This window comes from Nocardioides sp. (assembly GCF_030019515.1).
In the GTDB taxonomy this organism is placed as follows: domain Bacteria; phylum Actinomycetota; class Actinomycetes; order Propionibacteriales; family Nocardioidaceae; genus Nocardioides.
The window spans coordinates 57,672-171,196 of sequence record NZ_JASEEQ010000010.1 but is presented as its reverse complement, the minus strand read 5'-3'; the positions used below and the strand labels follow the sequence as shown (position 1 = coordinate 171,196).

106 protein-coding genes, 4 tRNA genes and 1 pseudogene (2 of these 111 cut by a window edge) are annotated in these 113,525 nt (G+C 71.5%); 43 read left to right on the top strand and 68 right to left on the bottom strand.

Translation table 11 applies throughout. The annotated features are described in order from the left end of the window. A protein-coding gene (locus QMC84_RS15330; RefSeq protein ID WP_300376076.1) for a DUF349 domain-containing protein crosses the window boundary here: on the top strand, positions 1-336 show its final stretch. 906 nt of this gene lie to the left of the window's left edge; the window shows 336 of its 1,242 coding nt (coding positions 907-1,242); its start codon lies off the left edge, out of view; the stop codon is at positions 334-336. Positions 337-356: 20 nt separating this feature from the next. On the opposite strand, the gene QMC84_RS15325 is transcribed toward QMC84_RS15330, so the two are convergent. From QMC84_RS15325 to QMC84_RS15245, 17 genes are all read right to left on the bottom strand, one after another. After that, positions 357-1,250, bottom strand: coding sequence for a hypothetical protein (locus tag QMC84_RS15325; RefSeq protein WP_300376074.1), 894 nt, complete (start codon positions 1,248-1,250; stop codon positions 357-359). A 67-nt stretch (positions 1,251-1,317) separates the two neighbouring features. Beyond that, positions 1,318-3,549 carry a bifunctional (p)ppGpp synthetase/guanosine-3',5'-bis(diphosphate) 3'-pyrophosphohydrolase gene (locus QMC84_RS15320; RefSeq protein WP_300376115.1) on the bottom strand — a complete coding sequence of 744 codons (2,232 nt, stop codon included), beginning with the start codon at positions 3,547-3,549 and terminating at the stop codon, positions 1,318-1,320. Between the two features lie 92 nt (positions 3,550-3,641). Then, entirely contained in the window at positions 3,642-4,199 is a 558-nt protein-coding gene (locus QMC84_RS15315) for an adenine phosphoribosyltransferase (protein WP_300376072.1), read from the bottom strand. Further along, positions 4,196-5,434: a protein translocase subunit SecF gene (secF, locus tag QMC84_RS15310; RefSeq protein WP_300376070.1), complete on the bottom strand. Its 1,239-nt coding sequence runs from the start codon at positions 5,432-5,434 to the stop codon at positions 4,196-4,198. Before secF ends, QMC84_RS15315 begins: the two co-directional genes overlap by 4 nt. Then, positions 5,434-7,128, bottom strand: coding sequence for a protein translocase subunit SecD (gene secD / locus QMC84_RS15305; RefSeq protein WP_300376068.1), 1,695 nt, complete (start codon positions 7,126-7,128; stop codon positions 5,434-5,436). Before secD ends, secF begins: the two co-directional genes overlap by 1 nt. A gap of 1 nt (position 7,129) precedes the next feature. Continuing rightward, positions 7,130-7,441: a preprotein translocase subunit YajC gene (gene yajC, locus QMC84_RS15300; protein WP_300376066.1), complete on the bottom strand. Its 312-nt coding sequence runs from the start codon at positions 7,439-7,441 to the stop codon at positions 7,130-7,132. Between the two features lie 177 nt (positions 7,442-7,618). After that, positions 7,619-8,701, bottom strand: a complete 1,083-nt coding sequence (gene ruvB / locus QMC84_RS15295) for a Holliday junction branch migration DNA helicase RuvB (RefSeq protein WP_300376064.1) — start codon at positions 8,699-8,701, stop codon at positions 7,619-7,621. A 4-nt stretch (positions 8,702-8,705) separates the two neighbouring features. Then, a complete protein-coding gene (gene ruvA, locus QMC84_RS15290) occupies positions 8,706-9,308 on the bottom strand; it encodes a Holliday junction branch migration protein RuvA (RefSeq protein WP_300376062.1) in 603 nt (200 codons plus the stop codon). Beyond that, positions 9,305-9,838, bottom strand: coding sequence for a crossover junction endodeoxyribonuclease RuvC (ruvC, locus tag QMC84_RS15285; protein ID WP_300376060.1), 534 nt, complete (start codon positions 9,836-9,838; stop codon positions 9,305-9,307). Before ruvC ends, ruvA begins: the two co-directional genes overlap by 4 nt. 114 nt (positions 9,839-9,952) lie before the next feature. Continuing rightward, positions 9,953-10,732 (bottom strand): YebC/PmpR family DNA-binding transcriptional regulator, encoded by a 780-nt coding sequence (locus tag QMC84_RS15280; protein ID WP_300376058.1) that lies wholly within the window; start codon positions 10,730-10,732, stop codon positions 9,953-9,955. A gap of 9 nt (positions 10,733-10,741) precedes the next feature. Further along, positions 10,742-11,359 carry a pyridoxal 5'-phosphate synthase glutaminase subunit PdxT gene (pdxT, locus tag QMC84_RS15275; protein WP_300376056.1) on the bottom strand — a complete coding sequence of 206 codons (618 nt, stop codon included), beginning with the start codon at positions 11,357-11,359 and terminating at the stop codon, positions 10,742-10,744. Continuing rightward, positions 11,356-12,267, bottom strand: a complete 912-nt coding sequence (gene pdxS, locus QMC84_RS15270; RefSeq protein ID WP_300376054.1) for a pyridoxal 5'-phosphate synthase lyase subunit PdxS — start codon at positions 12,265-12,267, stop codon at positions 11,356-11,358. The genes pdxT and pdxS overlap by 4 nt, the downstream gene beginning before the upstream one ends. 3 nt (positions 12,268-12,270) lie before the next feature. Continuing rightward, on the bottom strand, positions 12,271-12,891 hold the full coding sequence (pgsA, locus tag QMC84_RS15265; protein ID WP_300376052.1) for a phosphatidylinositol phosphate synthase: 621 nt from the start codon (positions 12,889-12,891) through the stop codon (positions 12,271-12,273). 37 nt (positions 12,892-12,928) lie between these two features. Further along, on the bottom strand, positions 12,929-14,119 hold the full coding sequence (locus QMC84_RS15260) for an ROK family transcriptional regulator (RefSeq protein ID WP_300376050.1): 1,191 nt from the start codon (positions 14,117-14,119) through the stop codon (positions 12,929-12,931). 12 nt (positions 14,120-14,131) lie between these two features. Continuing rightward, positions 14,132-15,391: an ABC transporter permease gene (locus QMC84_RS15255; protein WP_300376048.1), complete on the bottom strand. Its 1,260-nt coding sequence runs from the start codon at positions 15,389-15,391 to the stop codon at positions 14,132-14,134. Further along, positions 15,388-16,146, bottom strand: a complete 759-nt coding sequence (locus QMC84_RS15250) for an ATP-binding cassette domain-containing protein (protein ID WP_300376046.1) — start codon at positions 16,144-16,146, stop codon at positions 15,388-15,390. The genes QMC84_RS15255 and QMC84_RS15250 overlap by 4 nt, the downstream gene beginning before the upstream one ends. Positions 16,147-16,237: 91 nt before the next feature. Next, complete coding sequence (locus QMC84_RS15245; RefSeq protein ID WP_300376044.1) at positions 16,238-17,368, bottom strand: substrate-binding domain-containing protein; 1,131 nt, start codon at positions 17,366-17,368, stop codon at positions 16,238-16,240. A 411-nt stretch (positions 17,369-17,779) separates the two neighbouring features. Here QMC84_RS15245 and xylA point away from each other — a divergent pair, with 411 nt between their 5' ends. The 3 genes from xylA (at position 17,780) to QMC84_RS15230 (ending at position 20,374) form a co-directional block, all read left to right on the top strand. After that, positions 17,780-18,943 carry a xylose isomerase gene (gene xylA / locus QMC84_RS15240; protein WP_300376042.1) on the top strand — a complete coding sequence of 388 codons (1,164 nt, stop codon included), beginning with the start codon at positions 17,780-17,782 and terminating at the stop codon, positions 18,941-18,943. Positions 18,944-19,100: 157 nt separating this feature from the next. Then, positions 19,101-19,235: a hypothetical protein gene (locus QMC84_RS15235; protein WP_300376040.1), complete on the top strand. Its 135-nt coding sequence runs from the start codon at positions 19,101-19,103 to the stop codon at positions 19,233-19,235. After that, on the top strand, positions 19,232-20,374 hold the full coding sequence (locus QMC84_RS15230; protein WP_300376038.1) for a N(5)-(carboxyethyl)ornithine synthase: 1,143 nt from the start codon (positions 19,232-19,234) through the stop codon (positions 20,372-20,374). Before QMC84_RS15235 ends, QMC84_RS15230 begins: the two co-directional genes overlap by 4 nt. Here QMC84_RS15230 and QMC84_RS15225 read toward each other — a convergent pair. Then, a complete protein-coding gene (locus QMC84_RS15225) occupies positions 20,359-21,132 on the bottom strand; it encodes an inositol monophosphatase family protein (protein WP_300376036.1) in 774 nt (257 codons plus the stop codon). The genes QMC84_RS15230 and QMC84_RS15225 overlap by 16 nt on opposite strands. Continuing rightward, a complete protein-coding gene (locus tag QMC84_RS15220) occupies positions 21,129-21,653 on the bottom strand; it encodes an HIT domain-containing protein (protein WP_300376033.1) in 525 nt (174 codons plus the stop codon). The genes QMC84_RS15225 and QMC84_RS15220 overlap by 4 nt, the downstream gene beginning before the upstream one ends. A 23-nt stretch (positions 21,654-21,676) precedes the next feature. Between QMC84_RS15220 and QMC84_RS15215 the strand changes: the two genes are divergently transcribed. Beyond that, positions 21,677-22,168, top strand: coding sequence for a GNAT family N-acetyltransferase (locus tag QMC84_RS15215; protein WP_300376030.1), 492 nt, complete (start codon positions 21,677-21,679; stop codon positions 22,166-22,168). On the opposite strand, the gene thrS is transcribed toward QMC84_RS15215, so the two are convergent. Continuing rightward, positions 22,165-24,171: a threonine--tRNA ligase gene (gene thrS / locus QMC84_RS15210; protein ID WP_300376027.1), complete on the bottom strand. Its 2,007-nt coding sequence runs from the start codon at positions 24,169-24,171 to the stop codon at positions 22,165-22,167. The two genes, QMC84_RS15215 and thrS, sit on opposite strands and share 4 nt — an antisense overlap. Positions 24,172-24,343: 172 nt before the next feature. Here thrS and QMC84_RS15205 point away from each other — a divergent pair, with 172 nt between their 5' ends. Next, positions 24,344-24,559, top strand: coding sequence for a hypothetical protein (locus QMC84_RS15205; RefSeq protein ID WP_300376024.1), 216 nt, complete (start codon positions 24,344-24,346; stop codon positions 24,557-24,559). Positions 24,560-24,754: 195 nt separating this feature from the next. Here the strand turns inward: QMC84_RS15205 and QMC84_RS15200 are convergent. After that, a tRNA-Val gene (locus tag QMC84_RS15200) sits at positions 24,755-24,826 on the bottom strand. A 137-nt stretch (positions 24,827-24,963) separates the two neighbouring features. Here QMC84_RS15200 and QMC84_RS15195 point away from each other — a divergent pair. Further along, positions 24,964-25,395 (top strand): SsgA family sporulation/cell division regulator, encoded by a 432-nt coding sequence (locus QMC84_RS15195; RefSeq protein ID WP_300376021.1) that lies wholly within the window; start codon positions 24,964-24,966, stop codon positions 25,393-25,395. On the opposite strand, the gene QMC84_RS15190 is transcribed toward QMC84_RS15195, so the two are convergent. Beyond that, entirely contained in the window at positions 25,381-26,205 is an 825-nt protein-coding gene (locus tag QMC84_RS15190; RefSeq protein WP_300376018.1) for an aminotransferase class IV, read from the bottom strand. The genes QMC84_RS15195 and QMC84_RS15190 overlap by 15 nt on opposite strands. Before the next feature lie 166 nt (positions 26,206-26,371). Between QMC84_RS15190 and QMC84_RS15185 the strand changes: the two genes are divergently transcribed. The 5 genes from QMC84_RS15185 to QMC84_RS15165 all read left to right on the top strand — a co-directional run bounded on the left by QMC84_RS15185 (position 26,372) and on the right by QMC84_RS15165 (position 27,932). Then, a tRNA-Gly gene (locus QMC84_RS15185) sits at positions 26,372-26,444 on the top strand. Positions 26,445-26,475: 31 nt separating this feature from the next. Further along, a tRNA-Cys gene (locus tag QMC84_RS15180) sits at positions 26,476-26,549 on the top strand. Between the two features lie 26 nt (positions 26,550-26,575). Further along, a tRNA-Val gene (locus QMC84_RS15175) sits at positions 26,576-26,650 on the top strand. Between the two features lie 236 nt (positions 26,651-26,886). Next, on the top strand, positions 26,887-27,672 hold the full coding sequence (locus QMC84_RS15170; protein WP_300376016.1) for an alpha/beta hydrolase: 786 nt from the start codon (positions 26,887-26,889) through the stop codon (positions 27,670-27,672). 26 nt (positions 27,673-27,698) lie between these two features. Next, positions 27,699-27,932 carry a hypothetical protein gene (locus QMC84_RS15165; protein WP_300376013.1) on the top strand — a complete coding sequence of 78 codons (234 nt, stop codon included), beginning with the start codon at positions 27,699-27,701 and terminating at the stop codon, positions 27,930-27,932. 54 nt (positions 27,933-27,986) lie between these two features. Here the strand turns inward: QMC84_RS15165 and QMC84_RS15160 are convergent, their stop codons facing one another. Continuing rightward, positions 27,987-28,598: a hypothetical protein gene (locus QMC84_RS15160; protein WP_300376010.1), complete on the bottom strand. Its 612-nt coding sequence runs from the start codon at positions 28,596-28,598 to the stop codon at positions 27,987-27,989. Positions 28,599-28,769: 171 nt separating this feature from the next. Between QMC84_RS15160 and QMC84_RS15155 the strand changes: the two genes are divergently transcribed. Genes QMC84_RS15155 through QMC84_RS15140 form a run of 4 tightly spaced genes read left to right on the top strand, consistent with a single transcriptional unit; the run spans position 28,770 to position 33,178 of the window. Further along, a complete protein-coding gene (locus QMC84_RS15155; RefSeq protein ID WP_300376007.1) occupies positions 28,770-29,342 on the top strand; it encodes a 2-oxoacid:acceptor oxidoreductase family protein in 573 nt (190 codons plus the stop codon). After that, a complete protein-coding gene (locus QMC84_RS15150) occupies positions 29,335-30,540 on the top strand; it encodes a transketolase C-terminal domain-containing protein (protein WP_300376004.1) in 1,206 nt (401 codons plus the stop codon). Before QMC84_RS15155 ends, QMC84_RS15150 begins: the two co-directional genes overlap by 8 nt. Then, positions 30,537-31,538, top strand: coding sequence for a thiamine pyrophosphate-dependent enzyme (locus tag QMC84_RS15145; RefSeq protein ID WP_300376001.1), 1,002 nt, complete (start codon positions 30,537-30,539; stop codon positions 31,536-31,538). Before QMC84_RS15150 ends, QMC84_RS15145 begins: the two co-directional genes overlap by 4 nt. A gap of 5 nt (positions 31,539-31,543) precedes the next feature. Then, complete coding sequence (locus QMC84_RS15140) at positions 31,544-33,178, top strand: NAD(P)-binding protein (protein WP_300375999.1); 1,635 nt, start codon at positions 31,544-31,546, stop codon at positions 33,176-33,178. Positions 33,179-33,191: 13 nt separating this feature from the next. Here the strand turns inward: QMC84_RS15140 and QMC84_RS15135 are convergent, their stop codons facing one another. The 4 genes from QMC84_RS15135 to QMC84_RS15120 all read right to left on the bottom strand — a co-directional run bounded on the left by QMC84_RS15135 (position 33,192) and on the right by QMC84_RS15120 (position 38,155). Next, positions 33,192-33,491, bottom strand: a complete 300-nt coding sequence (locus QMC84_RS15135; protein ID WP_300375997.1) for a hypothetical protein — start codon at positions 33,489-33,491, stop codon at positions 33,192-33,194. A 479-nt stretch (positions 33,492-33,970) separates the two neighbouring features. Then, on the bottom strand, positions 33,971-35,971 hold the full coding sequence (locus tag QMC84_RS15130) for an ATP-binding protein (protein WP_300375995.1): 2,001 nt from the start codon (positions 35,969-35,971) through the stop codon (positions 33,971-33,973). Positions 35,972-36,060: 89 nt separating this feature from the next. Further along, the gene (locus QMC84_RS15125) at positions 36,061-37,161 is read right to left on the bottom strand and encodes a potassium channel protein (protein ID WP_300375993.1); all 1,101 of its coding nucleotides are present in this window, start codon (positions 37,159-37,161) and stop codon (positions 36,061-36,063) included. A 10-nt stretch (positions 37,162-37,171) separates the two neighbouring features. Continuing rightward, positions 37,172-38,155 carry a YihY/virulence factor BrkB family protein gene (locus QMC84_RS15120; RefSeq protein ID WP_300375991.1) on the bottom strand — a complete coding sequence of 328 codons (984 nt, stop codon included), beginning with the start codon at positions 38,153-38,155 and terminating at the stop codon, positions 37,172-37,174. 17 nt (positions 38,156-38,172) lie between these two features. Between QMC84_RS15120 and QMC84_RS15115 the strand changes: the two genes are divergently transcribed. Beyond that, a complete protein-coding gene (locus QMC84_RS15115) occupies positions 38,173-39,846 on the top strand; it encodes an acyl-CoA dehydrogenase family protein (protein WP_300375989.1) in 1,674 nt (557 codons plus the stop codon). A gap of 40 nt (positions 39,847-39,886) precedes the next feature. Here QMC84_RS15115 and QMC84_RS15110 read toward each other — a convergent pair whose 3' ends face one another. Next, complete coding sequence (locus QMC84_RS15110) at positions 39,887-41,335, bottom strand: glycine hydroxymethyltransferase (protein WP_300375987.1); 1,449 nt, start codon at positions 41,333-41,335, stop codon at positions 39,887-39,889. Between the two features lie 351 nt (positions 41,336-41,686). On the opposite strand from QMC84_RS15110, the gene QMC84_RS15105 reads away from it, so the two are divergent. From QMC84_RS15105 to QMC84_RS15090, 4 genes are all read left to right on the top strand, one after another. After that, positions 41,687-43,408, top strand: coding sequence for a nitrite/sulfite reductase (locus QMC84_RS15105; protein WP_011755798.1), 1,722 nt, complete (start codon positions 41,687-41,689; stop codon positions 43,406-43,408). Continuing rightward, on the top strand, positions 43,405-43,602 hold the full coding sequence (locus tag QMC84_RS15100) for a hypothetical protein (RefSeq protein WP_300375983.1): 198 nt from the start codon (positions 43,405-43,407) through the stop codon (positions 43,600-43,602). Before QMC84_RS15105 ends, QMC84_RS15100 begins: the two co-directional genes overlap by 4 nt. After that, entirely contained in the window at positions 43,599-44,345 is a 747-nt protein-coding gene (locus tag QMC84_RS15095) for a phosphoadenylyl-sulfate reductase (RefSeq protein WP_300375981.1), read from the top strand. The genes QMC84_RS15100 and QMC84_RS15095 overlap by 4 nt, the downstream gene beginning before the upstream one ends. Before the next feature lie 103 nt (positions 44,346-44,448). Beyond that, the gene (locus QMC84_RS15090; protein WP_300375979.1) at positions 44,449-45,192 is read left to right on the top strand and encodes a CbiX/SirB N-terminal domain-containing protein; all 744 of its coding nucleotides are present in this window, start codon (positions 44,449-44,451) and stop codon (positions 45,190-45,192) included. A gap of 31 nt (positions 45,193-45,223) precedes the next feature. Here QMC84_RS15090 and QMC84_RS15085 read toward each other — a convergent pair whose 3' ends face one another. The 12 genes from QMC84_RS15085 to QMC84_RS15030 all read right to left on the bottom strand — a co-directional run bounded on the left by QMC84_RS15085 (position 45,224) and on the right by QMC84_RS15030 (position 54,694). Further along, on the bottom strand, positions 45,224-45,616 hold the full coding sequence (locus QMC84_RS15085; protein ID WP_300375977.1) for a DUF3037 domain-containing protein: 393 nt from the start codon (positions 45,614-45,616) through the stop codon (positions 45,224-45,226). Then, complete coding sequence (locus QMC84_RS15080; RefSeq protein ID WP_300375975.1) at positions 45,613-46,392, bottom strand: HipA family kinase; 780 nt, start codon at positions 46,390-46,392, stop codon at positions 45,613-45,615. The genes QMC84_RS15085 and QMC84_RS15080 overlap by 4 nt, the downstream gene beginning before the upstream one ends. Next, positions 46,389-47,249: a polyphosphate kinase 2 family protein gene (locus QMC84_RS15075; RefSeq protein WP_300375973.1), complete on the bottom strand. Its 861-nt coding sequence runs from the start codon at positions 47,247-47,249 to the stop codon at positions 46,389-46,391. The genes QMC84_RS15080 and QMC84_RS15075 overlap by 4 nt, the downstream gene beginning before the upstream one ends. Positions 47,250-47,256: 7 nt before the next feature. Further along, the gene (locus QMC84_RS15070) at positions 47,257-47,961 is read right to left on the bottom strand and encodes a GNAT family N-acetyltransferase (protein ID WP_300375971.1); all 705 of its coding nucleotides are present in this window, start codon (positions 47,959-47,961) and stop codon (positions 47,257-47,259) included. Beyond that, positions 47,958-48,449 carry a phosphoribosyltransferase family protein gene (locus tag QMC84_RS15065; protein ID WP_300375969.1) on the bottom strand — a complete coding sequence of 164 codons (492 nt, stop codon included), beginning with the start codon at positions 48,447-48,449 and terminating at the stop codon, positions 47,958-47,960. Before QMC84_RS15065 ends, QMC84_RS15070 begins: the two co-directional genes overlap by 4 nt. Then, positions 48,439-49,047 (bottom strand): regulatory protein RecX, encoded by a 609-nt coding sequence (locus QMC84_RS15060; protein WP_300375967.1) that lies wholly within the window; start codon positions 49,045-49,047, stop codon positions 48,439-48,441. The genes QMC84_RS15065 and QMC84_RS15060 overlap by 11 nt, the downstream gene beginning before the upstream one ends. Continuing rightward, a complete protein-coding gene (gene recA, locus QMC84_RS15055) occupies positions 49,031-50,083 on the bottom strand; it encodes a recombinase RecA (RefSeq protein WP_011755788.1) in 1,053 nt (350 codons plus the stop codon). The genes QMC84_RS15060 and recA overlap by 17 nt, the downstream gene beginning before the upstream one ends. Before the next feature lie 194 nt (positions 50,084-50,277). Beyond that, complete coding sequence (locus tag QMC84_RS15050) at positions 50,278-51,072, bottom strand: S-methyl-5'-thioadenosine phosphorylase (RefSeq protein WP_300375963.1); 795 nt, start codon at positions 51,070-51,072, stop codon at positions 50,278-50,280. After that, positions 51,069-52,370, bottom strand: a complete 1,302-nt coding sequence (locus QMC84_RS15045; protein WP_300375961.1) for an MFS transporter — start codon at positions 52,368-52,370, stop codon at positions 51,069-51,071. Before QMC84_RS15045 ends, QMC84_RS15050 begins: the two co-directional genes overlap by 4 nt. 18 nt (positions 52,371-52,388) lie before the next feature. After that, the gene (locus tag QMC84_RS15040) at positions 52,389-52,583 is read right to left on the bottom strand and encodes a DUF3046 domain-containing protein (protein ID WP_300375959.1); all 195 of its coding nucleotides are present in this window, start codon (positions 52,581-52,583) and stop codon (positions 52,389-52,391) included. A gap of 29 nt (positions 52,584-52,612) precedes the next feature. Then, a complete protein-coding gene (locus QMC84_RS15035; RefSeq protein WP_300375957.1) occupies positions 52,613-53,773 on the bottom strand; it encodes a methyltransferase domain-containing protein in 1,161 nt (386 codons plus the stop codon). 321 nt (positions 53,774-54,094) lie between these two features. After that, a complete protein-coding gene (locus tag QMC84_RS15030) occupies positions 54,095-54,694 on the bottom strand; it encodes a hypothetical protein (protein WP_300375955.1) in 600 nt (199 codons plus the stop codon). A 247-nt stretch (positions 54,695-54,941) separates the two neighbouring features. Here QMC84_RS15030 and QMC84_RS15025 point away from each other — a divergent pair, with 247 nt between their 5' ends. Next, complete coding sequence (locus QMC84_RS15025; protein ID WP_300375953.1) at positions 54,942-55,325, top strand: RidA family protein; 384 nt, start codon at positions 54,942-54,944, stop codon at positions 55,323-55,325. A 12-nt stretch (positions 55,326-55,337) separates the two neighbouring features. Here the strand turns inward: QMC84_RS15025 and QMC84_RS15020 are convergent, their stop codons facing one another. Continuing rightward, positions 55,338-56,444, bottom strand: coding sequence for a crosslink repair DNA glycosylase YcaQ family protein (locus QMC84_RS15020; protein WP_300375951.1), 1,107 nt, complete (start codon positions 56,442-56,444; stop codon positions 55,338-55,340). A 58-nt stretch (positions 56,445-56,502) separates the two neighbouring features. On the opposite strand from QMC84_RS15020, the gene QMC84_RS15015 reads away from it, so the two are divergent. Further along, positions 56,503-57,765, top strand: coding sequence for a GNAT family N-acetyltransferase (locus tag QMC84_RS15015; RefSeq protein WP_300375949.1), 1,263 nt, complete (start codon positions 56,503-56,505; stop codon positions 57,763-57,765). Positions 57,766-57,988: 223 nt separating this feature from the next. Here the strand turns inward: QMC84_RS15015 and QMC84_RS15010 are convergent, their stop codons facing one another. After that, positions 57,989-58,558, bottom strand: a complete 570-nt coding sequence (locus tag QMC84_RS15010; RefSeq protein WP_300375947.1) for a TetR/AcrR family transcriptional regulator — start codon at positions 58,556-58,558, stop codon at positions 57,989-57,991. 91 nt (positions 58,559-58,649) lie between these two features. Beyond that, positions 58,650-58,928: an SPW repeat protein gene (locus QMC84_RS15005; RefSeq protein WP_300375945.1), complete on the bottom strand. Its 279-nt coding sequence runs from the start codon at positions 58,926-58,928 to the stop codon at positions 58,650-58,652. A 150-nt stretch (positions 58,929-59,078) separates the two neighbouring features. Between QMC84_RS15005 and QMC84_RS15000 the strand changes: the two genes are divergently transcribed. From QMC84_RS15000 to QMC84_RS14990, 3 genes are all read left to right on the top strand, one after another. Continuing rightward, positions 59,079-59,645, top strand: a complete 567-nt coding sequence (locus QMC84_RS15000) for a carboxypeptidase-like regulatory domain-containing protein (protein ID WP_300375943.1) — start codon at positions 59,079-59,081, stop codon at positions 59,643-59,645. A gap of 165 nt (positions 59,646-59,810) precedes the next feature. After that, positions 59,811-64,415, top strand: coding sequence for an ATP-dependent helicase (locus tag QMC84_RS14995; protein WP_300375941.1), 4,605 nt, complete (start codon positions 59,811-59,813; stop codon positions 64,413-64,415). Continuing rightward, complete coding sequence (locus QMC84_RS14990; protein WP_300375939.1) at positions 64,408-65,199, top strand: DNA-formamidopyrimidine glycosylase family protein; 792 nt, start codon at positions 64,408-64,410, stop codon at positions 65,197-65,199. The genes QMC84_RS14995 and QMC84_RS14990 overlap by 8 nt, the downstream gene beginning before the upstream one ends. On the opposite strand, the gene QMC84_RS14985 is transcribed toward QMC84_RS14990, so the two are convergent. Beyond that, positions 65,200-65,469 carry a helix-turn-helix transcriptional regulator gene (locus QMC84_RS14985; protein ID WP_300375937.1) on the bottom strand — a complete coding sequence of 90 codons (270 nt, stop codon included), beginning with the start codon at positions 65,467-65,469 and terminating at the stop codon, positions 65,200-65,202. 35 nt (positions 65,470-65,504) lie between these two features. Further along, entirely contained in the window at positions 65,505-65,993 is a 489-nt protein-coding gene (locus QMC84_RS14980; protein WP_300375935.1) for a CinA family protein, read from the bottom strand. A gap of 36 nt (positions 65,994-66,029) precedes the next feature. Between QMC84_RS14980 and QMC84_RS14975 the strand changes: the two genes are divergently transcribed. Next, positions 66,030-67,799 (top strand): glycoside hydrolase family 15 protein, encoded by a 1,770-nt coding sequence (locus tag QMC84_RS14975; RefSeq protein WP_300375933.1) that lies wholly within the window; start codon positions 66,030-66,032, stop codon positions 67,797-67,799. Between the two features lie 36 nt (positions 67,800-67,835). Here the strand turns inward: QMC84_RS14975 and QMC84_RS14970 are convergent, their stop codons facing one another. From QMC84_RS14970 to dapA, 8 genes are all read right to left on the bottom strand, one after another. Beyond that, a complete protein-coding gene (locus QMC84_RS14970; protein WP_300375931.1) occupies positions 67,836-70,616 on the bottom strand; it encodes an ExeM/NucH family extracellular endonuclease in 2,781 nt (926 codons plus the stop codon). Positions 70,617-70,719: 103 nt separating this feature from the next. After that, complete coding sequence (locus QMC84_RS14965; RefSeq protein ID WP_300375929.1) at positions 70,720-72,660, bottom strand: bifunctional UDP-sugar hydrolase/5'-nucleotidase; 1,941 nt, start codon at positions 72,658-72,660, stop codon at positions 70,720-70,722. A 288-nt stretch (positions 72,661-72,948) separates the two neighbouring features. Continuing rightward, positions 72,949-73,560 (bottom strand): CDP-diacylglycerol--glycerol-3-phosphate 3-phosphatidyltransferase, encoded by a 612-nt coding sequence (gene pgsA / locus QMC84_RS14960; protein WP_300375927.1) that lies wholly within the window; start codon positions 73,558-73,560, stop codon positions 72,949-72,951. A gap of 16 nt (positions 73,561-73,576) precedes the next feature. Next, positions 73,577-74,965 carry a 30S ribosomal protein S12 methylthiotransferase RimO gene (rimO, locus tag QMC84_RS14955; RefSeq protein ID WP_300376113.1) on the bottom strand — a complete coding sequence of 463 codons (1,389 nt, stop codon included), beginning with the start codon at positions 74,963-74,965 and terminating at the stop codon, positions 73,577-73,579. A 99-nt stretch (positions 74,966-75,064) separates the two neighbouring features. Then, the gene (locus QMC84_RS14950) at positions 75,065-76,798 is read right to left on the bottom strand and encodes a RodZ domain-containing protein (protein WP_300375925.1); all 1,734 of its coding nucleotides are present in this window, start codon (positions 76,796-76,798) and stop codon (positions 75,065-75,067) included. Then, positions 76,795-79,422, bottom strand: a complete 2,628-nt coding sequence (locus QMC84_RS14945) for a DNA translocase FtsK (protein WP_300375923.1) — start codon at positions 79,420-79,422, stop codon at positions 76,795-76,797. The genes QMC84_RS14950 and QMC84_RS14945 overlap by 4 nt, the downstream gene beginning before the upstream one ends. Positions 79,423-79,861: 439 nt before the next feature. Then, positions 79,862-81,547 carry a ribonuclease J gene (locus QMC84_RS14940; protein WP_300375921.1) on the bottom strand — a complete coding sequence of 562 codons (1,686 nt, stop codon included), beginning with the start codon at positions 81,545-81,547 and terminating at the stop codon, positions 79,862-79,864. 8 nt (positions 81,548-81,555) lie between these two features. After that, entirely contained in the window at positions 81,556-82,452 is an 897-nt protein-coding gene (dapA, locus tag QMC84_RS14935; protein WP_300375919.1) for a 4-hydroxy-tetrahydrodipicolinate synthase, read from the bottom strand. A 112-nt stretch (positions 82,453-82,564) separates the two neighbouring features. Here dapA and QMC84_RS14930 point away from each other — a divergent pair, with 112 nt between their 5' ends. After that, the gene (locus tag QMC84_RS14930) at positions 82,565-83,077 is read left to right on the top strand and encodes a flavodoxin domain-containing protein (RefSeq protein ID WP_300375917.1); all 513 of its coding nucleotides are present in this window, start codon (positions 82,565-82,567) and stop codon (positions 83,075-83,077) included. 24 nt (positions 83,078-83,101) lie between these two features. Here the strand turns inward: QMC84_RS14930 and QMC84_RS14925 are convergent, their stop codons facing one another. From QMC84_RS14925 to gcvT, 7 genes are read right to left on the bottom strand one after another with little or no spacing between them, the layout of a single operon-like run. Further along, positions 83,102-84,025, bottom strand: a complete 924-nt coding sequence (locus tag QMC84_RS14925) for an LLM class F420-dependent oxidoreductase (protein ID WP_300375914.1) — start codon at positions 84,023-84,025, stop codon at positions 83,102-83,104. A gap of 13 nt (positions 84,026-84,038) precedes the next feature. Further along, a complete protein-coding gene (locus QMC84_RS14920; protein WP_300375912.1) occupies positions 84,039-84,521 on the bottom strand; it encodes a dihydrofolate reductase in 483 nt (160 codons plus the stop codon). Next, complete coding sequence (locus QMC84_RS14915; protein ID WP_300375910.1) at positions 84,518-85,324, bottom strand: thymidylate synthase; 807 nt, start codon at positions 85,322-85,324, stop codon at positions 84,518-84,520. Before QMC84_RS14915 ends, QMC84_RS14920 begins: the two co-directional genes overlap by 4 nt. 16 nt (positions 85,325-85,340) lie before the next feature. After that, positions 85,341-86,168 carry a PhzF family phenazine biosynthesis protein gene (locus QMC84_RS14910; RefSeq protein ID WP_366145756.1) on the bottom strand — a complete coding sequence of 276 codons (828 nt, stop codon included), beginning with the start codon at positions 86,166-86,168 and terminating at the stop codon, positions 85,341-85,343. Between the two features lie 22 nt (positions 86,169-86,190). After that, positions 86,191-87,741 (bottom strand): hypothetical protein, encoded by a 1,551-nt coding sequence (locus QMC84_RS14905; RefSeq protein ID WP_300375908.1) that lies wholly within the window; start codon positions 87,739-87,741, stop codon positions 86,191-86,193. Between the two features lie 43 nt (positions 87,742-87,784). Then, positions 87,785-88,042, bottom strand: coding sequence for a hypothetical protein (locus QMC84_RS14900; RefSeq protein ID WP_300375906.1), 258 nt, complete (start codon positions 88,040-88,042; stop codon positions 87,785-87,787). Position 88,043: 1 nt separating this feature from the next. Next, positions 88,044-89,159, bottom strand: a complete 1,116-nt coding sequence (gene gcvT / locus QMC84_RS14895; protein ID WP_300375904.1) for a glycine cleavage system aminomethyltransferase GcvT — start codon at positions 89,157-89,159, stop codon at positions 88,044-88,046. A gap of 41 nt (positions 89,160-89,200) precedes the next feature. On the opposite strand from gcvT, the gene QMC84_RS14890 reads away from it, so the two are divergent. Continuing rightward, positions 89,201-90,703: a leucyl aminopeptidase gene (locus tag QMC84_RS14890; protein WP_300375902.1), complete on the top strand. Its 1,503-nt coding sequence runs from the start codon at positions 89,201-89,203 to the stop codon at positions 90,701-90,703. Positions 90,704-90,749: 46 nt separating this feature from the next. Here the strand turns inward: QMC84_RS14890 and QMC84_RS14885 are convergent, their stop codons facing one another. Then, positions 90,750-91,118: a hypothetical protein gene (locus QMC84_RS14885; protein WP_300375900.1), complete on the bottom strand. Its 369-nt coding sequence runs from the start codon at positions 91,116-91,118 to the stop codon at positions 90,750-90,752. Positions 91,119-91,232: 114 nt separating this feature from the next. On the opposite strand from QMC84_RS14885, the gene lpdA reads away from it, so the two are divergent. The 3 genes from lpdA to QMC84_RS14870 all read left to right on the top strand — a co-directional run bounded on the left by lpdA (position 91,233) and on the right by QMC84_RS14870 (position 95,513). After that, a complete protein-coding gene (gene lpdA / locus QMC84_RS14880) occupies positions 91,233-92,612 on the top strand; it encodes a dihydrolipoyl dehydrogenase (protein WP_300375897.1) in 1,380 nt (459 codons plus the stop codon). 33 nt (positions 92,613-92,645) lie between these two features. After that, entirely contained in the window at positions 92,646-94,481 is a 1,836-nt protein-coding gene (sucB, locus tag QMC84_RS14875; RefSeq protein WP_300375895.1) for a 2-oxoglutarate dehydrogenase, E2 component, dihydrolipoamide succinyltransferase, read from the top strand. Positions 94,482-94,616: 135 nt separating this feature from the next. Beyond that, positions 94,617-95,513 carry a TIGR01777 family oxidoreductase gene (locus QMC84_RS14870; RefSeq protein ID WP_300375893.1) on the top strand — a complete coding sequence of 299 codons (897 nt, stop codon included), beginning with the start codon at positions 94,617-94,619 and terminating at the stop codon, positions 95,511-95,513. On the opposite strand, the gene QMC84_RS14865 is transcribed toward QMC84_RS14870, so the two are convergent. After that, positions 95,459-95,932 carry a hypothetical protein gene (locus QMC84_RS14865; protein WP_300375891.1) on the bottom strand — a complete coding sequence of 158 codons (474 nt, stop codon included), beginning with the start codon at positions 95,930-95,932 and terminating at the stop codon, positions 95,459-95,461. The genes QMC84_RS14870 and QMC84_RS14865 overlap by 55 nt on opposite strands. Positions 95,933-95,988: 56 nt before the next feature. Here QMC84_RS14865 and lipB point away from each other — a divergent pair, with 56 nt between their 5' ends. The 3 genes and pseudogenes from lipB (at position 95,989) to QMC84_RS14850 (ending at position 98,532) form a co-directional block, all read left to right on the top strand. Further along, positions 95,989-96,741 (top strand): lipoyl(octanoyl) transferase LipB, encoded by a 753-nt coding sequence (gene lipB / locus QMC84_RS14860; protein ID WP_300376109.1) that lies wholly within the window; start codon positions 95,989-95,991, stop codon positions 96,739-96,741. A 60-nt stretch (positions 96,742-96,801) separates the two neighbouring features. After that, positions 96,802-97,779: pseudogene (gene lipA, locus QMC84_RS14855) on the top strand (lipoyl synthase); the annotation flags it as partial. 36 nt (positions 97,780-97,815) lie between these two features. After that, positions 97,816-98,532: a DUF4191 domain-containing protein gene (locus QMC84_RS14850; protein WP_300375889.1), complete on the top strand. Its 717-nt coding sequence runs from the start codon at positions 97,816-97,818 to the stop codon at positions 98,530-98,532. A gap of 3 nt (positions 98,533-98,535) precedes the next feature. Here the strand turns inward: QMC84_RS14850 and QMC84_RS14845 are convergent, their stop codons facing one another. After that, positions 98,536-99,387: a hypothetical protein gene (locus tag QMC84_RS14845; protein WP_300375887.1), complete on the bottom strand. Its 852-nt coding sequence runs from the start codon at positions 99,385-99,387 to the stop codon at positions 98,536-98,538. 72 nt (positions 99,388-99,459) lie between these two features. Continuing rightward, positions 99,460-99,879, bottom strand: a complete 420-nt coding sequence (locus QMC84_RS14840) for an RDD family protein (protein ID WP_300375885.1) — start codon at positions 99,877-99,879, stop codon at positions 99,460-99,462. Between the two features lie 187 nt (positions 99,880-100,066). Between QMC84_RS14840 and glnA the strand changes: the two genes are divergently transcribed. From glnA to QMC84_RS14815, 5 genes are all read left to right on the top strand, one after another. Next, on the top strand, positions 100,067-101,491 hold the full coding sequence (gene glnA / locus QMC84_RS14835; RefSeq protein ID WP_300375883.1) for a type I glutamate--ammonia ligase: 1,425 nt from the start codon (positions 100,067-100,069) through the stop codon (positions 101,489-101,491). A 546-nt stretch (positions 101,492-102,037) separates the two neighbouring features. Then, the gene (locus QMC84_RS14830) at positions 102,038-103,030 is read left to right on the top strand and encodes a hypothetical protein (protein ID WP_300375881.1); all 993 of its coding nucleotides are present in this window, start codon (positions 102,038-102,040) and stop codon (positions 103,028-103,030) included. A 34-nt stretch (positions 103,031-103,064) separates the two neighbouring features. Further along, a complete protein-coding gene (locus QMC84_RS14825; protein ID WP_300375879.1) occupies positions 103,065-103,745 on the top strand; it encodes a hypothetical protein in 681 nt (226 codons plus the stop codon). Continuing rightward, the gene (locus QMC84_RS14820) at positions 103,742-105,043 is read left to right on the top strand and encodes a 7-cyano-7-deazaguanine synthase (RefSeq protein ID WP_300375877.1); all 1,302 of its coding nucleotides are present in this window, start codon (positions 103,742-103,744) and stop codon (positions 105,041-105,043) included. The genes QMC84_RS14825 and QMC84_RS14820 overlap by 4 nt, the downstream gene beginning before the upstream one ends. Continuing rightward, on the top strand, positions 105,040-105,648 hold the full coding sequence (locus tag QMC84_RS14815; RefSeq protein ID WP_300375875.1) for a hypothetical protein: 609 nt from the start codon (positions 105,040-105,042) through the stop codon (positions 105,646-105,648). The genes QMC84_RS14820 and QMC84_RS14815 overlap by 4 nt, the downstream gene beginning before the upstream one ends. A 233-nt stretch (positions 105,649-105,881) precedes the next feature. On the opposite strand, the gene QMC84_RS14810 is transcribed toward QMC84_RS14815, so the two are convergent. The 4 genes from QMC84_RS14810 to QMC84_RS14795 form a co-directional block, all read right to left on the bottom strand. Next, on the bottom strand, positions 105,882-106,922 hold the full coding sequence (locus QMC84_RS14810) for a site-specific integrase (protein ID WP_300375873.1): 1,041 nt from the start codon (positions 106,920-106,922) through the stop codon (positions 105,882-105,884). After that, positions 106,919-107,047: a hypothetical protein gene (locus QMC84_RS14805; RefSeq protein WP_300375871.1), complete on the bottom strand. Its 129-nt coding sequence runs from the start codon at positions 107,045-107,047 to the stop codon at positions 106,919-106,921. The genes QMC84_RS14810 and QMC84_RS14805 overlap by 4 nt, the downstream gene beginning before the upstream one ends. Positions 107,048-107,108: 61 nt before the next feature. Then, positions 107,109-107,333: a helix-turn-helix domain-containing protein gene (locus QMC84_RS14800; RefSeq protein WP_300375869.1), complete on the bottom strand. Its 225-nt coding sequence runs from the start codon at positions 107,331-107,333 to the stop codon at positions 107,109-107,111. A gap of 193 nt (positions 107,334-107,526) precedes the next feature. Next, positions 107,527-108,033: a hypothetical protein gene (locus tag QMC84_RS14795; RefSeq protein WP_300375867.1), complete on the bottom strand. Its 507-nt coding sequence runs from the start codon at positions 108,031-108,033 to the stop codon at positions 107,527-107,529. 113 nt (positions 108,034-108,146) lie between these two features. Between QMC84_RS14795 and QMC84_RS14790 the strand changes: the two genes are divergently transcribed. The 3 genes in view from QMC84_RS14790 to QMC84_RS14780 are tightly spaced (each overlapping or abutting the next) and all read left to right on the top strand, a layout consistent with a single transcriptional unit that may run on beyond the window. Continuing rightward, positions 108,147-110,909: a DEAD/DEAH box helicase family protein gene (locus tag QMC84_RS14790; RefSeq protein WP_300375865.1), complete on the top strand. Its 2,763-nt coding sequence runs from the start codon at positions 108,147-108,149 to the stop codon at positions 110,907-110,909. Next, complete coding sequence (locus QMC84_RS14785; protein ID WP_300375863.1) at positions 110,906-112,246, top strand: restriction endonuclease subunit S; 1,341 nt, start codon at positions 110,906-110,908, stop codon at positions 112,244-112,246. Before QMC84_RS14790 ends, QMC84_RS14785 begins: the two co-directional genes overlap by 4 nt. Further along, positions 112,243-113,525 carry the 5' portion of a DUF262 domain-containing protein gene (locus QMC84_RS14780; protein WP_300375861.1) on the top strand. Its footprint extends 949 nt past the window's final position, so the window shows 1,283 of its 2,232 coding nt (coding positions 1-1,283); the start codon lies at positions 112,243-112,245; its stop codon lies beyond the right edge, outside the window. Before QMC84_RS14785 ends, QMC84_RS14780 begins: the two co-directional genes overlap by 4 nt.

Here is a 113,525-nt window from a genome sequence, read left to right as displayed (position 1 = left end):
GCCAAGCGGGCCTTCCGCGACCTCGCCGAGCGGTGGGATGCCGCCGGCAAGGTCCCCCGCGACCGGATGAAGGAGCTCGAGGGCCGGATCCGCAAGGTCGAGCAGGAGATCCGCGGCGTGGAGGAGGACCAGTGGCGCCGCTCGGATCCCGAGAAGTCCGCCCGCGCCGACGACATGGTCTCCAAGCTCGAGGCCGCGATCGCCCAGGTCGAGGCCGATCTCGAGAGTGCCAGGGCCGCGGGGAACGAGCGGAAGGTCAAGGAACTCGAGGACAACCTCGCGTCACGACAGATGTTCCTCGAGACCGCCAAGCGGGCCAGCGCCGACTTCAGCTGAGCGCCGCAGCCGCCTCGGCGCTACCTGGGGCCGCGCAGATCGCGAAGCCGCTCGCGCAACGCCCGCAGCTCGAGCCCGGTCAGGCGGGGTGCGCGGACGGGTCGCAGCACCCTGGGGTCGTCGTCCATCTTGAACACCGTGATCGTCGTGCGGTCGGGGATCGACTCGCACCCGCAGAGGTCGGCCGGGTCCCCCAGCGCGAACACCTCGAGCCGCACGAAGGCCGGCGAGCCGGCCGGCACGACGTACGGGATGCTGACCTGGCACATGGGCTCGAAGAAGGTGCTGCACGAGCTCGGGTAGAAGTCGGCCAGCACTGCCGGGTCGGCCAGATCGAGACCGGCCGGGTCCGGAGCGTCGAAGAAGAGCGAGCCCGGCCCGGTGAGGAACGCGGCCTGCGCGCTCAGCAGGTAGGTGCCCGGGCCCGGGAGCACGATCTGGCCTCCCGCCACCTGGGAGTAGGCGTCGGTGCTGATCGAGCCGGCGTCGACGACCACGAAGTCGCCCGCGTCGTAGACCGCGGAGCCGACGAGTCCGCCGCCTGGCGGGCCGACGAGTCCCCGGCCACCCTGCGGCCCCTCCGGGCCGGCCACGCCCTGCGGCCCCGGCCCGCCCGGCAGCCCCGGCTCACCCTGGGGGCCCGCCGGGCCGACCGGCCCGGAGCGCACGAGGGCGGTGATCCGCTGCCGGGTCGCGCGGTTCAGGGACCTCTCCCAGGTCACGGCGCCGCGGCCGAGGTTGCGGTTCCTCACGCTGTTGACGCCCAGGTCGCGGGACTTGATCCCGCGGTCCTGGATGTCGGGTGAGGAGATCAGCCGGCCGGCCACCGCGCCCGAGGTAGCGCCGACGACGAGGGTCACGGCGAGGGTGGCTGCCAGGAGCCCGGCCCGACCGGGGAGGCGAACCATGCGCATGCAGGGCAACCTAGGCCCGTCGGTCGCACTACCGATCGGTAGGTCTCGCGCGGTCCAGACCGCAGGACTACTGCGTGACCCGGTAGGCGTCGAAGACGCCGGGCACGGATCGGACCGCCTTGAGCACGTTGTCGAGGTGCTTGGCCTCGGCCATCTCGAAGGTGAAGCGGCTCTTCGCGACCCGGTCGCGGGTGGTCGACAGGTTGGCGCTGAGGATGTCCACGTGGGCGTCCGAGAGCGCCATCGTGATGTCGGAGAGCAGCCGGGCCCGGTCGAGCGCCTCGACCTGGATGTTGACCAGGAAGCTGGACTGGCCGGTCGGCGCCCACTCGACGTCGAGGAGCCGCTCCGGCTGGGCCTGCAGGCTGGCGGCGTTCGTGCAGTTCTGGCGGTGCACCGAGACTCCCCCGCCCTTGGTGACGAAGCCGAGGATCGGGTCCGGGGGCACCGGGGTGCAGCACTTCGCGAGCTTGACCCACACGTCCGGAGCGCCCTTGACGATCACGCCCGCGTCGCCGCCCGGCTGGGCCTTGGTCCGGCCGCGGCGGCCGGTGATCGTCACGCCCTCGGCGAGGTCCTCGGCAGCGCCGCCGTCGCCGCCGTGGACGTCGATGACGCGCCGGACCACGCTCTGCGCCGACAGGTTGCCCTCGCCGACGGCGGCGTACAGCGCGGAGACGTCCGCGAGCTTGAAGTGGCCGGCCGCCAGCGTCAGCGACTCGTGGGACAGCAGTCGCTTGAGCGGCAGGCCCTCCTTGCGCATCAGCTTCGCGATCTGCTCCTTGCCGCGGTCGATCGCCTCCTCGCGGCGCTCCTTGGTGAACCACTGGCGGATCTTGGAGCGCGCCCGCGGGGACTTCACGAAGCCGAGCCAGTCGCGAGACGGGCCGGCGTTGGGCGCCTTGGAGGTGAAGACCTCGACGACGTCGCCGTTCTCGAGACCGGACTCCAGCGGCACCAGGCGGCCGTTGACGCGGGCGCCGATCGTGTGATGGCCGACCTCGGTATGCACGGCGTAGGCGAAGTCGACGGGGGTCGCACCGGTCGGCAGCGCGATCACGTCGCCGCGCGGGGTGAACACGTACACCTCGGCGCGGTTGATCTCGAAGCGCAGCGACTCCAGGAACTCCCCCGGGTCCTCCATCTCGTTCTGCCAGTCGAGGAGCTGGCGCACCCAGGTCATGTCGTCGAGGTCGCCGGGGCGGTCGGTGTCGATGCCGGCGCGGCCGTCCTCCTTGTACTTCCAGTGCGCGGCGACGCCGTACTCCGCACGCCGGTGCATCGCGAAGGTGCGGATCTGCAGCTCGACGGGCTTGCCCTGCGGGCCGATCACGGTCGTGTGCAGCGACTGGTACATGTTGAACTTCGGCATCGCGACGTAGTCCTTGAACCGCCCCAGCACCGGGTTCCAGCGCGAGTGCAGCACTCCGAGGACCGTGTAGCAGTCGCGGTCGTTCTCGACGAGCACGCGGATGCCGACCAGGTCGTAGATGTCGGAGAACTCCCGGCCGCCGACGATCATCTTCTGGTAGATCGAGTAGTAGTGCTTGGGGCGTCCGGTGACCGAGGCCTTCACCTTCGCCTCGCGCAGGTCGGCCCCCACCTGGGCGATCACCTCGGCCAGGAACTGGTCGCGGGAGGGCGCGCGCTCGGCGACCATCCGGACGATCTCGTCGTAGATCTTGGGGTGCAGGGTGGCGAACGCCAGGTCCTCGAGCTCCCACTTGATCGTGTTCATGCCCAGCCGGTGGGCCAGCGGCGCGTAGATGTCCAGCGTCTCGCGGGCGACCCGCTCCTGGGTCTCCTGGCGCACGTAGCGCAGGGTCCGCATGTTGTGCAGCCGGTCGGCGAGCTTGATGACCAGGACCCGGATGTCGCGCGACATCGCGACGATCATCTTCCGGATCGTCTCGGCCTGCGCGGAGTCGCCGTACTTGACCTTGTCGAGCTTGGTCACGCCGTCGACCAGCTGGGCGATCTCCTCGCCGAAGTCCTGCCGCACCTGCTCGAGGGTGTACGGCGTGTCTTCGACCGTGTCGTGCAGCAGCGCCGCGGCCAGGGTCGGCTCGGTCATGCCGATGTCGGCGAGGATCGTCGTCACCGCGAGCGGGTGGGTGATGTAGGGATCACCGCTCTTGCGGGTCTGCGTGCCGTGCATGCGCTCGGCGGTCGTGTACGCGCGCTCGAGCAGCGCCAGGTCCGCCTTCGGGTGGTTGGCCCGCACCGAGCGGAACAGCGGCTCCAGGACCGGGTTGGCGCCCTGGTTGCGGGTGCCCATCCGGGCGAACCGCGCACGCATGCTGCGCGTCGACGGTGCCGGCTCCGAGGCGCGCCGCTCCTGCTCGGGCGGGGCGGTGCGTTCCTCGGTCACTCGGTCAGTCTACGTACCACTCAGACGGTCAGGAGCGCCGTGAGCGGGACGGACCCGAGCGTCTCGCGGCCGGACAGGAAGCCGAGCTCCATCAGGATCGCCACCGCGTGCACGCTCGCACCGCACTTCTCGACCAGGTCGATGGTCGCGCGGGCGGTCCCGCCGGTGGCGAGCACGTCGTCGACCAGCAGCACCCGGTCCCCCGGCGCGAGCGAGTCCTGGTGCACCTCGAGCGTGGCCTCGCCGTACTCCAGGGCGTAGGAGACGGCGTACGTCGCGCGCGGCAGCTTGCCGGCCTTGCGGACCGGGACGAAGCCCACGCCCAGCGCGAGCGCCACCGGGGCCCCGAGGATGAAGCCGCGGGACTCCATGCCGAGCACCTTGTCGACGACCGGGACCCCGGCCTCGTCACGACCGGGCGCGGCGAGCGCGGCCACGACGGCCGACAGTGCCGCGTGGTCCGCGAGCAGGGGGGTGATGTCCTTGAACAGGATCCCGGGCTCGGGGAAGTCGGGTACGTCCGCGATCAGGGTGAGCGCTCTGCCGAGTCCCGAGATCTCCGATCCGGGCAGCGTCACTTCTTGCCCCGCTTGGAGCGCGGCTGGCGGGTCGGCTGCTGGCGGCCGGCAGCCGTGGAGGGCCGGACCGGGCCGTGCGCCTGGGGCGCGATCCGGCCGCGACCGGCGGCCTCGGGGGCCTGCGGCGCCTGGCTCGGGTCGGCCGGCCGCGCGACCGGGCCGTCACCCTCGGGCACGCGGCCGACGCCGGGCTCGTCGTGGATCGGCATGTCCTCGGTGAATGCCGGCACCGTCGCGTAGCGGTCGGCCTCGACCTTCTTCTGACGGGCCTTGTCGCGCTTCTCGGCCTGGATCACGTCCGTCTCGCCGGCCTTGAGCTGGACCACGAGCGGGGTGGCGATGAAGATCGAGGAGTAGGCGCCGGCGGCCATGCCGACGAACAGCGCGAGGGCGAGGTCCTTCAGCGTGCTCGCGCCGAGCTGCACCGCCCCGACGTACAGGATCGCGCCGACCGGGATCAGCGCCACCACCGAGGTGTTGATCGAGCGCACCAGTGTCTGGTTCACCGCGAGGTTGGCGGCCTTGGCGTAGGTCGTCCGGCTCTCGCGCAGGTTCTTGGTGTTCTCCCGGACCTTGTCGAAGACGACGACGGTGTCGTAGAGCGAGAACCCCAGGATCGTCAGCAGGCCCGTGACCGTCGCGGGCGTGACCTCGAAGCCGGAGAGTGCATACACGCCGATCGTGATCACCACGTCGTGGGCGAGGGCCACGATCGCGCCGACCGACATCTTCCACTCGCGGAAGTAGGCCCAGATGAAGAGGACGACCAGCACCAGGAAGACCACCAGGCCGGTGCCGGCGCGCTTGGCGATCTCCTGGCCCCAGCTCGGCCCGATCTCGGTGGCGCTGATCTCGCTCGCGCTGGTGTCGGTCGTCGCCGCGATGGTGTCCTTGATCTCGGCGTTCTCCGCGGTGGTCAGGGGCTTGACCTGGACCAGGATCGCGTCCTGGCCGCTGGTGGTGACCACCGGCTGCTGGGCGGCGTCGATGCCGGTGGACGCGATGTCGTTGCGCAGCTGGTCGGCGAGCTCCTGGTCGGCCTGGGCGACCTTGACCTTGTACTCGGCGCCACCCACGAACTCGATGCCCATGTCCAGGCCCTTGACGGCCAGGCCGAGGGTCGAGCCGAGAATGATGAGGACGGAGATGGAGTACCAGAGCCACTTGCGGCCGACGAAGTCGATCGACTTCTCGCCGGAGTAGAGGTGGTTGCCCAGGCGCGAGAACTTGCCCATCAGGCCTTCCCTCCCACGATGTTGATCCGGTCGACGCCGAGAGCCTCGGCGTCGAGGCCGGAGAGCTTGTGCCCCCGGTTGAAGAACGAGTACCGCCCGAGCACCGACAGCATCGGGTGGGTGAACCAGAAGAAGATCGCCAGGTCGATCAGCGTGGAGAGACCCAACGTGAACGCGAAGCCCTTCACGACACCGGTGGCGAAGATGTAGAGGACGATCGCGGCGAGCAGCGAGACCGCATCCGCCGCCACGCAGGTGCCGCGCGCGCGCTTCCAGCCGGCCTGGACCGCGACCCGCATCGACTTGCCGTCGCGCATCTCGTCGCGGATCCGCTCGAAGTAGACGATGAACGAGTCCGCGGTGATGCCGACGGCGACGATCAGGCCGGCGATGCCGGGCAGCGTCAGCGTGAAGCCGGCTGTCTGGCTGAGCAGAAGCACCATCGAGTACGTCACGACTCCGGCGACGAGGAGCGAGGCGATCACCACCAGGCCGAGGCCCCGGTAGTAGACCAGGCAGTAGAGCATCACCAGCAGCAGGCCGACGATGCCCGCGAGGATGCCCGCGGAGAGCTGGTCGCCGGCCAGCGACGCGCCGATCTGCTCGACCGAGGTGCCCTCCTTCTCGAAGGCGATCGGCAGCGCACCGTACTTCAGGCTGGTCGCGAGCGCCTGGGCCGAGGTCTTGGTGAAGTTGCCGGTGATCTGGGCGTCGCCGTTCGGGATGACGCCCGTGAAGACCGGGCTCGAGATCACCTGGCCGTCCAGGACCACCGCGAACTGCTGGCCGGTGCCGGCCATCTGCCGCGACAGCTCCGCGAAGACGCTCTTGCCCTCGCCGCCCAGCGAGAGCTGGACGATCCAGGACACCGACTGCGAGGGGACGACGGCGTCGGCGCTGTTCAGGTCGGTGCCCTCGACCGCGGCCGGCGAGAGGAGGTACTTGACGCCCGCGTCGCCCTCGGCCTCGGTGCCACAGGTGACCAGGAACCGGTCCGCGTTGTCGACGACCGGCTTGGTCGCCGGGCAGGTGTAGGAGTTGAACGCCTCGATCGCGGCCTTGCCGGGGTTCGTGATGAAGTCCAGCGCCATCTGGGCGGGGTCGTCCGACTCGCCGGTCGGCGAGTCGGTGGCCGGCTCGGACGGCGAGGTGGTCTCGGACGGCGAGGTCGTCTGCGTCGGGCTCGGCGACGGGCTCTTCGACGGCTTGGCGGCCGGCTTGGCGAGGATGCCCGGCCGGTTCTTCGAGCTGCCGCTCGCGTTGTCCGAGGGCGCGAGCGACGGGCCGCCGCTCGGCGCCACCGGCGAGGTCGCGGTGGCGCACGGACCGGGCGACTGACTCGTGCAGGCCACGGTGCGGAAGCGCAGCTGCGCCTGACGCTTGACGGTCTCGACCAGGCTGTTCGACGTCGGTCCCGGGATCTCGACCACGATGTACTTGCTGCCCTGGGTGGTCACCTCGGCCTCGGCGACGCCCGACCCGTTCACCCGCTGGTCGATGATGCCTGCGGCCTCCTTGAGGTTGCCCGAGGTCGGGCTGCCGGTCGCGGTCAGCGTGATCCGCGTGCCGCCCTTGAGGTCGAGACCGAGCTCCGGCTTCCAGGTGCCACCGAGGACGACCAGCCCGTAGGAGATCGCCACCACCACGAAGAACACCACGAGAGTGCGACCGGGGCGGAACGACTTGCGTGCCATCTCAGCTCTCCTCCGGGCCGGGGGTGCTCTCCGGCCGGTCGTCGGTCAGATCCGGCTCATCGACCGAGGTGGCGATGCTGCCCACCGCGCCTCGGGCCACCTTGATGGTCACCGCGGGCGCGATCTCGAGGAGCACGTGCCCGTCCTCGATGCCGCGGACGGTCCCGTACACACCGGACGTCAGGACGATCTCGTCCCCTACGGACAACGAGGACTGCATGCGGCCGAGTTCCTTCTGCCGCCGACTGGCCGGCCTGATGATGAACAGCCAGAAGAGCAGGGCGATGCCGACAAGCGGCAGCAACTCCAGCACGGAACAACCTCTCGAGCGATCTTGAGCGATCCGGAAGGACCTTGGACGACATGGCATCGACGGGCTCGCGAACGCGCTCGTCGGGTGCGCAGCCCAGAGGGGGCCGGTCGACGGGCAAGCATAACCGGGCCGGTGGGCAGGGCCGCGAATCCGGGGCCCTCGGCGCGGGCCGACGCGTCAGTCGTCGAAGAGCGGCGGATCGCCCTCCGGGAGGGTGAGGGTCGGCGGAGCGGTGAGCCCCAGGTGCTCCCAGGCGGCCGGCGTCGCGACCCGACCTCGCGGTGTGCGGGCCAGGAAGCCGTTGCGGACCAGGAACGGCTCGGCCACCTCCTCGACGGTCTCGCGCTCCTCGCCGACCGCCACCGCCAGCGTGGAGATGCCGACCGGTCCACCTCCGAAGCGGCGGCACAGGACGTCCAGGACGCCCCGGTCGAGCCGGTCCAGCCCGAGCTGGTCGACCTCGTAGAGGTCAAGCGCGTCCTGCGCGACCGGGAGCGTGACCACGCCGTCCGCGCGGACCTGGGCGAAGTCGCGGACCCGGCGCAGCAGCCGGTTCGCGATCCGCGGCGTACCGCGTGAGCGGGAGGCGATCTCGGCGGTGCCGTCGGGCAGGACGTGCACCTCGAGCAGCCGAGCCGAGCGCTGGACGATCAGGTCCAGCTCGTGGGGCTCGTAGAACTCCAGGTGAGCCGTGAAGCCGAACCGGTCCCGCAGCGGGCCGGGCAGCAGTCCCGCCCGGGTGGTCGCCCCGACCAGGGTGAACGGCGGGATGTCGAGCGGGATCGCCGTGGCGCCGGGCCCCTTGCCGATGACGACGTCGACCCGGAAGTCCTCCATCGCCATGTAGAGCATCTCCTCGGCGGGCCGCGACATCCGGTGGATCTCGTCGACGAAGAGGACGTCACCCTCGTTCATCCCCGACAGGATCGCGGCCAGGTCGCCGGCGTGGGTGATCGCGGGACCGCTGGTCAGCCGCAGCGGAGCGCCCATCTCGCTGGCGATGATCATCGCCAGCGTGGTCTTGCCGAGACCCGGCGGGCCGGAGAGCAGCACGTGGTCGGGAGCCCGGCCGCGTCGGCGGGCGGCCTCGAGGACCAGCCCGAGCTGGTCGCGCACCCGGACCTGGCCGACCACCTCGTCGAGCGTGCGCGGGCGCAGGGCCGCCTCCACGGCGCGCTCGTCGCCGTCCGCCTCGGCGGCGGTGAGCGAGCGGACGTGGGCCTCCTCGGCCAGGTCGAGGTCGTCCTCGTGGAACGTCATCGGCTCACGCCCTGCTCAGCGTCCGTAGGGCGGCCCGCAGCAGCGCCGCGACATCCGGGACGTCACCCGCCTCCGGGGCGACCGCGTCGACGGCCTTCTCGGCGTCGCGGGCCGGCCACCCCAGGCCGACGAGCCCCTGGTGGACCTGGTCGCGCCAGAGGGCGCCGGGCGCCGCCGATGCGCCTGCCGCCCGGCTCGCGCTGCTCGGCGCACCGATGCGGTCCCGGAGCTCGAGGATGATCCGCTGGGCACCCTTCTGGCCGATACCCGGCACCCGGGTCAGCATCTTGACGTCGTCTCCGGTGATGGCCAGGCGCAGGTCGTCGGTGGAGAGCACCGCAAGCATCGCCTGGGCGAGCTTGGGGCCGACCCCGGACGCGGTCTGCAGCAGCTCGAAGGTCTGCCTCTCGTCCTCGTCGGCGAACCCGAACAGGGTCAGGGAGTCCTCGCGGACGACCATGCTGGTCGGGAGGAGCGCCTGCTGGCCGACCCGGAGGGTCGCCAGCGTGCTCGGCGTACACATCACGTCGAGGCCGACCCCGCCGACCTCGAGCACGGCGCTCGAGAGAGTCACAGCGGCCACCTGGCCGCGCACGAAGGCGATCATCGCCTGCTCCTCACTTGCTGACGGGCTGCGGCCAGCGCCGCGTCGATCCGGGACTGGGCGCCACCGCGCCAGATGTAGGTGATGGCCAGCGCCAGGGCGTCCGCCGCGTCGGCGGGCTTGGGCGTCACGTCCAGCCGGAGGATCCGGGTCACCATCGCGCCCACCTGGGCCTTGTCCGCCCGGCCGTTGCCCGACACCGCCGCCTTGACCTCGCTCGGCGTGTGCAGCCCGATCGGCAGGCCGCGTCGCGCGGCGACGACCATCGCGACCCCGCTGGCCTGGGCGGTGCCCATCACGGTGCTGACGTCGGAGCGCGCGAAGACCCGCTCGATCGCGACCGCGTCCGGGGCGTGCTCCTCGATCCACGCCTCGACCCCACGTTCGATCGTCACCAGGCGCTCGGGCACGGGCAGGTCGGCGGAGGTGCGCAGCACGTTCACGTCGACCAGCGTCAGCGGCCGGCCGACCGAGCCCTCGACCACGCCCATCCCGCAGCGGGTCAGGCCGGGGTCGATCCCGAGCACACGCATGCCGTCAGCCTCCGTCCGAACAGGTGTTCGGAGGCCACGCTAGCCGTCGCCGCCCCCCGATCGCCGCAGGACACGCCCGGTGGCGTCGGTGCGGGCGCGGGCCGAGCAGCCCGCTCACGCCTCGATGGCGTCGAGGACCTCGTCGGGGATGTCGGCGTTGGTGAAGACGTTCTGCACGTCGTCGAGGTCGTCGACCGCGTCGACCAGGCGGAAGACCTTGCCCGCGACGTCGGTCTCCGCGACCGGGATGTCCAGGGTGGCGACGAACTGCACCTCGGCGGAGTCGTAGTCGATGCCGGCGGCCTGCAGCGCCGTGCGCACCGCGACCACGTCCGCGGCCTCCGACTGGATCTCGAAGCCGTCGCCGAGGTCGCTGACCTCCTCCGCGCCCGCGTCGAGGGTCGCCTCGAGGATGTCGTCCTCGCCGATCTCCCACGGCTTGCCGCCGCGCTCCTGGTTCTTCTCCACCACCACCACGCCCTTGCGGGTGAACAGGCGGGAGACCGAGCCGGGGTCGGCCATCGTGCCGCCGTTGCGAGTGACCGCGGTCCGGACCTCCATGGCCGCCCGGTTGCGGTTGTCGGTGAGGCACTCGACGAGCAGCGCGACGCCCTGGGGCCCGTAGGCCTCGTACATGATCGTCTCGTAGTCGACGCCGCCGCTCTCGAGGCCGCCACCGCGCTTGACCGCGGAGTCGATGTTCTTGTTCGGGACCGACTGCTTCTTGGCCTTCTGGATGGCGTCGTAGAGGGTCGGGTTGCCGGCCGGGTCGGGGCCGCCCATCTTGGCCGCGATCTCGATGTTCTTGATCAGCTTGGCGAACAGCTTGCCGCGCTTGGCGTCGATCGCCGCCTTCTTGTGCTTGGTGGTCGCCCACTTGGAGTGGCCAGACATGGCGTATCCCTATCTCTCCTCGGTGACCAGGTCCACGAACAGCCGGTGGACCCGGGAGTCGCCACCCACCTCGGGGTGGAACGACGTCGCCATCAGCGAACCCTGACGGACCGCGACGATCCTACCCGCGGCCGGCCCCTCCTCGACACGCGCGAGCACCTCGACCGAGTCCCCCACGGCCTCCACCCAGGGCGCCCGGATGAAGATCGCGTGCAGGGGCGCGTCGAGGCCGACGACGTCGATGTCGCCCTCGAACGAGTCGACCTGCCGGCCGAAGGCGTTGCGGCGCACCGTGATGTCGAGGCCACCGAGCGTCTCCTGGTCGGCGGTGCCGTCCTCGATCCGGTCGGCGAGCATGATCATGCCGGCGCACGTCCCGAAGGTGGGCATGCCCTCCTTGATCCGCTGCCGGATCGGCTCGAACAGGTCGAACGTGCGGGCCAGCTTGGCCATCGTGGTCGACTCGCCACCGGGGATCACCAGCCCGGCGCACGCATCCAGCTCGACGGGTCGGCGTACGGCGATCGCCTCGACGCCGAGCTCCGTGAGCATCCGGAGGTGCTCACGGACGTCGCCCTGGAGGGCGAAGACGCCGATCGTCGGCGGGGTCGTGGGGGCGGTCGTCACCAGCCGCGCTCGGCGAGCCGGTGCGGCTGGGGGAGCTCCTCCACGTTGATGCCGACCATGGCCTCGCCGAGCCCGCGGGAGACCTTCGCGACCATGTCGGGGTCGTCGTGGAAGGTCGTGGCCTTGACGATCGCCTCGGCACGCTGCGCGGGGTTGCCGGACTTGAAGATGCCGGAGCCGACGAACACGCCCTCGGCGCCGAGCTGCATCATCATCGCCGCGTCGGCCGGGGTCGCGATGCCGCCGGCGGTGAACAGCACGACCGGCAGCTTGCCGCGCTCGGCGACCTCCTTGACCAGGGCGTAGGGCGCCTGCAGCTCCTTGGCGGCCACGTACAGCTCGTCGGGCTCCATGGCCCCCAGGCGCCGGATCTCGCGGCGAATGGTGCGCATGTGCGTCACGGCGTTGGAGACGTCACCGGTGCCAGCCTCGCCCTTGGAGCGGATCATCGCCGCACCCTCGGTGATCCGGCGCAGCGCCTCGCCCAGGTTGGTGGCCCCGCACACGAACGGCACGGTGAACGCCCACTTGTCGATGTGGTTCGCGTAGTCGGCCGGCGTGAGCACCTCGGACTCGTCGATGTAGTCGACGCCGAGCGACTGCAGCACCTGCGCCTCGGCGAAGTGCCCGATCCGGGCCTTGGCCATCACCGGGATCGAGACCGCCTCGATGATGCCGTCGATCATGTCGGGGTCGCTCATCCGCGAGACCCCACCCTGGGCCCGGATGTCGGCCGGGACCCGCTCGAGTGCCATCACGGCGACGGCGCCGGCGTCCTCGGCGATCTTCGCCTGCTCCGGCGTGACCACGTCCATGATCACGCCCCCCTTGAGCATCTCGGCCATGCCGCGCTTGACGCGCGTGGTGCCGGTAGTGGGGGTGCTGTCAGTGGTGGGGCTGTCGACCATGCCTCAGATCGTAGTGCGGGCCTCCGCGATCGCCTGCTTCCGGACCACCCATACGCGCTGTCCGACCGTGATCGTGGACGCGATCGCCAGCGCCCAGAGGGCGATGTGGAGCAGCACGGGCAGGTCGAAGATCGCGCTGAACCCGGTCATCACGAGGATCGCGACCAGCCGGTCGGCGCGCTCGGCGATGCCGACCTTGACGGAGAAGCCCAGGGTCTCGCCGCGGGAGCGGGCGTACGACGTCACTCCGCCCATCAGCAGGCAGACCAGGCTGAGCACCAGGTAGAGCCGGCTCGGCTCCGCCCAGGCGAAGTACAGCGCGAGGCCGATGAAGATCGCGCCGTCCGCGACCCTGTCGAGCGTGGAGTCCCAGAACGCCCCGAACTTGCTGACCCGCCCCGTCGTGCGCGCCATGTAGCCGTCCAGGAGGTCGCTGAACACGAACGCGGTGATCACGAGCACCCCGGCGAGCAGCCGACCCTGGGGGAAGAACACCAGCGCGCCGGCGCACACGCCGAGCGTGCCGACCAGCGTCACGGCGTCGGGGCTCACCCCCAGTCGGATCAACAGATGGGCGACCGGCGAGATGACCCTGGTCCAGAAGGCGCGGAAACGTTCGAGCATGGCGGCAGCAGGCTACCCGTCCCGGGCTCAGCGGGGGTCAACTGGCGGTCGGCACGGCCTGGGGGTGGTCCAGCACCGGCGCGAAGGCCAGCTCGGCCGCACCGATGAGCGGGGAGTCGACCCCGAACTGCGCCGCGCGGATCAAGACGTCGTCGCGCGGCATCATCGTGCTGCGTGCCATGGCCTCGTTGACCGTTGCCTCCGCCGCCCTCCACACCTGCGCGAGGGAGCCGCCGAGGACCACGATCTCGGGGTCGAAGAGGTTGACGATCCCGCGCAGGCCGACGCCGCACCAGTCGGCGACCTCGGCGACGGCCTCGGCGGCCCGGCGCTCCCCCGCGCGGGCGGCCTCGATCACCTCGGCGACCGCCGGCGGTCCCCCGCCGGGCAGCCGCCCGGCGAGCCGCAGCAGCACGTTCTCCCCCACCTTGGTCTCCCAGCAGCCGACGGCTCCGCAGCGGCACACCGGGCCCTGGCTGTCGACCTGCATGTGGCCGACCTCCCCGGCGTACCCGCGGGCCCCGGCCAGCGGCCGCCCGGCCATCAGGAAGCCGCCACCGATGCCGACGCTGGCGTTGAGGTAGACCGCCTCGGTGTAGCCGACAGCGGCCCCCCGGACGTGCTCGGCGAGGGCGCCGAGGTCGGCGTCGTTACCGGTGGCGACCGGGCGGCCGAGCCGTGCTGCCAGCAGGTCGGTGAACGGCACCTCGGCCCAGCCGAGGTTCGGGGCGAAGCGGACGAAGCCGTCGACGGCCCGCACCGCTCCGGGTACGGCGACGCCGACGCCGAGGCACCGCACCTTCTGGTCGCCCGCTGCGCCGAGCACGTCCTCGACCATCTGGGCCACCGCGTCGACCACGTGGCCGACGTCGTGCTCGCCCCGCTGGTGGCGCCGGTCCCGCCGGTCGAGGACCTCGCCGCCGAGGCCGACGAGGGCGACCGCGATCCGGTCCACACCCACATCCACCGCGACCACGACGTTGTCCTCGCGCGGCACCACGAGGTGCGACGGGCGACCCGAGCGACCACCCACCGCCGACGTCTCCTCCGACACCAGCCCCAGGCTCTGCAGCTCACCGGTGAGCGCACCGATCGTGCTGCGGTTGAGCCCCAGCTGGCGGGTGAGGACCGCGCGGGTCGTCGGACCGCGCGTGTGCACCGTCTGCAGGATCGCGCGCAGGTTCGCGCGCCGCAGCTCGTCGGTGCTGACTCCGGTGGGGGTGGGCACTGCTCTCTCCCGTCAGACGCGACCGGTTGCCGCGGCCCGGCGCCGACTGATCGCGTCGACGCTCGCGGCGACGAGCAGCACCAGACCGGTGACGATGTACTTCCTGCTGTCGGGCTGGTTCAGCAGGCCCATGCCGTTGGCGATGACTGCCACGACGGTGCCGCCGATCAGGGCGTCGACGACCCGCCCCTTGCCTCCGAACAGGCTGGTGCCGCCGATGACGGCCGCGCCCACCGCGTAGAGCAGGATCGTGGTGCCACCGGTCACGTTGTTCACGCCGCCGCTGTAGCTCACGAGCATGATGCCTCCGACCGCCGCCACCGTGGAGGAGAGCATGAAGCAGGTCAGCTGGATCATCGGGACGTTGATGCCCGCGCGGCGCGCCGCCTCGGCGTTGCCGCCGACGGCGTAGACGTGGCTGCCCCACTTGGTCCGGCTCAGCAGCGCGCCGAGGACGAGCGTGAGCCCGACGAGGATGAGCAGCGCGATCGGGACGCCCTTGATCGACTTGATGTGCGCGTTGGGACTGCGCTCGACCGAGAGGTAGAAGACGATCAGGCCGACGATGACGGCGAGGAAGCCCGACTTCAGTGCCCACAGGAGCGTCGGCTGGCTGTTCAGGCCGTGGCGCCGGCGGCGCCGGTTGGCCCGGAACGTCGCCGCCGCGTAGAGCGCCACCAGGACCACCGCGACGACCCACCCCAGCCAGACCGGAAGGTTCTCGCTGTTGAGCTTCGCGACGAACTCGCCGGAGTCGATCGACCCCTTCTCGCCGATGATGGTGAGCATGACGCCCTGCAGGCCGAGGAACGCGGCCAGGGTGACGACGAACGACGGGATGCCGAGCCGCGAGACGATCAGGCCGATGCAGGTGCCGATCACCGCGCCGGTGACGAGACAGGCGAGGATCGCCAGCGCGACCGGCCAGCCGTGCTCGATGAGCAGGAGGCACATCACGCCTGCGGACGTGCCGGCGGTGTAGCCCGCCGAGAGGTCGATCTCGCCGAGCAGCAGGACGAAGACCATCCCCATCGCGATGATGGTGACGCCGGCCGACTGCTGGATCAGGTTGCCGAAGTTGAACGCCTTCGTGAAGGTCTCGGGCCGGAGGGCCGAGAAGGCGATGACGAGCGCGACGAGCCCGAGGATCGCCGGGAGCGACCCGACGTCACCGCCCCGGAGCTTGGCGAGGTACTCCTTGGCCAGGCCACGGACGGTGGCGCGGCTGCGGGCGTCCTGGGTGTCGTGGATCTCCTCGGTAGCGACGCTCATGCCGCATCCCCCTCGTTCAGCTTGCCGGTCGTGATCGCCGCGACGACCCGCTCACGGCTGGTGGTCGAGGCCTCGACCTGCGCGACCATCTGGCCGAGGTAGAGGACCGCGATGTCGTCGGCGACCTGGAAGACCTCGTTGAGGTTGTGGCTGATCAGCACGACGCCGAGACCACGGTCGGCGAGTCGGCGGACCAGCTTGAGGACCTGCTCCGTCTGCGCGACGCCCAGCGCCGCCGTCGGCTCGTCGAGGATGACGAGCCTGGAGTTCCAGAGGACGGCGCGCGCGATGGCGACCGTCTGGCGCTGGCCACCGGACAGGGCGGCGACGTGGGTGCGCACCGACGTCAGCGTGCGGACCGAGAGGCCGTCGAGCGTCTCTCGGGCGCGAGCCTCCATCGTGTCCTCGTCGACGACGCCGTTCTTGGTGAGCTCGCGGCCCAGGAACATGTTGTGGACGACGTCGAGGTTGTCGCACAGCGCGAGGTCCTGGTAGACGACCTCGATACCCAGTGCGTTCGAGTCACGCGGGCTCTTCACGTGGACGGCGCCGCCCTCGAACGCGTAGTCGCCCTCGTCGAACGGGTGGATGCCGGCGATCCCCTTGATCAGCGTGCTCTTGCCGGCTCCGTTGTCGCCGACCAGGGCCGTGACGCGGCCGGGCCGTACCGTCAGGTCGACGCCCTGCAGCACGTGCACGGCGCCGAAGCTCTTCTGAACGCCGCGCAGCTCCAGCAGCGGCTCTCCACTCGACATTGGCTCACCCTTCCGGGGTTGATCGTGGAACGGGGGCCCGCCCAGCAGGACGGGCCCCCGCGTTCTCAAGCTGTCAGACGACCGCTAGCGGTCAGGCGACGCCGTACTTCTTGCAGAGGTCCTCGATACCCTTGCAGATGTCCGCCGCGTTCGCCTGGCCGGCCGCGACGACGTCCTTGACGGTGTCGGCGGTGATCCAGACCGGGGTGGCGAGCACCGACGGCACGTCGACACCGAGCACCGAGTCGTTGACCGAACCGGTCGCGATCGTCGACGGGTCCTCTCCGTTGATGATCGCGATCGCCAGGTCGGCGGCGGCCTTCGCCTCGATCGAGGTGTCCTTGAAGACGGTGCCGGACTGGTAGCCGAGCAGCACGTTGGCGAGACCCTCGGCCGTCGCGTCCTGGCCGGTCACCAGGATCTTGCCCTCGACCCCGGCGGCCTTCTCCCGAGCGATGACGCCGCCCGCCATGCCGTCGTTGGCGGTGACGAGCCCGACCAGGTCGGGGTGGGCGGCGTAGAACTGGTCGAAGACCTTGCCCGCGGTGTCCGGGTCCCACTCACCGGTCTGGTCGCCGACGACGGTGTAGCTGCCGTCGTCCTTGATGACCTGCTCGTAGCCCTGCTTGAACAGCGTCGCGTTGTTGTCGGTCGCGGCACCGTTGATGAACGCGATGTTCCCCTTGGTCACGTCCTTGGCCTGGAGGGCGTCGATGAGGCCCTGACCCTGCAGCGCGCCGACCTTCACGTTGTCGAACGACACGTAGTAGTCCGCGCCGCCGCCCAGGGTGAGGCGGTCGTAGTCGATGACGGCGATGCCCGCGTTCTTGGCCTTGTCGATGCACGCCTTGCCCGAATCCGGGTCGAGGTCGGTCTCGATGAGGACCTGGACGCCCTCGGTGATCATCTGGTCGCAGAGCTGACCGAACGTGTCCGGCGAGCCCTCGGCATTCTGGATGATCGACTCCAGGCCGGCGGCCTTGAAGGCGGCCTCGAGGTTCGGGCGATCCTGGGTCTCCCAGCGGACCGAGGTCTTCGAGTCCGGAAGGATCACGCCGACCTTCCCGGTGGCCTCCGGTTGGGACGACTCGCTGCCGCCGCTGGTGCCTTCACTGCCGGTGTCACCGCCGTCGGAGTCGCTCCCGCACGCCGCGAGAGCGCCGAACGCGAGTGTCCCGACCGCCACCAGGGACGCGAGCCGCATCCCCTTGTTCCTGACCATTCCTCGACCTCCATGGCTTGGACCCGACGATGTGACGACCATCACCGGATATGTTGTGGCGGACAACTTACTGAGCCGCAGCGACCCCGGCAAGAGGGCCGGGCGCCCGGGTTTTGTTGCACGATCAAACCAAGTGCGCGCAGGCGGGGCCGTGACCGAAACGTGACCGAACCGGGCGTTCGGACTAGCCCGGAGCGACCGCAGCCAGGCTCCCCGCGCGTCGGCTGGGCCGGTTCGGGGCGTGGCCTGGACGTCGATATCGGATCCCGCGGCCGTCGGGGCTGGGTGTGATCGCGGTCACCGAGTATGTTGTGGCCTCCAACATATCCGGGCCCGCTGGCCTGCCAGGCCGCTGGGCCGCCCCGGTTCCGTTGGTCCATCCACTCCTTCCACCCGGAGGCACCAGGCACCATGACCGAGTCGAGCTTCAACCCCACCCGCGACGACCACTTCACCTTCGGCCTGTGGACCGTGGGGTGGCAGGGCGTCGACGTCTTCGGCACCGCGATCCGCCCCGTCCTGGAGCCCGCCGAGGCCATCCACCGGCTCAGCGATCTCGGGGCGTACGGCGTGACCTTCCACGACAACGACGTGTTCCCCTTCGACGCGGACGCCGCCACCAAGGAGCGGCACCTCGCGCCGTTCCGCAAGGCGCTCGAGGAGACCGGGCTGGTGGTGCCGATGGTGACCACCAACCTGTTCTCCCACCCGGTCTTCCGCGATGGCGGCTTCACCAACAACGACCGCGACGTGCGCCGGTTCGCGATCCGCAAGGCGGCCGACCAGATCGACCTCGCCGCCGAGCTCGGGGCGCGGATCTTCGTCGCCTGGGGCGGCCGGGAGGGCGCCGAGTCCGGTGCGGCGAAGGACATCAAGTCCGCGCTGTCACGCTACAAGGAGGCCTTCGACCTGCTCGGCGCCTACGTGCTGGAGCAGGGCTACGACCTGCGCTTCGCGATCGAGCCCAAGCCCAACGAGCCGCGCGGCGACATCCTGCTGCCCACCGTCGGCCACGCTCTGGCGTTCATCAACGAGCTCGAGCACCCCGAGATGGTCGGCCTCAACCCCGAGGTCGGGCACGAGGAGATGGCCTCCCTGAACTACGCCCACGGCCTGGCCCAGGCGCTGTGGCACGGCAAGCTCTTCCACATCGACCTCAACGGCCAGCACGGCCCGCGCTACGACCAGGACCTGCGGTTCGGCGCCGGCAACGCGCGCGGAGCGTTCTGGACCGTCGACATCGTCGAGAACGGCGGCTACGAGGGCCCGCGGCACTTCGACTACAAGCCGCCGCGCACCGAGGACATCGAGGGCGTCTGGGTCTCGGCCGAGGCGTGCATGCGCAACTACCTGATCCTCAAGGAGAAGGTCCGCGCGTTCCGCGCCGACCCTGAGGTGCAGCAGGCTCTCAAGGACGCCCGCGTCGACCAGCTCGCCGTGTCGACCCTCGCTGCCGGCGAGGGCGTCGCCGACCTGCGTGCCGAGTCCTTCGACCCCGACGCCGCCGCCGAGCGCGGCATGGGCTTCGAGAAGCTCGACCAGCTCGCCCTCGAGCACCTCTACGGCGTGCGCTGATCGACGGTTTCGAATACTCCCTGACGAACGGGCACCTCTCCCAGCGGGAAGGGGCCCGTTCGTCACGACTACCGTCCCGACGCGGCATGGGACGGGGGTGGAGGGCGTAGTGTCGAGGTGTGGAGCCGTCCGGGCTTCCTCTCAGAGAGCACCCCACATGAGCGACAAGTCGCCGCGCCAGGGAATGTCCAAGAAGTCCGCGAAGTCCATCAAGGAGAAGCGCGCGGAGAAGCGCGACAAGGGCCACGAGCAGACACTGTCCGAGAGCATCCACCCGAACAAGAAGAAGTGACGCTCCGCGGCCTGGGCGTCATCGGCACCTCGGCCAAGGAGAACGAACAGCGACTCCCGCTGCACCCCGAGCACCTTCCGCTCCTCGAGGCCGACCTGCGCGCGCGGATCACCCTCGAGCACGGGTACGGCGAACGGTTCGGGGCGAGCGACACCTCACTCGCGCCGTACGTCGCGGGCTTCGCCTCGCGGGCCGACATCCTCGCAACGTCGGACGTCGTGCTGCTGCCCAAGCCGCAGCACTCCGACGTGGCGGCGCTCGGCCCGGGACAGGTGCTGTGGGGCTGGCCGCACTGCGTCCAGGACCCGGTGCTCACCCAGATCGCGATCGACCGCCAGCTGACGCTCATCGCGTTCGAGGCGATGAACCACTGGACCACGGGCGGCGACGTCGGCGTGCACGTGTTCCACAAGAACAACGAGCTCGCCGGCTACTGCTCGGTCCTCCATGCGATGGAGCTGGCTGGGATCACCGGCGACTACGGCCGGCGGCTGATCGCGGTCGTCATCGGCTTCGGTGCCACCGCCCGCGGCGCCGTCACGGCGCTCAACGCCCACGGCGTGCACGAGGTCGCGGTGCTCACCAACCGTGGCGTCGCCGCCGTCGGCTCCCCGATCCACTCCGTGCGGATCCGCCAGTTCGACCACGACCCGGACGGCGAGCACCTCAGCCACGTGATCACCGACCGCGGCCGAGAGCCGATCGCCGCCTACCTCGCGGAGGGCGACATCGTCGTCAACTGCACTCTCCAAGACACGGCCGCACCGCTGACCTACCTGAAGACCGCCGATCTGGCCGGATTCCGCCCCGGCAGCCTCATCGTCGACGTGTCCTGCGACGAGGGCATGGGCTTCAGCTGGGCCCGGCCGACCACGTTCGACGAGCCGTCGTTCGTCGTCGGCGACAACGTCTTGTACTACGCGGTCGACCACAGCCCGTCGTACCTCTGGAACTCCGCGACGTGGGAGAACAGCAACGCCCTGATCCCCTTCCTGCGCCCGATGCTCGAAGGCCCGCAGGCGTGGGACGCCGACGAGACGCTACACAAGGCGATCGAGATCCGCGACGGTCACGTGGTCAATCCGGCGATCCTCGCGTTCCAGGGCCGCGCGTCCGAGCCGCCCTACGCGGTGGCCTGAGGCGCCAGGGCTGCGCACACCTCGGCGACGGCGGTCGGGACGCCGGCGGCGGCCCAGTCGACCCCTGCGGCACGCACACGCGCGGTGCTGCCGCCGACCCCGAGGATCAGCGCGGCGCCGGGCAGATCGTCCCAGAGCGGCAGCGAGTGCTGGCAGCGCACGTGCAGCGACCCCGTCGCGATCGCCACAGCATCCATGGACGCGGAGCCAAGCATGCGCAGCGTCGCCGCCCCGCCGACCATCCGGGTGAAGGCCGCACCGACCGGCCCGTCGTACCGGGGCGGGTGCAGGTAGGTCGTCAGGCATGCCGTGGCGAGTGGGCGATCCTCCAGCCTGGGCAGCGGGACACCGTCGACGGTGGTCGGCAAGCCGGGACCGCCCACGTACGTCCGGCCGGTCGCGGGGTGGTGCACGGCCCCGAGCACCAGGTCGTCGCCGTCCGTCAGCGCCACGGCAGAGCACCACCAGTCCAGGCCGGCGACGAAGTTGTAGGTGCCGTCGACCGGGTCGATGACCCACGTGCGGCCCGACGTACCGGCTCGCGACGCGCCCTCCTCGCCGAGCACCCCGTCCTCGGGACGCTCCGCGGCGAGGCCGTCCACGACCAGCCTCTCGGCGGCGTGGTCGGCAGCCGTCACGAGATCGGAGACCGAGGTCTTCGTCGCCGCGTCGAGGCCCTCGGCGCGCATCCGGGCCGCGAGCGTGCCGGCGTCGCGGACCAGTCGGGCGGCGAGGGCGGCGTCCTGCGTCAGGCTCACGCCCAGGCCTCGGCGAGCAGCCTGCGGGTGTCGGAGAGCAGCTGCGGCAGCGTCTTGGTGCCCCCGAGGACCGTGATGAAGTTCGCGTCGCCGGACCAGCGCGGCACGACGTGCTGGTGCAGGTGCTGCGACAGCGAGCCGCCCGCCACCCCGCCGAGGTTGACCCCGATGTTGAAGGCGTGCGGGCCGGCGATCTCGCGCAGCACCCGGACCGCCTGCTGCGTGGTCGTCATCAGCTCGGTCACCTCCTCGACGGTGAGGTCCTCGAGCTCGGCGACGTGCCGGTGCGGCAGCACCATCAGGTGCCCGGGGTTGTACGGATGCAGGTTGAGCACGGCGAAGCACGTCTCGCCGCGGTGCACCACGAGGCTGTCCTCGGGCGCCATGTGCTCCATCGCGCAGAACGGGCAGCCGTCGCCGCCGGGCGGAAGGCTCGGGATGATGTACGCCATCCGGTGGGGTGTCCAGAGCCGGTCGAAGCCCTCGAACCCGTCGCGCGCGTGGCCGGCAGGATCGGTCATGGGCCCAACCCTAGGGTGGACCCGTGAGCGACCCGACGCTGCGTCCCGCCCGCACCGACGACATGGCGGTGGCCGCGGACATCTGGCACCGCGGGTGGCACCTCGCCCACGCCGGGCACGTGCCGGACGGCCTCACCGCCGCCCGGACCCTCGGGGCCTTCCAGGAACGCACACCCGGGCGCGTTGCCGACACGACGGTCGCCGAGGTCGACGGGTGCCTGGCCGGGTTCATCATGATCGCGGACGACGAGCTCGAGCAGCTGTTCGTCGATCCCGCACGACACGGCTCCGGGGTGGCGGCTCCCCTGCTGGCGGAGGCCGAGCGGCGAATCGCCGCGGCGGGGTACGCCGAGGCGTGGCTCGCCGTCGTGGTCGGCAACGCCCGGGCGCGGCACTTCTACGAGAAGCACGGCTGGCGCGACGCCGGCGACCTGCCCTACGAGGTCGCGGCCGGCGGCACGACGTACATCTCGCCGTGCCGTCGCTACGTCAAGGACGTCCGGGTGTCCTCCTAGACCTGCTCCCGGCTGGCGACGGCGTCGGCGACCCGCTGGATCGCCTCGTCGAGCGGGACGCCGTTGTCCTGGCGGCCGTCGCGGTAGCGGAACGAGACCGCGCCCGCCGCGATGTCGTCGTCGCCGGCGATCATCATGAACGGCACCTTCTGCAGCTGGGCGTTGCGGATCTTCTTCTGCATCCGGTCGTCGGAGTCGTCCACCTCGACCCGCAGGCCCTGGCGCTGCATCCGCTTGGCGACGTCGTAGAGGTAGTCGTTGTGCCGCTCGGCGATCGGGATCGCCTGCACCTGCACCGGCGCGAGCCACGGAGGGAAGGCACCGGCGTAGTGCTCGACCAGCACCCCGATGAACCGTTCGATCGAGCCGAACTTGGCCGAGTGGATCATCACCGGCTGCTGCCGCGAGCCGTCGGCGGCGGTGTAGTGGAGGTCGAACCGGTCCGCCGACGGTTGGTTGAAGTCGTACTGGATCGTCGACATCTGCCAGGTCCGCCCGATCGCGTCGCGGGCCTGCACGGAGACCTTGGGCCCGTAGTACGCCGCCCCGCCCGGGTCCGGGACCAGCTCGAGGCCCGACTCGATGCAGACGTCCTCGAGCACCTTGGTCGCGATCTCCCAGTCCTCGTCCGACCCGATGAACTTGTCGGGCTTGGAGTCGTCGCGGGTGGACAGCTCGAGGTAGAAGTCGTGGAGGCCGAAGTCGCGGAACAGCCCGAGGCAGAAGTCGAGAAGGTGCTTGATCTCCGCCGGTGCCTGCTCCTTTGTCACGTACGAGTGCGAGTCGTCCTGGGCGAACCCTCGGACGCGGGTCAGCCCGTGGATCACGCCGGACTTCTCGTGCCGGTAGACGGATCCGAACTCGAAGAGCCGCAGGGGCAGCTCGCGGTAGGAGCGCTGCCGCGACCGGAAGATCAGGTTGTGCATCGGGCAGTTCATCGCCTTGAGGCGGTAGTCCATGCCGTCGACGTCGAGCGGCGGGAACATCCCGTCGCCGTAGTACGGCAGGTGGCCGGAGGTGTAGAACAACCCCTCCTTGGCGATGTGCGGGGTGCCGACGTACTCGAAGCCCTCCTCGATGTGGCGCTGGCGGACGTAGTCCTCCATCACCCGCTTGATGACCCCGCCCTTGGGGTGGAAGACGGGGAGGCCGGAGCCGATCTCGTCGGGGAAGCTGAACAGGTCGAGGTCGCGGCCGAGCTTGCGGTGGTCGCGCCGCTCGGCCTCCTCGATCCGGTGCAGGTGCTCCTCGAGGGCCTCCTTGGACTCCCAGGCGGTGCCGTAGATGCGCTGGAGCTGCTTGTTCTTCTCGTCGCCGCGCCAGTACGCCGCCGCGGTGCGCATCAGCTTGAACGCCGGGATCCGCTTGGTGGTCGGCAGGTGCGGGCCGCGGCACAGGTCGCTCCAGGCGACGTCGCCGTTGCGGCGGACGTTGTCGTAGATCGTGAGCTCGCCGCCGCCCACCTCGACGCTCGCGCCCTCGACGGCCTCGGCGGTCGAACCCGTCGAGGCCCCCGAGCCCTTCAATCCGATCAGCTCGATCTTGTAGGGCTCGTCCTTCAGCTCGCTGATCGCGTCGGCGTCGGTGGTCACCCGACGGGAGAACCGCTGGCCCTCCTTGATGATCTTGCGCATCGCGGTCTCGATCTTCTCGAGGTCCTCCGGCACGAACGGCGTTTCGACGTCGAAGTCGTAGTAGAAGCCGTTCTCGATCGGGGGCCCGATGCCGAGCCTGGCCTCGGGGAAGAGCTGCTGGACGGCTTGAGCCATCACGTGCGCGGTGGAGTGGCGCAGGACGTCGTGGCCATCCGGGCTGTCGATGGCCACCGGCTCGACCTCGTCGCCCTCGTCGAGCTCGTGGGCGAGGTCCCGCAACGCGCCGTTCACCCGGGCGGCGATCACCGACGGGTCGTCCTGGAAGAGCTCCCATGCCTTGGTGCCCGTCGTGACCGTCCGCTCCTCACGCGCGTCGGCGTGGGTGAGGGCGATCTTCAGGTCGGACACAGTGGCTCCTGGGAGGCAGGCGGGACGGACCCACCGATCGTATCGGTGGGCCCGTGAGCGCCGCGCCCCGGTTTGCAGCCGCCGGGCCACTCGAGAGACCCGGGAACTAATGCCTGTTTCCATACTGACTTTCAGCCCTGCTGTGCCGAAGTAGAAGGGAGACGATGGAGACGTGAAGGCATTCGGACGACGCGGATCGGTGCACGGCCCCCGGGAGATCTGCTCCCACTGCGGCCACCCGATCGTGGACGTGCCGCAGGTCGGCTGGGTCGCGCCCGAGCTCGGGGACAGCTACGACCTCTGCTCCGGCGACACCTTCGGCAACCACCTGCCGCGGCGCGAGAAGCGCTCGCAGCCACGCACCACCCTGGCCCGCAGCGGCATCTAGCGGCTCGGCGCCTCTCGGACCGCGGCGCGGCCCCCGTCGTACCTGACTCATCTGTCGTCGCCGAGGCTCCCGGTGAGCAGATACGTCTGGTGCGTGACGGGCGTCTCACTGCTCCCCGCCCCCAGTCCCCCGCCGGGCCGAGAGCGATGATGGCCTCCGAGCCGCGTTTCCGCAGACCAGAGGCCATCTTCTCGGTGGGCGATACTGGGTTCGAACCAGTGACCTCTTCGGTGTGAACGAAGCGCGCTACCACTGCGCCAATCGCCCGAGACCTGCTCCGCCGCAAGGGCGGTGCGGTCGCAGACTCTAGCGCACCCTCCGGGCCGGTTCACATTCGGTGGCCACGGGCCTCGACACCCGTGCCGAATCGCGTCACGGACCGGCACCTGCTCCGTCCTCTCACCGTGACGCACCAGCCCCGGGCCCGAGCCATCGCCCAAGACCTCACCCTCCAGTGCCTCGACGCCGGCGGGCGCACCGTGGACCTGCCGACCACCTTCGGCTACGACCCTGCGGACCCGTGGGCGGTGTGGATCACCTTCCGCGGCCCGCGCGACGCGGTGCGCTGGGCGGTCGGACGCGACCTGCTGCTGCAGGGCCTGACCGACCCGGCCGGCGAGGGCGACATCCAGCTCTGGCCCAGCATCGACGAGCTCGGCCGCGCCGCGGTCGTGATGGAGCTGCGCTCCCCCGACGGTTGCCTGGTGACCCAGCTGCACACCCACGACCTCTACCGGTTCCTCACCCGCACCCTGGCGATCGTCCCGGCCGGGTCGGAGACGATCGACCTCGACGAGCTGGTCGCCGAGCTCGCCGGGGGCTCACGCGCGGAGTAGCAGCTCCGGCTCCCGACGCCGCCACACCTCGCGCACCGCGGTCGTGACCGGGCCGGGCGCGGGCAGCTCGCGCTCGTCCCAGCGCGCGACGGCCTGCACGTCGCGCGTGGTCGAGACGAGGAGCACCTCGCTGGCGCGCTCGACCACCTCGATCGGCTCGTCGACCTCGCGGGCGCCGTACCACTCGAGCACCAGCGCGCGAGTGACGCCCGCGAGACAGCCGCTCGCGAGCGTCGGCGTGCGCAGCTCGCCGTCGAGGACGTAGAAGACGTTCGAGCCGGTGCCCTCGCACAGGTGGCCGGCGAGGTTGGCGAAGATCGCCTCGCTCGCGCCCCGCTCGCGCGCGGCCGCCAGCGCGACGACGTTCTCGGCGTACGACGTGGTCTTCAACCCGGCCAGCGCACCGCGCTCGTTGCGCGGGTAGGGCACCGTCGCGACGCTGGTCGTGTCCGGCCAGGCGGACATCGTGTCGAGCACCACGATCATGGTCGGCGCGGCCTCGCCGCGACCCGAGCCGAGCGGCGCGGGGCCGCCGGTGCAGGTGATCCGCAGCCGGCCGAGGGCGAGCGGCTCACCGTCGAGGACGGCGGCGACCCCGCGGCGTACGGCGCCCTCGTCGATGGCCGGCAGCCCGAGCCCGCGCGCGGAGCGGTGCAGCCGCTCGAGGTGCCGGTCGAGGGCGAACGGCCGCCCGCCGACGACCTTGACCGCCTCGAACACCCCGTCGCCGACCGTCAGCCCGTGGTCGGTGACCGGGACCGCCGGAGCCGTCGCATCAGGGAGCAGGTGACCGTCGATCCAGGCGCGCATGCGGCCACTCTAGGAGGGCAGCACCTGCCCCGGCCGGGCGCCTCGCACGCCCCGGAACACCGTCTCGCAGACCCGCGACGCGCGGCCCAGGGGCGGATTTTGCATGGTCTGGGGCATCGGCTACTGTTCTCACGCACGCCGACCGGGTGACCGGATCGACGCGCAGGCGGACGTAGCTCAGTTGGTAGAGCGCAACCTTGCCAAGGTTGAGGTCGCGAGTTCGAGCCTCGTCGTCCGCTCGGAGAGGTCTCTCCCTGGTTTGGCCTCCATGGTGGGTTGGCCGAGAGGCGAGGCAACGGACTGCAAATCCGTGTACACGGGTTCAAATCCCGTACCCACCTCCATGCAGTCCCTCACTAACTCAAGACCCGGGCGATTGGCGCAGTGGTAGCGCGCTTCCTTGACACGGAAGAGGTCACTGGTTCAAACCCAGTATCGCCCACCAGCGTTTGCGCAGGTCAGGCCCCTTCGAGGGCCTCGACCTGTCTTCGAGGAGGATTCGAGGACGACGATCGGGCCCTCCCGGGCTCGTTCGGTCGCTCACCCCGCCACCGCCGATCGGAGCGAGGATGTCGGCGGCGCCGGTCAGCCGTCGCGCGCCGGTCTCCACAGGTTCTGGTCGTTGCTCGGCGGGCCCCGGCCCGCTAGCGTCCGGCGCAGTCGTTGTGGACGGTGGTGCCCGTGTTCGTGCGCGTTCGAGACCGCGACGTCTTCGTCGTCGATGTCGGAGTGGGAGACCTACCGGTCGTGCTGCACAGCGGCTGGATCGGAACGTGGGAGGACTGGCTTCCACAGATCGAAGCGCTGAGCCGCGTCACCCGCGTCATCGCCTACGACCACCGGGGGACGGGACGAACCGTTGCGACCCCCGACGAGATCACGCACGACGGCCTCGTTCGGGATCTGTTCGACCTCCTCGACGTCACCGGCATCCGCCGTTGCGTTGTCGGAGGGTTCTCCTCCGGCGCGTCCGTTGTCACCGACGCGATCACCGCCCGACCGGACAGGTTCGCCGGCGTGCTGCTGATGTGCCCGGTCTTCCCCGACCCGGATCCGAACTTCCTGTCGCTGCTCGACAGCGACCTGGACGGCACGATCGAGCTGTTCCTCGACCTGTGCTTCCCCGAGGCGGCGCATCGTGACGTGAGCAGCACACGTCGCTGGGCACGCTCGGTGCTGCACCAGAGCTCCGCGGAGAATGCGGTCCAGCTGATGCTCGCGCTGCAGGCGGCTCACGCCATGGACCAGTACGCACCCGTCGCCCTGCCCACGGCGATAGTGATGGGCTCCGATGACCCGATGTCGAACGAGAACCATCTAGCGGCGTGGACGCGCCTGTTCCCCGACGCGCGGGTGACGACGATCCCTCGCGCGGGCCATATCGTGGCGTTCACGGCGCCAGACGCTGTCAACCGGGCCTTTCTCGACCTCGTCAACGGCACCGATATGGCCGAGCCGCTCACTTAAGGGAACACTTGTTCTAACCTGACCGAGTGGGAGCCTCCGACCGCGACACCGGCCAGCGTGGCCACACCGCGCCGCGGCACGTGTGGGTCAACGTCACCGGCAACCCGGTGCACCGCTCCCCCGGGGTGCTGCTCGACTGGCGCCGCTGCCCGGACGGCCGGTGGGAGGCGCTGGTCGCCTGGGCCGAGGGCGGCGGCAACATCCGGTCCCGCGCGCACCTGGAGTGGGTACGCCGCGAGCACGTGCGCCCGGCCGGCTAGCAGGCGTGGCACCTTCGTCTGCCCGGTCGGTACCCGGTCGGTGCCCGGCCGGGCCTACCGGCCCTGAGCCCCGGAGCCTGGCTCGGTCTCCGCGGTCTCGGCGAGCCAGGCGCGGAACCGGCCGGGGTCGCGGCGCTCCAGCTCGTCCAGCAGCCGCCCGCGCTCGGCGATCACGTCGAGCAGCTCCTGGGGCGAGGCATCGGCGCGGTGCATCTCGTCGTACGACGAGCGCCACCTCTCGGCCAGGTCGCGCTCGCTCAGCCGGGTCGGGTCGACGACCGCGCCGGGGGCGCTGCCGCCGCGCAGGCTGCGCTGCAGCTGCTCGAGGATCGGCGGCGCCGTCAGGGTCGTCACGATCAGCACGAGCGCGGTCCAGCCGTCGATCAGCGCCGGGAAGCCGGCGAGGATCGCGGCCGCGGCGGCGCCGTACCGTGCGCCGGCCGTCGCCGCGGCCCGCCGGTCGCCGTCGGGCTCGACCCACGCGACGCCGAACGCGGCGCCGAGCACGGCCAGGCACGCGGTGATGCCGGCGAGCGGCACCCAGCCGATGGCCACGGACCCCGCCGCGATCCCGACGGTGACCAGCACCATGCCGACGCCGTTCCAGCCGGCGCGGTAGCGCCGCATCGCCCGGCTCTCGATGACCCGTTCCGGTGTGCCCTTCATGCCCTCACGATCCGCCGGGGCCCGCGGGCCCGGCAGGGCCGAAAGTGCGCCGAACCTGGGACGTCCGTCCCTCGTCCCCGGCCCGCGAGCGGGCCTGCAGAGGAAGAACGTCGCCCACCCTGGGGACCTTCGGCCCCTGCGCCCCCGGGCGACCGCAGGGAACGTAAGGGCGTGTTCAACGTCCGGTTCCACGGCCGCGGTGGCCAAGGTGTCGTGACGGCGGCGGAGATGCTCTCCGCCGCCGCCTTCGATATGGGGCTGCACGGCCAGGCATTTCCCACGTTCGGCTCCGAACGGACGGGCGCCCCGGTCGTCTCCTTCTGTCGTATCCATGACCGGCCGATCGGCTTCCACGAGCCGATCTCGGTCCCCGACGCGCTGGTCGTGCAGGACCCCACCCTGCTGCACGTGCTCGCGGTCCTCGAGGGCGCCAGCCCGGTGACCTACCTGCTGGTCAACACGTCGCGCTCGTTCGCGGACGTCGGCCTGGAGGGGTACGTCGACTGGCTGGCTCCCGGGCGCGCCGCCACGCTGCCGGCCACCGAGATGGCGCGCGAGGTGCTGGGTCGCCCGATGCCCAACACCGCGCTCCTGGGGGCCTTCGCGGCACTCACGGGGGTCGTCACCCTCGAGGCCGTCACGGCCGCGATCCGGCACCGGTTCGACGGAGTCCTTCCGCCGGACATCGTCGAGGCGAACGTCGAGGTCGCCACCCGAGCACACGGGGTGATCTGCCATGTTTGAGCAGCTGGAGGGGTCCCGGGCGGTCGCCAAGACGGTGGCCCGCTGTCGACCCGCCGTGATCGCGGCGTATCCCATCTCGCCGCAGACCCACATCGTCGAGGCGCTCTCGGACTTCGTCCGCACCGGCGAGCTGCCGGGCTGCGAGTACCTCATGGTCGAGTCCGAGTTCGGCGCGATGTCGGCGTGCATCGGCGCCTCCGGCGTCGGAGCGCGCACCTACACCGCGACGGCGAGCCAGGGCCTGCTGTTCATGGCCGAGGCGCTGTTCAACGCGTCGGGGCTCGGGTTGCCGATCGTGATGACCGTCGCGAACCGGGCGATCGGCTCCCCGATCAACATCTGGAACGACCAGTCCGATTCGATGTCGCAGCGCGACGCCGGCTGGGTGCAGCTCTTCGCCACCTCCAACCAGGAGGCGGTCGACCTGCACGTGCAGGCGTTCGTGCTCGCCGAGCGGCTCTCGCTGCCGGTCATGGTGTGCATGGACGGCTTCGTGCTGACCCACGCCGTAGAGGCCGTCGACCTGCCCGAGCAGGCGCAGATCGACGCGTTCCTGCCGCCGTTCGCCCCCCGCCAGCACCTGGACTCGCGCGACCCGATCACGATCGGATCCATGGTCGGCCCCGAGGCGTTCACCGAGGTCCGCTACCTGATGCACGACCAGCAGCTGGCCGCGCTCGACGAGCTGCCCCGGATCAGTCAGGACTTCGAGTCGGTCTTCGGTCGGGACACCGGCGGCCTGGTGCGTCCCTACCGCACCGAGGACGCCGACGTGATCGTGGTGGCGTTGGGCTCCGTGCTCGGCGGCGTCAACGAGGTCGTCGACGCGCTCCGCGAGGACGGCGTCGCCGCGGGCTCCCTGGGCATCACCTGCTTCCGGCCCTGGCCCGCCGAGGCGGTCCGTGCGGCGATCGGGCCGGCGCGCCAGGTCGTGGTCGTCGAGCGCGCCTTCGCCCCGGGCGTCGGCGCGATCGTCGGTCAGGACGTCCGCCACGCCCTGCGCTCGGCACCCGGTGACGGCCCGGCGGTGTACGACGTCGTGGCCGGCCTCGGCGGGCGCCCGGTGACCCGCGCCTCGCTGCGGGGTCTGCTCGACGACGTCGTCGCCGAGCGTCTCGACCCACACGAGCTGCACTTCCTGGACCTCGACCACGAGCTGCTCGAGCGGGCCGGGACCCCCTGGAGGAGGACGTCGTGACGGATCTGAAGCTCTACCAGGTCGGCACCTTCGCGGCCGGCAACCGGCTCGTCGACCTCGAGCTCCGCTCGGTGCAGGCGCACGCCGATCGGGCCAACTCCATCACCTCGGGTCACCGTGCCTGCCAGGGTTGCGGCGAGGCGCTGGGGGCCCGCTACGTGCTCGACGCGGCGATGCGGGCAGCCGGAGGCGACGTGGTCGTCGCCAACGCCACCGGTTGCCTGGAGGTCTTCTCCACCCCCTACCCGGAGTCCTCCTGGCAGGTCGCCTGGCTGCACTCCCTGTTCGGCAACGCGCCGGCGGTCGCCGCCGGCATGGCGGCCGGCCTGCGGGCCCTCGGCCGCGAGACCCGGGTCGTCGGCCAGGGTGGGGACGGCGGCACCGTCGACATCGGGTTCGGCTGCCTGTCGGGCATGTTCGAGCGCAACGACGACGTGCTGTACGTCTGCTACGACAACCAGGGGTACATGAACACCGGCGTGCAGCGCTCCGGCGCGACCCCGCCGGCGGCACGGACCGCGAACACCGCCCCTCTCGGACCCGAGCCCGGCAACGCCTTCGGCCAGGGCAAGTCGGCGCCGCTGATCGCGATGGCGCACGAGATCCCGTACGTCGCCACCGCGACCGTCGCCGACCTGCGCGACCTCGAGCGCAAGGTCGAGAAGGCGATGTCGATCCGCGGCGCCCGCTACCTCCACGTGCTCGTCCCCTGCCCACTCGGGTGGGCCGCGGCCTCCAGCGACACGATCCGGTTGGCTCGGCTCGCGACCGAGTCCGGGATCTTCCCGGTCTTCGAGGCCGAGTACGGCGAGGTCACCGCCGCGACGCCGATCCGCCGCCCGGTCCCGGTCGACGAGTACCTCCGGCTGCAGGGCCGGTTCGCCCACCTCTTCGGCAAGCACGCCCGGCCCGACCTGGTCGCACGCATCCAGGCGGCCGCCGACCGCAACATCGTCCGCTTCGGCCTGGTCGAGGCCGAGCCCCGAACCGGGAGCTGACCGACATGGACCACCCCTTCGCCATCACCTTGGACGTCGGCTCGAGCCGGGCCAACAAGACCGGCTCCTGGCGCACCGAGCGGCCCCTCTACGTGCACAACCAGCCCCCGTGCAACCGGGCCTGCCCGGCCGGCGAGGACGTCCGGACCTGGCTCTACGACGCGGAGGAGGGCGGCGACGCCTACGAGCGTGCCTGGCGCCGGATCATGGAGGTCAACCCGTTCCCGGCCGTCATGGGCCGGGTCTGCTACCACCCGTGTGAGACGGGCTGCAACCGTGGCCAGCTGGACGAGGCGGTCGGCATCAACTCGGTCGAGCGCTTCCTCGGCGACGAGGCGATCCGCTGCGGCTGGCAGGTGACGGTCGACCAGCCCTCGAGCGGGCTGCGGGTGCTCGTGGTCGGCGCCGGCCCCAGCGGCCTCTCCGCGGCCTACCAGCTCGCCCGGCTCGGGCACGAGGTCACCATCATCGAGGCGGCCGCGAAGCCCGGTGGCATGATGCGGTACGGCATCCCGGAGTACCGGCTCCCCCGCGAGGTCCTGGACGCCGAGATCCAGCGGATCCTCGACCTGGGCGTGCACCTGCAGCTCGGCACCACCGTCACCGACCTCGACGCGACCATGCGCGAGGGGCGGTACGACGCGGCGTTCCTGGCGGTGGGCGCGCAGCTGGGCCGGCGGGCCCACCTGCCGGCCGGCACGGCCTCCCACGTCGTCGACGCCGTGGCCCTGCTGCACCACCTCGGCGAGGGCGATCGCCCGATGCTCGGTCGCCGGGTCGCCATCTACGGCGGCGGCAACACCGCCGTCGACGCGGCGCGCACGGCCAAGCGTCTCGGCGCCGAGGAGTCCGTGGTCGTCTACCGCCGCACCCGGGAGCGGATGCCGGCGCACGACGCAGAGGTCCGCGAGGCCGAGGAGGAGGGGGTCCGGTTCACCTGGCTGTCCTCGATCACCCAGGTCGAGGAGGGCTCGTTGACCATCGAGCGGATGGAGCTCGACGAGACCGGCTTCCCCCAGCCGACCGGCGTCACCGAGCAGCTGCCCGCCGACTCGCTCGTGCTCGCGCTCGGGCAGGACAGCGACCTGCGGTTCCTGGACGGCGTCTCCGGCATCGAGGTCGACCACGGCGTCGTCACGGTCGACGAGCAGATGATGACCGGCCGCCCGGGCGTCTTCGCCGGCGGCGACATGGTGCCCGACCAGCGCTCCGCCACCGTGGGCATCGGCCACGGCCGGCGAGCTGCCCTGGGTGTGGACGCGTGGCTGCACGGCCGCACGACCGCACAGCCCGACGATGCGGCGCCGGCCGAGTTCGAGGCCCTGAACACGTGGTACTTCGCCGACGCGCCCCGCGCACACCGACCGCTGCTCGAGGCGGTCCGCCGCTCGTCGACCTTCGACGAGGTGGTGCAGTCCCTCGACGCCGACAGCGCACTGTACGAGGCGCGGCGCTGCATGTCGTGCGGCAACTGCCTGTCCTGCGACAACTGCTTCGGCGTGTGCCCCGACAACGCCATCATCAAGACCGGCGATCCGGACACGCCGTACCTGATCGACCTCGACTACTGCAAGGGCTGCGGGCTGTGCGCCGCGGAGTGCCCGGCCGGGGCGATCCGGATGGCGCCCGAGGACATCTAGCAGTCCAGCGGGCTCAGCCGCACGCCTCGACGGGCGGACCGCCGTCGCGCAGCCACCGGTCGTAGCGGACCGGGTCGCGGCGCTCGAGCGCGTCGAGCAGGACGCCGCGCAGGACGATCAGCTGGGCCGCCCGCCGCGGGTCGCGGGTCGCGACCAGGGCGTCGGCGGAGAGGTACCAGGCCGCCGTGATCTGGTCGGTGCTCAGGCGTGCCACCACGATGCGCTGGCTCTCCGCGTCGGCGGCGGGGTCGAGGCGGATCGGCTCGACCTGCGGGCGCGGGGCGCGCGGACGCGATTGCCAGGGGAACTGCACGACGCCTCCTCCGCTCTTCCTGCCGTCGATGTCGGCCTGCTGCTGCCAGCCTGCGCGCGCGGGGCCGGGCCCGAGCAGGGCCGATGGTCCCGGCCGCGCGGGACCTGCGACCGGCGGTGCCGGCGCGCTCGACAGCGAACGTGGACAGGGAGTGGCCCGAGGGCAGCGACGACCGCGGGCCGCCTCCCTGTCGACGTAGCGCTCCCCGGGCTCCGTCGCCCGGAGGTGGATCGCGCCGGCGTCTCGGGTCGCCGATGCGTCCAGGACGACTGTAGGCAGACAACCGCCTCCCGCGGGGCCGGTTGCGTGAATCTGGAGGAAAGGTCAGGACCGGCGGGGAGGCCGAGCGCCACGCCGCCGGCCCCGGACCCCCGTGGCGCGGGGACGGCGAGCGGGCTGCTCGAACCGGGCAAGGATCGCCGCCGGGACGCGACCTCCGGCTCACCCCGGAGGATGAGTGCTCGCGGCTCGGCCTCGGCTCAGTCGTGGGCGGGCAGGGTGAACTCGAACACCGATCCCTGCCCGGCCGGGTTGGCGCGCACCACGATCGTGCCGTCGTGTCGGAGGATGATGCGGCGCACGATGGACAGTCCCAGGCCGCTGCCCTCGTAGTCGCGGAAGTGCGCCCGGTGGAACTCGTCGAAGACCCGCTCGCGCTCGGCGGCCGGGATGCCGATCCCGTTGTCGGCGACCTGGACGGTGACCATCCGAGCGTCCGTGCGGCAGCCGCGGACGGTGATCTCCGGCTCGACCCCGGGCGCGACGTACTTGAGGGCGTTCCCGATCAGGTTGTCCAGCACCTGGCGGACGAGCACCGGGTCCGCCAGGACCGCGGGCACCGGCTCGACCAGTACGTGGGGCTCGGCGTGCCGGGCGGCCGCGACCTCGGCGACCAGTCCGGCGACGTCGACCGGGCCGACCTCGAGATCACGCTGGCTGCTGGTCGCGTGCGCGAGCAGGTCCCGGATCAGGTCATGCATCCGACGCGAGGAGGACCGCACTCGGGAGACGAAGTCGCGGGCCAGGTCCGTGCTGAGGGTCCCGGTCTCCAGCTCGTCGGCGATCATCTCGGTCCACCCGTCGATGGCGGCGAGTGGGTTGCGCAGGTCGTGGGCGACGACGCCGGCGAAGCCGGCCAGCTCCGCACGCCGGGCGTGCTCGGTCGAGATGTCCCGGAAGATGACCAGGGCTCGGGACCGGCGCCGCACCTCGTCGCGAGGCAACGGGATCGCGGAGACGGACACGACCCGCTCGGTGCCGTCGGCGCGCGTGATCAGCAGCTCGACGTCGTGGACGGCCTCGCCGGCCAGGGCCCGCAGCGACGGGCGCTGCGGGGTGTCGACCGTGCTCCCGTCGGCCCACCGCCCGGACCGCTCGGCCAGGGCGTCCCAGTCGACCTCCTCCCGGGCCAGCCCGAAGATGTCGGCTGCGGCCGCGTTGTGCACCAGCAGCTCGCCGGTGTCGTCCAGGACGAACAGCCCCTCCTTCATCGACCCGATCACGGCCTCCCGGAGGCTGATCTGGTAGAGCGTCTCCTCCTGGGTGCGCAGCAGCTCGGCCGAGAGCGCCTGCCGCTCGTCACGGCCGGTCGAGAGGGCCAGGCCGGTGGCCACGATGGTCGCGACGTAGAACTCAGCGAGCAGCGAGCCGATGTCGGCACGCTCGACGGCGGCGAACGGTCCGTACCCGGTCATCGTCAACGTCTGGGTCGCGACCCCCACGACGAAGCAGTGCGCAGCGCTCACGAGCGTGCTGAACCGCAGCCCGAACCACACGGTGGCGGCGAGCAGCGGGAACACGAGGGGCAGGTCGTCGAGGGCGAACGCGAGGCCGTACATCGCGCTGGTGAAGACCGAGGCAGCCAGCAGCTCGACCACTGGGCCGTCGCCGATCAGGGAGCCTCGCGGGCGCGGCCTGGTGAGCCACTCCCCGACCAGGATCCCCAGCGTGACGACGATCAGGCTGCTGACCAGGGTGCGGCCGAAGAAGAGGAGTCCGGCCACGGGCTCGTAGTCGCCGGTGACGGCGCTCGCTCCCGCGGTGCCGAGCACTGCGCCCGTGGCCATCGCCACGGCCAGCGCTCCCCCGTAGCGCGGCAGCATCCGCGGGCGGTCGAGCGGCCGATCGCCGCCGCAGCCCCACAGCTCGGGACTCCAGCGCCGCAGCAGCCAGACCGCGAGCAGCGTCTGCGCGACGGCGGCGCCCGCGAACACCGCGTTGATGCGCGGATCGGCCCCGAGGATCGCGTTGGCCGCAGCCATCGCCGCCGCGAGCAGGAGCGTGTCGAGGCTGCGGAGTCGGGCACCGCGCAGCACGAACCACAGGACCCCGATGCCGCCGGAGGGCCAGACAGTCGCGAACCCGGGGCTGTCGAGAGACGGCTGGCGGGCGAGGAACGCGAGCAGCACGAGGCACCCGGCCAGCCCGACGGCTGCGCCGGGATGTGCGCGTGAGCGCGTCTGTCCCCGGTCGCCCGGCATCCCTACCCCCACTAGGCCCCCACCCGTGTCCCGGACAGGCTAGTGGTCGAGGGCGGGCGGTGTGGGCAGGTCCAGCAGATGGCGCGCCGTCAGTCGTCGTCGCTGGCGAGGTCCTCGTCGTGGGTGCCCGGCCGGGGTGCCCACGGCAGCTCCTTGGCGGGGCGTACGACGATCAGCCGGTCGCCGCGGGCGAGCTGGGTGACCACCGGGTCGAAGTAGCGGTACACCTTCTCGTCGCGGACCACGGCGATCACCTGGTCGGGCAGCCGCTGGGGCTGTCGACCGACCTCGTTGACCAGCAGGTCGCGCTCGGCCACCTCGAGGCCCTCGCCGTACGTCAGCAGGTCCTCCATGACCGAGCCCAGGGTCGGGGACAGCGACGAGAGCCCCAGCAGCCGGCCGACCGCGTCGGAGGAGGTGATCACCGAGTTCGCACCGGACTGGCGCATCAGGGCGACGTTCTCCTGCTCGCGCACCGCGGCGACGATCCAGACCTCCGGGTTGAGCTGCCGCACCGTCAGCGTCGCCAGCACGTTGGAGTCGTCCCGGTCGGTGGTGATGATGACCTGGTCGGCGTTCTCCACGCCGGCTCGTCGCAGCACGTCCTGCCGGGTCGCGTCGCCGGTGACGACCGCGAGCCCGTCGGCGTGGGCCTCCTGGAGCGCCGCCGCTCCGGGGTCGACCACGATGATCGAGTCGCGGTCCTGGCCGTTGTTGACCAGGGTGTCGACGGCGGCCCGGCCCTTGGTGCCGTAGCCGACCACGACGACGTGGGATCTCATGTGCTGCCTCCAACGGGCGGCTCGGAACAGCTCGCGGCCCTGCGAGGCGAGCACCTCCAGGGTGGTCCCGATCAGCAGCACCAGGAAGGCGATGCGGAGCGGGGTGATCACGAACGCGTTGATCATCCGCGCGTGCCCGGCAACCGGGGTGATGTCGCCGTACCCCGTCGTGCTGAGCGTGACCGTCGTGTAGTAGATCGAGTCGACGAGGTCGACGTGCCCGGTCGGGTCGTTCCCGTCACGGTAGTTGTGCCGATCCAGGTAGACCAGCAGCACCGTGCCGAGCAGGATGGCCACCGCGAGCAGGACGCGTCGTCCGAGCTCCCACCACGGCGAGCGCACCGGGTCCGGCAACGACAGCTTCCCACGTGCGCGACCCTGCGTGATGTCGCTGGAGTCCTCGGCCACGGTGGTGAATCTAGCCGTTGTCGGGCCGCGCACCGATGCGACGCAGCCGCGACACGAGCTCGAGTCGTGCCCGGGTGGTGGCCTTCTGCGGGAAGACCGTGTCGAAGGCGGCGTTCACGGCCGCTCCGATGAGCACCGCGATCGAGACCAGGTACAGCCACAGGAGCACCGCGATCGGCGCCGCGAGCGGCCCGTAGATCGACCGCGAGTCGGTCGCGGTGGCCGTGAGGAACCAGCGCAGCAGGTATGACCCGACCACCCAGCAGAACAGCGAGAACGTCGCGCCGGGGAGGTTGAACGTCCAGTACGTCCGGACCGGCACCGACACGTGGTACAGCGTGGCGAGGAAGCAGATGCACACGACGGTCACGACCGGCCAGTAGAACCCCATCAGCAGGTCGAGCCGCTCCGGCAGCCAGTCCCCGACCAGGCTCGGGCCGGCGACCACCAGCGGCACCGACACCACGCCGGAGACCATCGCCAGGACGTAGAGGAGAAAGGAGAGCGCCCGGGTCTTCACGATCCCGCGACTGCCCCCGAGCCCGTGCATGATCGTGATGGTGTCGACGAACACGTTGAGCGCCCGCGACCCCGACCAGAGCGCGAGCACGAAGCCGACCGAGATGACGTCGAAGCGGCCGCCGCGGAGCACGTCGTCGATGGTCGGCTCGATGATCTTGTGCACCGCGCCGTCGGTGAGCGCCCGCTGGGAGAGGTCGACGACCGCGGCGCGCACGTCGGCGACCTGGGCGGGGCTGAACTGGTCGGTGACGTAGCCGATCGCGCCGGCCATCGCGAAGATCAGCGGAGGCACGGAGAGCACCGCGAAGAACGCCGCCTCGGCGGCCAGGCCCGTCACCCGGTACTTCAGGCAGGAGGCCACGGTGGTGACGATCAGCCGCCAGACCACCTCCCGCAGCTGGCGCAGCCGGAGCACCCACGGAGAGGTACGGGTGGCCTGTTCCTGGCGCTCCGCTCCCTCGGCCCCGGACATGGATCTACCGTAGGGCCATGCGATCCGACATCCGGGTATCCACCAACCAAGCGCCGCCGCTGGTCGGTCACAACGTCGTCACCACCGACCTCGCCCTCGTCGAGGCGATCACCCGACACGCCTCGGCCGAGGTCGTCGAGGACCTGGTCGCCCTCGGCGCCGAGGCCGGCACCGAGGAGGCCCGCGAGCACGGCCTGCTCGCGAACCAGAACGAGCCGCGCCTCAAGCCGTACGACCGGTTCGGCAACCGGATCGACGAGGTCGAGTTCCATCCCTCGTGGCACTGGCTGATGGGACGTGCCGTCGGCCACGGGCTGGCGGCCACGCCCTGGGAGCAGCAGGAGGCCGGCGCGGCACACGCCCACGTGCGTCGCGCCGCCGGCTTCATGGCCTGGTCGCACACCGAGCCGGGTCACGGCTGCCCGATCTCGATGACGTACGCCGCCGTCCCGGCCCTGCGGGCCGACGAGGCGATCGCCAAGGAGTGGACGCCCCTGCTGGCGTCCACGACGTACGACCCGGGCCTGCGGCCCGCCTCGGGCAAGGCCGGCGCGCTGGCGGGCATGGGCATGACGGAGAAGCAGGGCGGCTCGGACGTCCGCACCAACGTGACCGAGGCGCGACCGACGGCGACGCACGGCGAGTACACCCTTCACGGGCACAAGTGGTTCACCTCGGCCCCGATGAACGACATGTTCCTGGTCCTCGCGCAGGCCGACGGCCCGGCGCTGACCTGCTTCGTGGTCCCCCGCGTGCTGGCCGACGGGACCCGCAACCAGCTCGACGTCGTCCGCCTCAAGGACAAGCTCGGCAACCGGTCGAACGCCTCCGCCGAGCTCGAGCTCGACGGCACCGTCGCCTATCGGCTCGGCGACGAGGGACGCGGCGTGCGCACCATCATCGAGATGGTCGCCGCCACCCGCCTGGACTGCATCCTCGGCTCGACCTCGCTGATGCGTCGGGCGGTCAACGAGGCCACCTGGCACACCGCGCACCGCTCGGCGTTCGGCGCGCTCCTCGCCGACAAGCCGCTGATGCAGAACGTGCTGGCGGACCTCGCGGTCGAGACCGAGGCCGCGACGGCCGTCGCGGTCCGGCTGGCCGCGGCGGTCGACGGCCTGGGCCGGCCGGACGCCGCGGAGGCGGCGCACGAGGCCGCGTTCCGCCGGATCGCGCTGCCACTCGCGAAGTTCTGGGTCTGCAAGCGCACCCCGTTCCTCGTGGCGGAGGCGCTGGAGTGCCTGGGCGGCAACGGCTACATCGAGGAGTCGGGGATGCCGCTCCTCTACCGCGAGGCCCCGGTCAACTCGGTCTGGGAGGGCTCAGGCAACGTCAATGCCCTCGACGTGCTCCGCGCCCTGGGCCGCGAGCCCGAGGTGCTCGACGCCTGGATCACCGAGGTGGGCCGGGCCCGCGGCGGCGACGCCCGGCTCGACCGGGCGATCGAGGACACGCTGGGGCTGATCGGGTCCCTCCTGGGCGATCCCGACTCGCTCGAGGTGAACGCCCGGCGGCTCGCGAGCCGGATGGCGTTGTGCCTGCAGGGTGCGCTGCTGGTGCGCTTCGCTCCCCCGGAGGTCGCCGACGTGTTCTGCGCGTCCCGGCTCGGCACGTCGTACGACGGCGTCTTCGGCACCCTGGGCGGCGGCGACCTGCGGGCGATCGTGGACCGGGCGACACCCGCGCTCTGACCGGAGCCGCTCGGCTCCGGACAGAGCGGCTCCGGTCAGCTCAGGCCAGGTCGAGGCCCGGGTACAGCGGGTGCTTGTCGAGCAGCTCGCCCGCGGCGGCGTGGATCTTGTCGGCCACCCCGTCGCCGAGTCGGTAGGACGCCTTGGACGGCTTGCCGTCCTTGGTGGTGCCCGGCTCGGTGTTGGTGAGCACGTCCACGATCAGCTCGGCCACGCGGTCGAACTCGTCGTGACCGAAGCCCCGCGTGGTCAGCGCGGGCGTACCGAGGCGGATGCCGGAGGTGTACCAGGCGCCATTGGGGTCCTGCGGGATCGAGTTGCGGTTGGTGACCACGCCGGAGTCGAGGAGGGCGGACTCGGCCTGCCGGCCGGTGAGTCCGAAGCCCGAGACGTCGAGGAGCACCAGGTGGTTGTCCGTGCCGCCGGTGACCAGCCGCGCGCCGCGGGAGAGGAAGCCCTCGGCCAGCGACTTGGCATTGTCGGCGATGTTCTGGGCGTAGGTCCGGAACTCGGGGCGACGCGCCTCGGCGAGAGCCACGGCCTTGGCCGCCATCACGTGCGAGAGCGGGCCGCCGAGCACCATCGGGCAGCCGCGGTCGACATCGGCGGCGAACTCCTCCTGAGCCAGCACCAGGCCACCACGCGGGCCGCGCAGCGACTTGTGGGTGGTGGTCGTCGTGACGTGCGCGTGCGGGATCGGGTCCTCGTCGCCGGTGAACACCTTGCCGGCCACCAGACCGGCGAAGTGCGCCATGTCGACCATCAGCGTCGCGCCGACCTCGTCGGCGATCTCACGCATCTTCGCGAAGTTCACCCGGCGCGGGTACGCCGAGTACCCGGCGACGATCACCAGCGGCTTGAACTCGCGCGCCTTCGCGGCGACCGCGTCGTAGTCGAGCAGCCCGGTCTCCGGGTCGGTGCCGTACTGCTGCTGGTGGAACATCTTGCCGCTGATGTTCGGGCGGAAGCCGTGGGTGAGGTGACCACCGGCGTCCAGCGACATCCCGAGCAGCCGCTGGTTGCCGAGGTCGTGGCGCAGCGACTCCCAGTCCTCCTCGGTCAGCTCGTTGACGTTCTTGGCGCCGAGCCGCTCGAGCGCCGGGGTCTCCACCCGGTGGGCCAGGATCGACCAGAACGCGACCAGGTTCGCGTCGATGCCGGAGTGCGGCTGGGCGTACGCGTACGGCGCCCCGAAGAGCTCGCGGGCGTGCTCCGCGGCGAGCGCCTCGACCGTGTCGACGTTCTGGCAGCCGGCGTAGAAGCGGTGGCCGACGGTGCCCTCGGCGTACTTGTCGCTGAGCCAGGTGCCCATCGTCAGCAGCACCGCCGGCGAGGCGTAGTTCTCGCTCGCGATCAGCTTCAGCGAACCTCGCTGGTCGACGAGCTCCTGCCGGGTCGCCTCCGCGATCCGCGGCTCGACCGAGGCGATCACCTCGAGAGCCTGCTGGTACGCGCTGCTGGTGAGGGAACTGATGCGCTCGTCGCTCATGCGGCCAGCCTAGTGGTGGCCGTGGTGTGACGTGGGTCGCAGTCCACGCGCCCGCGGGGCGGATGCGCCTCGCCGTTGTCTCGCATAGCGGACTCTCGTTTCACATCATGAGATTTCGTCTTGTGGGATGCCCGTCCGCCCCCTGAGACTCCTTGACATGGTCTCCGCTGTGACGCACGCCTACCTCGTGGCTCGACGCCACGTGGACCTCGGGCGCACCCGCAGCATGATGTGTTGGCATTCCTGACCCTCGCCCACCGCGCAGCTGACCGCACCGGTTGACCGCAGGCCCCGACGACGTGGCCGCCCCCGGTTCGATGGTCGCTCGCACCGTCGCTTCAGGAAGCCCCGATGACTGATCTGCGCTACACCGTCCAGCCCGCCAGCAGCACCGAGATCCCGCGTCCCAAGCGGGCCGAGGGCCAGTGGGCCCTCGGCCTCCGCGAGCCGCTCAACGCCAACGAGCAGCAGAAGAAGGACGACAGTCCGCTCAACGTGCGCGACCGGATCGTGAACGTCTACAGCAAGCGCGGGTTCGACTCCATCGACCCCGCCGACCTGCGCGGCCGGTTCCGCTGGTACGGCATCTACACCCAGCGTCGCCCCGGGCTCGACGGCGGCAAGACCGGAGCCCTCGAGCCGCACGAGCTCGACGACCGCTACTTCATGATGCGGGTGCGCAGCGACGGGGCACTGCTCGGCGCCGAGCAGCTGCGGACGCTCGGCGGGATCTCCACCGACTTCGCCCGGGACACCGCCGACATCACCGACCGGCAGAACATCCAGTACCACTGGATCGACATCGTCGACGTCCCGGAGATCTGGGACCGCCTCGCCCGCGTCGGGCTGACCACCGAGGAGGCCTGCGGCGACTCCCCCCGTGGCTTCCTCGGCTCCCCGGTCGCCGGCGTCGCCAAGGACGAGATCATCGACGGGACCCCGGCCCTGTTGGAGATCGGCCGTCGGCGCGCGGGCAACCCCGACTACGCCAACCTCCCCCGCAAGTTCAAGACCTCCGTCTCCGGGCACCCCTCGCTCGACGCGACGCCGGAGATCAACGACGTCGCGTTCGTCGGCGTGGTGCACCCCGAGCTCGGCGCCGGCTTCGACCTGTGGGTCGGCGGCTCGCTGTCGACCAACCCCTTCCTGTCCGCCAAGATGGGCGTCTGGATCCCGCTCGACGAGGTCGCCGACGTGTGGGAGGGCGTGATCTCGATCTTCCGGGACTACGGCTACCGGCGCCTCCGGTCCCGGGCCCGACTCAAGTTCCTGGTCCAGGACTGGGGCATCGAGAAGTTCCGCGAGGTGCTCGAGAACGAGTACCTCCACCGCCGGCTCCCCGACTGCGCGTCGCCGGAGGTCGCGGCCGGCAACGGCGACCACATCGGCGTGCACGAGCAGAAGGACGGCCGGTTCTACGTCGGCGCGAGCGCGACCGTGGGACGCGTGAGCGGCAGCCTGCTGAGCCGGCTCGGCGACCTGGTGGAGAAGTACGGCGTGGACGGGGTCCGGCTGACGGCGTACCAGAAGCTGGTGATCCTCGGCGTCGACGGCGCCCGGGTCGACGAGCTGCTCGACGACCTGGAGCTGATCGGCCTGTCCGCGCGCCCCTCCCCATGGCGGCGCTCCACGATGGCCTGCACCGGCATCGAGTTCTGCAAGCTGGCGATCGTCGAGACCAAGCATCGGGCCAGCGCCCTGGTCGACGAGCTGGAGCGGCGCTTCCCCGACCTCGACACCCCGATCACCGTCAACGTGAACGGGTGCCCGAATGCCTGCGCGCGTACCCAGGTCGCGGACATCGGGCTCAAGGGCCAGCTCGTCCTGCACGAGGGCGAGCAGGTCGAGGGCTTCCAGGTGCACCTGGGCGGTGGCATCGGGCTCACCCAGCGGCTGGGCCGCAAGCTGCGCGCGCACAAGGTCACCAGCGCCGGGCTCGACGACTACATCACCTCGGTCGTCACCAACTACCTCACCGACCGCACCGACGGCGAGGCGTTCGCCGCCTGGGTCGAGCGCGCCGACGAGGAGCTGCTGCGCGGCGACAAGACCCTGGAGGCGGTGGCGACATGAGCGAGCGCGCCGTGCCCTTCCACTGCCCCTACTGCGGGGAGGAGGACCTGCGCCCACACGAGGTCCTCTCGGAGAACGGCGAGGTCCACTCGCCCCACGGCACCTGGGAGTGCCGCGCCTGCCTGCGCGCCTTCTCCCTGAAGATGCTCGGTCTGGTCCGCCCCTCGACCGCTGCGCCGGGAGCGCCGTTATGACCGCGGCGACCACGAACTCGGCTCGCAACTTCCGTGGCATCGAGACCGCTGGCCGCTCCTCCGAGGAGCTGCGCGAGCTGGTGTCCCACTGGGGCGCCGAGCTCGAGCTCGCGCCCGCCGAGGACATCGTCGAGTGGGCGGTGGCGACCTTCGGCGAGCGGTTCTGCGTGACGTCGTCGATGGCGGATGCCGTCCTCGCGCACCTGGTCTCCCGCGTCGCGGCGGGGGTCGACGTGCTCTTCCTGGACACCGGCTACCACTTCGCCGAGACGATCGGGACCCGGGACGCGGTCCAGGCGACGCTGCCGGTCAACCTGATCACGATCACCCCGGTGCAGGCGGTCGCCGAGCAGGACGCGGCGTACGGCACGGACCTCTACAAGACCGACCCCGACCTGTGCTGCGCGCTGCGCAAGGTGCAGCCGCTCGCGGACGCCCTCGAGGGGTACGACGCGTGGGCGACCGGGCTGCGCCGCGCCGAGACCCAGCACCGCGTGATCGCCCCGGTCATCGGCTGGGACGCCAAGCGCGGCAAGGTCAAGGTCTCGCCGCTGGCACGCTGGACCGACGAGGAGATCCAGCGCTACATCGCCGACCACGACGTGCTGGTGAACCCGCTCGCGTACGACGGCTACCCGTCCATCGGCTGCTGGCCCTGCACGCGCCGCGTGGCTCCCGGCGAGGACCCACGCAGCGGCCGCTGGGCCGGCACCACCAAGACCGAGTGCGGGATCCACTCATGACCCGGGTCCCGCACCCCAGCCCGGCCGACAGCGTGGCCGACCGTGGCGTGCCCGAGACGCACGATCCCGCACCAACCGCACGCACATGTAAGGAGGCGGCGTGATGGCTGCTCCTGCTCTGGTGGCTCTCGCTCACGGCAGTCGTGACCCGAGGTCTGCCGCAACGATCAAGGCCCTGGTCGACGAGGTCCGGGCGCTGCGCCCGGACCTGCGCATCGAGCCGGCGTTCCTCGATCTCTCCCGGCCGTCGTTCACGACGGTCGTGGACCGCCTCGTGAAGGCGGGCTTCGACGAGATCGTGGTCGTCCCGCTGCTGCTCACGGAGGCGTTCCACGCCAAGGTCGACGTGCCGAGCGCCGTCGCCGCGGCGACCGAGCGGCACCCCGGCCTGCAGATCCGCGCGACGTCGGTCCTCGGTCTCGAGGCGCAGTTCCTCGAGGTCCTCGACGTCCGCATGCGCGAGGCGCTGCGCGCCGCCCGGGCGCGAGAGCTCGACGCCATGGTGCTCGCTGCCGCCGGCTCGAGCGACCCGCTGGCGAACCAGTCCGTCGCCCGGCTCGGCCGGGTGTGGGGCGCGCGCCACAAGCTGCCGGTGACCGCCGCGTTCGCGTCGGCCTCTCCCCCGACCACCGGCGAGGCGGTCCGTGCCTTCCGCGCCGAGGGCCGGCGGCACATCGCGGTCGCCTCGCTCTTCCTCGCGCCGGGCTTCCTGCCGAACCGCGCGGCCGAGCTGGCGCTCGAGGCCGGTGCGATCGCCGTGTCCGAGCCGCTCGGCGCGCACCCGGAGGTGGCACGCACCGTGCTGGCGCGCTACGCCGTCGGTGCGGTCGAGCTGGTCCCCGTCTGAGCGGTTGAGCCGCCCGCAGGCCGCGGGCGGCTCAACCGACGAGCTTCTCCATCAGGTGCTCGAGCTGGCGCGCGGGGTCGCGGGTCAGCCCACCGTGGACCGGGCCGGGCTGCAGGACGGTGCTGCGCGGGGCCTTGAGGAAGCCGAAGCGCTGGCCGAGCGGCTCGCTGGCCGCGGCGCCGGCCCGCTCGTCCCCGCCGCAGACCCCTTCGACGAACTGCAGCGCGTCGCAGACCTGGTCCAGGTCGAGGCCGGGGTCGAGGGCGCGCAGCCGCTCGCGGTCGACGTGCCAGGCGACCTCGAGGAAGTCGGTGGCCTGGCAGTAGAGCACCACGCCCACGTTGACGAACTCCTCGCGGTCGACGCGGGGCACGCAGCGCAGGACGACGTACTGGTAGGCGAGCCGGGCGCTCGGTGCGGTCATCGCGCGGCCACCTCCGGGAGCCACTGGCGCGCGGCGAGCCGCGCGGACAGGAACTCGACGTACGCCGCACGGGCCGCGTCGGGACTCTCGGCGCCGGGGACCGGCTCGAGCCAGGCGTCCGGGACCGCCGCGAGCACCTCGGCGAACACGTCGGGCGAGAGCCCGGCCCGGACCTCCTCGTCGGCGGCCGGCAGCTGGCCGGCGAACGCGAGCAGGACATGGTCGTCCGGGCTCCACGGCTGCGCGGCGAACCGGGCCGGCGCGCCGTCCTTGGTCAGCGCGCCGCCGGGCCAGGCGTGGTGGAAGTACAGCGCGGCGCCGTGGTCGATCACCCACAGGTCGCCGTGCCACACCAGCAGGTTCGGGTTGCGCCAGGAGCGGTCGACGTTGGCGGTGAAGGCATCGAGCCACAGCACCTTGCCGGCCACGCCGGCGTCGGTCGGGACCTCGCCGTCGAAGCCGAACGCGCCGGGCAGGAAGTCCACGCCGAGGTTGAGCCCGGGGCTGGCGTTGAGCAGGTCCTGGACCTCCTCATCGGCCTCGTAGCGGGCGATCTCGGGGTCCAGGTCGAGCGCGACCAGCTGGGGCGTGCGCAGCCCGATCCGGCGGGCCAGCTCGCCGACGATGACCTCCGCGACCAGCACACGGACGCCCTGCCCGGCGCCGCGGAACTTGCACACGTACGTACCGAGGTCGTCGCCCTCGACGATCCCCGGCAGGCTGCCACCCTCGCGCAGCGGCGTGACGTAGCGGGTCACGGCGACCGTGGGGATCACGAGGCCTGGTCCTGGGGGTCCTCGAGGTCCTCGTGGAGCAGCCGGGCCCGCTCCGCCGCCACGTCGAAGTCCGCGGTCGGCCACCGCAGGTCGAGCCCGCGCAGGGTCTCGAGAAGGAGCTGTCCGATCGCGAGGTTGCGGTACCACTTGGCGTCGCTCGGCACGAGGTGCCAGGGCGCGACCTCGGTGCCGGTGTGCTCGATCGCCGCCTCGTAGGCGCGGCGGTAGTCGGCCCAGCGGGCACGCTCGTCGACGTCGTGGGGGTTGTACTTCCAGTGCTTCGACGGCTGGTCGAGCCGGGCGAGCAGGCGCTTGCGCTGCTCCCCGGGCGAGATGTGCAGCAGGCACTTGAGGACGGTGGTCCCCTCCGCCACGAGGCCGCGCTCGAAGTCGTTGATCGCCTCGTAGCGGCGCTCGATCTCCGCCTGGTCGACCAGCCCGTGCACCCGCGGGACGAGCACGTCCTCGTAGTGCGAGCGGTCGAAGACGCCGATCAGGCCGGGCCCCGGCAGGGCCTTGCGGATCCGCCAGAGGAAGTCGTGGGCACGCTCCTCCTCGGTCGGTGCCTTGAACGAGGTGATCCGGACGCCCTGCGGGTCGACCAGGCCGACGGTGTGCCGCAGGATGCCGCCCTTGCCGGAGGTGTCCATGCCCTGCAGGACCAGGAGCAGCCGGCGCGGGGAGCCCTTGCGGCCCTCGGCGAAGAGCCGCTCCTGGAGGTCGGAGAGCTCCGGCCCCAGGTCGGCCAGGGCCTGCTTGCCGGCCTCCTTGCCGCCCTCGACCCCGGCCGTGCGGTCGGTGCGGAGCGCGGCGAGGTCGACGGGCCCGGGCGGGATGAGCGGAGCGTGCGCGGTCATCGCGCCATCATCCCAGTACCCGCGGCACGTCGAGGCTGCAGCCCACGACGGTGTCGACCGACCCGTCCTCCTTCGGCTCGTCGAACCACACGCCCTCGGTGAACCCGGCCTTGGCGAGCATCCGCAGCGACGCGGCATTGCGGTGGTCGGGCGCCGCGAAGTATGTCGTCGCCGCGGGGAAGCGCTGCCGGGCGCGGGCCATCCACGCCCAGAGCACCCGGGCACCGAGGCCGCGGCCGCTCCACTCCTCGCACAGCGCGTAGTCGACACCGACCGCGTCCGGGTCGGGACCGAGCATGGCGTAGTCCGGGTAGTCGCCGACCCGGTAGTCCTGGACGAAGCCCACCGATCGGCCGTTGACCTCGGCCACCCACATCCGGGTCGGTCGCATCCCGTCGATGCACGGGCCGTAGCGCGCCTCGATCCGCTCCTGGGTCGGTTCGCCCTCGGCGGCCCACCAGCGGCGGATGTGCTCGCTCTGCCGCCAGCGCGTGACGTCCGGCAGGTCGCCACGGGTCATCGCCCGCACCGCGATCCGGTTGTCGTGGTCGACGGCGAACTGCTTCACCTCACCCGAGAGGTCCACCGGCACCGGGTCGGCGTGCAGACTCGCGACGGTACGCCGGGCGGCGGCCGCCCAGGCCTCGCCCTCGTGCACGACACCGGTGAGGTCGCGGCCGCGGTCGTGGACGACCACCCGGTGGCCGTTCACGAGGCACCTGCCGGGCGCCGGGTCAGCGGTGGCTCGGCCGACCACGGGAAGTCGATCCACGACTCGGTGCGGCGCCAGGCGTAGTCGGGGCGCACGAGCGTCCAGGGCTTCTCGTAGATCACCGCGATCCGCGCCTCGGCGACGTGGTCCGCGCAGAAGTCGCGGACGATCTCCAACGTCCGGCCGGTGTCGGCGACGTCGTCGGCGATCAGCACCCTGAGACCCGCCAGGTCGACGGCGTCGGGGGTCGGCGGCAGCACCACGGGGAGCTCCAGCCGCTCGTCCACCCCGGTGTAGAACTCGACGTTGATCGCGGAGAGGTTCTTCACGTCCAGCGCGTAGCCCAGCCCCATCCCGAGGCCGAGACCGCCGCGGGCGATCGAGAGCACCAGGTCGGGCTCGTAGCCGGAGTCGACGACCTGCTGGGCCAGCTCTCGCACCGCGATGCCGAACAGCTCGTACGTCAGGACCTCGCGCTCACTCGCCACCTGGGCATTCTTGCCCAGCCGAGGCCAGCTCGTCGCGCACTACCGCGAACGCCAGGCCGGATCCGTAGCCCTTGCGGGCCAACAGGCCCACGAGCCGCCGGGTCGCGGTTGTCTCGTCGACCCGGGCCAGGGAGCGCAGCTTCTTGCGCACCAGGGCCCGGGCGGCCGCCTCCTCGTCGGCCGGGTCCACCTCGTCGAGAGCCTCGCGCGCCACCTCGTCGGCGACGCCCTTGCGGCGCAGCTCCTGGGCCAGGGCCCGTCGGGCGAGGCCCTTGTTGGGCTGACGGGACTGCACCCAGGCCCGGGCGAAGGCGCGGTCGTCGACCAGGCCGACCTCCTCGAACCGGTCGAGGAGCCGGGTGGCGACCTCGTCGGGCACGTTGCGCGAGGCGAGCTTGTCGCTCAGCTCCTTGCGGCTGCGGGCCTGCCCGGTGAGCTGGTCGAGCAGGATCTTGCGGGCCACCGCCTCGGGGTCGGCGTCGGGCCCGTCGGCAACCGGGTCGGGCGGGGCCGACGCACGTTGGGTCCACGCGTCGACCCCGGCCGCGACATCACCGAGCCAGGGCGGCGGCTGTCGGGACTCAGAAGTCGCCGACACCGATCGGCTCCGCCGGCAGCTCGGCCACGTCCTGGTCGACGGTCGGCCCGACGCCGAGCTTCTCGAGGATCTTCTTCTCGAGCTCGTTGGCCAGGTCGGGGTTGTCGCGCAGGAAGGCGCGAGCGTTCTCCTTGCCCTGGCCGAGCTGGTCGCCCTCGTAGGTGTACCAGGCGCCGGCCTTGCGAACCAGGCCCGCCTCGACGCCGACGTCGATCAGGCCACCCTCGCGGCTGATGCCCTTGCCGTACATGATGTCGAACTCGGCCTGCTTGAACGGCGGGGCCACCTTGTTCTTCACGACCTTGACGCGGGTCCGGTTGCCGACCATGTCGGTGCCGTCCTTGAGCGTCTCGATGCGGCGCACGTCGAGGCGGACCGAGGCGTAGAACTTCAGTGCCTTGCCGCCGGTGGTGGTCTCGGGCGAGCCGAACATCACGCCGATCTTCTCGCGCAGCTGGTTGATGAAGATCATCGTGGTCTTGGAGTTGTTGAGCGCACCGGTCATCTTCCGCAGCGCCTGGCTCATCAGGCGGGCCTGGAGGCCGACGTGACTGTCGCCCATCTCGCCCTCGATCTCGGCCCGGGGCACCAGCGCGGCGACCGAGTCGATCACGATCAGGTCGAGCGCACCGGAACGGATCAGCATGTCCGCGATCTCGAGCGCCTGCTCACCGGAGTCGGGCTGGGAGACCAGCAGCGCGTCGGTGTCGACGCCGAGGTTCTTCGCGTAGTCGGGGTCGAGGGCGTGCTCGGCGTCGATGAACGCCACGATGCCGCCGGCGCGCTGGGCGTTGGCCACCGCGTGCAGGGCGACGGTCGTCTTGCCCGAGGACTCCGGGCCGTAGATCTCCACGACGCGACCGCGCGGGAAGCCGCCCAGGCCGAGTGCGACGTCGAGGGCGATCGAGCCGCTCGGGATGATCTCGAGCGGGGCCCGGACCTCGTCACCGAGGCGCATGACCGAGCCCTTGCCGAACTGCTTCTCGATGTTGGCGAGTGCGGCGTCCAGGGCCTTCTCGCGGTCTCCTCCAGCCATCTGCTGCTTCCTCTTCTCTCGTCGTGGTCCAGGCACATCGGCGACGCTAGAGCGAGCCACCGACAGTGCCCTGATCAGCACCGCCGAAGCTGTGGACGACCTCGCTCCGCGTCGTACCTGTGGACCCAACCTAGCCCGAACACCTGTTCGACGTCGGCAGGAGGGGCGGCGTGTCGTCCGGACCTCCGCTCTCCTCAGAGGTAGGTCAGATCGATGCCGTCGGCCCACGACGAGCACGTGCAGCCCTCGGGGTCCGGCAGCCCGGCGACCGCCCGGGTCAGGACCCCCTCGAGCCGGCCGAGGTTCGCGCGGAACAGCGCGAACACCTCCTCCTGGCTGACCCCCGCCCCGCTCTCGGCGCCGGCGTCCATGTCCGTGACCAGCGCGATCGTGGCGTAGCGCAGCCGCAGCTCGCGGGCGAGCGCCGCCTCGGGTGCCCCGGTCATGTTGACCAGCGCCCAGCCCTGCGCGGCGTAGTGGCGCGACTCGGCTCGGGTGGAGAAGCGCGGCCCCTCGATCACCACCATCGCTCCCCCGACGCGGGCGTCGGGCGCCGCGGCCAGCAGCGCGGCCGAGACCCCCGGGCAGTACGGGTCGGCGAACGGCAGGTGCACCGCACCGGTCTCGACATAGCTCGACACCCGCCCCTGGGTGCGGTCGACCAGCTGGTCGGGCACCACGACGTCCCCGGGCGCCACCTCCGGGCTCAGGCCGCCCACCGCGCACGGCGCCAGCACCTGGCGCACACCGAGCGAGCGCAGCGCCCAGAGGTTGGCGCGGTAGGGGATCCGGTGGGGTGGGTACTCGTGGTGCCGGCCGTGCCGGGGCAGGAACGCCACCCGGCGGTCGGCGACGGTGCCGACCGAGACCGGGGCCGAGGGCGCACCGTACGGCGTGTCCACGACGTGCTCCTCGACCTCCTCCCCGGCGGCGCCGAGGAAGGAGTAGAAGCCGGTGCCGCCGATCACGGCGACGTCCGCGGTCGTCACGGTCCCACCCTGCCAGTCCGCGTGCCGTCCCGAGCGGCGTCCCCGGTGGCGGCCCGGGTGGTCGCGCGGGCGCCCAGGCCACCGACGGCCACCAGCGCCACCAGGCCGATCGCCGAGATGGCCAGCTCCGGGTAGCCCCAGGCGCCGACCACCACCCCGGCGAGGCCACCGGCACCGGCCGCGGTCAGGCCCATCACGAGGTCGGCCGCGCCCTGGACGTCGGTGCGCGCGTCGAGCGGCGCGTGCTGCGCGATCAGTGTCGAGGCGGCGACGGTCGCGAACGACCACCCCAGCCCGAGCAGGAAGAGCGCGGCGAAGATCTCCCAGGAGCTGCCCTCCGGCGCACGCGCGGCGAGCACCAGTGCCGCGAGCAGCAGCCCCGCGCCCTCGACGAGGACCGCCGGCCGGCCGGTGCGGTCGGCGAGCATGCCGACCAGCGGCGAGAACGCGAACATGCCGAGCACGTGCACGCTGATCACGATGCCGATCACCCGCAGCTCGGCGTGCCCGTGCTCCATGTGCAGCGGGGTCATCACCATCACCGCGACCATCGCGGCGTGGGAGCAGGCCATGGCCAGGACCGCGAACGCGATCACCGGACGCTCCCGGGTCGCGGCGACGGCGCGCCGCCAGCCGGTCCCGCCGTCGGGTGGCGTGGCCGGGGCGCCGGCCACCTCGCGGGCCAGCAGCAACGGGTCGGGGCGCAGCAGCAGGAACGTGAGGAGGGCGGCACCGAGCATGCCCAGGCTGCCGAGGGCGAACGGGCCCGTGAGCTCGGGGATGCCGAGCCAGCCGGCCAGCGCACCCGCCGGCCCGGTCAGGTTCGGGCCGGCGACCGCGCCGATGGTCGTCGCCCACACCACCGTGGAGAGCGCCCGGCCCTTGTGGGCGTCCTCGGCGAGGTCGGTCGCGGCGTACCGGGCGCTGCTGTTCGCCGCGGTCGTCGAGCCGAGCAGCACCGCGCCGATCAGCAGCACCAGCATCGAGTCGAGCACGCCGGCCAGCACGGCGAGCACGGCACCGGCCGCGCCCAGGAGGTAGCCGGTCACCAGGCCGACCCGCCGGCCGCGCACCGACATCAGCCGCGCGAGCAGGTACGCCGCGATCGCGGCGCCGAGCACCTGGAAGGTCTGCGCGAGGCCGGCCTGGCTCTCCGACCCGGAGATGTCCCGGGCCAGCAGCGACGCGGTCGCGATGCCGATCGTGATGCCGATCGCGCCGACCGCCTGCGCGGCGACGAGGGTGCGCATCGTGCGCCGCTGCACCGCCGCGACGTCGGGCAGGGAGTCCACGCTCACCGGGCGCTCACCGGGCGCTCACCGCTTGCTCGCCGGCAGCCCGAGCGCGGCCCAGACCGCGCCCCACACCCGTTTGGGCGGCACCCCGGCGGCGAGCGCCTGCGAGGCGGTCCGGCCGTCGAGCTCGGCCAGCACGTACATCTCCGCCCAGGAGCGGGCGTACGCCGGCCCCAGGGCGTCGTCCATCCGGGACCAGAACTCGGTGTGTCTCATGGGTTCCTCACCGTCGCCTCACCGTCGCCTCACGCACGCGTCGCCCGCACGTCCAGCCACGGCTCGCCGGTGCGGCTGCTCACGACGTGCTCGACCCGGTCGACGGTCCAGCCCGCGCCCTCCAACGCGGCCCGCAGCGGGGCCTCCCGCCAGTAGACGAAGTGGCGGGGCGCGCCGACGAAGCCGTGTGTGGACCAGGCCTCGCCGTCGCCCTCCTTCAGCCACAGCAGGAGTGCGCCTCCCGGACGCGTGGCCCCGGCCAGGCGGCGCAGCACCGTCGGCAGGTCGGTCCGGTCGACGTGGAGCAGGCTGGCGCTCGCCCAGACGCCGTCGTACGGCGTGCCCGGAGCACGCGGGTCGGTCAGGTCGTCCACGAGCGGGTCCAGCAGGTCGGCCTCGTGGCCGGCCTCGCGCAGCAGGTCGACGAAGGCCGGGGTGATGTCCGTGCGGCGCACGGACAGGCCCGCCTGCTCGAGGACCGCCGCGTCGCGTCCGCCGCCGCTGCCGATCTCGAGCACGCGAGCGCCCGGGCCGAGCGCGACCACGAGGTCGGCGACCTGCGCGGCGGTCTCCGCCGAGACGTCGTTCGTCCCGTCCCGGTAGGCGGCGGCATGGGCGTCGTAGGCCACGACGGTGGCCCGGGCGGCGAGCGCCCGCACGTCCCAGGCGTGGTGGACGATGTCGTGGAGGTGGTAGCGGCCCAGGCTCTCGACCGTGAACTCGCTGTCGTCGCCGCGCAGGCCGCGGCGACCCCAGGCGTCCGGCGGCACCGCCTCGTAGCGGGCCGCGACGACCGCCGCCGCGTCGAGGAGGTCGGTGGCGACGGTGGCCGGGTCCTGCTCGGCGTACCGCTCGGCGATCGCGGTCTCGTCCTGGTCCCAGTTGGCGAACCGCGGGTCGGTCTCGTCGAGCATCAGCCCGATCCGGGCGTCGAAGAGGCGGTGCACGTCGCGGACGTGGCAGGCGTACTCGAGCGCCGACCACGTCGCCGGCTCCGGGCGGTCGGTGGCGTCCGCGAGGGTCAGCACCGCCTCCCAGGTCGTGGCGTTGTCACGCACGACCTCGGCGAGCCGGTCGACGGTGACCCGGGACGCCTCGAAGCCGCACTCGGGGCAGGGCCGCTCGAGGACCCAGGTCCAGTCCTTGGTATCCGGGACGATCGCGCCGCCCCGGGACGTGTCACTGCTCATGGCGCCATCCAACCAGCCAGGTCCCACACCCGCGCGCGGGATCCGGCCAGGCTCCGCGAAGATGGCGCCCCGAGCTGTGGAGCCTGCGGCTGGCGAGCACCGAGCCCGGCGACCATGTCATGGTGACCGACCGCGGGGGCGCGGTGGTCAGCTCTGTTTCCTCGGGCGGCTACCGGCCGCGGCCCTGTCGGCACGACCACGCCGGTGCGGGTGGCCCTCGCGCAGCGGACCGCCACGACTCGGAGAAGGTGTCGCGTTGAGACTGCCTACATCCAGGGCGAGTCGGTGGATCGTCGCGCAGCGGTTCGTGTGGTGACCAGATCAGTCGATCGACAGGTCAGGCAGGTCGCAATCCCGGAACCCGATACTGCGCCCAACGCACACCGCCAACAACGCCGGCAAGGTCTCGCGGAAGGTGTGGCCGTCATGGGTGTAGGTCACTTCGATGCCCGTCCGGACATGCCGCCCTGGCTCGGTGGCACGAATCCCGAGAAGCAGCTCCCAGCCGATGTCATTCGGCGTCCTCGCCGCGAGGGGAGTGCCAAGGCCATCATCGACGATGTGCCCCTTCAGGTCGCGGTGCCGCGGTGGATAGGTCTCCATGTACTGCACGGATCCGATGGTGCGCTCGGGGTCAGCAAGACTGACTCCAACCAACTCCAACCCGGAGTCGCCCAGCAGACGGACATTTTGCAGTTCCACTTCGCCGTCGGCGTCGAAGTTCAAGGTCTCGAGCCCGTCGGTGAACGTCGTGTCTGGGTCGACGCCGATGGCCCAGGCGTGCTCTGAGACCGAGCGCAACGGTCCGTCGGGTCGGAAAGCTTCGCCGACGGTGCCAGTGCGGGCAGCACAACCCTCAAACGTCACGGCGGTGGCGAGCACTGCGACGGCCGCCACCACCCTGGGACGCCGAACGGTCACGAGCTTTCCTTCACCAGGTCGGCGCGCGGTCGGGTCAGGCGCGAGGACGATCTTCCGCTCCGACAACGGCACCAGGTTCCGGAGGTCCCGCGTCAGATGACTGTCGAGGCAGTGGGCTAGACCAACCATGCGTCCCGAAATCGACCTGCCCAGACGGTGGATCGACGCCGAGCCGTGGGGGCTGTGCTTGCGCTGAGCAGCCGGACGTCCTCACCACGCCGCCGCGGATCCCTTCTAGGCTGCGGTCATGACCCGCACCTCGGCCCGCTCCGGGTCCCCCTTCGAGTCCGCCATCGGCTTCAGCCGCGCGGTCCGCGTCGGCTCGATCGTCGCGGTCAGCGGCACCGCGCCGGTGTGGCCGGACGGCACCGTCGACCCCGACCCGGCGGTGCAGGCGCGCCGGTGCTGGGAGATCTGCCTGACCGCCCTCATCGAGCTCGGCGGGTCGGTCGCCGACGTGGTGCGGACCCGGCAGTACGTCGTCTCCGCCGCGGACGGGGACGCGATCGGCGCCGTGCACGGCGAGGTGTTCGGCGACGTGCGGCCCGCCTCGACCATGGTCGTGGTGGCCGGGCTGCTCGACCCGCGGTGGAAGGTCGAGGTCGAGCTGGACGCCGTGCTCGACTCCTAGTTCCGCCCGACCTCAGTCCCGCTCGACCTCGAGGCCCAGCCACCGCGCCAGGTCCGCGATCTCGGCGTCGACCGCCGCGCGCATCCGAGAGGTGAGCGGCTCGTCCTCGTGGAGCGCCGTCACCCGCAGCACCCCGGCCGAGCGGTCCGCGGTGGCGTCGAGCTTGCCGACCAGCCGGTCGCCGTACAGGACCGGCAGCGCGTAGTAGCCCCAGCGGCGCTTGGCCGCGGGCTTGTACATCTCCAGCAGGTACTCGTAGTCGAACAGCTCCGCCAGCCGCTTGCGGTCGGCGACGAGACGGTCGAACGGCGAGAGGAGCGCGGCCCGCCCGGCGAACGGCGTCCCGTCGAGGTAGTGCGGGTCGACCCGCCACTCCCCCTTCACGCCCTCGACGACGGCCGGCTCCCCGACGTCACCGACGTCGTACGGCTCCCCGGGCACCTCCGCGACCCGCACCCGCGCGATCCCCAGCGATCGCAGCCGCCGCCGGCGCTGCTGGAGGTTCGCCTCCGCGGCCGGCGGTGCGGGGTCGTCGGGGTACACCCGCTCGGCAAGGTCCCAGAGCCGGTCCTTGCCCCAGCCACCGGCGGTCGCGACCTCACCGCGCTGCACCATGAACCCCAGCATCCGCTGGACGTTCTTGTTGTTCGTCCAGCCGCTGCTCCCCCACGGCACCTCGCAGGTGTCGGGCAGCTCCCGGATCGGCAGCGGGCCGTCCGCACGCAGCCGCTCGAGCAGGTCGAGCCGGCAGGCCTGGTTCGCCTCGACCCACGCGACCCGCTGAACCTGCCAGTCCCGGAGCTCGCCGGTGCCCGGCCAGTGGGCCATCTCGTCGCGGAACAGCGCGATGTCCTCGGCCGGACGCAGCAGCCCGTGCAGGTCGATGACCCGCTGCTCGTCGACGGCGTCGCGCAGCTCGCCGACGTCGTACGCCGACCCGAGCCGGCTCCACAGCACCAGGTCCGCGCTCGGCGCGACGGCACTGATCGGGTCGTGCTGCAGCACGGTCAGGTGCCGCAGCACCGACGCCAGGCCGGCCGGCCGCTCGGCGTCCAGCAGCTGCGCGCGGACGGCGATCCGGCGCGCGTCCGCCTGGGAGAGCTGGTGCGGCCCGGTCACGGCACGAGGGTAGTCAAACCGGTTGTTCCTGCCACCGTGCCGAGGGTTTGCTGGGGACATGAGCTCCGACCCGATCAAGGTAGATCGCGCCACCGACGCCGAGCGGTACCTCGCCAGCGACCACACCGTCTGGTTCGCGGAGGTACCGAGCGCGCCGACGGAGGTGCAGCTGACCGGGCTCCCGGCCGACCAGCGCTTCGCCGCCGAGCTGGACGACGCGGACCCGGCGACCTACCCAGGGATCTACGGCGTGTTCCCCCTGTCCTTGTCGATCCCCGGCCCCGAGGCGGGCGCACGGCAGGCGCCGTGCGCGGGGCTGAGCTGGGTGGGGGTGCACCCCGACCACCGGCGCCGGGGCGTCCTGACCGCGATGCTGCGCCACCACTTCGAGCAGGTCCGCGCGGACGGCCTGCACCTCTCGGCCCTGCACGCCAGCGAGCCGGCGATCTACGGGCGGCACGGCTACGGCCTGGCGTCGTTGGAGCTCGAGGTGCGGCTCGGGCGGGGTACGGCGCTGTCCGCGCCCCATCTCGAGAACGCCGCGGCCGCGATCACCACCCGGATGGTCGCGGCGTCGGAGCCCGACGTACCGGCGCGGCTGCGGGCCTGCCATCTCGCCCACGCCGAGCTGGGTACGGTCGTCGGCGAGCTCGGCTACTACCACCGGGTGTGCCTGCAGCTGCCCGAGCACCTGCGCGGCAAGGAGCCGTGGCGGGTGCTGTTCGCGCGGCGCGACGGCGTGGACGTCGGGTTCGCTGCGTTCCGGCGCACCGAGAAGTGGGAGAAGGCGCGGCCGGCCGGCGAGGCGGAGGTCTGGACGGTCGTCGGCGAGCCGGCGGCCCGCCTCGCGCTGCTGCGGCGGCTGGTCGACCTGGACCTGATCGCGACCGTGAAGGTCGGCTCCGTCGGCGCGGACGACCCGCTGCTTTCCTGGCTCGGCGGCCCGCGCGCCGCCTCCGAGGTGGAGACCTACGACGGCCTGTGGGTGCGGCTGGTCGACCTGCCGGCCGCGCTGCAGGCCCGGGCGTGGAGCGCACCGTGCGATGTCGTGGTCGAGGTCACGGACACCGCGGCGCCCTGGAACGACGGGGTGTGGCGGATCCGGGCGGCTGCTGCGGGCGAGGCGGCGGTGGAGCGGACCGCCGGGGACCCGGACCTGCGCCTGGACGTCGCGGCGCTGGGGGCGGCGTACCTCGGCGGCGCGAACCTGCTCGCCCGGCACCGGGCGGGCCTGGTGCAGGAGCAGCGGCCCGGCGCGGTGCGAGAGCTGTGGCGGGCCATGCGGACCGATCTCGCGCCGACCGCGGCGGTGGGGTTCTGAGCGGGCGATGACCGTGCCGACGCGCGGGGACTCGGCCACTCGGTGGATGCGTCCGAACTTCGCAGTCGCACTGCGGGGAGATACGGGATGCGCGACCGCGGCCTGATCGGCGACGACGGCGCGCTGGTCGACCTCGGTCGCGCCGTCAAGCAGCGGGTCGAGGTCGGCACCAGGGCTTCTGGCCGACGCTCCAGTGCCAGCCGCCCGCCCGCACGTGCCGTGCTCACGCGAGCTTGGGCGCCTTCAGCGCCAACGCCACGACGGCCGCCGCGCCCTGCACGTCCGGCGGCACCCCACCCGCCCTGCGCGCGTTGGCGTGGTCGAGCATCACGGAGACGAACGTCTCCGCGGCCTGGCGGCGGAGGGTGTTCGCCAACGTCCACTCGACGGCTTGGTCCAGCGCGGACTCGGTGAGCTCGACAAGCGAATGCCGTAAGCGACGAAGGTGGTCACGCACCTGCGGATGGGTGCCGCTCTCGCGGAAGATGATCGTCCGCAACACCAGCGAGTCGTGGTTGTCCAGCCCGATCCTGCGATGCAGGGCCACCAGCGACCCGGCGGGATCACCACGCCGTACGACACCTGTGACCACCTCCGTCGTCGGCACCGGAAGCCGCTCCTGCAACAGCGTCAGCAGCAGGTCGATCTTGCGTGGGAAGTAGTAGAAGACCAGTCCCTTGGGCACCTTGGCGGCATCGGCCACGCGGGCAGTCGGCGTCGCGTCGAAGCCGTCCTCGGCGAAGAGCTCCTCGGCCGCGTCGAGGATGCGGGTGCGGCGGTCATCAGCTGCCATCAGTACTCCGGAAGGTCGGCGGACGGACAGGACGAGGGGACGGGCAGGCCGCGATCGACGGCCTGCCCGCCGCCGTTGACCTGAGCCGCCCCTAGTGCGGGATCAGCCTGTGGTGCATCCTCTGCTCGATCCCGGGCAGGCTCAACAGCCCGGCCACCACCGTGACCGCACCGACGATCCACGCCGTCACGGCCATGTCGTTGTCGGTGCTGGCGAGGTCCATCACCCAAGGGGACCCGACGAACAGCACACCCATGAGCACCAACGCATACCCGGTCACCCGGTCCTCCGACATCGCCATCGACCCCAGCGCGACCGCCGCCGTCACGACACCGAGGACCACCATCGTCCAGGTTGCCGCGTCGTCCATCTCGATGAAAAGCGGTGACAGCGCTGCGCAGGCGCCAGCCACGAACGCCGCCCAGGCTTGCCATCGTGTCCACATCTGCATCAGTGGTTCCTCACTTTCACCCTCGGACCCGTCGCTACTCAGGCGGATCGTCCACCACCAGGATGCGCCTTGATTGACCGCCCGGTCAAGCCTCCCTCCGCGATCGCCCGGTGGTCCGAGGTGGCTCGGCACAAGCACCAGGACCGGGAGCCGGGCGAGTACGCCGGCGCTGCCGTCACGGGCACCTCTGGAATCGTGGAACGCCGGTACGGGCTCGAACGTCTCACCAACATGCGCGTACGTGGACTGCTCACCCTGGCGGTGGCCGTCTCGTTTCTCGCCGGTTGCGGCGACCAGGGCAGCTCGGGCGCGAGCCGCGACGACTCGGGGATCGCCGGCCTGGTCCACCTCGGGCCGCAGTGCCCTGTCCAGACCGAGGACGACCAGTGCGCCGACAAGCCGGCGGCCGGCGCGAGGATCACGGTGACCACGGAGTTCCCCGGTGACTCCAGTTCCGGCGACAACGTGGTCGCGCGCACGACCACCGAAACGGATGGCACCTACCGAATCGCCGTGGCACCCGGCGCCTACGTCGTGACCGCTGACGCCGGCATGTCGTGCGACCCGGCGCACGCACAAGTCAGAGTCGGCGCCTACTCGAAGGTCGACATCGGCTGCGACACGGGAATCCGCTGACACCGGCGACTCCGGCAGAACACTCGGATCGGCTGCGATTCGCGCCGGGGATGTCGGCCAGACCCGTGCCGATGCCGCACGCCGGCGAGCCGGCCGCCCCGGAGCTGCCCCTCCCGGCCCGGTAGCCGGGCCCCGACTGTCGGTGCCGTGGGCGAGGATGGGCGGGTGAGCGCTCTCGACCGGTTCAGCGAGCCGACCCGCACCTGGTTCGGCGCGGCGTTCGCGACGCCGACCCCGGCCCAGGAGGGGGCCTGGGCGGCGATCGGCGCCGACCGGCATGCGCTGGTCGTGGCACCCACCGGCTCGGGCAAGACGCTCAGTGCGTTCCTGTGGAGCCTCGACCGGCTGATCACCACCCCGCCGCCCGACGACAAGCGGCACCGCTGCCGGGTGCTCTACATCTCCCCACTCAAGGCCCTCGGGGTGGACGTCGAGCGCAACCTGCGGGCACCGCTGGCCGGCATCCGGCACACCGCGGAGCGGCTCGGGACGACGGTGCCCGAGGTCCGCGTGGGCGTGCGCTCGGGCGACACCCCGGCTGCCGAGCGACGCAAGCTCACGACCAGCCCACCGGACATCCTGATCACCACCCCCGAGTCGCTGTTCCTGATGCTCACCAGCCAGGCCCGGGAGTCGCTGCGCGGCGTGGAGACCGTGATCGTCGACGAGGTGCACGCCGTCGCCGGCGGCAAGCGCGGCGCCCACCTGGCGGTGAGCCTCGAGCGGCTCGACGCGCTGCTGGAGCGTCCGGCCCAGCGGATCGGCCTCAGCGCGACCGTGCGCCCGCTGGAGGAGGTGGCCCGGTTCCTCGGCGGCACCGCCCCGGTCGACATCGTGGCCCCGCCGAGTGAGAAGCAGTGGGACCTCAAGGTCGTCGTCCCCGTCGAGGACATGACCGCACCAGCGGAGTACGACGAGGACGAGGACGACCCGCAGCGCGCCCAGAGCATCTGGCCGCACGTCGAAGAGCGCGTCGTCGACCTGGTCGAGCAGCACCGCTCCACGATCGTCTTCGCCAACTCCCGGCGGCTGGCCGAGCGGCTCACCGCCCGGCTCAACGAGATCGCGACCGAGCGGGCCCAGGAGGGCGGCGGCCTCGAGGCTCGCTCCGCTCGCACCTCGACCACCGGAAGTCCGGCGCAGCTGATGGCGCAGTCCGGCGTCTCGACGAGCTCGACCGGCGATCCGGGCACCACCGTGATCGCGAAGGCCCACCACGGCTCGGTGTCCAAGGAGCAGCGGGCGCTGATCGAGGACGACCTCAAGCGCGGCCGGCTGCCCTGCGTGGTCGCGACCAGCAGCCTCGAGCTCGGCATCGACATGGGCGCGGTCGACCTGGTGATCCAGATCGAGAGCCCGCCCAGCGTCGCCAGCGCGCTCCAGCGCGTCGGCCGGGCCGGCCACCAGGTCGGCGAGGTCTCCCGCGGCGTGCTGTTCCCCAAGCACCGCGGCGACCTCGCCCAGACCGCCGTCGCCGTCGAGCGGATGCGCACCGGCGCGATCGAGTCCCTGCGCGTCCCGGCGAACCCGCTCGACGTGCTCGCCCAGCAGGTCGTCGCCGCCACCGCCCTGGACGCCTGGTCGGCCGACGAGCTCTTCGACCTGGTCCGCCGCAGCGCGCCGTTCACCCAGCTGCCGCGCAGCGCCTACGACGCCACCCTCGACCTGCTCAGCGGCCGCTACCCCTCCGACGAGTTCGCCGAGCTGCGCCCACGCCTGGTCTGGGACCGCGTCACGGGCACCCTCAGCGGCCGCCCCGGCGCCCAGCGACTGGCCGTCACGAGCGGCGGCACCATCCCCGACCGCGGTCTCTTCGGGGTGTTCCTCGTCGGGGGCGAGGGCCCCGGGCGGCGGGTCGGCGAGCTGGACGAGGAGATGGTCTACGAGTCCCGGGTCGGTGACGTCTTCGCGCTCGGCGCGACGAGCTGGCGGATCGAGGACATCACCCACGACCGGGTCCTGGTCACGCCCGCGCCCGGCGTCCCGGGCCGGCTGCCGTTCTGGAAGGGCGACACGCTCGGCCGGCCCGCCGAGCTCGGGGCCGCGATCGGGGCCTTCACCCGCGAGCTGGCCTCGATGCCGCGCGACCAGGCCACGGCGCGCGCCGTACGCGACGGGCTCGACGAGTACGCCGCCGGCAACCTGCTCACCTACCTGCACGAGCAGCTCGACGCCACCAACGTGCTCCCCAGCGACCGCACGCTGCTCGTCGAGCGCTTCCGCGACGAGCTCGGCGACTGGCGTCTGGTCGTGCACTCCCCCTACGGCACCCCGGTGCACGCGCCGTGGGCGTTGGCGATCAACGCCCGCCTGCGCGAGCGCTACGGAGTCGACGGCCAGGCGGTCGCCTCCGACGACGGCATCGTGATCCGCATCCCCGACACCGAGGCCGAGCCGCCCGGCGGCGACGTGGTCGTCTTCGACCCCGACGAGATCGAGGGGATCGTCACCACCGAGGTCGGCGGCTCCGCGCTGTTCGCCTCCCGGTTCCGCGAGTGCGCCGCCCGGGCGCTGCTGCTCCCCCGCCGCGACCCCGGCCGCCGCTCTCCCCTCTGGCAGCAGCGGCAGCGCTCGGCCGCGCTGCTCGAGGTCGCCGTCAAGTACCCCTCGTTCCCGATCGTGCTCGAAGCCGTGCGCGAGTGCCTCCAGGACGTCTACGACCTCCCCAGCCTGCTCGCGCTGATGCGCGGCGTCGACCGGCGCGAGGTCCAGGTGGTCGACGTGGCGACCCATCAGCCCTCACCGTTCGCACGCAGCCTGCTGTTCGGCTACGTCGCGCAGTTCATGTACGAGGGCGACTCCCCCATCGCCGAGCGCCGGGCCGCCGCCCTCGCCCTCGACCAGGGCCTGCTGGCCGAGCTGCTGGGTCGGGCCGAGCTGCGCGAGCTGCTCGACCCCGAGGTGCTCGCCGAGGTCGAGGCCGAGCTCCAGCGGCTCGCCCCCGACCGCCGGGCCCGCGACCCGGAGGGCGTCGTCGACCTGGTCCGGCTGATCGGCCCCCTCAGCACCGACGAGGTGGCGGCTCGGTGCCTCCCGGGTGCCGATGTCGGCCCGTGGCTGGACGCGCTCGGCCGCGCCCGGCGACTGGTCCAGGTCCGAATGGCGGGCGAGGAGCGCTGGGCGGTGGTCGAGGACGTCGGCCGGCTGCGCGACGGCCTGGGCGTGCCGGTGCCACCCGGCACCCCCGACGCGTTCACCGACCCGGTCGAGGACCCGCTCGGCGACCTGGTGTCGCGCTACGCCCGCTCCCACGGTCCGTTCACGGCCGAGCAGGTCGCCGTGCGCCTGGGCCTCGGAGCCGCCGTGGTCCGGCACACCCTCCAGCGGCTCGCTGCCCACGGGCGGGTGCTCGACGGGGAGTTCCGGCCCGCCGGCAGCGGCACCGAGTGGTGCGACGCCGAGGTGCTGCGCCGGCTGCGCCGCCGCTCCCTGGCCAGGCTGCGCCAGGAGATCGAGCCGGTCGAGCCGGAGGCGCTGGGCCGGTTCCTGGCCGCGTGGCAGCACGTCGCGACGGGGTCGACCACCCGCGGGGCACGGCGCGGCGTGGACGGGGTCCTGGCCGTGGTCGACCAGCTCGCGGGCTGCGCCGTACCCGCCTCCGCGCTGGAGCCGCTGGTGCTCGCCTCGCGGGTGGTCGACTACGAACCCTCGTACCTCGACGAGCTGACCGCCTCCGGCGAGGTGCTGTGGGCCGGCCACGCCGCACTGCCCGGAGCCGACGGCTGGGTCTCGCTGCACCTCGCCGACCAGGCGCACCTGACGCTCCCCGAGCACTCGCCGTTCGAGCAGTCCCCTGGATCTTGGGGAGAGCTCCATCAGGCCGTCCTCGACGCCCTGGCCCCCGGCGGCGCCTGGTTCTTCCGCCAGCTCTCCGACGCCGTCGGGTCCACCAACGACGCCACGCTCTCGGCGGCGCTGTGGGACCTGGTCTGGGCGGGCCGGATCAGCAACGACACGCTCACCCCGCTGCGCGCCCTCACCCGGTCCGGCACCCCTAGCCACCGCAGCAGGCGCCCCCCGCCGCGGACCGGCCGCCCCGGGCGCACCGGCCCGCCTCAGACGGCCGGCCGCTGGGCGCTGCTGCCCGCACTCGACACCGACCCGACCCGGCGCGCGCACGCGACCGCGGAGCGACTGCTCGAGCGCCACGGGGTGGTGACCCGCGGGGCCGTGGTCAGCGAACGGGTGCCGGGCGGCTTCGCCGCGGTCTACAAGGTGCTCTCCGCGTTCGAGGACTCCGGTCGCTGCCGGCGCGGCTACTTCGTCGCCGGCCTCGGCGCCGCCCAGTTCGGCACCGCCGGGGCGGTCGACCGGCTGCGCACGTACTCGGTCTCGACAGGCTCGACCACCGGGAGCACCGACGGCAAGCCCATGGCGGCCGCCCTGGCCGCGACCGACCCGGCCAACCCCTACGGCGCCGCGCTGCCCTGGCCGGCCTCGACAGGCTCGACCCCCGATGGGCGCGGCCACCGACCCGGCCGCAAGGCCGGTGCGATCGTGGTGCTGGTCGACGGCGTCCTGACGCTGTACGTCGAGCGCGGCGGCCGCACCCTGCTCACCTGGACCGACGAGCCGGACCTGCTCGGGCCGGCCGCCGCCTCGCTGGCCGAGGCCGCACGGCGCGGCTCGCTGGGCCGGATGACCGTCGAGCGCGTCGACGGCGAGCAGCTGCTCGGCTCCGGGTCGACCCCGCTGCGCGAGGCGCTCCAGGCCGCCGGGTTCGTCGCGACCCCGAAGGGCCTGCGGCTCCGGACGGTCGCCGGTGCCTGAGGGCGACGCCGTCTGGCGCACCGCCGAGCGCCTGCGCCGCGCGCTCGACGGGCAGCGGCTGGTGCGCACCGACCTCCGGGTCCCTCAGCACGCCACCGCCGACCTGTCCGGCGGCACCGTCGTCGAGACCGTCTCCCGGGGCAAGCACCTGCTCACCCGGATCGCCCACGAGCAGGACTGGACGCTGCACACCCACCTGAAGATGGAGGGGTCGTGGCGCGTCTACCGTGCCGGCGAGCGCTGGACCAAGCCCGCCCACCTGGCCCGGGTGGTGCTCGACGTCGGCAGCCGCAGCGCGGTCGGGTTCCAGCTCGGCGTGGTCGACCTGCTCCCCCGCGAGCGTGAGGACGACGTCGTCGGCCACCTGGGGCCGGACCTGCTCGGCCCGGACTGGGACGCGGAGGAGGCGGTACGCCGGCTCACCGCGGACCCGGTCCGGCCGCTCGGCGAGGCCCTGCTGGACCAGCGCAACCTCGCCGGCATCGGGACGATCTACCGCAGCGAGCTGTGCTTCCTCACCGGCTACGACCCGCGCGACCCGGTCCCGGTGGTCGCCGACCCGCTGCGGCTGGTCCGACTGGCGCACTCGATGCTGGACCGGAACCGCCACCAGGCACAGATCTGCACCACCGGGGACAAGCGCCGGGGCCGGAGCCTCTGGGTCTACGGACGCTCCGGCGAGCGCTGCCTGCGGTGCGGCACGACGATCGCGCACGGCCAGCTCGGTGAGCCGGGCCGCGAGCGGGTCGCCTACTGGTGCCCCGCCTGCCAGCCGCGCCGATGATCAGGCAGCGGGGACGACGGCGAGCGCGCTCGCGGTCTCCTCGAGCGCGACGGCGTCCGACACCTCGCGCAGCACGTCCGAGAGGGGCACGTCGAGGGCCGCGCACAGGGAGGCGAGCAGCTCGGAGGAGGCTTCCTTCTGGCCGCGCTCGATCTCGGAGATGTAGCCCAGGCTGACCCGGGCCTCGGCGGAGACCTCGCGCAGTGTCATGCCGCGCTGCATCCGCAGGTCGCGCAGCACATCGCCGAGCAGCCGACGAAACAGCACCATGCGCGTCTCCTCTCCGTGGAACAGTACGAACAACGCTACCCGAGGGGCGTTTCTTCCCGTCGCAGGACCGCCTCCAACGCCTCGAACGCCTCCTCGCAGGTGCGCCGCTGGATCTTGCCACGGTCACCGCTCAGCTCGAGCGCGACCACCTCGAGCAGGCCAGGCCCGGCGATCCCGATGAACACCGTGCCGGGCGGCTTGCCCTCCTGCTCGGTGGGGCCAGCGACGCCGGTGGTGGAGATCCCGAAGCCCGCGCCCATCAGGGCACGCACCCCCGACGCCATCGCGCGGGCGCACTCGGCGGACACGACCCCGTGCCGCTCGATGATCGCGTCGTCGACGTCCAGCACCGAGGACTTGATCTCCGTGGCGTACGTGACGACCCCGCCGAGGTAGGTCTCGGAGGCGCCCGGCACGTCGGTGAGCGCGACCGCGAGCCGGCCCCCGGTCAGGGACTCCGCGGTCGCGATCGTGTGGCCGGCGGCCCGGAGGAGTAGGTGCACGCGGGTGAGCAGGTCCGTCACGGCAGTCAGATTAGCCACCCCGGCTAACCTCGCGGCATGGCGCAACCGATCGCGGACTACGCGCTGGTCGGCGATCGGCAGACCGGGGCCCTGGTGGGGACGAACGGCTCGATCGACTGGCTGTGCCTGCCCCGCTTCGGCTCCTCGGCCTGCTTCGCCGCCCTGCTCGGCACCGAGGACCACGGGCACTGGCAGCTGTGCCCGGTCGACGACTACCAGGTCAGCCGTCGCTACGTCGGGGGCTCCTCGGCCCTGGAGACGACGTTCACCACGGCCACCGGCGTCGTGACGCTGACCGACGTGATGCCGCCGGGCGACCGCCGCTCCGACGTCGTACGCCGGATCCGCGGGGTGCACGGCACGGTGCGGGTCCGCCACGAGTGGGTCGTGCGGCTCGACTACGGCGCGGTCCTGCCCTGGGTGCGTCGCCAGACGGTCGACGGCGAGGCGGTCATCACGGCCATCGGCGGCCCCGACCGTCTCGTGCTCCGCGGCCCGCGGCTCCCCCGGGCCAACGACCACCGGCACACCGACGAGTTCGACGTCGACGAGGGCGCCGTCCTGACGTTCTCCACCACCTGGCTGCCCTCACACCTGCCGCTGCGCGACCTCGGCCAGATCGACGACCGCGTGGAAGCCGCTGTCGCGGAGGACGAGGAGTGGGCCCGGCGGTGCCGCACCGACGTGCCGCACTCCGACCTCGTGCGCCGCTCGCTGCTCACGCTGCGGCTGCTGACCGACTCCGAGACCGGCGGGATCGTCGCCGCGCCGACCACCTCACTGCCCGAGGACCCGGGCGGGGAGCGCAACTGGGACTACCGCTTCTGCTGGCTGCGCGACGCCGCGCTCACGATCGGCGCCCTGATCGAGGCCGGCTACACCGAGGAGGCGCAGCTCTGGCGCGGCTGGCTGCTGCGCGCGGTCGCCGGCGACCCGGCGGATCTCCAGATCGTCTACGCCGTCGACGGGAGTCGGCGGATCACCGAGCTCGAGCTCGCCCACCTGCCCGGCTACCAGGACTCGCGGCCGGTCCGGATCGGCAACGGCGCCTCCCTCCAGCGCCAGCTCGACGTCGTCGGCGAGGTGATGATCGCCCTCGAGCAGACCCGGCAGGCGACCGGAGACGTCGACCGCAACGGGTGGGCCCTCCAGCTGGCACTGATGGAGAACCTGGCCCGCACCTGGCGCGAGCCGGACCACGGGCTGTGGGAGATCCGCGGGCCGCAGCAGCGGTTCACCCACTCCCAGGCGATGGTGTGGGCGGCGTTCGACCGGGCGGTGCGCGCGGTGGAGGACTTCGACCTGGACGGGCCGGTGGAGCAGTGGCGCGAGCTGCGCGACACGGTCCACGCCGAGGTCCTCGAGCGCGGCTTCGACGCCGAGCGCGGGACCTTCGTCCAGCACTACGGCACCACCGCCGTCGACGCCTCGCTCCTGGTGCTCCCCAAGATCGGCTTCGTGGCCGGCGACGACCCCCGGATGCTCGGGACGATCGCGGCGATCGAGAAGGACCTGATCCGCGACGGCCTGGTGCTGCGCTACCGCACCGAGACCGGCGTCGACGGCCTGCCGGGCGACGAGCACCCGTTCCTGGCCTGCTCGTTCTGGCTGGTCTCCGCCTACGCCGGGTGCGGGCGCACCGATGACGCGCACGCCCTGTTCGACCGCCTGTGCGCCCTGGCCAACGACGTCGGGCTCCTCCCGGAGGAGTACGACGCCGCGCGCGCCCGGATGATCGGCAACTTCCCGCAGGCGTTCAGCCACCTGGCCCTGGTGCGCGCGGCGTTCGACCTCGAGCCGCGTTGACCCGCCCGAACGTTCCGGGCGGGTCGACGCGGTGGGTCAGTGCCCCGCGGGGTTGGTGACGCGCACCCGGACCGTGGTGCTGCCGGCCGCGACGGCCTGGTCGCCGGAGTAGGCCACCGTGAGCACGTGGCTGCCGCGCTTGAGGGCCCTCTTCGGCAGCACCACGACCGTGGCGCCGTCCGACAGGGTGGCGGTCCCGAGCACCTGGTCGCCGTCGAGGATCGACACCTCGCCGGTCGGCACGACGCCGTCCGCCGTCACGGTCACGGCGATCTCCGGGCGCTCCTTGCTGAACACGACGGTCGTGTCCTCGGCGGTCACCGTCGACGCGACCGGCCCGATGGCCGGCAGGTCGATGCCGACGATCTCGGGGTCGTGGTCGGAGGCGCGGTAGGGGCCGGGGGCGTAGAAGTCGGTCGCGTTGTAGTTGTAGCGGCTGTACTCGAACGCGATCGACTCGTCGGCGTTGATGTTCCAGATGTCCACCCCGGTGACCATCGCCGCGGCGGCCGGGCTGGCCAGCACGTGGTCCAGCGAGCCCGCCAGGCCGTCGAAGCTGTACGTCGTCTCCTCGGGGTCGGTCGTCGACTCGAGGTTGTCGTAGCCGTCGCCGTACAGGACCTGGAGCGGGTCCTCCTCGGTGTAGGAGTTGAAGTCACCGGTCAGGAACACCTGGTCGGTGTCGAGGCCCGCGGCGACCTGGTCGGCGAAGTCGCTGAGCGCCTCGGCCTGCGCGATCCGGTCCGGGTTCGCGTTGCCCTGGCCGGTGCCGTCGTCGACGCCCGAGCCCTTGGACTTGAAGTGGTTGACGATCACGGCGAACGCGTCGGCGTCCGGAGCGCCGGTGGCCTTGAACCCCTGCGCGAGCGGCTCGCGGGCATCGGCGAACGCGGCCGACCCGGTGAGCACGTCCGAGGGTCCCACCAGCGAGACGTCGGCCGGCTTGTAGATGAAGGCCGTGCGGATGACGTCCTGCTCGGCCACGGTCGGCAGATCGGCGGCGTCCGGCGACGGGGCGTACGCCCAGACCGTCGAGCCGGCCGCGGCGTTGAGGGCGTCGACGAGCGTCGAGACGGCGTAGTCGCGGTCGAGGCCGAACTTCACCGAGTTCTCGATCTCCTCGAGCGAGATGATGCTCGCGCCCAGCTCGTCGATCGCCGCGACGATCTTGGCCTGCTGGCGCTGGAGGTTCGTCTCGTCGGCCGCGCCACGCGGGCCCGGCGACTCGTCGGTGCCGCACCGGTTCACGGTGATGTGGTTGCCGGCCCGGTCGTTGTAGTAGGTGCAGGTCCCCAGGCCCGCGGCCTCGTAGTCGGCGCCGGTGGTCGGGAAGTAGTTCAGCACGTTGAACGTCGCCAGCCGGATGTCGCCACCGACGGGCTCGGGCGCTGCGGTGCGGGTGTTGGTGAAGGTCGCGACCTCGGTGCCGGCGCCGGTCACCCGGCTGGTCGGCTGGAGGTTCCACATGCTGTTGCGGAACTCGAGCACCAGGGGCTCGTGGAACGTGACGGCCGACCCGATGCGGACCGGGTTGTCCTGGGACAGCCACGGCAGCGGGATGCCCTTGTTCGCGCTGGAGTTGAAGTTGATGCTGGCGCCGTCGTCGAGCGTGATCATGCGGGCGGCGTTGTCGGCCTGGATCGCGGCGACCGCGGGGGTGTCCTGCGCGTCGACGACGTCGGTCGGCTGGACCAGCGGGTGGTCGCCGGCGGCGAGGGTGAACGAGGCGTAGTAGTTGGTGTCGTAGTTGTCGCTGACGGTGAACGCGCCCTGCGGCGCGACCAGCTCGCCCTCGTGGGACTCCTTCTCGGTCGCCGTGTCGAGGTCGCTCCACGGTGCGTCGAGCGGGGCCACGGTGCCCAGCGGGGTCGCGAGGTCGACCACGTCGGCCGCGGTCGCCGAGATCTCCGTGGTGCCGTTGAACTCGCTGACCGCGCCGGTGACCTCGACGCTGTCGCCGATCGCGACCGTCGCGGTCGCGGCGGAGCCGTAGACGAAGACGGCGTCCGAGGCGCCCGGGGTGTCCGGTGTGCCCGGGGTCTGGAGGTAGAAGCCGTTGTAGCCGCCGGTCGGGTACGCCGCGGTGACCACGCCCTCGGTCACGACCGTGTCGCCGACCAGTGGTGAGGTGTCGCCGGTGCCCTGGATCTCGGCGATCGTCGCCTCGGTCGGCTCCGCCGGAGGCTCGGTCGTGCCGCCGCTGTTCTGCGGGTCCGGCGCACCGGCGGTGAACTCGGTCGAGTTGTTGTCGGCATCGGGTGCGATCCGGCTGCTGGAGGTGGTGTTGCTCAGCCCCGCTGCCTTGGCCGTCTCGTAGGTGTTGCTGTTGATGCCGACCAGGTCGACGATGCCGTCGCGCACGGTGGCGCCGTCGGCGGTCGGGGCGAGCGCGGTCGTGCCGCTGGCGAGCCAGACGGTGAACGCGGAGCCGCTCATGGCGACCGACCCGGTCGCGTCCGGTGCCGGCAGGGCCGTCGTACCGCCGGTGCCGGCGGCCTCCTGGATCAGGTAGTGCCCGCCGGCGGGGACCGACCCGCTCAGCGCGGTGACCCCGGACGCAGGGGCGGTGCTGCCGCTGCTTCGGTACTGCACGGACATGCCGTCGACCGAGATCGGCGCGGACGTGGGGTTGTAGAGCTCGATGAAGTCGTGGGTGTACGCGGCGCCGCTGTTGCCGCCACCGCCGTACACCTCGCTGATCACCAGGCCGGTGCTGGCGGCCTGGGCAGCCGGCAACGGGGCCAGGGTGAGACCGGTGGTCGCCGCAGCGAGACCGGCGACCAGCGCCAGCCCTCGCCGCGACGTCCGAGACGTCATGGACATGAGGGAACCTTCCGAGTGGGTGGAGTGACGCCTGAGCCATCGAGGGATGGCCACGTCGGGGCCCGCCTGGCGGCGGGCCCCGACGGTTGTGGTGCTGCTATCGCCGCTTGACGCGGATCGGGACCTTGACGACCGTGCCGGTCTTGTTCCCGACCAGGCGCAGCGTGACGGTGCCGGTCTTGTCGGCGGGGACGCCGAGCGCGACCCGCGCGGTGCCCGTCTCGTCGTACGCCGAGAGCACGTCCTCGAGCGCGACGATGGTGTTGTCGACCGCGAAGCGGTCGAGGGTCTTCTGCCCGATGCGGGCGAAGATCTTGGTGTCCTGGACGTCGCCGACGCCGGTGAAGGCCCACGAGGAGACGTCGAGCTTCACGCGCCGCGAGCCCGGCTGCACGATGTTGTCGGAGATCCAGTTCACGCCCATCGCGTGCTGCCTCCAGACGGGGGTCGCCGGGTTGTCGGCGCCGTGGACCGCCATGTAGTCGACCATCGCCTGGAGGTCGGTCTGGCCCGTGTCACGCGAGCTGGTGCCGTCCTTGAACGCGGTGAAGTTGTCACCGCCTCCGGCGAGGAAGCTGTTCGCCGTGACCGAGTAGGTCGCGTCGTCCTCGATCACCTGACCGCGCAGCCACATGGTGCCGATCCGCTCACCGGCGGCCGCGTCGGGGTCGTAGGTGTACTTGAACGCGCGCGAGGTGCCCAGGCGGAGGAACGGCCGCGAGGAGCCCTCGGGCTGCCACTGCTGCTCGAGGATCTGCCGGATCTGCGCTCCGGTGAACTGCTTGTTGACGAGGGTGTTCGCGAACGGCTGGACGTCGGCCGCCTGCCGGTAGGTCACCCCTGCCGGGTAGCCGGCATCGGCGTTGCCGACCATGTCCTTGCGCAGGCCGCCCGGGTTCATGAACGCGATCTGCGCCCCTCCGAACGTGTCCTTGCGCGTGGCCCACCGCTGGACGTCGGCCACGAAGTTGCCGAGCGTGGACTCGCCGCCGCGGTTCTCGGTGCCGTCGGCCTTGGTCGCCCGCTTGTACGCGCCACCGAGCTGGCCGAGCACCGCGGAGCCGGGGCCCGCGGCATCGGCCACGGCCTGGTCGACGATCGCCTTGACATTGGCGTCCGCCTCGTAGGTCCCCGTGTTGATGTTGAGGTTCTCGTTCGTGACGGCCAGGACGGTGCCCGTGGCCGGGTCGACCGAGAAGTCGAGCTTGTTCAAGAACGCGCCGTACTGACCGGCCGAGACGACGGGGCGGTCCTTGACGACGCGCGTCGCGTCGGTGGCCCAGGAGGCGACCGGGAAGGAGCAGCTGTAGTTGAGGTGCGTGTGGCCGGACACGATCGCGTCCACGTCGCCGCTCACGCCGTTGATGATCGAGCCGAAGTCGGACGTCGGGTCGTCGTCCATCGTGGCGCAGTCGGTCGACGGCGCGCCCTCGTGGACGAGCAGCACGACCACGTCGGCGCCGGCCGCCTTGAGCTCGGCCGCCTCCTCGTTGGTCGCGTCGACGATGTCGGTGACGACGAGACCCTCGATCCCGTCGGGGCTGACCAGCTCGGGCAGGTGCTCGGTGACCGCGCCGACGAAGCCGACCGTCACGCCGGCCACGTCCTTGGTCCACGACGGTGCGATCTCGTCGGCGGTCCCGGGCTCGTCGAGGTTGGCGGCGATGTAGGTCCAGCCGGCGCCGCCCTTGGGGTTGGTCGTGGCGTCGAAGGGGGCCATCACCCGGTCGACGAGGTCGTCGTAGCCCTTGTCGAGCTCGTGGTTGCCGACTGCCGACACGTCGAGGTCCATCTCGTTGAAGATGTCGATGGTCGGCTTGTCCTGGGCGATGAAGGAGTCGAACGTGGTCGCTCCGATCAGGTCGCCGGCGGCTGCGAAGATTGTGTTCGGGTTCTCCGCACGGAGCGCCTCGATCGCTCCGGCGTACTTGGCGGCACCCGGGATGTCCCGGTCCGGCTGGAGCCGCCCGTGGAAGTCGTTGGTGCCGACGATCTGGATGTCGACCGGGTCGGCGGCGCTCGCAGGCGTCGTGATCATGGTGGTGGACGTCGCGACGAGCGCGAGTCCGGCAGTGGCGGTGAGGGCCCGCAGACCCTGTCGCGCCCGAGAACTACTGACTGGCAACGGATCGACCTTTCGACGGTTGAGAAAGGGTGGTGCCGGTACCTAACCCCACGGGACCGTAAGAAATCCAGAGTCGAAGTGCCCAGGACGTAACGGTTCGGCTACCAGTCGGGTTTGACAGGAAGACCTGCTCCTCGAGAGCGGGTGAGCAACGGCAGATATCGCCGAGACGGCTCCCGGTCGACCGTCAGGATTCGCCGGTCACGCCGAGCGCAGCGTGTGCCGCTGCTGCCAGACCCCGCGGAAGAACTCCCAGCCCGACCAGAGGGTGAGGGCCACGGCGATCGCCAGGCACACCTGGGCGGTGTAGAACACGATGTCGCCGGGGGTCCCGGCCCAGCCCGGGAGGTCGGGGTCGCGCAGCGGCAGGCACAGGGTGCCGAGCGCGATGGCCTGGAAGGTGGTCTTGAGCTTGCCGAGGTCGGCGGCCGCGATCACGACCTTCTTCAGGATCGAGAGCCGCAGCAGCGTCACGCTCCACTCCCGCAGCAGGACGACGATGGTGACCCACCACCAGACGTCACCGACGATCGAGAGGCCGACGAAGGCCATCCCGGTGATCGCCTTGTCGGCGATCGGGTCGGCGATCTTGCCGAAGTTGGTGACGAGGTTGTGCTTGCGGGCCAGGTCACCGTCGACCTTGTCGGTGACCATCGCGACCACGAAGACCAGCCACGCGATGCAGCGCCACAGGACCGAGTCGCCCCCGTCGACCAGCAGCGCCCAGGCGAAGAACGGCACCAGCACGATCCGCAGCGTGGTGAGCACGTTCGGGACGTTCCAGTTGCTCGGCTGCGTCTCCACCTCGGTCATCCCAGCACCTCGGTCGTCACAGGGGCCTCGCGTCCAGGTCGGCACCCTCGGAGGCCACCACGACCGCGCCGACCAGGTCACCGACGCGGGCGTCGCTGTCGAGCAGGTAGGTGGAGCCGTCGACCTCGGGGCCCTGGTGGGCCGCCCGGCCCTCGACGGTGCGCCCGTCCGGGCCGTCCTCGATCCGCTCCACGAGCACCTCGACCTGCTCCCCGAGGCGTTCGGCCGCGCGCTGGGAGGTCAGCTCCTCGACCAGGGCGGTGACGTGCTCGACACGGCCCCGGATCTCGTCCTCGTCCAGCTTGCCGGCGTACGTCTCGGCCTCGGTGCCGTCCTCGTCGGAGTAGCCGAAGACCCCGGTGACGTCGAGGCGCGCGGCGACCAGGAAGTCGCACAGCGTCTCGAGGTCGTGCTCCGTCTCGCCCGGGAACCCCACGATCACGTTGCTGCGCACGCCGGCGGCCGGCGCATGGCCACGGACCTGGTCGAGCAGGGCGAGGAAGCTCTCCGGGTCCCCGAACCGACGCATCCGGCGCAGCACCGGCGCGCTCGCGTGCTGGAAGGAGAGATCGAAGTACGGCGTCACGCCCGGCGTGCCCGCGATCGCCTCGATCAGCCCCGGCCGGGTCTCGGCCGGCTGGAGGTAGGAGACGCGGACCCGCTCCACGCCCTCGACGGCGACCAGCTCGGGCAGCAGCGTCTCGAGCAGGCGTAGGTCGCCGAGGTCCTTGCCGTAGGACGTGGAGTTCTCGCTGACCAGGAACAGCTCGCGGGCGCCGTGGTCGGCGAGCCAGCGCGCCTCCTGGAGCACGTCACTGGGCCGGCGGCTGACGAACGAGCCGCGGAAGGCCGGGATCGCGCAGAACGAGCAGCGCCGGTCACAGCCGCTGGCCAGCTTCAGGGCCGCCGTGGGGCCGTCGTCGAGGCGGCGTCGTACCGACGCGGGGCCGGAGGCGTGCCCGGGGACCGGCGTGGTGGACAGGACCCGCTCGACCGGCGTGATCGGCAGCAGCGTGCGGCGGTCGTGGGGGATGTGCGCCTCGTGGGCCTCCCCCGCGACGATCGATCGCAGCCGCGCGGCGATGTCGGGGTAGTCGTCGAAGCCGAGGACGGCGTCGGCCTCGGGCAGCGAGGCCGCGAGGTCCTTGCCGTAGCGCTCGGCCAGGCAGCCGACGGCGACCACGGCCTGCGGACGGCCGTGCTCCTTGAGGTCCGCGGCTTGGAGCAGGGTGTCGACGGAGTCCTTCTTGGCCGCCTCGACGAAGCCGCAGGTGTTGACGACGACGGTGTCGGCCTCGGCCGGGTCCTGGACCAGCCGGAACCCGTCGGCCTCCAGGCGGCCGGCCAGCTCCTCCGAGTCGACCTCGTTCCGGGCGCAGCCGAGGGTCACCATCGCCACCGACAGCAGTTCGCGGACGGGGGCAGGGCTGGAGTCAGTGGTCATGGTCGTCGTCGAGTATGTCAACCGGACCGCGGCCCGTCGAAACGGGCCGCGGCGGCGGGGTCACTCGCTGGCGGCCGCGAAGGTGTTCTGTGCCGGCTGGCCGTCCGCGCCCAGCGGTCCGCGGTCCTGGCCGTCCACCGTGACGTGCAGGGCACCGTCGGAGGACTGGACCCGCACCGGCGGGGAGGCCTTGACCGTCTTCGACCGGCCGTAGGCGAGGTCGCCGCTGAAGACGACTTCCCCCGCGCCGTCCCGGACCACGACGTGGGCGCCGCCGGAGGAGGCCTCCAGCAGCACGGGCACCGCGGGGCCGAGCCTGCCGACCGACGACGGCGACCCGTTGAGCACCGGCTTGTGGCCGAGCTCGACGGGGCTGTCCAGGGCCAGCCGGGCGATCGACCAGGCCAGCACGATCGCCATCACCGCGGCGACCAGGACCGACCAGTTCGGCCCACCGCGAGTGCTGCGGATCGGGCCGTCGACGCCGGTCGCGAGCTCGGCCTGGAAGACCCGCCGCGCGTCGATCGGCGCGTCGGCGTAGCGCTCGTCGTACGCCGCCAGCAGCGGCGCGGCGTCGACGCCGAGCACCCGGGCCAGGGTACGCAGGTGGCCGCGCGCGTAGAAGTCGCCCCCGCAGGGCGCGAAGTCGTCGACCTCGATCGACTCGATGACGTGCGGCCGGATCCGGGTGCGCTCGGCGAGCTGGTCGACGGTGAGGGCCAGGCGGGTGCGGGCCGCGGCCAGCTCCGGCCCGACGACCGGGTCGGCGGCCGGGGTGACCGCGCCCTGCTCCAGCACGAGGTCGTCGATCGTGACGCCCTCGAGGCCGTCGGCCCGGTCGGTCCGACGCAGCTCACCGGCCTCGGGCAGACCGGCGTGGGTCCTGGTGACGTCGTCGGCCGGGTCGAGGGCGAACGCGGCGGCGCCGTCGAAGCGCACCTCGGACCGGACCGCGGCCACCGGGGCGCGCAGCGGGCTCGGCGTGGCACTCGCCACGAACGGCATCGCCACCGTCGGCTCGGGGGCCAGGGGCTGGGGCTGGGGCCCCGTCGGCTCGGACTGGGTCGGCTCGGTCTGGTCCTCGGCGCCGCGCGGGGTGAGCCGCAGCCGGGTCGCCAGGAAGCCGATGGCGCGGGCGACCGCCGGGCGCGGGTCGTGCAGCCGCGGGTGGACCGGCTCGTCCTCGGGCTCGTCCTCGGCCTCGAGCTCAGTCTCTGCCTCGGGCGCGGGCTCGTCCCAGTCCCGGACATCCTCGGGGTCGTCCCCGTCCGGGGCCTCCCCGACCACGTCGACGACCTCGACCACCTGGTCGGGGTCGTCGGCCAGGCGCTCGAGCGCGGCCGTGAGGCCACCGTCGGCGCCGACCACGCGGGTCGAGAGCGACAGCGGGACGGTGAGTACGGCGGCGTCGCCGTCGCGGGGCACCAGGACGACGCGGCCGTCGCGCAGCAGCCCGCGGCGCGGCTCGTGCTCGAGGTGCTCGATGTCCTGCCAGGGCAGCCCGTGCCAGGTGCGCCCGCGGCGCAGCCGGACGCCCTGCTGGTCGGCGACCAGCAGCGGTACCCGGGAGTCGGCCAGCGTCTGCAGGTGCGCGACGGCGATGGCGCCCGTGACGAGCGCAAGCGCCCAGTCGAGCCAGCTGCCGCCGCCGATGGCGCGCGAGAGGTAGGCGATCGCGACGATCGCCGCGACCCCGCCGACCGGCCCGGCCAGCCGGGCGTCGACCCGGATCTCGACCGGGTCCGCGGCGACGGACTGGACGGGCTCCTGCAGATCCGTGCTGAGGTTGCTCACATCTCCCCCTGGAGGGTCGCGATCACGGCATCGATCTCGTCGGGCTTGACCAGCACGTCGCGGGCCTTCGAGCCCTCGCTCGGCCCGACCACGCCCCGGCTCTCGAGGATGTCCATCAGGCGTCCGGCCTTGGCGAAGCCGACCCGGAGCTTGCGCTGCAGCATCGAGGTCGACCCGAACTGGGTCGAGACCACCAGCTCGACGGCCTGGACGACCAGGTCGAGGTCGTCGCCGATGTCGTCGTCCAGGTCCCGCTTGGCGGCGGCCGGCGCGGTGACGTCCTCGCGGTACGACGGCTCGAGCTGGGTCTTGCAGTGCTTGACGACCTGGTGGATCTCCGCCTCGGTGACCCAGGACCCCTGGATGCGCGCGGGCTTCGAGGCGCCCATCGGCAGGAACAGGCCGTCACCCTGGCCGACCAGCTTCTCCGCGCCGGTCTGGTCGAGGATGACCCGGCTGTCCGCCAGGCTGGAGGTGGCGAACGCCAGCCGCGAGGGCACGTTCGCCTTGATCAGGCCGGTGACCACGTCGACCGAGGGCCGCTGGGTCGCCAGCACCAGGTGGATGCCGGCGGCGCGAGCCAGCTGAGTGATGCGGACGACCGCGTCCTCCACGTCGCGGGGCGCGACCATCATCAGGTCGGCGAGCTCGTCGACGACCACCAGGAGGTACGGGTACGGCGCGAGGACGCGCTCACTGCCCGCCGGGAGGTGGACCTTCCCGGCGCGCACGGCCTTGTTGAAGTCGTCGATGTGGCGGAACCCGAAGTTCGCCAGGTCGTCGTACCGCAGGTCCATCTCGCGCACCACCCAGCTGAGGGCCTCCGCGGCCTTCTTCGGGCTGGTGATGATCGGCGTGATCAGGTGCGGGACGCCCTCGTAGGCGTTCAGCTCGACCCGCTTGGGGTCGACCAGGATCATCCGGACCTCGTCGGGCGTCGAGCGCATCAGGACCGAGCAGATCATCGAGTTGATGAAGCTCGACTTGCCGGAGCCGGTGGCGCCGGCGACCAGGAGGTGCGGCATCTTCGCGAGGTTCGCGACCACGAAGCCGCCCTCGACGTCCTTGCCGAGCCCGGCCACCATCGGGTGGTGGTCGGAGCGGGCGGTGTTCGACCGCAGCACGTCGCCGAGGGAGACGATCTCCTTGTCGCTGTTGGGGATCTCGATGCCGATCGCGGACTTGCCGGGGATCGGGCTGAGGATCCGCACGTCGGCCGAGGCCACGGCGTACGCGATGTTCTTCGACAGCGCGGTGACCTTCTCGACCTTCACGGCGGGGCCGAGCTCGACCTCGTAGCGGGTGACCGTCGGGCCCCGGGTGTAGCTCGTGACCTGGGCGTCGATCCCGAACTCTTCCATCACCTGGGTGAGCCGGTCGACGACCTGGTCGCTGGCCCGCGACCGCGGCTTGTGCGGCGAGCCCGGCTTGAGCACGTCGTTGGGCGGCAGCACGTAGGCGACGTCGCCGGACAGCTCGAGCTGCTCGACCCGGCCCGGGAGCGGCGCGTGCGGGGGCGGCTCGAGCTCGGCGTGCTGCTCGTCCTGCGGCTCCGGCACGGCCGGGGTGACCTCGGTCGGCGCGAACAGGTCGATGCCGGCGTCGGTGTCGTCGAGCCCCTTCTTGCGACGCTTCTTGATCTCGCGGTCGCTGAGCACCGGGGTGTCGTACGCCGGGTCGCCCATGTCGGGGTCGATCTCGCCGGTCTCGTGGAGCCGGTGGCGACGGCCGCGGACCGCGGGCATCGCCTGGGTCGCGTCCGGGTCGGTCTCCGGAGTGGTGCGACCCAGCAGGCGGTCCCGGTTCGCGGCGAGCTTGGTCGGCACCTGGAAGAGCGGGGTCGCCGTGATGACCAGCGTCCCGAAGAAGGCGAGCAGCGCCAGCAGCGGCACCACGACGAACGCCGAGCGGAGCAGGTCGAGCAGCAGGCTGGCCACGACGTACCCGACCGCGCCGCCGGCGGTGCGCAGGTCGGTGGCGTCGCCGAGCACCGGCTGCGGGTTGCCACCGGCGATCTGGACGATGCCGAGCAGGCCGAGGGAGAACGCGGACCAGCCGACCACCTGGCGGCCCACGGGGCCGTTGTGCTCGGGGTCGCGCATCGTGCGCCACCCGACGTAGAGCAGCGCGAGCGGGACCAGGAAGCCGACCTTGCCGACCGAGCCCTCGACCACCGTGCGCGCGCCGTCCATCACGGAGCCGGGCAGCTGCCACCAGACCGCGGCGGCGACGACGACCGCGACTCCGAAGAGCGCCAGCCCCGCGCCGTCGCGCCGGTGCGCGGGCTCGAGCTCGCGGGCCGTGTGGCCGATGCCGCGGGCGATCGCGCCCAGGGCGTGCGCGATCCCGAGCCAGACCGCCGAGATCCCCTGCCAGACCAGCCCGAAGGTGCGCGCGACCGGACCCGGACCGTTGCGGACCGCGCGCGGCGCGGGCCGTCGGGTCGCCGGGCGCCGGGTGCGAGCCTTGCTGCCGGTCGACGATCCTCGGGTCGACTTCTTCGGGGCAGGCTTGCGCTTCGGGCTGGTACTCCGGGATCGGGTGCTCGAGCTCCCTGACGTGGTGCGTGTCGTGGACGTGCTCTTGCTCCGCGACCCCGGCGGGGAAGACGTACGGGTCGCCATGGTCACCACACTACGCAGTGGTCACTCCCGTCACAGGGATCACAGCGGTGCGTGTCTTGTGGTGGCTCGCCCACCCCGGGGACGCTGGGTCCGGACATCCGCATCATTCGCCAGGTGTTCGAGTGCCCGCCTCACCGCGCTCGGCTTGCGGGTGCGGGCAGGTGGGTCGCCCACCCCGGGGACGCTGGGTCCGGACATCCGCATCATTCGCCAGGTGGTCGAGTGCCCGCCTCACGCGGGTGCGGGCAGGTGGGTCGCCCACCCCCGGGACGCTGGGTCCGGTCCCGGCCCGCGCGCCCGGGGCGGTTTCCCCGGCCAGCCCGGGGAAGTTGCCACCTATCGGGGGAAGTTTCGGCCGATAAGTTCCGGTATCCCCGGCCGGCCGGGGAAACCGACCCAACGCTCACTGAGCACCTGGCGTCGCGAGGTGCGGGGTCGCTCAGGCCTCGATGACGACCGGGATGATCATCGGGCGGCGGCGGTGGGTGGCGCTGACCCAGCGGCCCACGACGCGGCGCACGGTCTGCTGGAGCTGGTAGGAGTCGGTGTTGCCCTCGGCGACCGCCCGGTCGAGCGCGTCGATGATCGGCTGCTTGATCGCGTCGAAGGTCGAGTCGTCCTCCGCGAACCCACGGGCATGGATCTCCGGCCCGCCGGCCACCTTGCCGCTGACCGAGTCGACCACCACGATCACCGAGATGAAGCCCTCCTCGCCGAGGATCCGCCGGTCCTTGAGGTCGGACTCGGTGATGTCGCCGACCGAGGAGCCGTCGACGAAGACGTACCCGCAGTCCACCTTGCCCGCGATCGAGGCGACCCCGTCGACCAGGTCGACCACCACGCCGTCCTCGGCGATCACGACGTTCTCGACGCCGGTCTCACGCGCGAGCTCGCCGTTGGCCAACATGTGCCGGATCTCGCCGTGCACCGGCAGCACGTTGCGCGGCTTGACGATGTTGTAGCAGTAGAGCAGCTCGCCGGCGCTGGCGTGCCCCGACACGTGGACGAGCGCGTTGCCCTTGTGCACGACCCGGGCACCCCAGCGGGCCAGCCCGTTGATCACCCGGTAGACGGCGTTCTCGTTGCCGGGGATCAGGCTCGAGGCGAGCAGGACGGTGTCGCCCTCCTCGATGTGCACGAAGTTGTGGTTGCGCTGGGCGATCCGCGACAGCGCGCTCATCGGCTCGCCCTGGGAGCCGGTCGAGATCAGCACCTGGCGCTCGGGCGGCAGGTCGGCGAGGTCCTTGGCGTCGACCAGCACGCTCGGCGGGACCCGCAGGTAGCCCAGGTCCCGGGCGATGCCCATGTTGCGGACCATCGAGCGGCCGACGTACGCGGCCTGCCGCTCGTGGGCGTACGCCGCGTCCAGCACCTGCTGGACCCGGTGTACGTGGGAGGCGAAGCAGGCCACGATGATCCGTTGCTCGGAGTCGCGGAAGACCTGGTCGATCACGGGGGTGATGGTCTTCTCCGCCGGGGTGAAGCCCGGCGTCTCGGCGTTGGTGGAGTCGGTGAGGAAGAGGTCGACGCCCTCCTCCCCCAGCCGCGCGAACGCCCGCAGGTCGGTGATCCGCCCGTCCAGCGGCAGCTGGTCCATCTTGAAGTCGCCGGTGTGCAGCACCATCCCGGCGCCGGTGCGGATCGCGACCGCGAGCGCGTCGGGGATCGAGTGGTTGACGGCGACGAACTCCAGGTCGAAGGGGCCGAAGCGGACCCGGTCCCCCTCCCGGACGACGTGGTGCACGGTCTCCTTGAGCCGGTGCTCGCGCAGCTTGCTGCCGAGCAGCGCCAAGGTGAGCTGCGACCCGACGAGCGGGATGTCGCCGCGTTCGCGCAGGAGGTACGGCGTCGCGCCGATGTGGTCCTCGTGCCCGTGGGTCAGCACGAGCGCCTCGACGTCGTCGAGCCGGTCCCGGATCGAGGACCAGTCGGGGAGGATCAGGTCGACGCCGGGGTGGTGGTCCTCCGGGAACAGCACTCCGCAGTCGACGAGCAGCAGGCGCCCGTCGTACTCGAAGACCGTCATGTTCCGGCCGACCTCGCCCAGTCCGCCCAGCGGGATGACCCGCAGGCCCCCCGTCGGTAGTGCGGCCGGTGCGGAGAGCTCGGGATGGGGATGACTCATCTGGTTCCTTACAGGAGGCCGGAGGCGGCGAGCCCTGCTCGCAGCGCGGCCACCTCGTCGTCGTCCAACGGCACCAGCGGCGCCCGGACGTTGCGGTTGTCGAGGACGCCGAGCAGCTGGAGCGCTGCCTTGGCGGTGGTCGCTCCGTAGTTGGGGACGCCCATGACGGCGTCGATCGCGGGGAGCAGCCGCGTGAAGATCTCGAGCGCGCCGGCGTGGTCGCCGGCGTGGAACGTGTCGGCCATCGCCTTGAACTGCTCGCCCGCGGCGTGGCCGACGACGGAGACGAAGCCGGCGGCGCCGTGCGCGAGCCAGCCGAGGTTGTTGGCGTCGTCGCCGGAGTAGAGCGCGTAGCCCAGTTGCATGACCTTGACGCCGCGGGTGAAGTCGCCGACCGCGTCCTTGACCGCGACGACGTTCTCCAGCCGGATCGCCGCCTCGTAGGTTTCGAGCGCGATCTGGGTGCCGGTGCGGCCCGGGACGTCGTAGAGCATCACCGGCACGTCGCTCGCCTCGGCGACCGCCGTGAAGTGGTGCAGGACCCCGGCCTGCCCGGGCTTGTTGTAGTACGGCGTCACCAGCAGCAGCCCGTCGGCGCCCAGCTTGGCCGCCTGCTCGGCCAGCTCGACCGAGTGGGCGGTGGAGTTGGTGCCGACGCCGGCCACGACGACCGCCCGGTCGCCCACCGCGTCCTTGACGGCGGCCAGGATGGCGCCGTCCTCGGCGGTCGTGGTCGTCGGGGACTCGCCGGTGGTGCCGGAGACCACGACGCCGTCGTGGCCGTGGTCGACGAGGTGGGCTGCGATCCGAGCGGTGCCGTCGAGGTCCACCGACCCGTCGTCGTGGAAGGCGGTGGCCATCGCCGTGAGCACACGACCGAAGGGAGCGGCGGGCGCGGGGGTCATGTCCTACAGGCTATCGCTCCGCCGGCAGGGTCCTTCGGACCCGTCGCCGCGGGGCCTTGTTCCCTGTGCCGGCTCGGCGGCGCCCAGGCAGGGTGGGCGCCAGGAGGACAACATGTCTGTGCTCGTGGCATTCGCCAGCAGGTACGGCGCGACGCGCCAGATCGCCCAGCAGATCGGAGCCGTGCTCTCGGTCGCCGGACACGACGTCCGGGTCCGCCCGGCGGCCGCGGCCGGCGACGTCCGCGACCACGACGCGGTGGTGCTGGGCAGCTCGGTCTACCGCGGTCACTGGATGGAGCAGGCCACGGCGTTCGCGGAGCAGCACCGCGCCACTCTCGTCGACCGGCCGGTGTGGCTGTTCAGCAGCGGCATGCTCGCGGACAGCCCGCCGCCGACGGACGCACCGACCGACCTGGACCGGTACGCCGAGATGCTGGGCGCGCGGGACCGTGCGGCCTTCGGCGGGGCCCTCGTCGTACGACGCCTGGACCTGCTCGACCAGGTCCTGCGGCTGGCGCCGTCGCGTCGGCGGGTGCTGCGGTCGGGCGACCTCCGGGACTGGGTCGACATCGACCACTGGGCGCACCAGATCGCCGCCGAGCTCTCCGCCTCCACGCTGGCCTGAGCACGCCGGGCCGGGACGGCCGAGTCACACGTGCGGCATGACCTCCGCGGCCACCAGCCGCAGGTGGTCGAGGTCGGCCAGGTCCAGGACCTGCAGGTAGATCCGCTGCGCGCCGAGCTCGGCGTACCGCCCGATCTTGTCGACCACCTCGGCCGGTGTGCCGGCCAGCCCGTTGGCGCGCAGCTCCGCGGGCTCGCGACCGATGGCCGCGGCGCGATGGCCGACCTCCGCCTCGTCGGCGCCCACGCACAGCACCAGCGCGTTGGACCAGGTCATCGTCCCGGGGTCGCGGCCCTGCGCCGTGCACGCCTCGCGCACCCGCGCGAACTGCGCCGCCGTGGTCGCCTCGTCGACGAACGGCAGGTTGAACTCGTCGGCGTAGCGCGCCGCCAGCTCCGGCGTACGGCGCTTGCCGAGGCCGCCCACCAGCACCGGAGGGGCGGACTGCACCGGCTTGGGCAGCGCCGGGGAGTCCGCGAGCCGGTAGTGCACGCCCTCGAACTCGAACCGCTCCCCCGCCGGGGTCGCCCACAGCCCGGTGATGATGGCGAGCTGCTCCTCGAACCGGTCGAACCGCTCGGCGGTTCCGGGGAACGGGATGCCGTACGACGTGTGCTCGGCCTCGAACCAGCCGGCACCGATACCGAGCTCGACGCGCCCGCCGCTCATCTGGTCGACGTTCGCGACCGCGATCGCCAGCGGCCCGGGCAGGCGGAACGTCGCGCTGGTCATCATCGTCCCGAGCCGGATCGTCTCGGTCTCCCGGGCCAGGCCCGCCAGCGTCACCCAGGCGTCGCTCGGACCGGGCAGCCCCTCGGTGCCCATGCCGAGGTAGTGGTCGGACCGGAAGAACGCCCCGAAGCCGAGGCGCTCGGCCTCCTGGGCGACCCGGGCCAGGTCGTCGAAGGTGGCTCCCTGCTGGGGTTCGGTGAAGACGCGCAGCTCCATGGCCGCCAGCCTGTCAGGCCCGGACAAGCACCACGCGGTCGTACCCCTCGTGGTGCTCGCGGGCGGTCTCGCGCCACTCGCGGCGATCGAACTCCGGGTAGAGCGCGTCACCCGCCGGCTCCAGGTCGACCTCACTGAGCACCTGCTCGTCGGCGACCGGCAGCGCGGCGGCGTACACCTGACCGCCGCCGGCGATCATCACCTCGCCGTCGAGGGTGTCGGCCAGGGCCAGGGCGGCGGTGAGGTCGTGGGCGACGAGCACCCCTTCGGCCGACCAGTCCGGGGACCGGGTGAGCACGATCGTGGTGCGCCCGGGCAGCGGCCGGCCGATCGACTCGTAGGTCGCGCGGCCCATCACCAGGATGTGCCCCCAGGTCAGCCCCTTGAACAGCCGCTGCTCCCCCGGCAGCTGCCAGGGGATGTCGGGGCCGTCGCCGATCACGCGGTTGCGCGCCACGGCGGCGACGAGGACGACGCGCTTGCCGCCGGGGGTCATACGGCGATCGGCGCCTTGATCCCGGGATGCGGGTCGTAGCCCTCGACCGCGATGTGCTCGAGGTCGAACGCGTCGAGCTCGGTGACCGACGGGTCGAGCACCAGCCGGGGCAGCGGCCGCGGCTCGCGGGTGAGCTGGAGCCGGGCCTGGTCGAGGTGGTTGGAGTAGAGGTGGGTGTCACCGAGGGTGTGCACGAAGTCGCCGACCTCGAGGCCCGTCACCTGCGCGACCATGTGGGTGAGGAGGGCGTACGACGCGATGTTGAACGGGACGCCGAGGAAGACGTCCGCGGAGCGCTGGTAGAGCTGGCAGCTGAGCCTTCCGCCCGCGACGTAGAACTGGAACATCGTGTGGCACGGGGCGAGCGCCATGTCGGGGATGTCGGCGACGTTCCACGCCGACACGACGTGGCGCCGCGAGTCGGGGAAGTCGTGGATCTGCTGGACCACCTGGGCGATCTGGTCGACGTGTCGACCGTCGGGGGTCGGCCAGGAGCGCCACTGGTAGCCGTAGACCGGTCCGAGGTCGCCGTGCTCGTCGGCCCACTCGTCCCAGATCGTGATGCCGCGGTCCTGGAGCCACTTCACGTTCGTGTCCCCGCGCAGGAACCACAGCAGCTCCCCGAAGACCGAGCGGGTGTGGACCTTCTTGGTGGTGACCAGGGGGAAGCCTCCCCCGGTGTCGGGGTTCAGGTCGAACCGCATCTGGTGGCCGAAGACGCTCAGCGTCCCGGTGCCGGTGCGGTCGTCCTTGGGAACGCCCTCGTCGAGGACGCGCTGGAGGAGGTCGAGGTAGGCCCGCACGTCTCGAGCGTAGTGGTCAGAGGTCCACGGAGCCGGTGATCGTGGTCCGGGTGTCGCCGCCGACCCACACCGTCTGCCCCTCCTTCACCACGTGCACCCGCCCGGCGCGCAGCAGCGCCGAGCCCTGGGACGCGACGTACCTCGCGGGGAGCCGGTCGCCGGCCAGCCACTGGCCGATCCCGGCGTTCAGGGAGCCGGTCACCGGGTCCTCGGTGATGCCCAGGTCCGGGCAGAACGCGCGCACCTCGACGTCCGCCGGACCACCCGCCGGGTAGGCGCCCACGACGCCGATCTGGAGGTCGCCGAACGCCGCCCAGTCCGGGCGCAGCCCGAGCACCGTGTCGGCGTCAGCGAGCAGGACGCCGACCCAGCCGGGCCCGTTGTCGATCCAGGCGGCGTCGACGAGGTCGGCGCGGGTCAGTCGCAGGGCGACGGCGATCGCGTCCAGGTCGGCCTCGTCGACCGGGCCGGACCGGGTGAGCGGCGGCGCGGCGAACGCGAGGGTCGCGCCACGCCGGAGCTCGACCAGCCCGGCGCCGCACTCCTGGACGACCAGGTCGTCGGCGGCCGGGACCCCGCCGGCCTCGAGCCACGCGTGCGCGCTGCCCAGCGTCGGGTGCCCGGCGAACGGCAGCTCGCCACCCGGGGTCCAGATCCGCAGGCGGTAGTCGGCCCCGGCCTGGGTCGGCCGGAGCAGGAACGTCGTCTCGGAGAGGTTCGTCCACCGCGCGAACGCGGCCATCTGCTCGTCGGTCACCCCGTCGGCGTCGTGCACGACCGCGACCGGGTTGCCGAGCAGCGGCCCGGTGGAGAACACGTCGACCTGGCTGAAGCGCATCACCATGACCCGAGTCTGCCGGAGCCCGTCAGTGACCGAGCAGGGGCCGCTCGCCCGGGCGCGCCAGCGGGATCACGTCGTGGCACACGACCGGGGCCAGGTCGCAGGTGCGCAGTACGACCAGCGGCTCGGTGTTGCCGTCCACGGCGGGCGGGGCGCCGAGCTCGGAGCGGGGCGCCACCAGGTAGCTCACCGTGTGGTTGGGGCCGAACGTCGCGTCCAGCGCCAGCTCTCCCGCGGCCAGCCCGGAGCGCATCCGCTCGCCGGTGCGCGCGTCGTACAGCAGCGGCCGGAAGGGCGCCGAGCCGTCGCCGGCGCGGCTCAGCACGAAGTTGCCGCCGGGTGAGAGCAGGGCGCCGACCCCCGGGCGCAGGTTGGCGACGCTGAAGATCACCTGCACGATCTCGATCCCACGGGCGTCGGCGTACACCCGGCTGCCCGACTCCACGTCCAGCAGCCCCGTGCGGTCCAGGCGCACCGGCTCCTCCCCGGGGCTCCACTCGAAGTCCCCCTCGGGCGTCGCGAAGTAGACCCGGTCCTGGTCGACGGCCAGCACCGAGGCCGACCCGGGCAGGTCCAGCGTGGTGTCGCGGCCCGACGCCAGGTCGTGCACGACGAGACGCGGTACGTCGGCGGAGGGGTCGACCCACGCAGCCCAGTCGGTTTGGTCCGACACCGCGATCCGCGCGCCGGGCGTGGTCCGGCCGATCCCGGTGACTACCCCGTCGCCGGCGGCGAACCAGACCGCCCCGTCGGTGTCGGTGAAGGCGGCTCCGTCGTCGACCGCAGCCAGGTCGCCCACCGCTGGCATCCGGATCGTCACCGCGGCCAGGTGCAGCAGGCCGCCGGCGTACCACGGCACGTCGACCGGGTTGGGCTGGCGCACGACGACCCGTGGGGTGTCCGCGGGCGCCTCGGCGGACGGTCGGGACAGCCCCCAGCCGGCGCCCGCGACGACGACGGCGGCCGCGGCGACCGAGGCCACGATGGTCCGCCGGCGCCGGCGCCGCTGGGCGCGCGCCTCCGCGACGACGTCGTCGAGGGGCGGGGCGAGCACGTCGATCGACTCGCTGACGATCCGGAGGTCCTCGGCGGGCACGGGAGTCCGGATCGGCTGGGCCGGCCGCTCCAGGACGTCGGCGACCTGGGTCTCGGACAGGCCGGCCACGAGGTGCAGCACGACGGCCTCGCGGTCCCCCGGTGTGAGCTCGGCGAGCCGCGCCTCGAGCCGCCGGCGCAGCTCGGCAGGGTCGAGGACCTCGGGGGCCCGGGTCCCCGGCTCGGACGCAGGGTCCGACGCAGGGGCCGATGCGGGCTCGGGTCCGGGCACGGGCGCTGGCTCGACCGATGCCGTCGGCGGTCGCTTACGGCGGTGCCAGACGTCGAGGACCACGCGGTAGACGCACGCGTCGACGTCGTCGGTCTGGAGCACCTCGTCCCAGGCGGCGTAGCACCGGGCCAGGCCGGTCCGGGCGACGTCCTCCGCCTCGCCGGGCAGGCAGCCGATCAGCAGCAGCGAGCGCAGCAGGAACGGCCAGCGGGCCGCCAGGTAGGCGGCGAAGTCGGCGTCGTTCCGCATGAACGACATCCTTCTCCGACCGTCCTTCGCGGGCCAGACCTCGTCAAGCGTGCAGGGACATCGGCCCGTAGACGCGGCGCTCGTGCTCGAAGAGGGTGACCGCGTCGACGCCCTCGGCGGCCAGGTCCGGCCAGGTCTCCCCGACCCAGGACTCGGCGTCCGCCTGGCTCGCGAACCGCTCACCGGCGAGGTCCGGTCCGACGGCCACCTCGTCACCGGCGGCGTTCTCGAGCCGCCACCACCAGGGGCGCTCGGTCGGCGACGGCGGGCGGAAGGTGGCCGGCTGCTCGGGCAGGTTCATCTCACTCCTCCCGCACGGACGGGTCGAGGAACGGCGGCTTCACGAGCTGGAAGACCTCCCGACGGCCGCGGATGTCGACGCCCACCTCGGCCTCCGGGTCGACGAAGGACGGGATCAGCGCCAGGCCGACACCCTTGCGCAGGGTCGGCGAGAACGTCCCCGAGGTGACCTCGCCGAGCAGTACGTCGGGCGTGAGGCTCACGCTCATGTGCGGCCGCGGGATGCCGCGGCCGGTCGCGACCAGGCCACGGAGCACACGCTTCGGGCCGGCCGCCTTCTCGGCGGTGAGCACGTCGCGCCCCCAGAACGCGTCCTTGCGCCAGCCGACCGCCCAGCCCAGGCGCGCCTCGTTCGGGGTGACCGAGAGGGAGATGTCCTGGCCGTGGAGCGGGTAGCCCATCTCCGTGCGCAGCGTGTCGCGAGCACCCAACCCGCAGGGCAGGATCCCGAACTCCTCGCCCGCGGCGAGCAGCGCGTCCCAGAGCGGCTCGGCGACCGCGTTCGGGGCGATCAGCTCGTAGCCGCGCTCGCCGGTGTAGCCGGTGCGGCAGACGACGACGCTCTCGTCGTCGAACGTCTCCTCGACGAAGGACATGTAGTCGTGCCCGGTCGGCAGCCCGACCTTGGCCAGCACCTCGTCCGAGCGGGTGCCCTGCACGGCGAGCACCACGAAGTCGCGGTGCCGGTCGGTGACGCTCACGCGGTCCGGGGCGGCCCCCGCGAGACGGCGTACGACCTCGGCGGTGTTGGCGGCGTTCGGCACCAGCAGCACCCGGTCCTCGGCGTGCAGGTAGACGATCAGGTCGTCCACCACACCCCCGGTCGCGTCGTCGCAGCACAGCGTGTACTGCGCCTGGCCGGGACCGATCCGGTCGAGGTCGTTGGTCAGCGTGCGGTTGACGAACGCGGCGGCACCCGGGCCCTCCACCACGGCCTTGCCGAGATGGCTGACGTCGAAGATGCCGACCGACTCGCGCACCGCCGTGTGCTCCTTCACGACGCCGGAGGGGTACTCCAACGGCATCGACCAACCACCGAAGGCGGCGAACTTGGCCCCGAGGGCCTCGTGACGGGCGTGAAGCGGGGAGCGCAGCTCCTGATCGTGGCTGTCCACCATGGCCGCGAACCTACCTCAGCGACCCGGACTATCCTGCCCCGGTGACGTCGTACACCCTGCGCAGCGCCAGCCCCGCCAAGACCCGCAGCGATGCGTTGGTGGTGGGGGTCGTCCAAGGCGCCAAGGGCCCGGCCCTCGCCGACGGCGGCGAGGAGGTCGCGTCCGCCTACGGCCGCAAGCTGCGCCCGCTGCTCGCGACCCTCGGCGTGACGGGCAAGGCCGGCGAGGCCGTCAAGGTCCCCACCCACGGGATGGTCGCGTCGCCGCTGCTGGTGCTGGTCGGGCTCGGCGGCACCCCCGGCGCCGACGCCGTGCGACGGGGCGCGGGCGTCGCCGCCCGGGCGGTCACCAACGCCGCCTCCGTCGCGCTCGCGCTGCCCGCGGGCACCCCGGAGCAGGTCCGCGCGGTGACCGAGGGCTATGAGCTGGGCGGCTACACGTTCACGACGTACAAGAAGCGGAGCCCGGAGGCGAAGGACACCCCGGCGGACGTGGTCGTGCTCAGCGGGGCCGCCCGCAAGAAGGAGGTGGTCGCGGCCTTCGAGGAGGCCCGGATCGTCACCGCGGCCGTCGCAGCCACGCGCGACTGGGTGAACACCCCGCCGGGCGACCTGACCCCGCCCGCCTTCGCCGACACGGTCGCCGAGGCGACCCGGGTGCTGACCAAGGGCCGCGGCGCCCCGAAGGTCTCGATCCGGGTCCTCGACGAGAAGGAGCTCGCCGAGCTCGGCTGCGGCGGCATCCTCGGCGTGGGCGCCGGCTCCTCGGCGCCGCCCCGGCTGGTCGAGCTGAGCTACGCACCGAAGGGCGCCAAGCAGCACCTCGCGCTGGTCGGCAAGGGCATTACCTTCGACTCCGGGGGGCTGACCATCAAGCCCGCGCAGAGCATGAGCGAGATGAAGTCGGACATGGCCGGCGCCGCGGCGGTCGTGCAGGCGACCTTCGCGATCGCCCGGCTGGGCCTGCCGGTGCGGGTGTCGACGTACGCGCCGATGGCCGAGAACATGCTGTCCGGGTCGGCCACCCGGCCCGGCGACGTGCTCTCGATGTACGGCGGCACCACGGTCGAGGTGCTCAACACCGACGCCGAGGGCCGGCTGGTGCTCGCCGACGCACTGGTGCGCGCGACCGAGGCGAAGCCGGACGTCGTCATCGACGTGGCCACCCTGACCGGCCACATGGTGGTCGCCCTGGGCGACCGGGTCAGCGGCGTGCTCGGTTCGGCGGACGTCGTCGACGACGTGCTCGCGGCCGCCGCGGCAGCCGGCGAGGAGATGTGGCCGATGCCGATCCCCGAGTCGATGCGGGAGCGGATCACGTCCAGCAAGATCGCCGACCTGGCGCAGCACGACTGGATCCGCTGGGGCGGCGGGCTGTTCGCCGCGGCGTTCCTGCGCGAGTTCACCGCCGGGCTCCCCTGGGCGCACCTCGACATCGCCGGGCCGTCGTTCAACTCCGGCAGCGCCTGGGGTCACGTCACCGCCGGTGGCACCGGCGTCGCCGTCGCCACCCTGGTCGACTACGCCCGGGCACTGTCCAGCTGACGGCGGTCGAGGTGCGAGCGGAGCGAGCCTCGCGACCCCGGCAGGGTCAGAGCCCGCCCTCGAGCTTCTTGCGCCGGTTGTAGTCCCGCATCCGCTGCGGGATGCCGACGACCGCGGCGTCGTAGGAGGGGATCTGCTGGCGGTTGCAGAAGTCGTGCGCCCAGCCGACGGAGGGGACCCGGCGCCGGGTCCACTCACCGTCGTGGGCGACCAGCAGCAGGGTCACGTCGCTGACGGCCGTGCGTGGCTCGACGAAGCCCTCCACGCCGCGCCGCTCGGTCACCCACGAGTGCAGGTGCTCGAGGTCCACCGAGTCCGACGCCCGCACCCGGGTCGAGCCGGTCCGGAAGGCGTCCCGCGCCGGGCGCCGCATCTTCTGGCCCGAGCTGCGCCGGAACCGGTCCATCCATGACATGCGGACCAGTGTGCCAACAACCCGAGCGAACCCTCGGCGGATCGCCCGAAGGTGACCCACGAGTAGGCCGGAGGCCGGTGTGGACACGTTGTGCGGAAGTGCAAGGATGGGCGGGTGGCCGACGCCGACTTCGACGTACTCATCCTCGGTGCGGGCTCCGGCGGTTACGCCTGTGCCCTGCGCTCAGCACAGCTGGGCCTATCCGTGGGGCTGGTGGAGAAGGCCAACCTGGGCGGCACCTGCCTGCACATCGGCTGCATCCCGACCAAGGCGCTGCTGCACGCCGCCGAGGTCGCCGACCAGGCCCGTGAGGCGGAGACCTTCGGGGTGCGCGCCACCCTCGAGGGCATCGACATGGCGGGCGTGAACGCCTACAAGGACGGCGTCGTGTCCCGGCTGTTCAAGGGCCTCACCGGCCTGATCAAGGGCCGCGGCATCACGGTCATCGAGGGTGCGGGCCGGCTCACCGGCCCCCGGACGGTGACCGTCGGCGACACGCCGTACACCGGCAGGCACGTGGTGCTCGCCTCCGGCTCCTACGCGCGCACCCTGCCCGGGCTCGAGATCGACGGCGAGCGGGTGATCACCTCCGACCACGCCCTGCGTCTGGACCGGGTACCCGCCTCGGTGGTGGTGCTCGGCGGTGGCGTCATCGGCTGCGAGTTCGCCAGCGTGTGGCGCAGCTTCGGTGCCGACGTGACGATCGTCGAGGCGCTGCCACGGCTGGTGGCCGTCGAGGACGAGGCGTCCTCCAAGGCCCTCGAGCGCGCGTTCCGCAAGCGTGGCATCGGGTTCCGCACCGGCACCTCGTTCCAGAGCGTCAAGCACACCGACACCGGGGTCGCGGTCACGGTCGAGGGTGGCGACGTGATCGAGGCCGACCTGCTGCTGGTCGCGGTCGGTCGCGGACCGGTCACCGAGGGCCTCGGCTACGACGAGCAGGGCGTGACCATGGACCGCGGGTTCGTGCTGGCCGACGAGCGGTGCCGCACGAACCTGGAGGGCGTGTACGCCGTCGGCGACATCGTCCCCGGCCTGCAGCTGGCCCACCGCGGCTTCCAGCAGGGCATCCTCGTCGCCGAGGACATCGCGGGCCTCGACCCCAGCCCGATCGACGAGTCCGGCATCCCCCGGGTCACCTACTCGCACCCCGAGGTCGCCTCCGTCGGACTCGACGAGGCACGTGCGACGGAGACCTACGGCGCCGACGGCATCGAGACGCTCACCTACGACCTCGGCGGCAACGGCAAGAGCCAGATCCTCAAGACGCAGGGCTTCGTGAAGCTGATCCGGCGCAAGGACGGCCCCGTGATCGGCGTCCACATGGTCGGTGACCGGGTCGGCGAGCTCATCGGCGAAGCGCAGATCATCTACAACTGGGAGGGGTACCCGGACGACGTGGCACCCCTCGTGCACGCCCACCCGACGCAGAACGAGGCCCTCGGCGAGGCGCACCTGGCTCTGGCGGGCAAACCCCTGCACGCCCACTCCTGAACCGTTCACAGCACCGGAAGCGAAGGAAGTCCATTGGCCACCGAAGTCAACCTGCCGGCACTCGGCGAGTCCGTCACCGAAGGCACCGTCACCCGCTGGCTCAAGCAGGTCGGTGACGCGGTGGCCGTCGACGAGCCGCTGCTGGAGGTCTCCACGGACAAGGTCGACACCGAGATCCCCTCGCCCATCGCCGGCACCCTGCTCGAGATCCGGGCCAACGAGGACGACACCGTCGAGGTCGGCGCCGTCCTGGCGGTGATCGGTGATGCCGGAGAGTCCTCCGGCGATGCCGGCGATGCCGGCGGCGCGCAGGCCGAGCCGCAGGCCGAGGCACAGCCCGAGCCGCAGGCCGAGCCCGAGCCCGAGCCGGAGCCGGAGCCCGTGGAGCAGGAGGCGCAGGAGCCGGCCGCCGCCGAGCAGCCCGCCCCGGCCGCCGAGGAGGCCGAGAAGCCCGCCGCCGAGACCAAGCCGACCGGTGGCTCGGGCACGGCCGTGACCCTCCCCGCGCTCGGCGAGTCGGTCACCGAGGGCACCGTCACCCGCTGGCTGAAGTCGGTCGGCGACGAGGTCGCCATGGACGAGCCGCTGCTCGAGGTCTCCACCGACAAGGTCGACACCGAGATCCCCTCGCCGATCGCCGGCACCCTGCTCGAGATCAAGGTCGCCGAGGACGAGACCGTCGAGGTCGGCGCCGAGCTCGCCGTGATCGGATCCGGCCAGCCCGCGCCGGCCCAGCCGGCCGCGGAGCCCGAGCCCGAGCCGGCCCCCGCACCGGAGCCCGAGCCGGAGCCGGAGCCCACCCCCGCACCGGAGCCCGCCCGTCAGGAGCAGGCGGCACCGCCGGCTCCCGCTGCTCCGGCCGCGCCGGCACCCGCCGCCCAGCCCGCTGCCCAGCCCGCGGCCCAGTCGGCCCCGAGCGGTGACGGCCCGGGGTACGTCACGCCGCTGGTGCGCAAGATGGCCGCCCAGCACGGTGTGGACCTGGCGAGCGTCACCGGCACCGGTGTGGGGGGGAGGATCCGCAAGCAGGACGTGCTCGACGCCGCCAAGGCCCAGGAGCAGGCCCAGCAGCAGGCCCAGCAACCCGCAGCGCCGGCCGCTGCTCCAGCGGCACCGGCCGCGCCGTCGGCTCCGGCCGCCTCCGGTGCGCCGTCGCCGCTGCGCGGCACGACCGTGAAGATGTCGCGGCTGCGCAAGATCATCGCCTCGCGGATGGTCGACTCGCTGCAGACCTCCGCCCAGCTGACCCAGGTGGTCGAGGTCGACGTCACCAACATCGCCCGGCTCCGGGACGAGGTGAAGGCGGACTTCGTGACCCGGGAGGGCGTCAAGCTGTCGTACCTGCCGTTCTTCGCGAAGGCCGCGATCGACGCCCTCAAGCACCACCCGGCGCTGAACGCGACCATCGACACCGAGGCCGGCGAGGTCACCTACTACGACCGCGAGAACCTCGCGATCGCAGTGGACACCGAGAAGGGCCTGATCACCCCGGTCATCAAGGATGCGGGCGACCTGTCGATCGCGGGCCTGGCGAAGAAGATCGCCGACGTGGCGCAGCGCACCCGGACCAACAAGATCGGACCGGACGAGCTCTCGGGCGGCACGTTCACGATCACCAACCTCGGCAGCGTCGGCGCCCTGTGGGACACCCCGATCGTGAACAAGCCGCAGGTCGCGATCCTGGGACCGGGCGCGGTCGTGAAGCGGCCGGTGGTCATCGACGACCCGAACCTCGGCGAGACGATCGCGGTGCGCTACATGGTCTACCTGGCGCTCACCTACGACCACCAGCTGGTCGACGGCGCCGACGCCGGCCGCTTCCTCACCGACGTGAAGCAGCGCCTGGAGTCGGGCCAGTTCGAGGTCTGAGCACAGCAGAGCGCGACGATGGAGCGCACGGTGCGGTGCGAAGAGGTCGAGGGATCGGGGCAGTCCCGAGCGCAGCGAGGGACTGCCCACCGATCGTCTCGAATCCGAATTGGTGTCAGGTGACATGGTGAACCCATGACCCTGACCGTCCTCATCGCCGGCGCCTCCGGCTTCCTGGGCACCCACCTGGGCCGGGAGCTGACCGACCGCGGGCACGACCTGGTCGCGCTGGTGCGCCGGCCGGCGACCTCGCCGAGCGAGTCGACCTGGGACCCGTACGCCGGCGTGTACGACCGCGGCGTGGTCGAGCGGGCCGACGTGGTGGTGAACCTCGCGGGCGCGCCGACGATCGGCAACCCGCACTCGGGCCGCTGGGCCCGCGAGCTGCGCGAGAGCCGGGTGACCACGACCCGGGTGCTGGCGACGGCCATCGCCGGGAGCGAGCGGAAACCGGCGTTCGTCGCCGGCAACGCGATCGCCTGGTACGGCGACCACGGCGAGCAGGTCGTCACCGAGGAGTCGCCGAGCGTCGGCGACAGCCTGCTCACCCAGGTCAGCCGCGAGTGGCAGGACGCCGCCGAGCCGGCCGCCGCGGCCGGCGCGCGGCTCTGCGTGCTGCGCACGGCCCCGGTGATGGACCGGCGCGGGGCGCCGCTCAAGCAGCTGCGGCTGCTCACCCGGCTCGGCCTCGGCGCCCGGCTCGGTGACGGGCGGCAGCGGATGGCGATGATCTCGCTGCGCGACTGGGTCGGCGGCGTCGCCCACCTGATCGAGCACGAGGCCGCCGCCGGCCCGTTCAACCTGTGCTGCCCGCAGACACCGACGAACGCGGAGTTCACCCAGGCGCTCGCGCGGGCCACCCACCGCAAGGCGGTCCTGGTCGCGCCGCGGTTCGCGATCCGGGCCGCGGCCGGGCGGCTGGCCCCGGAGGCGCTGGGCTCGATCAACCTGCGACCGGCCGCGCTCGAGGAGGCGGGCTACCGGTTCCGGGACCGCACCGTGGACGACGTGCTCCGCGCGGGCCTGACCTGAGCCATCCGCCACTCCCCCGCGACCCGCACCAGCACGAGGCGCCGGGTCGAGGCCCCGTCGCGCGGCAGCGGCCGGCGTACGCCGTCCCCGACCGCGACCCCGGCCGCGAGCCGGTCGGTCACGCGCAGGACCAGCCGCCCCTGCGTCCGGGCTCGCACCGCCACCGACAGCACCTGCATGCGCATCGCCTCGACCCGCAGGCCCCGCTCGTGCCAGGCCCGCAGCATCGCGACGTCGGCCGCCCCGGCGGTGCTGCCGCGGGCGTAGAGCCGGCGCAGGTCCGCCAGGTCGTCCGCCGCCCAGGCCGCCGCGCGCCGCTGGTCCCACTCGTGCAGCACGGCGACCGGCGTCGGCGTCGCCGGGTCCGCGGGAGCGCCCAGGCCGAGCAGCGCCGCCAGCAGGAAGGGCAGGAGCGTCATCACCCTCTCCTACCCAGACGGGCGGCCCGGCCGAGCGGTCGTCCACAAGTCGGTTGCTGAGCCGACCCGGGCCCGGGTCCCGGCGCCGCAGTAGGCTCGAGCGCGTGAAGCTCCAAGATGTCGGGTTGGTCGACTACGTCGCCGCGTGGGACCTGCAGCGCGAGGTGCACGAGCAGGTCGCCGACGGCAGGCAGCCGGACACGGTGCTGCTGCTCGAGCACCCGCCGGTGTTCACGGCAGGCAAGCGCACCGAGCCGCACGAGCGGCCCGCCGACCCGGGCGGCGCGCCGGTGATCGACGTCGACCGCGGGGGCAAGATCACCTTCCACGGACCCGGCCAGCTGGTCGGCTACCCGATCGTCACCCTCCCCGACCACGTGCTGGTCGTCGACTACGTGCGCCGGGTGGAGGAGGCGCTGATCCAGGTGTGCGCCGACCTGGGCGTCACGACCGCGCGGGTGCCCGGCCGCAGCGGCGTCTGGCTGCGCGCCGACGATCGCGGCCCCGAGCGCAAGATCGCCGCGATCGGCATCCGGGTCAGCCGCGGCGTGACCATGCACGGGTTCGCCCTCAACTGCGATGTCGACCTGGCGTGGTACGACCGGTTCGTGCCCTGCGGCATCACCGACGCCGGAGTGGCCTCGCTGACCCGCGAGCTCGGCCGCGACGTGACCGTGGCCGAGGCGACGCCGTACGTCGAGCGCCGGCTGCGCGAGTACCTCGCCTGGGCGCCGTACGACCCGACTCCCGACTACGAGCCCCGCCCCGACCCGGCCAAGCAGCCGCGCATCGAGCTGCTCACTCCCTGACGCTCCCTCGCGCTCCCTCACCTCCCTCACGCCCCCTCACACTCCCTCACGCGGAGGGCCTCCACCCGCGGCGTACAGTTGGCCGACGTGACGCAAGCTCCCCCCGCCCCCCACGCAGAGGGCCGCAAGCTGCTCCGGCTCGAGGCGCGCAACTCCGAGACCCCGATCGAGCGCAAGCCCGAGTGGATCAAGACCCGCGCGAAGATGGGTCCGGAGTACAAGCACCTCCAGAGCCTGGTGAAGTCCGAGGGACTGCACACCGTGTGCCAGGAGGCCGGCTGCCCCAACATCTTCGAGTGCTGGGAGGACCGCGAGGCGACCTTCCTCATCGGCGGTGAGCAGTGCACCCGGCGCTGCGACTTCTGCCAGATCGACACCGGGAGGCCGAAGCCGCTGGACCGCGACGAGCCGCGTCGCGTCGCGGAGTCGGTGCGCACGATGGGCCTGAGGTACGCCACGATCACCGGCGTCACCCGGGACGACCTGATCGACGAGGGCGCCTGGCTGTACTCCGAGACCGTCCGCCAGATCCACGAGCTCAACCCGGGCATCGGCGTGGAGAACCTGATCCCCGACTTCAGCGGCAAGCCGGACCTGCTCGCCCAGGTCTTCGAGTCGCGCCCCGAGGTGCTCGCCCACAACCTCGAGACCGTGCCGCGGATCTTCAAGCGGATCCGGCCCGCGTTCCGCTACGACCGCTCGCTCGACGTGCTGACCCAGGCCCGCGACTTCGGCCTGGTCACCAAGTCCAACCTGATCCTCGGCCTCGGCGAGACCCGCGAGGAGGTCTCCCAGGCGCTGCGCGACCTGCACGCCGCGGGCTGCGAGCTGATGACGATCACCCAGTACCTCCGGCCCTCACCGCGGCACCACCCGGTCGAGCGCTGGGTCCGGCCCGAGGAGTTCGTGGAGCTCAAGGAGGAGGCCGACGAGATCGGGTTCTCCGGCGTGATGTCGGGGCCCCTCGTCCGTTCGTCGTACCGCGCCGGTCGGCTGTACCGTCAGGCTATGGAGGCCCGCGAGGGCATCACCGCCTGACCCCGACCGAACGACTCAGTGAGGCAGCACCAGAACATGGCGAAGGACCCCAAGCCCGTCGACCCGGACAAGATGAGCCGGCGAGCACAGTTCGTCGAGACCTACCGGATGGCGAAGCGGTCCGACCCCCGCCTCGGCCTGTGGATCCTCGGCTCGCTGCTGGTCGGCGGCGTGATCGGCTTCGTGGTCTTCTGGATCCTCCCCGGCGAGGGCGTCCTCGGCATCGTCCTCGCGGTGATCGGCGCGCTGCTGGTCGGCACGCTGCTGGCGATGATCGTCTTCGGACGACGCGCCCAGCGCGCGGCGTACTCCCAGATGGAGGGCCAGCCGGGCGCCGCGGCCGCCGCGCTGCGGATGCTGAAGCGGGGCTGGCGGACCGACCCGGTGGTGGCGTTCAACAAGCAGCAGGACGTCGTGCACCGGGTGGTCGGACCGCCGGGCATCGTGCTGGTGGGCGAAGGCAACCCCAACCGGCTGCGCCAGCTGATGACGGCCGAGCGCCGCAAGCACGAGCGGGTCGCCTCCGAGGTCCCGATCCACGAGGTCGTCTGCGGCAACGACGCAGGTCAGGTCCCGCTGCCCAAGCTGGTCCGGCACGTCCAGAAGCTCGGCAAGGCCGTGAAGCCCGCCGAGATGACCGACATCCTGAACCGGCTCAAGGCACTGGACGCCAACCGGTCGAACGTCCCGCTGCCCAAGGGCCCGGTGCCGACCAGCATGAAGGGCATGCGCGGCCAGATGCGCGGCCGGTAGGGGTCAGGCCTGCGGGTCGGTCCCCGGGTGGCCGAACATCGGCGGCATCTCGGTGACCTGGTCGGCCGGCGGCGCCTCGACGGATACGTCGGCCCCGAAGTCGGACATGGTCATCTCGACCGACCCGAGGTCGCCCATGGTCGAGGTCAGCCGCGTCACGCGGCCCTGGCCGTCGAGCCACAGCTCGTAGTCCAGGGAGTCCGGCACGGCCGGGGCGCCGGCCCCGCCCATCCGGTCGCCCATCGACCCCAGCCCGCCGAGGGCGTCGAGCACGGCCTGCGGGTCGACGCTCGCGCGGTAGTGGGCCAGGTCGCCGTCGGGCCCGACGTAGGTGACCTTCTCGAGTCCCTTCGCCAGCAGGTCGACGGCCGAGCGGGGGTCGAGCTGCGATCCGAGCGCCCCCAGCGGGCTGTCCGGGTCGTCGAGGTCGAGCTTCCAGAACCGGTCGTGGCTGAGCCGGCCGAGGTTGAGGTACAGGGCACCGTCGACGATGCGAGCCTCCATCCCGTCCGCGACGAAGCCGGAGGTGATCGTCATCCTCGCGACCGGCTGGTCGCCGCGGTAGTCCGCGTCGCCCTCCCCCGTCATGCTCCCCGCGGCGCCCATCTCGGACTTCATCGTGAGGTGGGCGGTGTCCATCCTCGCCACCCCCGCCGCGAGGAGGTCGGCGAACTCCCCGGTGTCGACGTCGTCGCCCGGCGCCAGGTCGGCGGCCGGCGCACCGGACGCGGAGGTCGCTGCCGGGTCCTCGGCGTTGGTGCCCGGGTCGTCGCCGCACGCGGCAAGCCCGCTCAGGAGCAGCGGGACGACAGCGAGCGCTGCGAGGGCACGGCGTACGGAGCTCAGGCTGGTCACGACGGGGCCCTTCCAAGAGTGGTCGATGCCTCCAGCATCTCCCAGCGGGCCCAAGGACCAAACCCGGCGGGCTCAGGCCTGGGGAGAACGCGCGGCCTGGAGGGGGACCGTGGCGGTGCCGGCCAGCACGTCGTGGAGGCCGCGGCGGTCCGGCCGGAACACCAGCGGCGGGATGACCAGCGCGACGGCGATCGCGCGACCGAACGACCGCAGCAGGTCGACGTGCCCGCCGCCGTCGACGCGCACCACCCGCAGCCGGGTGGCCATCTTGCCGAACGAGCCGCCGACGGTGGCGGTGAGCACCGCGGACTCGACCACGAAGACCAGCAGCGTGTAGAGGCCGCCGGGGCCTCCGGTGGTGCCGAACACCGGGACGAACAGGCTCACGACCAGGAGCGAGGCGAACCAGTCGACGACGAGCGCCAGCACCCGGCGCCCCCACGAGGCGGTCTCGAACGGGATCTCTTGGGGCGCGGCCTGGGGTGCGGTCACGACGGCCAGGGTAGGGCGGACCGCCGCCGGTCCAGTCACCGGCCACCTGTTACATGCCCGAAACAAACCGGATACGGTCGAGAAACTGGCCGTGCGTACGGTGCGACCACCGCCCGGAGCAGCGTCGCCCCGGTCCTTGCTCACTGACTTTCCGGCCGTCGCCCTGCGTGGCAGCCAAGGAGGACGAATGTTCCAGAACAGCGACGAGCTGCTCAAGTACATCAAGGACGAGGGCGTCGAGATGATCGACGTCCGCTTCTGCGACCTGCCCGGCGTCATGCAGCACTTCACGGTCCCGGTGTCGTCGTTCGACCAGTCGGTCTTCGACGACGGGCTGGGCTTCGACGGCTCGTCGATCCGTGGCTTCCAGGCGATCCACGAGTCCGACATGTCGCTGTTCCCGGACCCGACCACGGCGTACATCGACCCGTTCCGCACGGCGAAGACGTTGGTCGTCAACTTCTTCATCCACGACCCGCTCACCGGCGAGGCCTACTCCCGCGACCCGCGCAACATCGCGCGCAAGGCGATGGCCTACCTCGGCACCACCGGCATCGGCGACAAGGCGTACTTCGCGCCCGAGGCGGAGTTCTACGTCTTCGACAACGTGCGGTTCGAGACCAAGGCCAACGCCGGCTACTACGAGATCGACTCCGCGGCCGGCGCCTGGAACACCGGCGCGGCGTTCGAGAACGACAACCGCGGCTACAAGGTGAAGTACAAGGGCGGCTACTTCCCGGTCGCGCCGACCGACCACTTCGGCGAGCTCCGCGACGAGATGGTCATCGAGCTGGAGAAGTCCGGCCTCATCGTCGAGCGGGCCCACCACGAGGTCGGCACCGCCGGCCAGGCCGAGATCAACTACCGCTTCGACGAGCTGCTCAAGGCCGCCGACGACGTGATGAAGTTCAAGTACATCATCAAGAACGTCGCGTGGCGCAACGGCAAGACCGCGACCTTCATGCCGAAGCCGATCTTCGGCGACAACGGCTCGGGCATGCACGTGCACCAGTCGATCTGGGACGAGGGCACGCCCCTGTTCTTCGACGAGACCGGGTACGGCGGCCTCTCCGACACCGCCCGCTGGTACATCGGCGGCCTGCTCCGGCACGCCCCCTCGCTGCTGGCGTTCACCAACCCGACGGTCAACTCCTACCACCGGTTGGTGCCGGGCTTCGAGGCCCCGGTCTCGCTGGTGTACTCCCAGCGCAACCGCTCGGCCTGCGTCCGGATCCCGATCACCGGCTCGAACCCGAAGGCCAAGCGCATCGAGTTCCGCTGCCCCGACCCGTCGGCGAACCCCTACCTCGCCTTCTCGGCGCTGCTGCTCGCCGGCCTCGACGGCATCAAGAACAAGATCGAGCCCGCCGCCCCGATCGACAAGGACATCTACGAGCTCCCGCCGGACGAGATGGCCGACATCGAGCAGGTCCCTGCCTCGCTCGACGCGGTGCTCAACAACCTCGAGGCCGACCACGAGTTCCTCACCGCCGGCAACGTCTTCACCTCGGACCTGATCGAGACCTGGATCGACTACAAGCGCCAGAACGAGATCCTGCCGGTGCAGCAGCGCCCGCACCCGCACGAGTTCGAGCTCTACTACGACATCTGAGCCACGTCGTAACCCGGGAACGGCCCCTGACCTGCGGAAACGCAGGATCGGGGGCCGTTCTCGTTGGCTCGAAAGGGGCCAAATTCCGCAGGGATTCCGCAGGAGATTGGCCCGCCGCGCTGTTGGATCCGACAGCGCCCACCGCCGGAAGCCCGTCACATCGGCTCGCGAGAGCTCCGGGGGCAGGAGAATTTGCGGCTGGAATGCCGCGGTTTGGCGGTGCACGAGCTGCGGCACGAGCGGGTGGTTCTCGCCAGTCGCTCTGCAGCTGACTGTCTCGGCCGTGCAACGGCTCCGGCGGATGGTGCCTGTCGTCGTTACGGCGGACGGGTTTCCGAGTCGGCGTCGAAGTACGCCCGCGGCGTTTGCTTGGCCAGCCGAGCCGAGGACACGCGGTGTTAGGCCAGTCTTGCCGGAAAAGACCTCCCGCTGCCTAGGATCGCAGTCATGGCGGGAGGCGAGCGCAAAGCTGGGATCACCCGACCTCACCGTCGTTTCACACCACTCGACCTGGCTGCGATGCCGCGAGCCGAGGTGCGCAAGTTAGTGCACGCCCTCGTCGAGGAGTCGGGAGCGGAGGTCTCGGACTACCGACGTCGTGCCGACCACGATGAGCTGCACGCCGAGATGGAGCTGCTATGGGCACGCCGCTCCATCCGCGTCCGGGTGGCGGCCAGGGCCGTGGAGCCGCGTGACGTCGTGCGCTTCATCGAGTCGCTTACAGCGAACGGCGACGTGGCCGGGTGGCTCGTGGCTCCTCTCGGCACTCACGGCGACATTCCGGTCGGTCGGACGGTGGAGGTCATCGGACCTGAGCAGTTGATCGAACGCTTTGAACACTCGTCGCGGGTGGCCTGGACTGACCAGCGGCCAAGCGTGGCAATGGACCGGTTGGCACACCAGCGGGCCCTCTTCGAGGACGCTCGCTACCTCGATCCGGTCGGCATGCGGTGGCTGCCGGTCCTCGCGCACAACGAGCTGCCGGCGGAGCTCCACCAGGGTGGCGCGGCTCCACAGGACTGGTTGGAGAGGCTGACCTTCAGGATGCTGACCCACACGTTCCGCCTCGGAGGGGTGCGTTACGGCGAGGCAGCCCGGGGCAGGCGTCTCCCTGACGCATTGCTCCGATGGCCAGGGGGAGGCGAGCCACTCGCGGCCCTGCTTGACTGCAAGGCCTCCGCGGACGGGTACACCATGACCGCCGACCACTACCTCCGGTTCAAGGAGTACGCAGGCATCTGCCGCGCCGAGGCACAGTCCACCGGGCACGAGCTCCGGTACATGGTGGTGCTCTCCTCCAACTTTGCAGGCAGCGGGCGCGCGCACCCATTCCATGCCCGCCACAAGGCACTCACCAAGGACACCGGCCTATCGCTGGCCTACGTACGGGCCATCGACCTCGCCGAGGCCGCTCTGTCTGTCGAACGCGACGAAATCACCCCGGCAAACCGCGAGCGTTTACCCTGGGCCGCCCTGTTCGATGCCGGCCTCGTCGACGATCAGCATTTCCACGCCATGATCGAAAGCGCGCGGACCTGACGTGGGTACGTCGACAAGTTTCCGGTCGCCCGCGGTGCCGCGGTGGCAGGCGTTCGCCACCGCCTTGCGCTCGGACCTGCCATTGGAGCGACTCCGGTCAGAGCTGTTCAACGCCGGCGCTGAGTGGGAGTCGGCACTGGCCGACCCGTCGATCGCGTCCTTCGCCGTCCAAGTCGTCCAGAGTTTTGAGTCGTTGCCGGACAGACTGCGTGCCGTCGAGCGCCCGGAGACCGCCATTCTGGAGGCGGCTGCCGACGCGCGCCGGGCCAGTGCCGACACGGACGGCACCAGCGCAGCTCTGCCGCTGGCGGAACGGGCGCTCGTAGCTGCCCTGATGCGCGCAACCTCGGGCGACGTCAGTCTCACCCAACTGTCACCTCAGGAAGCGGCGACCCGATTTGAGGAGCGCCGAGGTGAGCCTGGCCAGCTTCTCGGTGCCTTCGTTGGGGAGCTGCTCAGCCAGTACGCCCGCCACGTCACCGCGCGCGAGATGGGTGCGATGTCCGAGACGCGGACGTCGCGGGGAGTCGACGTTCCGGGGATGTCCATCGCCGAATCGAAGCGGCTGGCTCGGTCGCTCGCCGCCGAGGCCGACACGATCGGCCGTCGCATCGGCGAGGCTCCCCAGACCGCAGCGGCCGTCCGCGCGCGTTGGGCCGCGCTGGTCGGCGACGCGTTCGCCCGCGGTCGCGCGCTTCCGGAGAGCCCGCAGTGAATGCGTACACCGTCGTGGTGAACGACTGCGCCGCGCCACCTGTACCGGGTGTCCTAACGATCAGGACGCGCGACACCCCTTACGGCACCCGCAACTTCGGCCTGCGCTTCGACGACGCTGTCGAGGGTCTGCCCGACCGGCTCAGCGAGCGACAGATGGACTGGCTGGCGATCCTAGGATCCTTATTCGCGGTCGACATGGCCTGCGAACGGGGTCGCGGCGACGTCGAGTGGGCTCGACAGATTGACGCCTACATCCCGGTCCGCGATCCAGCTTGGTGGGAGACGCTAAGACCCCAGTTCGAGTCGATCTGGTCTGATCTGACGCAGGACGACCTGACCATTCACTTTGAGGCGGACCCGACACCATCCTCCCCACCGCGGCAGTCGAAAACCCCGATCGTTGAGCACGACGGAGTAGCCCTGCTGTCGGGTGGGCAGGACTCCTTCGCAGGCGCTCTTGAGTTGCTAGACCGCGGGGCGCGTCCGTTGCTCCTGTCGCACTCGGCAAGCGGCGCCGTCAACACCGCGCAGACCCAGGTCGAGTCAATCCTCCGCGAGATCCGGCCCGACACCGTCCGCGTCCACATCGGCGCCGGCAAGGCACCAAACCAACCTTTCCCGGGTCCGGAGTCGTCGCAGCGCAGCCGCACCCTCCTCTTCGTGGGCGTCGCCGCGCTTATCGCCATCGCCGGCGGCTCGAATCGGGTGTACCTCAACGAGAACGGCATCATGGCGATCCACATCCCGCTGACCGCGGCGAGGATCGGCTCCCTGTCCACGCACACCGCCTCGCCACCCATCGTCGCTCGAATGAAGGAGCTGGCCAGAGCCGCGCTAGGCGGAGACCTCGAGATCGACAACATTCTCGTCAGCCGAACGAAACCTGAGGTTGTCGAGATCGCCGTAGCCCTAGGCCACGGAGACGACATGCAACACACCGTCTCGTGCTGGCAGATCGGTCGAACGCGAACGCACTGCGGGTACTGCGCTCCCTGCATCATGCGCCGCATCTCGTGCGAGACACACGGCGTCGCGGACGTTCCCTACGACGTGGACGTGTTCGACGATGTCCATGCACTTGACGACCAACGAGCGCGAGACAACCTCACCCACTTCGTCGCCCTGATCGACGACCTCGGCTCACTGCCCGACGTCGACCTCGAGTACGAGTACCCCGAGCTGCTGTCAGGTGCACCGGCGATGGACCTCGCAGACAGCATCGCCCTCCACCGGCGTTGGGCGGCGCAGGCGGACGCGGTCCTGAGCTCCCACAGCGTGCCAGCGGGCCTGCGATGACCCGGCTGACGTTCGGGATCTACCGCAAGGGGGTGCGTCAGCCTGGTTTCACGCTCAGCTCGACCATGGGAGACCCGGGATTTCCCACCCCGATGTTGACGGCCACCGCGGCGATCGTCAGGTACCACCGCGAGGGTGTCACGGAGGCTAGACGACGGCTCCGACGCGCCTTCGCAGACAGTTCATACTGGGGTCCCTCGGGATCCGCCCAGGCTCGAGGTTGGGCGAGCGCAATCGTCACCTGCTTCGAGCGGTACATCCAGTTGGCCCAGCGGGACGGACGCGACGCCTTCGCCGTCGACCTCAGGCATGACGTCGGCATCGGCACGCACGTCGTGGGAGCGCACGTGGACGCGGTTCTGCTCGACGAGGAAGGCTACGTTGGCCGCATCGCGCTCTGGGACCTCGCGCCTCTCACCGCCGAGCTGGCAGTGCGGTACGCCGTCCCAGCCTTCCTCGCCCTCGAAGAAGAACTGGGCGAGGGCCGGGTCATCGGCGTCGAGGTCTGGCACCTGCGCACCGGAGGAACGCACTTCGCTCCAGCAGATGCTTGTAACGCCGAGCTGCCGCGCGTCACCCGCCTGGTCGCGGAAATCGCACGCTGAGCCGGGGCGATCCTCACCCACCGGGTGCGCAGGTTCGATCACGTCGTCCTCCGCTCAATGACTTCAAATCCGCACGCTTCCGCCACCCCCGCTCATCGGCAGATCCATGCGGATCTCAGACCCCCGTCAAGTGCGGCTGACTGGGCTAAAGGGGGCGGCCGCCGTCGGTGACATGTCAAGACCCTCGAGGCCGCCTCGAATGCCGTCCCTGCTTATAGACCCATAACTATCCATCAACCAGCTGAGCCGTCGCTTGGAGTCCGCTCGCGGTACACCGCCGCCACCGCCGCTCGGGAGGATTCATCCCGGTCCGGCCAGAGGTGGCCGTAGGTGTCGAGGGTGGTCTTGGTCGAGGCGTGCCTCAGCCGCGCCTGAACGACCTTGACGTCGAGCCCCGATGCGATGAGCAGCGAAGCGAAGTAGTGCCGCAGGTCGTGGAACCGGAAGTCGTCCGGCAGCCCGACCTGGGTCCGTGTTGCGCGGACCGCGCGCTCTATCGTCCACGGCCCCGCCGGGTCGCCCCATTGATCGCTCACGACGTGGGTGCCGTTGCCGAGCCGCACCGCTTCCGCGAGCAGGTGCGCCATGTCCCTGGGGATCGGAATGGATCGTCGGCTGGTCTCGGACTTCAGCGGCTCGTCGACCCACTGCACGCTCGGCGAGATCACCCCGGTCGCGAAGTCGATGTCCTCGACCCGAAGCCCGGCCGCCTCGGCGAGACGCAGCCCGGCGTGGGCGCCGAGCAGGATCGCGGGACGTACGCCGGGCGGCACCGCGTCGTAGAGCGCCCAGACCTGTTGGGTGGTCGCGACGTACGCCCGCTGCCGACCCATGCCGGGTGAGGTGCGCCGCGAGCAGGGGTTGCGGACGACGAGGCCGTCGTGGACCGCGTCGGTGAAGAGCTGGGAGAACCGGGAGTACAGCGCGTAGATGTAGGAGTCGGCGCGGCCTTCGTCCTTGAGGGTGGCCGTCCAGGCGCGCACGTCGGAAGGCTTGATCGCCGACAGCGGCACCGAGCCGAAGTGAGCCTTGATGATCTTGAGGTGAACCTCGGCCTGGCGAACGGTCGACCTGCGGCGGGTGCCGTAGCCGGCCAGCCACTTGTCGCACCACTCCCCCACAGTCAGTTTGGCGTCCTTGGGTACGACGTGGTCACCGCGCAGCAGCGCGGAGAGCTGCTTGTCGATCCACTTCTGCGCGTCGACCTTCCGGTCGAAGGCGCGGGTGTGCTCACGACCGGCGTCGTCTACGTACCGCGCGCGCCAGCGCGTCACCTTGCCCGCGACGGGACCTCGATGGTGTTGCCGTCGGTGTCCTTGATGCGCTTGCGCCAGCGGTCTTCGACGGCGCCGCGCTGGTTGCGCCGCTGGCGCGGGAGGGTTCGGGGTTTCCTGCTCATGGGTCCGCCGTAGCGCCAGTCGCCTGTCCTGGCGACAGCGACCGCGGCTCCTGTGGATAGATCAGGCGGCTCCGGACCCTGTGGACTCGCGCTGGGCTTCGAGCCAAGCCAGGACGTCGTGGCGCCAGTAGCGCAGGCGCCGCCCGATGATGAAGCCGCACGGCCCGCTGTCGAGCACGCGCCAGTAGCGCAGTGTCGCGACGGGCATCCGGAGCAGCTCGGCGACCTCCTCGATCGTCATGAGCTGGGCGCGGAGGGGAACGTCAGTGTGGAGGGTCTCGGTCATGGTCGGCTCCTGCCTGTCGGGGTTGGTCCTACCCCTAATGGCCAGCGAGTCGATGCGAGTGGCCACCGCTACAACCGGTGGCCTCAGACCGATTATCGCCCACTTCAACCCACAGCTCAGGAGGCTAGTTCCCCACCTGCAGGAATCTTTTTGGCCGCCCAATTCGCGCGCCGGGCACGTACAGGCGTGGTCTTCACGGTTGCTCATGGGGCAACACCGGTCGACGGCCCACCGATTGCGGGACCACTTCGCCGGTCGCCAGGTCAGTGACCGCAACACCTGCCGCGTGGTACCGCTCCCAGCCAGTCAGTCCGGGGTTGGCCCGCTCAGCGGCGGCGAGCCTGCGGTGCTCGGCCTCGGTCACCGTGCAGGCCAGGGCACAGTGAGTCAGGACCATCTCGACCGCACTGGGCTCGGCGAGCATCTGCTCTATCAGCCACTTGCGTGGGTAGACGTGCTCATGCTCTAGCAGCGCTGGGTCCGTCACGCCCAAGGCATCCGCCGAGCGATAGCGGGTGCCGTATTTGCCGTTCGAAGTCCCGTGCGTGAGGAGGATCAGGACGTACTTGCTGAGCACTTCTTTACGCGTGACGTCTCGGAGGTCCGGAGACGTGACAGCAAACTTGGCGAGCGCTATCGCATCGCGGCGGACGCCCTCGGCTTGAGACGGTTCTATCCAACTCTCGTCGTTCGACACCATGACGCAGACTCTCGCAGCAGCCGCCGACACCAGGGACCGCGGGCCGCGATCTGCCCGCAAGTGGCCACAGAAGCCCTGCCTGTCCCGTTGTTGGCGGTTAGCCTTGCCCCGTTATGACCAACGGGGACGACGAACTGCGCCTTGCGGCGGAGCAGCGTGCCCGGGTGCTCATCGACAAGCAGCTCGTCGCCGCCGGCTGGGTAGTGCAGGACAAGAAGAACCTGAACCTGTTCGCCGCCCAGGGCGTCGCCGTACGCGAGTCGACCATGGCTGCGGGTCACGGTCGCGCTGATTACCTGTTGTACGTCGACAAGTCGGCCGTCGGCGTCATCGAGGCCAAGCCCGAAGGGACTCCGTTGTCAGGCGTCGAGTGGCAGTCGGCGATGTACGCCGAAGGGCTCCCCGCCGACGTACGCCTCAAGGCACTCACGGTCGATGGCCGGCTGCCGTTCGTGTTCGAGGCGTCGGGCACGGAGATCCACTACACCTGTGGCTACGACCCCGAGCCGCGAGCACGCAGGCTCTTCGCCTTCCCCAAGCCCTCGACCTTCGCCCGCATCCTGCGCGACGCCGAAGCCAGTCCCCAGGAACCGACCTGGCGCGGCAAGGTGCGCGCACTGCCCCAGTTGGACACCACTCCCCTGCGCCCGGCCCAGATCGAGGCGATCCATGGTGTCGAGCGGAGCCTGGCCGAGCAGCGGTTCAAGCGCAGCCTGGTCCAGATGGCGACCGGCGCCGGCAAGACCTACACCGCCGTCACGCAGTCCTACCGCCTGCTCAAGCACGGTGGGTTCAACCGGGTCCTGTTCCTGGTCGACCGCAACAACCTGGCCGACCAGACGCTGGCGGAGTTCCAGAACTACCGCGCCCCCGACGACGGCCGCCGGTTCACCGAGATCTACAACGTCGACAAGCTCAGCAGCGCCGGGATGCTCGGCTCCTCCAACGTGGTGATCTCGACGATCCAGCGGGTGTTCAAGGCACTGCAGGGTGCGGAGGTCAGTGGCGAGGACGATCCGGGGCTGGACGGCTTCGTCCCCGACGCCCCGGTGACCGTCTCCTACAACCCCGATCTGCCACCAGAGACCTTCGATTTGGTGATCGTCGACGAGGCGCACCGCTCCATCTACGGCGTGTGGCGCGGGGTGCTGGACTACTTCGACGCCCACGTCATCGGCCTGACCGCGACCCCCGGGAAGCAGACGTTCGGGTTCTTCGAACAGAACCTCGTCTCCGAGTACACCTACCCGCAGTCGGTCGTCGACAACGTGAACGTCGACTTCGACCTCTACCGGATCCGCACCGAGATCAGCGAGCAGGGCTCGGTGATCGAGGCCGGGACGATCGTGCCGAAGGTCGACCGCCGTACCCGCGCCGAGCGGCTGGAGGCACTGGACGAGGACCTGGAGTACACGCCGGGCCAGCTCGACCGCGCGGTCACGAGCAAGTCGCAGATCCGCACGGTGCTGGAGACCTTCCGCGAGCGGTTGTTCACCGAGATCTTCCCCGGCCGCTCCACGGTGCCGAAGACGCTGATCTTCGCCAAGGACGACAACCACGCCGAGGAGATCGTCACATGCGTGCGCGAGGTGTTCGGCAAGGGCAACGACTTCGCCGCCAAGATCACCTACAACGCCCGCGACCCCAAGGCCCAGCTTCAGGCGTTCCGTACCAGCCCGACGCTGCGGATCGCGGTCACCGTCGACATGATCGCCACCGGCACCGACGTGAAACCCCTGGAGTGCGTCTTCTTCATGCGCGACGTGCGCTCGGCGCAGTACTTCGAGCAGATGAAGGGCCGCGGCGCCCGCACCATCCCTCCCGCGGACTTCCAGGCGGTCACGCCCGACGCGACGGCGAAGACCCGGTTCGTGATCGTGGACGCGGTCGGCGTCACCGAGCACGACTTCGTCGAGCCACCGCTCAACCGGGACAGGTCGGTGTCACTGAAGAAGCTGCTCGACAAGGCGGCCGCCCTCACCCTCAGCGAGGACGAGACCGCCACCCTCGCGTCCCGGCTGGCCAAGCTCGAGCTCGAGCTCACCGACCCCGAACGCACGGAGCTCGACACCGTGGCCGGTCGGCCCGTCCGCGAGGTCATTCGGGCGCTGGTGGACGCCGTCGACCCCGAGACCCAGGCCACGCACGTAAAGGCGGGTGGCGATGTACAGGCCCTGCTCGACGCAGCCGTCGAGCCGATCGCGGCCAACCCCGACCTGCGCAACCGCATCCTCGAGCTCCGTGCCACCCACGACCGCACCATCGACGAGGTCAGCCGCGACACCCTGATCGATGCCCACGGCGTCGTCGACACCAGCCGTGCCAAGAGCGTCGTGGAGTCCTGGCGCGCCTACCTCGACGAACACCGCGCGGAGATCACCGCCATCCAGCTCCTCGCCGAGGCCCGCGACCCGAAGGTGGGGCACCGGGTGTCCTTCCACGACATCCAGGAGCTCGCCGACCGCATCGCCCGGCCGCCGTACAACTGGACCCCCGACCTCATCTGGGACGCCTACGTCGCCATCGAGGCGCCGAACGTCCGACGCAGCCCGGCCCACACCCTGACCGACCTGGTGTCCCTGGTCCGCTATACCGTCGGCACCGACGACGAACTCCTCCCCTACGCCGAGCTCGTCCGCGAGAGGTACGCCGCCTGGCTCGCCCAGCAGCAACAAGCCGGCGTCACGTTCACCGAAACCGAAGGATGGTGGCTCGACCGCATGGTCTCCGTCATCGCCTCCTCCGCCGGCATCAACGCCGCCGACCTCGACGACGCCCCCTTCACCGAACGCGGCGGCACCGACGGCGCCCTGCGCGACCTCGGCGACCGCGCCGCCGGCCTCATCGACGAACTCAACTCGGAGCTCACCGCGTGACCTGGGCACCCGAGATGACGCTAGGCGAACTCGCAGACGGTGGCCGGTTCACGGATGGCGATTGGGTCGAGTCGAAAGACCAAGACCCCGCGGGATCCATCCGTCTTACACAACTAGCGGACGTCGGAGTGGGCGAGTTCAGAAACCGGTCCAACCGCTGGATGCGACCAGATCAGGCTGCATCGTTGGGCTGCACTTTCCTACATCCCAACGACATCCTCATCGCCCGGATGCCCGATCCGATCGGTAGGGCTTGCCTCGCACCAGTCACGATCGGCAAGGCAGTCACAGCAGTTGACGTCGCCATCCTCCGCCTCTCACGTCCGGACGTAGATCCTAGCTATGTCATGTGGGCTATCAACTCGCCGCAATTCCACTCCTCCGTACTCGCCCTGCAGTCGGGGACCACGCGGAAGCGCATCTCCCGGAAGAACCTCGCGAATCTGACCGTCCCTGTCCCCCACCTCAATGAACAGCGCCGCATCGTGGACCTCCTCGAAGACCGCCTCTCCCGCCTTGACGCCGCCGACAAGGGCTTGGCCCTGTCGCTGGCCAAACTGAACAGCCTTCGTGAGCAAACGATCATTCACGCCCTCACGGCGACCGACGTGCCAGATCGTGTGGATGCCGCGCTCGCCGACGTAGGCACCGCTGACGGCGGCCTGCCTTCTATGCCGGTCGGCTGGTCATGGGCACGCCTTGGCGACGTTGCAGAAGTGGTCGGTGGGGTCACGAAGGACTCGAAGAAGCAAGACGATCCATCATTCGTTGAGGTTCCCTACTTGCGCGTGGCCAACGTCCAGCGCGGACATCTGAACCTCGACACCGTGACCCACATACGCGTTGACCCCGCCAAGGCAAAGGCACTCCGGCTGGAGGAGGGTGACGTCCTGCTGAACGAGGGCGGCGACCGGGACAAACTCGCACGCGGATGGGTGTGGGAAGGACAGATTGACGACTGCATCCACCAGAACCACGTGTTCCGTGCACGCCTGAACGAGCCGCGACTTGACCCCTACTTCCTCTCGTGGACCACCAACATCTTCGGTGGTCGGTGGGCCGAGCGGAACGGCAAGCAGAGCGTCAACTTGGCTTCGATCAGCCTGAGCATGATCCGCAAGATGCCTGTGATCGTTCCCGCTGACGGAGAGGCCCAGCGGGTTGTGGTCTCGCTTCACGACCAGTTGGCGTCCTACGACAGGTTGGCATCCGCTATCACCGAGTCACGCAACCGTGGGAAGGCACTCCGCCGTTCCCTGCTTACTGCCGCTTTCTCCGGCCGCCTCTTGGGAGACCACGCCGATGCATCGGTAGCAGAGGAGATGATCCACGCATGAGAGCCGGAGACGAGTTGCTCGGCGCGGTCTTCAACAAGGATCACCGCTACGTGATCCCGATCTTCCAGCGACCATACGTGTGGGACGAGGAGGAGAACTGGATTCCCCTGTGGGACGACATCCGCAAGGCTGCCGAGTCCGCGGAGACACAATCCGCGGAGGGTGACGACGAGGATGCGCAGGAATACTTCCTCGGCGCCCTCGTGACACAGCATCGCAGCCCGATTCCGCGACGTACGCCCACCTCCATGGTGATCGACGGGCAGCAGCGGATCACTACCTTCCAGGTATTCCTGGCGGCGGCTCGTCGCGTTGCCCTCGAGTTCGGAGCACTCCATGCCGCCGATAGCTTTGCGGCTCTGGTCCGCAACCGTGTGAGCGTCGACAGCGAGCATCCAGAGGACCGGCTCAAGGTCGCACCCCTCGCCCACGACTTGCGAGGCTTCGAATGGGCGGTCCGCGATCCCGACGACGTGTCCTCCCCGCCGAGCGCTGGCCACAAGCTCGTTCGGGCATCCCTCTGGTTCGAAGACGCGGTCCGCGACTGGGTCAAGGAATCCTCGTCATCGGGCGACCGGCTCGACTTCCTCCACTTCGCCGTCGAGAACCGGATCAAAGTGGTGAGCATCTTCCTCGACGCGAAGGACGACCCGCAGATCATCTTCGAAGCCCTCAACCACCGCGGCGTCCGCCTGGACGCTGCTGACCTTGTCAAGAACCTGCTCTTCCAGATGCTCGACCGCCAGGGCGACCACCACCTTGAGCATGAACTGCTGAACGACCACTGGTCCGTGCTCGACAGCGGGCACTGGCGTGAGGAGGTCACCACAGGCCGCATCAAGCGAGTGCGGGTCGACATCCTCCTGGCCTACTGGCTGAGCGCGCAGCGCGGCGAGGAATCCTCAGTCGAGCACCTCTTCGAGGACTTCAAGCGCTGGATGCGTGCAACACAGGCCAGGGCTGCCGAGGTAATTCGAGACATCCGGGTCTACGCAGACACGATGGACCGTCTGCAACGGCTTCCGATGAGTTCCCCGGTCGCGCAGGCCCTCGACCGGCTGGACGCCACGAAGACCACCACGCCCTGGCCGCTGATCCTCTTCCTCCACGCCTCGTCCGAGATCCCTGATGATCAGGCCCTGATCGGCACGCTCGCAATCGACTCGTTCCTCATGCGCCGGGCGATCTGTCGCATGACCACCAAGGACTACAACCGGCTGTTCGGCACTCTCCTCGGTGCGATCAAGACCGGCGATGTCACCCGGGCCGGAGACCTGCT

What these genes read in the sequence shown, in the direction of transcription:
- dapA (WP_300375919.1), bottom strand. Translation starts at nt 82,452, where the DNA reads ATGACCCCCGCGCCCGCCGCTCCCTTCGGTCGTGTGCTCACGGCGATG.
- QMC84_RS15325 (WP_300376074.1), bottom strand. Translation starts at nt 1,250, where the DNA reads ATGCGCATGGTTCGCCTCCCCGGTCGGGCCGGGCTCCTGGCAGCCACC.
- QMC84_RS14885 (WP_300375900.1), bottom strand. Translation starts at nt 91,118, where the DNA reads ATGTCATGGATGGACCGGTTCCGGCGCAGCTCGGGCCAGAAGATGCGG.
- ruvB (WP_300376064.1), bottom strand. Translation starts at nt 8,701, where the DNA reads ATGACGTTCCACGAGGACGACCTCGACCTGGCCGAGGAGGCCCACGTC.
- pgsA (WP_300376052.1), bottom strand. Translation starts at nt 12,891, where the DNA reads ATGCTCGAACGTTTCCGCGCCTTCTGGACCAGGGTCATCTCGCCGGTC.
- QMC84_RS14790 (WP_300375865.1), top strand. Translation starts at nt 108,147, where the DNA reads ATGACCAACGGGGACGACGAACTGCGCCTTGCGGCGGAGCAGCGTGCC.
- QMC84_RS15255 (WP_300376048.1), bottom strand. Translation starts at nt 15,391, where the DNA reads ATGAGCGTCGCTACCGAGGAGATCCACGACACCCAGGACGCCCGCAGC.
- QMC84_RS15085 (WP_300375977.1), bottom strand. Translation starts at nt 45,616, where the DNA reads ATGACCGCACCGAGCGCCCGGCTCGCCTACCAGTACGTCGTCCTGCGC.
- QMC84_RS15105 (WP_011755798.1), top strand. Translation starts at nt 41,687, where the DNA reads ATGACTGATCTGCGCTACACCGTCCAGCCCGCCAGCAGCACCGAGATC.
- QMC84_RS15010 (WP_300375947.1), bottom strand. Translation starts at nt 58,558, where the DNA reads ATGGCAGCTGATGACCGCCGCACCCGCATCCTCGACGCGGCCGAGGAG.
- ruvC (WP_300376060.1), bottom strand. Translation starts at nt 9,838, where the DNA reads ATGCGTGTGCTCGGGATCGACCCCGGCCTGACCCGCTGCGGGATGGGC.
- QMC84_RS15130 (WP_300375995.1), bottom strand. Translation starts at nt 35,971, where the DNA reads ATGCCGGGCGACCGGGGACAGACGCGCTCACGCGCACATCCCGGCGCA.
- QMC84_RS14850 (WP_300375889.1), top strand. Translation starts at nt 97,816, where the DNA reads ATGGCGAAGGACCCCAAGCCCGTCGACCCGGACAAGATGAGCCGGCGA.
- QMC84_RS15035 (WP_300375957.1), bottom strand. Translation starts at nt 53,773, where the DNA reads ATGAGCAGTGACACGTCCCGGGGCGGCGCGATCGTCCCGGATACCAAG.
- QMC84_RS15245 (WP_300376044.1), bottom strand. Translation starts at nt 17,368, where the DNA reads ATGGTCAGGAACAAGGGGATGCGGCTCGCGTCCCTGGTGGCGGTCGGG.
- QMC84_RS15025 (WP_300375953.1), top strand. Translation starts at nt 54,942, where the DNA reads ATGACCCGCACCTCGGCCCGCTCCGGGTCCCCCTTCGAGTCCGCCATC.
- QMC84_RS14865 (WP_300375891.1), bottom strand. Translation starts at nt 95,932, where the DNA reads ATGACGCTCCTGCCCTTCCTGCTGGCGGCGCTGCTCGGCCTGGGCGCT.
- QMC84_RS15120 (WP_300375991.1), bottom strand. Translation starts at nt 38,155, where the DNA reads ATGTCCGGGGCCGAGGGAGCGGAGCGCCAGGAACAGGCCACCCGTACC.
- QMC84_RS15110 (WP_300375987.1), bottom strand. Translation starts at nt 41,335, where the DNA reads ATGAGCGACGAGCGCATCAGTTCCCTCACCAGCAGCGCGTACCAGCAG.
- QMC84_RS15320 (WP_300376115.1), bottom strand. Translation starts at nt 3,549, where the DNA reads ATGCGTGCGCGGTTCGCCCGGATGGGCACCCGCAACCAGGGCGCCAAC.
- QMC84_RS15235 (WP_300376040.1), top strand. Translation starts at nt 19,101, where the DNA reads ATGAGCGACAAGTCGCCGCGCCAGGGAATGTCCAAGAAGTCCGCGAAG.
- QMC84_RS14800 (WP_300375869.1), bottom strand. Translation starts at nt 107,333, where the DNA reads ATGACCGAGACCCTCCACACTGACGTTCCCCTCCGCGCCCAGCTCATG.
- xylA (WP_300376042.1), top strand. Translation starts at nt 17,780, where the DNA reads ATGACCGAGTCGAGCTTCAACCCCACCCGCGACGACCACTTCACCTTC.
- QMC84_RS15160 (WP_300376010.1), bottom strand. Translation starts at nt 28,598, where the DNA reads ATGAAGGGCACACCGGAACGGGTCATCGAGAGCCGGGCGATGCGGCGC.
- pdxS (WP_300376054.1), bottom strand. Translation starts at nt 12,267, where the DNA reads ATGGTCGACAGCCCCACCACTGACAGCACCCCCACTACCGGCACCACG.
- QMC84_RS15150 (WP_300376004.1), top strand. Translation starts at nt 29,335, where the DNA reads ATGTTTGAGCAGCTGGAGGGGTCCCGGGCGGTCGCCAAGACGGTGGCC.
- QMC84_RS14870 (WP_300375893.1), top strand. Translation starts at nt 94,617, where the DNA reads ATGACCCTGACCGTCCTCATCGCCGGCGCCTCCGGCTTCCTGGGCACC.
- QMC84_RS14970 (WP_300375931.1), bottom strand. Translation starts at nt 70,616, where the DNA reads ATGACGTCTCGGACGTCGCGGCGAGGGCTGGCGCTGGTCGCCGGTCTC.
- secF (WP_300376070.1), bottom strand. Translation starts at nt 5,434, where the DNA reads ATGGGCAAGTTCTCGCGCCTGGGCAACCACCTCTACTCCGGCGAGAAG.
- QMC84_RS14910 (WP_366145756.1), bottom strand. Translation starts at nt 86,168, where the DNA reads ATGGTGATGCGCTTCAGCCAGGTCGACGTGTTCTCCACCGGGCCGCTG.
- QMC84_RS14925 (WP_300375914.1), bottom strand. Translation starts at nt 84,025, where the DNA reads ATGGAGCTGCGCGTCTTCACCGAACCCCAGCAGGGAGCCACCTTCGAC.
- QMC84_RS15095 (WP_300375981.1), top strand. Translation starts at nt 43,599, where the DNA reads ATGACCGCGGCGACCACGAACTCGGCTCGCAACTTCCGTGGCATCGAG.
- QMC84_RS15040 (WP_300375959.1), bottom strand. Translation starts at nt 52,583, where the DNA reads ATGAGACACACCGAGTTCTGGTCCCGGATGGACGACGCCCTGGGGCCG.
- QMC84_RS15100 (WP_300375983.1), top strand. Translation starts at nt 43,405, where the DNA reads ATGAGCGAGCGCGCCGTGCCCTTCCACTGCCCCTACTGCGGGGAGGAG.
- QMC84_RS14920 (WP_300375912.1), bottom strand. Translation starts at nt 84,521, where the DNA reads ATGACCCCCGGCGGCAAGCGCGTCGTCCTCGTCGCCGCCGTGGCGCGC.
- QMC84_RS14965 (WP_300375929.1), bottom strand. Translation starts at nt 72,660, where the DNA reads ATGATCACGACGCCTGCGAGCGCCGCCGACCCGGTCGACATCCAGATC.
- pgsA (WP_300375927.1), bottom strand. Translation starts at nt 73,560, where the DNA reads ATGACCGAGGTGGAGACGCAGCCGAGCAACTGGAACGTCCCGAACGTG.
- QMC84_RS15015 (WP_300375949.1), top strand. Translation starts at nt 56,503, where the DNA reads ATGAGCTCCGACCCGATCAAGGTAGATCGCGCCACCGACGCCGAGCGG.
- QMC84_RS15005 (WP_300375945.1), bottom strand. Translation starts at nt 58,928, where the DNA reads ATGGACGACGCGGCAACCTGGACGATGGTGGTCCTCGGTGTCGTGACG.
- recA (WP_011755788.1), bottom strand. Translation starts at nt 50,083, where the DNA reads ATGGCTGGAGGAGACCGCGAGAAGGCCCTGGACGCCGCACTCGCCAAC.
- ruvA (WP_300376062.1), bottom strand. Translation starts at nt 9,308, where the DNA reads ATGATCGCCTTCGTGCGCGGCCAGGTGGCCGCTGTGACTCTCTCGAGC.
- QMC84_RS15090 (WP_300375979.1), top strand. Translation starts at nt 44,449, where the DNA reads ATGGCTGCTCCTGCTCTGGTGGCTCTCGCTCACGGCAGTCGTGACCCG.
- QMC84_RS14815 (WP_300375875.1), top strand. Translation starts at nt 105,040, where the DNA reads ATGACCCGGCTGACGTTCGGGATCTACCGCAAGGGGGTGCGTCAGCCT.
- QMC84_RS14900 (WP_300375906.1), bottom strand. Translation starts at nt 88,042, where the DNA reads ATGAACCTGCCCGAGCAGCCGGCCACCTTCCGCCCGCCGTCGCCGACC.
- glnA (WP_300375883.1), top strand. Translation starts at nt 100,067, where the DNA reads ATGTTCCAGAACAGCGACGAGCTGCTCAAGTACATCAAGGACGAGGGC.
- QMC84_RS14975 (WP_300375933.1), top strand. Translation starts at nt 66,030, where the DNA reads ATGGCGCAACCGATCGCGGACTACGCGCTGGTCGGCGATCGGCAGACC.
- QMC84_RS15140 (WP_300375999.1), top strand. Translation starts at nt 31,544, where the DNA reads ATGGACCACCCCTTCGCCATCACCTTGGACGTCGGCTCGAGCCGGGCC.
- QMC84_RS14945 (WP_300375923.1), bottom strand. Translation starts at nt 79,422, where the DNA reads ATGGCGACCCGTACGTCTTCCCCGCCGGGGTCGCGGAGCAAGAGCACG.
- QMC84_RS15280 (WP_300376058.1), bottom strand. Translation starts at nt 10,732, where the DNA reads ATGTCTGGCCACTCCAAGTGGGCGACCACCAAGCACAAGAAGGCGGCG.
- QMC84_RS15220 (WP_300376033.1), bottom strand. Translation starts at nt 21,653, where the DNA reads ATGACCGATCCTGCCGGCCACGCGCGCGACGGGTTCGAGGGCTTCGAC.
- secD (WP_300376068.1), bottom strand. Translation starts at nt 7,128, where the DNA reads ATGGCACGCAAGTCGTTCCGCCCCGGTCGCACTCTCGTGGTGTTCTTC.
- QMC84_RS15115 (WP_300375989.1), top strand. Translation starts at nt 38,173, where the DNA reads ATGCGATCCGACATCCGGGTATCCACCAACCAAGCGCCGCCGCTGGTC.
- QMC84_RS15190 (WP_300376018.1), bottom strand. Translation starts at nt 26,205, where the DNA reads ATGCGCGCCTGGATCGACGGTCACCTGCTCCCTGATGCGACGGCTCCG.
- QMC84_RS14805 (WP_300375871.1), bottom strand. Translation starts at nt 107,047, where the DNA reads ATGAGCAGGAAACCCCGAACCCTCCCGCGCCAGCGGCGCAACCAGCGC.
- QMC84_RS14795 (WP_300375867.1), bottom strand. Translation starts at nt 108,033, where the DNA reads ATGGTGTCGAACGACGAGAGTTGGATAGAACCGTCTCAAGCCGAGGGC.
- QMC84_RS15075 (WP_300375973.1), bottom strand. Translation starts at nt 47,249, where the DNA reads ATGACCGCGCACGCTCCGCTCATCCCGCCCGGGCCCGTCGACCTCGCC.
- QMC84_RS14940 (WP_300375921.1), bottom strand. Translation starts at nt 81,547, where the DNA reads ATGAGTCATCCCCATCCCGAGCTCTCCGCACCGGCCGCACTACCGACG.
- QMC84_RS14905 (WP_300375908.1), bottom strand. Translation starts at nt 87,741, where the DNA reads ATGCGGAACGACGCCGACTTCGCCGCCTACCTGGCGGCCCGCTGGCCG.
- gcvT (WP_300375904.1), bottom strand. Translation starts at nt 89,159, where the DNA reads ATGGTGGACAGCCACGATCAGGAGCTGCGCTCCCCGCTTCACGCCCGT.
- QMC84_RS14930 (WP_300375917.1), top strand. Translation starts at nt 82,565, where the DNA reads ATGTCTGTGCTCGTGGCATTCGCCAGCAGGTACGGCGCGACGCGCCAG.
- QMC84_RS14985 (WP_300375937.1), bottom strand. Translation starts at nt 65,469, where the DNA reads ATGGTGCTGTTTCGTCGGCTGCTCGGCGATGTGCTGCGCGACCTGCGG.
- QMC84_RS15250 (WP_300376046.1), bottom strand. Translation starts at nt 16,146, where the DNA reads ATGTCGAGTGGAGAGCCGCTGCTGGAGCTGCGCGGCGTTCAGAAGAGC.